This is a genomic window from Actinomyces sp. ph3 (assembly GCF_000308055.1).
GTDB lineage: Bacteria > Actinomycetota > Actinomycetes > Actinomycetales > Actinomycetaceae > Pauljensenia.
Window position 1 is genome coordinate 1 of sequence record NZ_CAGY01000002.1, and the last position, 115,343, is coordinate 115,343.

The following is a 115,343-nucleotide window of genomic DNA, read 5'->3' on the forward strand; positions in this document are numbered from 1 at the left end:
GTGAGTCCAACCGGGGCACTTGCTTGTACTCAGTGTCTTCTACGAATCAGCAGGGCGGCACCAGCACCCAACACAATCGCCAGTGCTGCTGCAGGGATCCACCACCAGCGTGGGATTCTCGACACGGTCGATTCGCCGGCCTCGTCATTGCTCAGCTGGGCTGCTTGAGCCGGAGAATCTGAATCAGCAGCCGGACTTTCACTGACGGTCGGAGTGCTGCTTGGCTCTGCTGAGGCGGCCAATGGGGCAGCCCCGCCGCCACCACTCACTCCCCCAAGAACGCGTCGGGAACCAGAAGAGTTAGAGCGCGAACCAAGCAAGCGTTCACCCGCACTGACTTGCCCCAGAGTATTGCTCGGTGGGGGCGTAGTCGTTTGAGTGGCTGGCTGAGCCGATGGGTTTTCCGAGGCCTTTGGATCTGCAGCCGAAGGACTCGCCGCGGGAGCGGGCGCAGATTCTGTCGAGGCGGGTGTCGGAGCAGTTGTCTGATCCGGCGTTGGCACCGGCGCTACTGAGGGAGTATCCGCCGAGGGACTGGGCGAAGGAATCGGATGCTCAGAGGGTTGTTCACTTGAAGGGGTGGGCGCAGGAACCGCGGCCTCGTGAACGGAAACGTTCCAGCTCATCGGAGCAGCGATCTCCTTGTCTCCATCGAGTGCACGGATCTGCAGTCGATAGTGACCAGGCTTCGAGAACACCCAGTTTGCGTGCATATGAGTCGGAGAATCGGTGTGAATGCGCGACTTTGCGGGGTTTGCCGAGTCGACCATGATATTCGCCGGACCTCCGAAAGTTCCTCCCTGGAAGAAGGCAACTCTCGAATCCTTCGGAGATTCCACAACCTTCAGCTCATAATCGATTCCCTTGGGGAATTGAGAATAGTCGATACCTTCCGTGCTGACCCCAGGCCAGACAATATCGGGATTTTGAGTCTCAGGAAGCACGTAGCTGGATTCGCCAATTGCGCCCAGAACGTCATAACTGGGATCGGATAGGCTCTGCGGACGGGTAAAGCGCGCGTTGACACCAACCTTCCACGTCACTGAGTCGATTGCACGCATCACTGAGGTCTTTTCTCCCGTCAAGGAATCATCCTTGAGCACCAGCGAGTAGTGCGTGGCTGCGCCAGAATCCTCGCGAAGACGCAGGTCCATATGTCCGCGCGCAAGTTCAACCGGATTCGTCTTCAGAGCATCATCCGCGTGATCGTTACTGGTATCAGGAATATTCGGCGCAGGAGAAGGAGTCGGCGACGGAGAAGGAAGCAAGGGTTCGGCCGTTGGTGCCGGAGCGGGTTCAACAGGGTTTCCACCCGGCCACATCTTCAACTTCAGATCCATTCCGAATGAAGAGGACAGTTCCACATCTTCTTGCCCCTTCGTGGTCATGGATGCCAAAGACTTGGGGTGCGGGCGAACACTAAATTTCATGTACATGGGCTGCCCCATGCAGGCACCCAAATCTTGCTGCTGAATATCAATCCCACCCTTTCCAAGAGTGCCTTCGATGGCACACCACGGGGAGAAGTCATATTCGCTTTCGAAAAGCTCAACTTTATAGGCCGCGCGCAATTCGGGATCGTCAGCCTGGACCTGAACTGTGTACTGGTCTTCGCTTCCCTCCTTGCGGGTATAAGAGACATGAACACCTGGGCGCGAAACCGAAATCTGGGCAGGATCCCAAACGGGGCTCGGATCCGGATTAGAGGGCTCGATGATGACCGAGCTTGCCCGGGTGACACGTACTTCCGCGCGGTCTCGCTGAGAGAAGGCCTGAGGCGTTGATGCCCAGCGCGCACTACCACTTCCGGCCTCGGGAATAAAGACCGCCTGAATCAGTGCATCATCGTCACCCAGAAGTTCACGAACCTGCGCTTTTCCGTCAACGACGGGTTCTTCGGTGAGGAAGTATCCGTTGACGGTCAACCAGAGGCGACCTTGATCCGTTGCGTGACCGCTATTGAAGGTGATCTCCGTTAGGTGCTGGTCTCCGGGGTGTTCACGCTGCGGGTTGGGAGCAAGCGTCAACGAGGGCTGCGCCTGAACGCCATCACTGCGCTGTGCCTGTGCGGCGGCAAAAGCTTGGTGAATATCTGTGATACTTCCGGAAGACGGGTTAGATCCACCGACCTGCCAGGTCAGCGACTGGATGGGCGAGGTGTAGATCGTTTTCCCGTCAATCGAACGCGCATTCACGCGGAAGCGTGCTTGGTAGCGCCCCGGTTGCGTGAAGGTCGTGAAGAGGTGCGTGTGACGCGGGTTGTAGACCGATCGATAGGCGATATCGTGGCTCGATAGGAAACGCGACACCGAGTCTCCGTGATCGATGAACATCTCCATCCGTCCCGGACCATCAACGTTAATCAGGTCTAGGGTGTAGGTGCTTCCATCGAATTCATCAGGCGCTGCCCATTCGACAGAAGAGTCAGCGCCGAGGCCCGCCCAAATTGGCGTGTTGTTGGGACCGGGGTTTTGTGGGGCTGCGTTGAGGACCGAGTGCTCAGGGCCAAGGAAGGCAAGGTCAGGACGCTTTTCGGGAATCTCTAATTGATACTTCGCGTCTTGCGCTCCACTGCCTGCCCAGGCTTTGGGAAGCCACAGGACGGTCTTTTCCACTGGCATATTGATGGTGTTCATCGTGAAACTATGCGTATCCGCATGCCAGATAGGGATGGGCGCGTCAACGTGTTGACCGGTAACGACCCATTCGGTATCGCGGTCAGGCCCAGCCCATGCGAGTTGGGGCATAAGGGCAATGGTCAGGGCTAGGGCTCCGGTAGAAATGATCCTCTTAACTCTCATAATGAGAATCATTATCACAGTAGAAGGGTGCTAGCGTCAATTCCGCCACCGACCACACAAAACGCTACATATGCGGAATCGAACGCATGACGCGGCGCGTGACCCAACGCGGAGCAACCCGCATTGCAGCCATTGCCACCTTGTAGACCGGCGTTGGAGTTACCAACACCTGCCCCCGTCGCATCGCAGCCAAAGCTTCGCTCACAACCTGTTCTGAAGTTGCCCACAACCACTGAGGCGCTGCGGACATGTCAACGCCAGCGGCCTCAAAAAAATTCGTATGCACCGGTCCGGGACATACCGCTGTCACGGTAATGCCACTACCCCGAAGCTCCTCTGACAGCCCCTCACTAAACGCACGAATCCACGCCTTGTGCGCGCTATACGTCCCCGCGCCGGTCTCTGATGCAACCGAGGAAACATTGATGATGGCTCCCCGTCCACGCGCACGCATGGCATTCAGCGCCGCATAGGAAAGAACCATAGGCGCACGAACCATAACATCCAGAGCGTTTTCTTCGGCCTCGATGGTGTTATCAATAAATGAGCACCCCAGCGCAAAACCGGCGTTATTCACCAGCAAACCAACAGGCGATTGCTCATCCGACAGACGCTGAGCGACGCGATCCACATCGCCGGCTACGCCAAGATCAGCAACGATCACTTCCGCCTTCACTCCGGCGATCTGACGCAAATCCTCTGCGAGCTTACGAAGCTTCTCTTCACGCCGCGCCACGAGGACGAGATCATGATGAGCCGCTGCCAGCTGCCAGCAAAATTCTTCGCCAATACCCGAGGTTGCCCCGGTCACAAGTGCGATACCCATGGCCATTATCTTAACGACCTCCGCGTATGCTGGGTCCCATGAGGCTTGCAACTTGGAACGTCAATTCAATCCGCACCCGCGTCGACCGCGTCATCGCTTTCCTTCAGCGCTCCGACGTCGACGTCCTTGCGATGCAAGAAATTAAATGCAAGCCTGAGCAATTCCCAGTTGAAGCCTTCGAGGCGGCCGGTTATCAGGTGATCATGCACGGCCTGAACCAGTGGAATGGCGTCGCCGTTGCCTCGCGTCTCCCGATCGTTTCACATGAGTTTAATTTCCCAGGCCAGCCCGCCTTTGGAGATCCCGCAGTCGTCGAGGCCCGCGCTCTGGGCGTGACAGTACGCGATGGAGACCAGGAAGTGACGACGTGGAGCCTCTACGTTCCGAACGGACGCGAGCTCGACCATCCACACTATTCCTACAAGCTCGAATGGCTCAAAGCCCTGCTGTCAGTAGGCGATTCCTGGCTTGAAGAAAAACGCCAAATTGCACTGGTTGGCGATTGGAATATCGCACCCTACGATCATGATGTTTGGGATATGACGGCCTTCGAAGGCCAGACACATGTCTCCCCCGCTGAACGACAGGCCTTCTTCGCTTTCGCTCAGCACGGCTGGGAAGAGGTCACCCGCGAGCGCGTCGATCAATACACCTACTGGGACTACCAGAAACTTCGCTTCCCCAAGAATGAGGGAATGCGCATCGACTTCATCTACGCCTCGCCCGAGCTTGCGCAACGCGTCACGGCAGCAGAAATTGATCGTGATGAACGCAAGGGGAAGGGCGCTTCTGATCACGTTCCCGTGATCATTGACCTCGCATAGCCTGCACAATCTGACTATTCAGCGAGCCCCAATGATCGTGATGCCATTGGCCGAAGGGGCGTTCACCTACGAAGACCGCGCGCTCTGCGGAAAGCGGATCAACCCACAGGAATGAACCAGCCTGCCCAAAGTGGCCAAAAGTTGCCGCCGACGACTGGGGCGCAGTCCAATGGGGATTCTTTTCTCCCTTAATTTCGCAGCCCAATCCCCATGGACAGGGACGATAGTTCCCGTACCCAGGGACAATCCCAGCCAGTTCAGGGAAGTGAACACTCTGCGCACTGGATGCGAGCTGCGCTGAAATCAAGGTCGGATGGGCAAGTTCGCGAGCAAAAAGCATCAGGTCAGCCGCATTTGAGCGGCCCGAGTAGGCCGGCGAGCCTTCAATTTCCAGGCTGGCCAGCCCCAAAGGCTCGCTCACGCTTTCCTCAATCCACCGAGAAATCGGGCTTCCCGTCGCTTCTTCAAGCATCTGTCCGGCGACTTCAATTCCCGCATTTGAGTAGATTCGTCGCTCCCCTGGTGCGCGTTGCAGGTGCGTCTCGTTCATCGCCATTCCCGAGGCATGCGAGAGCAGGTGCTCAAGCGTCACTCCCGGGAAGGGAGCGGGCGCGTCTAGGGTGATGAGGCCTCGAGAAATCGCAACCAGCGCGGACCATGCGGTGAAGAGTTTGGTGACCGAGGCCAGGGGGAAAACTTCCTGGGGATCCCCCCAGCTCAGCGAGCTACCGCCGTCATTTTCCGCACAGATCGCCGCCTTGAAAGGAATCGAGGAGAAATCTGGAGACATCAACTGCGGGTCAGTTCTGGGCGCTGGAGTACTCCACCAGGAGTTGCTGGAAGGGCGCTGCGGCCTTACGAGGAATCATCGATCCAAGTGCAAGAAGTTGCTCAGCGCTATAGCGCAGTTCGCGAACCGCAAAGGCCAGGTACTTAATGATGAGTTCACGGCTATCAAAACGCTCGCCGTCCCAACCACCGAGGATCACCATTCCATACCAGCGCTCGACAAGCCTACGAGTATCCACCGGATTCTCGGGATCATAATCGGGCATCTCTTTGGCCAGTTTCTCAAGGAGCTGGAGCATCGCATCAACTCGATATGAGAAATGGTCATGGGCGGGATGACTGTCATTGACAGACTCAACGGTAAAAACGCGGTCTAGATCAGTCATCACCTGGTTGTCGGGGGCTGCAGCAAGACGCAGGTGTGCAGCGATCCACTCATTCATGGTCGTAACTTTTGCACCGCGTTCTTCAAGGATCGGATCGCCGGGAGTACCCTCTTCGGTTTCGGCGGTCACAACCTCAACGTCGAAAATACCGAACGCCTCTTCGAAGGCTTCGATAACATTCAGGACCAGGGCATCCTTCGTCGGGAAGTGATACATGACGGTCGGATGGGAAACACCGATTTCTTCGGCAAGATCTCGCAAAGAAAAACCGTAGTAGCCGCGCATTGACAACAACTGCGTTGCCCCGCGAATAATCGTTGTCCGGGTGGAACGTCCAACGGAGTAGCTACCTCGCTTCTTACGGGCGGGACCCGTCTGCGAATTTTCGTCTTCGCTCACGGCTACCTCCTTCATTCTTCAGTTCTGCTCTGTTGGGTGGGGATAACTCTTAAAGTCTAAGCGAAAATGCGGGTGGTGCGAAATTATTCGCACCACCCGCAAGTCGCTACCGATCAGTGATTGGATACCTCAACGCGGAGTCCTTCAAGATCGTCGCTGACATCGACGGTGACGGTGTCACCGTCTTCAACCTCGCCGCTCAGAAGCAGTTTGGCCAGTCGATCGCCGATCTCGCGCTGGATCAGCCTGCGCAGAGGACGAGCACCGTAGGCCGGGTCGTATCCTCGCCTGGTCAGCCAGCCTCGTGCACCTTCGGTGACATTCAGGCTGATACGGCGATCCTTCAGGCGATCCGCCATAGATTCGACCAAGAGATCAACGATTCCAGACAGGTCCTCGAGGCTGAGCGGATCAAAGATCACGGTCTCATCCAGACGGTTGATGAACTCAGGCTTGAAGGAGGCACGCACGGCATTCATCACACCTTCGCGCTTTTCTTCTTCACTGAGCTCAGGATCGGTCAGGAACATCGATCCCAAGTTCGAGGTCAGGATCAGGATTGTGTTCCTGAAGTCCACGGTGCGCCCCTGACCGTCGGTCAAACGTCCGTCATCCAAGACCTGCAAGAGGATGTTGAAGATCTCGGGGTCTGCCTTTTCAACCTCGTCCAGGAGGACGACGCTGTAGGGGCGACGACGCACGGCCTCGGTCAGCTGACCGCCCTGTTCATAACCGACGTATCCCGGAGGGGCACCGACCAAACGGGCTACGGAGTGCTTCTCCGAGTATTCCGACATGTCGATTCGCACCATGGCGCGTTCATCATCGAAGAGGAACTCCGCCAAGGACTTGGCAAGTTCGGTCTTACCAACGCCCGTGGGGCCAAGGAAGAGGAAGGAACCTGTGGGTCGGTTCGGATCGGACAGGCCTGCACGCGAGCGGCGAACCGCATCGGAAACCGCGCGGACAGCATCCTTTTGGCCGATCAGTCGATGGGCAATGAAGTCCTCCATATGGACGAGCTTCTCGCTCTCGGTCTGGAGCAGCTTGCCCACGGGGATTCCAGTCCACGATTCGACAACCTCAGCGATCTCGGTCGGACCGACCTTCTCGGCGATCATCGGCTCATTGGCCTCGTTCGCCTTTTCTTCGGCCTCAACCTTTTCTTCCTCTTCGCGAATCTGACGTTCAATCTGAGGAATATCGCCGTTTTGCAAACGTCCCGCTTCTTCGAAGCGACCGGCACGAATCGCCAGCTCCAACTGGGTACGCAACTCATCCAACTGGACGCGGAGCTCACCCACGCGGTTATGGCCAGCCTTTTCGGCTTCCCAACGGCTGGTGAGAGCAGCGAGCTCTTCATTCTTGTTTGCGAGGTCCTCGCGAAGCTTCTCGAGGCGCTCCGCCGTGGCCTCGTCCAGACCATCGGGGTCAGACTCGGTCAGGTAGGACTCTTCCATACGGAGACGATCCACCTGGCGACGCAGAACGTCGATCTCCTCGGGCGAGGAGTCAAGTTCCATGCGCAGTCGGGAGGCGGCCTCGTCGATCAGGTCAATGGCCTTATCGGGAAGCTGACGCCCGGTGATGTAGCGGTCAGACAGCTGAGCTGCCGCAACCAAAGCACCGTCAGAAATGGTGATCTTGTGGTGTGCTTCGTACTTCGGTGCGATACCGCGCAAGATTGCGACGGTGTCCTCAACCGAAGGCTCACCAACGAACACCTGCTGGAAACGACGCTCAAGAGCGGGGTCCTTTTCGATGTTCTCGCGGTACTCATCCAGGGTTGTTGCGCCGACCATGCGGAGCTCGCCACGAGCCAGCATGGGCTTGAGCATATTGCCCGCGTCCATTGCGCCTTCGGAGCCGCCACCGGCACCGACGACCGTGTGAAGTTCGTCGATGAAGGTGATGATTTCGCCGTCAGATCGTTCGATTTCGTTAAGAACAGCCTTGAGGCGTTCCTCGAATTCACCACGGTACTTCGCGCCCGCAACCATCCCGGTCAGATCAAGAGCGATCAGCTTCTTGTTCTTCAAAGATTCGGGGACGTCGCCAGCGACGATTCGCTGAGCGAGGCCTTCGACGACGGCGGTCTTACCGACGCCGGGCTCACCGATCAGAACAGGGTTGTTCTTGGTTCGACGAGACAACACCTGAATCACGCGGCGAATTTCGCTATCGCGACCAATCACCGGGTCCAGCTTGCCTTGGCGTGCAACCTCGGTCAGGTCGCGTCCGTACTTCTTGAGGGCCTCGAAGGAACCTTCGGGGTCAGCGCTGGTGATAGGTTCGGGGCGAAGCTCATCTAGAGCCTTCTGCAAGCGATCTGCGGTTGCGCCGTTTTCACGCAGGATCTCGCCAGCGCTATCGTCATTTGCGGCCAACGCAATGAGCAGGTGCTCAGTGGAAACGTAGGCGTCTCCCTTAGCTTCTGCACGCTTGCGGGCATCGTTAATCACCTGGATCAGACCACGTGAAGTCTGCGGTTGGGCAACGCTCGATCCGCTCGTCGACGGCAGAGCCACCAGTGCATTGCGCGTACGAGCGCCGATCTGCTGCGGATTTGCTCCAATTGCTTGAAGCAGAGAGTAGGCAATGCCCTCACCCTGTTCAAGAAGTGCTTCCAAGAGATGCAGGGAATCCACCTGCGGGTTCCCAGCGGCCTGTGCCGACTGGACCGCGCTGCTCACTGCCTCTTGGGCTTTGCTTGTAAATTGTTCAGTCATCATTCCTCCTGCCGCTTATTACGGGCGGCTTTTTTCGTTCTGACTTACACAACGTCAACAAACTTGAGTCTATTCCACTCAACTTTATTTTTCTGCACAAATCATGCATCCGAAAACACATTTCACAGAAAAGAAAAAGAACGCCGAGCCGAACGCATTACACGTCAGCTCAGCGTTCCCCCACATCAGTGGATGTTTTAGCGCGAACGACGCAGGTAAATCCCCAGACCAATCACGCTTAAGCCCAGCATTCCCACAACGCTCGACCAGGTCATCGCATCGGGAGCCTTCGACAGGGCAACAGACTCGCTAAAGCCCGTCATTCCAACCATTTTCAGACCATCAGGAGAGCACACAAGCGTGTAGTCGCCAGCCTGCAGTCCCGAAACGGTCCACTGGTTCAAGGTGGACTGCATAGGATGCTCTCCCCCATCACTTCCACGAAGGAGGCACGAAGTTGCCTGTCCAGACGTCACCTGAACGACATAGCCGCCACTGGAATCCACACTCACGCTCTGGCCGCTGGAAACCTCACGAGCGCTGGCCTGCATCGCAGAAAAATCCGCACCAGACATTGCAATTCCAAAGAAAGTCGCGGGAGCAATGAGCACGGACATGACAATGCCCAGCACAATCACACCAATTCCACGCCGGCGCTTCTTTGCCGACTGACGAGCCTGCGCGGGAACGCCGATCTCCTCACCGCGCATCGGCTGGGCGGGTGGCGCATAGCCGAGTTTTCCGCCGGAAGTGCGCAGTTTGATACGTTGTTGTTCCCCTTCGCGAGGCAGCCTCCTGCCCGCCGGCGCCGACTCCCCTTCCCTCTCAGGTACAGCCTCGATCGACGAGGCCTGCCGGGCCTGGGGTGCCCGCGCGGAGGTTACCGCGGGCTCGGCCTCGGAATAACGTTCAAAACGCGAGCCACGCGAGGGCAGAACCAGTTCACCATACTGATCCCAGGGCACACCCCGCCCCGATCGCGATTCCTCAGCGCTCATGTCGCTCCAAACGCTCGCGGAGCTCTGGGCGCGAAATCGTTGCAGCTAGGCGTTCACGACGAAGTTCCGCAACGCCCGGGACCTCGAGAGGCTCAAGCTTGTGCCCCAAAGCACGCTCAAGCAAAAGGTCCGCAAGCTGGGGGTTGCGCGCAAGAACCGGCCCATGCAGGTAGGTCGCAATGATTGAGCCCTGAACAGCACCGTCGATACGCGGCACTTTGAGGGCGGCTTCATCTGGAGAAGAGCCCTGTTCATCAAAGCCTTCGGGAGGAAGAATCGAGTTCCCCTTTCCGAAAAGCACCTTCCCCAAAGGACGCGCATCGGGACCCAGCTGGCTTCCGCCACCGTGGTTTTCAAACCCTGTCAGCGGCTCAGAAAGTCCATCAATCTCGGGCTGAACAACAAGTTCGCCGATTGAACGCTTTCCCTGGGGGCGAGTCGTTAGATCCAAAAGACCCAGGCCCTCAACCTTACGATTGCGCGCATCCGTGTACCAGTGGCCCAAGATTTGAAGTGAAGCGCAGACGGCCAAAAGAGGCCTACCCGCTGCTACAGCATTCTTCAAACCGGGATCGGCAGTGAAAGTCTCGACCGCAAGTTCCTGGGCTGCGTCTTCACCGCCACCGAGTGTGTAGATATCGAGATCATCGGGAATCGCATCACCAACACCGACATACTGAATCTGGGCATCAAAGCCACGCCGACGCGCGCGCTCCGCGAGCACCAGGGCGTTGCCACCGTCCGCGTAGGTCCCCAAGACCTCGGGGAGAAGAACGCCAATTCGCAGTGCACTCATTCTGCTTCCTCCGCTTGACGATGAGAATCCAATACCCGCTTAAAATCACGCAAAGCCGTGTAGTTGAGAAGAATTTCAACCCTGCCCGGTACGCACGATTGCAGCGCATCCATTGGCAGCGGGAAAAGTTCACAGTGGACGCCCGCATATTCCAATCGAACCGCGAGGTCTGCACCGCGCTCACCACAGGCATAAACCTTGCGATGTGGGGCACCAAGCACTGAGAAATCCACATCCCACAGCCAGGACAGGTCTTGCCCGTCAGCAACCTGGCCGTTGATCGCGACAATCACCTGATCAACACCGGGGTCAATCATGTACATGGCTTCCTGCCAGCCAGCGGGGTTCTTTGCCAACATGAGTCGCGCCAGTCGGCCGTGGATTTCGTAAGTCGAATAGCGGCCTGCAACCTCAACGACTTCGGACATTGCGCGGCACGCGGCCTGCGGGTCCACGCCCATCGCAACGGCCGCAGCCAGTGCCTCGAGCGCATTGGACAAATTGGCGCGCCCCGGCAGTGAGAGCCGCAAAGGAATTCGCAAACCATCCTTACGACAGGCAGTCGCACTGGGGTGGGAAGGATCGGAAAGGTCCTCGTCTTCCAGCCACCACAGAGGATCGGGGCGACGATACTGGTCCAAACCTTCGTCCGAAGAAGAGGCCGTCAAAGGAACGACTCGCCAAGAATCATCGGAGTGGATGACGCGCCCGCCGCGTGGGAAGGCAGTCGAATCCCCCATCCATGCGTGTCCGGCAGCAACCCACTGAACATTGGGGCTATCCCAGGCTGCCGAGGCAACCAGCGGATCATCACAGTTCGCAATCACAACGGCATTGGGATGTTCATTGACCGCCTTTCGCAGGCGACGCTCAACAGCTCCGATCTCGCCGACTCGGTCCAGCTGATCTCGTGAAAGGTTCAGCAAAACCATGGCCTGTGGATCCACAAAACGCGACACCGTGGGCATGTGCATCTCGTCAACTTCGAGCGCGGCAAGCGGGGCATCCGAACGCATGAGTGCGGTGGTGATTCCCGGGGTCATATTGTCGCCATTTGTATTGGAGGCAACGTGGCCAATCGAAAAGAGCGCAGCACGAAGCAGGCGGGTCGTTGTTGACTTTCCGTTGGTACCAGAAACGACAACACTTCGGCGATTCTTTGCCAATTCTGCGAGCAAATTCGGGTCAAGCTTCAGCGCTACTTTGCCGCCGATCATTCCACCCGAACCGCGTCCAAGACGGCGAGAGGCCCAGCTGGCCCCCTTCCCCGCTGCTACTGCTACGCGCGAACGTAAAGTCAATGAAGTCATGGAACCTACACTACATTGATTGCTTCATAGCTTCTCCATAGCTTGGACATAATTCGTACAGATCAGCTGTGGGCAAAGTTAGTGTCATGAACACGAACGCAGCACTCCAGACGCAGGGTCAGACCGCCACGGCATTCGCTTCCGCCCTCAGCGCGAAGCTTGTCGACACGATCCGCACCAATGCGCGCGTCCTGCGCTACCTGGCCTCGTCGCTGTCCTCAACCGCGCTGGACTACACGATGCTGCTCATCCTGAACGCAACCATCGGCGGAGTCTTCCTGCCGGTCGCACTGGCCAGGGTCTCCTCGTGTTCTCTGAACTTCGCTCTGAACCGGAAGGTCTTCAACGCTCGCGGTGGAATTGTTGCGACAGCAATCCGCTACGCGATCATGGCTGCAAGCGTGATGACCATGTCCTACCTGATGATCCAGGCTCTGGTGTCAGCCGGCATGGCTCTGTGGATGGCCTCTTTAGCCGCGAACACTTCGCTCTTCATCGTCAACTACCTAGGCCAGAACTTCTTCGTCTTCGGCACCTTGGCCGACCTTCGCGCCTCAATTTCCGAGGCCGTGGCCGGGCTGCAGCAGGCAGCAACGCGGGCGACCGGTATCCTTTCGTCGATGCTTGCGCGGATCGCTGGACGGGATCTGGTCTTAGCTGCCTGAAAATTGGGAGCGAAAAGGGGAGGCATTTTCATGCCTCCCCTCACTCACTCCACCTCGAGGACATCGCTCGAGGGGGTGTGTTATCCCGAAACCACAACGGTTCCTTCGATGACTCGAACTCCTTCGGGCGATGCTTCAATAAGCGCCCGAACGCGCTGGTTGCCAGCAGGCCGCCACGTTACGAGGCCTCGGTCCCTGACGGGTACCATGCCGCCGCGTCGAGATTCTTCGCTGCGACGTGCATGCGCACGGCGCATGGGGCGAATCTGACCGTCTGGGCTTGCCACGAATACTCGGTCGAAGACGGGTTCGAATTCTTCGACCCGCTCAGCCAAGGCATCGCGCTGTTCTCGCAGGCGATCAACTTCGTCCTCCAGCTCCATGATTCGCTGGATACCGGCCAAGTTGATTCCCTCATCTTGGCTCAGGCGCTGAATCTCCTTCAAACGCTCGACATCGCGTCGGGTGTAACGCCGCCCGCGTCCCTTCGTACGAAGGGGTGTCACCAGGCCAATCCGATCGTATTGACGCAAGGTTTGCGGGTGCATTCCCGCGAGCTGTGCGGCAACGGAAATCACGAAGGTTACTTCATCTTGATGTCCCATCACGCACTCACCTTCTTCACGAGTTCTGCGCGCGGATCGCTCTGATCAAGCGAGTCCACTAGCGATTTGATCGAATCCAGCTGCTCAGGGGTGAGATCCTTGGGGACCACCACACTGATGGTTGCCAAGAGGTCGCCCGTCCCCTTCTTCGTGGCCACGCCGCGCCCCTTCAGGCGCAGGGTGCGACCGGAATCGGAGCCGGCAGGAACCTTGACGGTAACGGTCGAACCATCGATCAGGGGGAGCTCAACATTGGCACCCAGCGTGGCCTCGGCAAAGGTCACGGGAAGGGTCATACGAAGGTCATTTCCCTCGCGGCTGTAGACCGGATCCTCCTCGACGTGGATCGTGACGATCAGATCGCCAGCGCTCCCGCCATTGATCGAGGCCTTCCCCTTGCCGCGCAAACGCACGCTCTGGCCGTCCTTGATTCCCTTGGGAACCTTGACGGTCATAGGCTTGCCGGAGACAGCCAACTTGATGTTGACTCCGCTCAGGCTTTGCTTGAGCGTGATGCGCGTCGAGGCATGCAAGTCTTCACCCTTTTGGGGTGCTTGCTGGTAGGGCGAACCGTGTGCTCCGCCGAAGTCACCGAATTGAGAGGCACCAGCGAAGGGCGAGGACCCTCGCGAAGAGCCGCCACCGAAACCGCCGAATGCACCGAGGATGTCGTCGAGGTTGAAACCTGCGCCGCTACCACTGGTGGAGAAACGAACATTTCCGCCGTTTCCGCCGCCGAAAGCACCGAAGATATCTTCGAAGTTCACGCCGGATGCTCCGCCGCCACCGGCACCTCCGCGGAAACCGCCGGCGCCCATCGCGCGAATCGCATCGTATTGCTGGCGCTGCTCAGGATTGGACAGGACCGTGTAGGCCTCGCCAATTTCCTTGAAGCGTTCTTCAGCTTCGGGGTTCCCCTTGTTCTGGTCGGGGTGCCAGGTGCGCGCAAGTTTGCGGTAGGCCTTCTTAATTGTGGCCTCATCAGCATCCTTGCTTACGCCAAGAACCTTGTAAAAATCCTTTTGGAGCCAATCTTCTCCACTCACTGCGCGTCACCTCCTTTTTTGACTCTGCAGTTCGTTGAATGTTCCTTATTCAGGGTTGTACACCAGGACTTTCGCCGCGCGGATAATGGTGTCTCCGCGACGATATCCAGATTGCAAGACCTGTCCCAAGACCGGATGGTCCACGTCGGGATTGGGCTGAGCCATGAGCGCTTCGTGGAGCATGGGGTCAAAATCGTCCCCTTCATCTCCGAAACGTTCCAGCTCGAAGCGCGTCCGAAGCGTGTCTTCAAGCTTGTTCGCGATCGAGGCAAAGGGACCGTCATTGAGATCCCCGTGCTTGCGCGCAGCCTCAATATCATCCAAGACACCGATCATGGCTTCCAGCACCTGGTCGCGTCCGGACTGGACGTGGCCGGCGACGGATTCCTTGGAACGGCGAACAAAGTTCGAATATTCCTGGTTCAGGTTGTACAGGTCTGCGTGGGCGCGGGCGAGCTTTTCTTCTACCTGCGCCACTTGGTCGAGAGCCTTGGACAGCTCACTGTCTTCCAGCTGCTCTTCGAAGTCCGACATGTCGACCTCGCCCGTTTCCTTGCCCTGAGCGCTTGCCGAGGCCGCGGTTGCGTCTGCAGCTGCACCCTCTTGAGCGTGGGGCTGGGCGTCGCCCGGGGTGGCCGGCTGAGAGCCGACCACCGGATCCTGGGCGTCGTCGGAAGTGTTCGTGGGCTCGATGCTCACTTGTCGTCCTCATCCACAACTTCGGCGTCGATGACGTCGTCATCGGAGGAAGAGGAGGACTCCTGCGAAGCACCTGCCTCAGCGGCGGCCTGAGCTGCCTGAGCGTTCTGGTAGACCTCCTGGCCGATCTTCATCGCGGACTGGTTGAGCTTCTCAACGGAGCTCTTCACAGCCTCGATGTCGCTGCCCTTGAGGGCTTCCTTCACGGCGTCAAGGTCACCCTGGACTTCCTGGCGGGTCGCTTCGGAGACCTTGTCGGCGTCTTCCTTCAGGGTCTTCTCGATGGTGTAGACCAGCTGCTCTGCGGAGTTACGAATCTCAAGCTCCTCGCGGCGCTTCTTATCGTCCTCTTCGTGCTGAGCGGCCTCGTTGACCATGCGATCGATCTCTTCCTTGCTCAAGGCACTACCACCGGTGATGGTCACCGAGGTTTCCTTGCCGGTTCCAAGATCCTTCGCGGAGACGTGAACGATACCGTTCGCGTCGATGTCGAAGGTGACTTCGATCTGAGGAACGCCACGCGGTGCGGGAGCAATTCCGGAGAGTTCGAAGTTACCGAGCAGCTTGTTGTCAGCGGTGAACTGACGCTCGCCCTGGAAGACCTGGACCAGAACGGAGGTCTGGCCGTCGGCAGCGGTCGAGTAGACGCGCGATGCCTTGGTCGGGATTGCGGTGTTGCGCTCGATGACCTTGTCCATGACGCCGCCCATGGTCTCAATGCCCAGGGACAGAGGGGTCACGTCGATCAGCAGAACGTCCTTACGGTCACCCTGGATGACGCCAGCCTGCAGGGCTGCGCCAACTGCGACGACCTCATCGGGGTTCACGCCCTTGTTGGGCTCGCGGCCACCGGTGAGCTTCTTCACGAGCTCGGCAACGGCGGGCATACGAGTGGAGCCACCGACCAGGACGACGTGGTCGATCTCGCTGACGGAGATGCCGGCGTCCTTGATGACCTTCTCGAAGGGAGCCTTCGTGCGCTCAAGCAGATCCGAGGTCATTTCCTCGAACTTTGCGCGGGTGAGGGTCTCATCCAAGTGAACGGGGCCATCAGCAGTGACCGAGAGGTACTGCAGCGAAATGTTTGTGCTCATTGCGCTGGACAGTTCCTTCTTTGCCTGCTCGGCTGCTGCACGCAGACGCTGAAGTGCGACCGGATCCTTGGAGAGGTCAGCGCCGCTCTTAGCCTTCACCTGCTCAATCAGCCAGTCAACGATGCGCTGATCCCAGTCATCGCCACCCAGGCGGTTGTCGCCTGCGGTTGCGCGGACCTGAATGGTGGAGAAGCCGTCGTCATCCTTGCCGATTTCCAGCAGGGAGACGTCGAAGGTACCGCCACCGAGGTCGAAGACCAGAATGAGCTCATCTTCCTTGCCCTTTTCGAGGCCGTAGGCCAGTGCCGCAGCGGTCGGCTCGTTGATGATACGCAGGACGTTCAGGCCTGCGATCTGGCCGGCATCCTTGGTTGCCTGGCGCTCTGCATCGTTGAAGTACGCAGGAACGGTGATGACCGCGTCGGTAACGGGCTCACCGAGGTACTCTTCCGCATCCCTCTTGAGCTTGGAGAGGATGCGTGCGGAGATCTCCTGTGCGGTGTACTTCTTGTCGTCAATGTTGACAGTCCAGTCAGTGCCCATGTGGCGCTTGACCGAAGAGATGGTGCGATCAACATTCGTGACCGCCTGACGCTTGGCGATCTCGCCAACCAGGACCTCGCCGGTCTTGGAGAAAGCAACGACCGAGGGGGTCGTACGTGTACCTTCTGCGTTCGCAATGATTGTGGGTTCTCCGCCTTCAAGTACTGCGATTGCGGAGTTAGTGGTGCCGAGGTCAATACCTACTGCGCGTCCCATAAGTTTTTCCTTTCATCAAAGCGTGGTGGAAATTGTCGCCGAGGCGATGCCGCGCTTTGTACGTCTTCTGTTGTGGTGGCCGGGGTTTCGACCTTCAGACCACCTTGAGTCTGTTGCACTCAAGTTTACGGATCGACTACCAGGCCCGCAAGCCCTACATCAAAACTTGAGTCTGACATACTCAACTTATTTCGAGGGGTTTTATTCCCCAATTTCCAAAATAACTTTCTAAGAATTGACAGCCCCGCCAATTACCATTGAAAATCCGCGGAAAAATCGGAATTCATTCCACGAAATTTCTCCATATCCCGACGCTCTTTCTTAGTCGGACGCCCACTACCGCGTTCTCGCTGGGCGAAGGCGACCCCCAGCCGAGGCCTCGGCTCACTGAGATCCTCGTAGCACAGTTTCGCGAAGGGATAACCCAGTCGTTTCGCAAGGAGCTTGCGAACGATAAGAACACGGTCAAAGCCCTCTACTCGCAGACGAACTTCATCGCCCACGCGCACTTTCTGCGCAGCCTTCACCGATTCACCGTTAATTTTCACGTGACCGGCACGAGCAGCTGAGGTTGCCTGCGAACGTGACTTCACGTGGCGGGTTGCCCACAGCCATGTATCGATACGCATGGTTTCGCCCGCCGCGAGCGCACCCACGGGAACCTCCGTCGGTTCGTTGGACACGCGATCAGTCGGGTTCTCAGTCATGGCGAAATCTTAACGCCACCAAGGCCGAACACATTCCCTCACTTACGCTCAACAGACCTATTCGTTGTGGCGAAGACACTTCCAAGATGCCAAGATGAAGCGATGGAGTGCGTACATTTAACAAGCGGGGAATGCCATTCGTGCCCCCTCATGCCCACTCCCTATGACATCCAGCTTGCTCAGCGCCAAAAAGAAGCCGGCGAACTACTGGCAACTCTGCCACAGGCCTCGCAAATGAAATGGCTACCCGCCGCTGCATCGGTGCCTGAGCACTACCGAAGCAAAGCGAAATTTGCGGTCGGCGGAAGTGCCGAGCACCCAACTTTGGGAATCACAGGAAGCGCGCCCAACTACGCAGGAGTAGACCTCCCCCACTGCATTGCGCACACCGAGGTCATCGCCTCGACGATCGAACCACTGAAAGCATTCATCCGCGAGCTCCACTTGGAGCCCTACGATATTGCGCGCAGGAGCGGCGAACTCAAGCACATCCTGGTCACGCAGGGAAGTGATGACGCACTGATGATCCGCTTCGTCATGCGCTCAAAGCGCGACCTAGCCCTACTGCGTTCAAAACTGTCGCTGCTGCACTCGCTCATTCCTGCGGCCCAGGTCATCACCGTTAATATCCTGCCCGCACACGCCGCGCTGGTTGAAGGCGATGAAGAAATCGTCATTTCTGAACAGCAAACACTGCCCATGCTTGTTGGCGATGTTGAACTTCACCTGGGACCGCGCTCGTTTTCGCAAACCAATACGACAGTAGCCTCGCAGCTCTATCGCCAGGTCGCTCAGTGGGCGCACGAAAGTGGCGCCACCTCACTGTGGGATCTCTACTGCGGAGTGGGTGGCTTCGCACTGCACGCGGCACTTGGCGGAGTTGAGCGCGTCAGCGGTGTTGAGATTTCGCCCGAGGCCATTGCCTCCGCTCGGGAAACCTCTGAAGAGCTCGGGGTGAGTGAGCGCGTGAGCCTGGTGGCCGCTGATGCACAGGAGTGGGCTTTCGCACAGGATCAGGATCATTATCCCGAGGCCATCGTCGTCAACCCACCACGGCGCGGAATTGGAACAGAGCTTGCTCAGTGGATTAATCAGAGCGACATTCCCACGGTGATTTACTCGTCCTGTTATCCAAATTCGCTGGTCAGCGATCTTCGGCTCATGAATTCCTACAGGCTCCAAGAAGCGCGCCTCTTCGACATGTTCCCCCATACGAATCATATGGAATGCGCGGTTTTGCTCACGAAAGTCGCATAGTTCTTCACTTCTTCATCACCTTCACATACGCTGGATTCTTGTTTAAAGTTCACTGCGTAACTAGACTCAAAATAGATACGTTTTTGAATCCATTGAGACCCCATCTCACACAAGAGCAGTTCCTGAGATAACGACAAGGTAGAAGGATGATACGAACTCGAAATGCTGTGTTAGCCACGGCTGCTGTTGCGGCTTTAATAACCGGTGGTACGGCGCTCGCGGGTCCACGCGACGCGCACGCCCAGGATCAAGCATTCTCGATCTCTCAAAACGTCACGGCTGACGCAGTCACTGTCTGCAACACCAACCCTGTCATTGCGACCTACCACGGAACCGTAAACCTGACGATTCCCGTTGTCACTCTCCTTGCCAATTTCCAGGACGAGATGCAGGCCGCAGCCGCAGCAGGACAGAGCCCGCACGCAGCGGGGGCTCAGAACCCCGACATCACCTTCACGGTCTCTGTTCCTCAGGGGACACAGGTTGGTCCCGGAACCGTCACAAATTCTTCTTCTCTTATTTCGAACTGGTGGATGTCTCCCAATTCAGAGAAAACCGAAATGAAGGTCAATCTTCATTTGACGCAGACTGATTGGCAGGGACTGTACACCACCTATACATCCGAGAAGAGCAATCCTCTTGGGCATACCATCACGATCAAGATCCCCTATGCAGTCGGTGCAAATAATGCAGCAGATGCAGCACGGATCGCTCAAGAGCAAGTCACCAGCGCAGCAACTGTGAAGTTCTATACGGGTGGCGATACCCCCAGCAAAGTCTTCACATCTGCAGTCGCATCAAATCCAATCGCATCCACACCCACAGACTGCTTCTCGAACGCGCCACAGCGGACGACACGTTGGGTGGACGCAGAGACCGGAGCTGACCTTAAGGCCCCTCAGACTGGTCCGAACTTCTTCCAGGCTGCCGGGATCCCCGACTACGAGTTTGTTTCCTCAGAGCTGTCGACAGACCGCATGACTGGCTACTACAAGTACAAGAAGGTTTTCGGCGACCTTCCGGTCAACGGCGATGATCCAACGGTCGACACCGACTTCAAGATCAGCGCTGATGACGCTGCACCAGCACAGAAGGAAACGATCCAGGCTGAGAATAAGCAGTCTCTTCTGACCATTGAAAACGTTATCCACCTGAACAATCTTCAGGGCGGGCGTATTGCAACCCTCCTGCAAAAGTACGAGGAATCTCCCGCGGCTTTCGATGAGATGGTGCTGAAGAACGCGCATCTGGGCTTCACCACGCAAATCACTCTTCCTGAGCAGCTGAAATTTGCTGATCCTTCTGCCATCTCCATCAGCGGCATTCCCGAAGGCTTCACGGCAAAGACCGTGGCCATTGACGGCCAGACAGCACGTGTGACAGTCGACGTCAATGATCCCGAGGCCATTACAACCATCGAGGCTCTGAAGGCCGCGATGTCAAAGCTTCAAGGTGAGGCTGTCATCACGATCAAGAAGATTGCATTTGCCGATTCGGCGGAGCCTGACACCGATTACACAATTGAGCATCAGACTCAAGGGCTGGTCTCAGTCGATATCGAAAAGCAGCTTGGGGTCATTGTCCGCCCAGGCACCCCCTCCCCTGCTTGCCCACCAACGATGGGCGATTACGACCAGCTCAAACCTGCAGAGCCGCTTCCCGTCCAAGGAACAGTGTTTGACCCGCCCGCACCGGAATGCCCTCCAACGACTGCATATAGCGCCGCATGGACTTTCCCCATGACCGGTCCCTCGGCTGGTTGGGCTGAGGCACCGCTCATGGAGCATGCTTTGAAGTACACAAGCAGCGAGTCACACCCTTACGTCACGCGCTTCACCTTTAAGGCCGATCCACAACCCACCCCGCCGGCACCCACGCCAACTCCTTCAACCCCGACTTTTGGGCCTCAATTGGCGAAGACCGGTGCCGCAGGCGCGCTCTTCCTTGTGGGCGCTGCAGCAGCAGGGGCGACCGGTATGATGCTCCGTCGCCGTTCGCGCGCATAGCATTGCTCATTAACTACTTTGATCCCGCGGAATGAACTTCCGCGGGATCACTGTTTTTACGCTCACGCTCCACAGGTCACACACAGCTTGTCCTTAATCCCTACAGAATCCGCCAGTGGATTCTGTAGCCATGAACACGAACAACCTTCCCCAGCCGGCTACTCCTTCGGCCGATGATCTTGCACGCACCCTCGCTGCTCGCCAGCAGGCACAGGCAGCCACCGCCCAGACCCAGGCCTCCAGCACGGTAGGTTCCTCGGCCTCGGCGCACCGCACTAAGCCCACACGCACCCGCCCTGCGAAGCGCCGCCGCAAGGGACTGCGCAACGGAATCATCGCGGGCGCAACCGCAATCACGCTGGCATTGGGTGGAACCACTGCTTGGGCCCTCAACCGCTACGTGATCGATCACGTTGAAGTTACCAGCGCCTCTTCTTACGAGGCCTCACAGGGCAACGCGCAGAGCACTTCCTTGAATACCGATACCGCGACCACAACCTCGGACACCTACACGAACGGAAACACCAAGATTTCTGTCAAGCAGGTTCAAAACAACGGTGTCACATACTACGTAGCGGATGTTCAGCTCTCTGATGCGACCGCTCTTCGTTCCGCTTTCGCAAACGACCAGTTCGGCGCAAATATCACGGATCTGGTCTCCTCGATTGCAACCGACAATAACGCGGTCTTTGCCATCAACGGCGACTACTACGGTTTCCGCTCAACTGGCATTGTGATCCGAAACGGCACAATCTACCGCGACAGCGGTGCACGTCAGGGCCTGGCCATCTACAAGGACGGCACGATGAAGGTCTACGACGAAACTCAAACCAACGCTCAAACCCTGGTCAACGAGGGCGTGTGGCAAACACTCTCCTTCGGTCCGGCTCTTTTGCAGGACGGCCAGGTCATCAGCGGAATCGACAACCTGGAGATCGATACCAACTTCGGTAACCACTCCATCCAGGGCAAGCAGCCGCGAACCGCGATCGGCATCATCGACGACAACCACTTTGTCTTCGTGGTTGTGGATGGACGCTCTCGCACGTCTAGCGGCGTAACGATGAGCGGACTTGCAGAAATCATGCAAAGCCTGGGAGCAAAGACCGCTTACAACCTCGACGGCGGTGGCTCCTCTGAAATGTGGTTCAACGGCCAGGTCGTCAATAACCCCTCTAACGGTGGCGAACGCGCTACCTCCGACATCATCTACATCACGAAGGGAGCATGAGCGATGTACGTGTTAATCCCCGCTTACCAACCGGACGCACGATTGCCGCGTCTCATCCTTGAGCTGCATCGCGCAGATCCTTCAACGAAGATCGTCGTCGTTGACGACGGTTCAGGCCAGAAGTTCAGTGATATTTTCGAGGCCTCAGCCACCGCAGGTGCACACGTGATCTCTTATGAGCACAACCGCGGTAAGGGCTATGCGCTTCGGGAAGGTTTCACCTGGATCCGTGATGTTGCAGGTGACTCGCCAGAGTGCGTAGTGACCGCGGATGCGGATGGGCAGCACACGCTCAACGACATTTTCCGCGTCGGTCGAACGTGCACAGATACCGGTAAAAGCGTTCTGGGCGTTCGCGAATTCGTTGGGCATGTCCCCGCTCGTTCCCGGATCGGCAACACCGCAACTTCAGCTTTGTTCTGGCTCGCAACGGGCTGGAAGCTCAAGGACACACAGACCGGGTTGCGCGCATTCCCGGTGGCCTTGCTTCCCGAGCTGCTCGAAGTTCAGGGGGATCGTTACGAGTACGAGCTCCGCGTCCTTTTGCACCTGGCGAAGTTCCGTCATCCGGTGACCCAAATCCCGATTGAGACGATTTACGAGGCCGGGAATCCGACCTCCCACTTCCGTCCCTTGCAAGATTCGGCTCGGATTTGGGCACCGCTCCTGAAGTTCGCTGCTTCTTCTGGTGTTGCAACCGTCATTGACTACGTGCTGGTCCTTGTCTTGAATGCCCTCACTGGAGCTCTCTTCTTCCCGGTTGTTGCCGCTCGTATGGTGAGCGCTTCGGTGAATTTCGCAATGAACCGTCGCGTTTTCGAGGCCACGGGAGTTCCCTTGCGTCGCAGCGCCCTCCGTTATGCCGCGCTTGCCATCGCCGTGGTCGCCGGGTCGTACACGATGCTTGCAGTACTGACTGGAATCGGAATGCCGCTGTGGATCGCGAAGATCATCGCTGACACGACCATGTACCTGGTTTCTTACTCGGCACAGAGCCGCTATGTCTTCGCACCCGCACAGGACCAGAGCGCCAAGGTCACCCGTCATGAGTCCCAGACTCAAGCACACTCTGCAGCTCAGTCGCCTGCTAAGGAACTCGAAGTTACTTTCGCGGGAGCAGCATCGGGGCAGCCGAGCAAGCAGGCGGGAAATACGCCGGTAAAACCGGTACTGCCCGCGCCCGCGACACCATCCATATCGACCATCCGTTCACTGAATCACGCGGCTTGATTGCTCAGCACTCAAGTGTCACCTTGAGTCGGACCTCGTGAGCGTCGGATAATAACTATCCTCAGTGGCATACTTATGGCCTGTATAACGCATTGATAAGGAGCACCCATGCGTATCGAGATCCTCGGCGAATGTAACTCATCGACGATCGAAAAGGTTCACGAGGCCTTTGACCGTCTGCTTCCGCAACTTTCCTCTTCCGCACGGCCTTTGTCGCGCGAAGAAATCCAGAAGCTTCTGGCTCAGGAGTGCCTGCACTTGGTGTGCGCACTGGATGAGAATGACCGGATTTTGGGAATGCTCTCGCTGGTCGTTTTCGATATTCCAACTGGCCGCCGAGCATGGGTCGAAGATGTCGTTACCGATCAGGCCGCACGCGGTCAAGGCGTGGGACAGAGCCTTGTTGATGCCGCAGTTGAGCACGCTCGGGAGCTGGGTGCTAAGACAGTTGATCTCACATCTCGGCCGACGAGAGAGGCGGCGAACCGCCTCTACCGTCGGGTTGGTTTCCTTCAGCGCGAAACCAACGTCTACCGGAAGTCTTTCTGACCCCGTAAGACCCGTATGTGGGAGGTGGGACAGCACTCACTGTCCCACCTTTCCTGTTTAAAGAAGCGTATCTGAGATGACGTTGAGGATTCTGAGCAGGGTATCGCGATCATCGCCTTCTACCGCGCCAAGAAGCCCATTGCGCACTGCGCTTGCGAAGACGCCATTTGCGGCCTCATAGGCCTGACGCCCTTCAGGTGTAATGCACACAAGGACAGAACGCCGATCCGTCGACGATCCTTCTTTGATAATGAATCCCTTCGCCGCAAGGCGAGAGATTGCACGGCTAGTTCCCGAACGTGTCAACGAGACCAGCGCACCCAGCTCGCCAGAACGCATGGGCTGCTCACCGTTAGCAAGCTCGTCAAGCATCTCAAACTCAATCAGAGCAAGAGGTGCACTTTTACTAATTTCCGAACCTAACGTGCTTTGAACAGCACGTGTCACAGAACTCCACGCGTGCCAAAGCTCAGATTCGCTCTCATCGAGGAGAGTCTCATTGCTTTGTGTAATCACCCTTTTAATTTATCACCCTCGCAACAATAAAACTAGCCTCTGACCTGCGCAAATGCCCAAATAAACCGGACAGATTTTCACCGAATTAATACGAAGTGATACGATCTGACAACAAGATCACCCACCATAATGATCAAAGTTGAATGACTGTCAGCTCACATTTCTCGCACTAGTGGGCAAAACGATCAAAATGGTCGTTTTTACGTTCTGCACAAATGAGCACACCTTCGTGAACGAAACGTGCAGCGTAGGATGGATGCATGACACCACGACTTGAATCGGATCATCCCGAACTCGACGCAAACACTTTGGACTACGTCCATTTCCTTGCAGATTCCCCAACCCCTTACCACGCTGCACATCTCGTTGCGCAGCGCTTGGAAAACCTCGGTTTCGCGCGCCAAGACGAAACAGCGGCATGGGATGCAACTCCCGGCGGACACGTGATGGTTCGCGGAGGTGCTGTCATGGCATGGGTAGTTCCCGAGAATATCAGCGACACTGCCGGTTTCAGGATCGTTGGAGCACACACAGATTCCCCCGCTTTCACCCTCAAGCCCTCACCTCAGACGACAACGGCTGATGGCTGGGGACAAATCGAGGTCGAGGTCTACGGCGGAATGATCATGAATTCCTGGCTGGACCGCGAACTTTGCGTTGCAGGCCGTCTGATTTTGGCCTCGGGAGAAGAAATCCTGGTTCGCACCGCTCCGCTAGCCCGCATTCCCCAGCTGGCAATCCACCTCAACCGCGGTGTTAACGAATCTCTACACCTCGACCCCCAGAAGCACCTGCACCCGGTATGGACGGTCGACACTCCCGATACATCGCTTATGGATACCATCGCGCAGGCCGCAGGCTTGGATAATGCGAATGACGTGGTCTCTTTCGATCTGATCTGTGTTCCTTCGCAGGGACCTGTCACCTTCGGCGCGGATTCGCAGTTCGTCGCTTCGGGACGCCAGGACAATCTCTCGTCGGTTCACCCCGGACTGTGTGCGCTTGAAGACCTTGCTCGCCAGGGACTCCCCTCAGACGGTGACATCCTTGTTTTCTCATGCTTTGACCACGAAGAGGTCGGTTCCGAGTCTCGCACGGGAGCAGCTGGTCCGATTCTTGAAGACGTTCTGCGTCGCACCGCCTTCGCCTTGGGTCGCGATGAAGATGGTTACGCGCGAATGATCGCCTCCTCGACATGCGTGAGTGCCGATGCCGCGCACTCGATTCACCCGAACTACCCCGAGGTTCACGACCCTTCACATCACCCGGTCATGGGCCGAGGCCCCATCCTCAAGATCAATGCCAAGCAGCGCTATGCAACCAACGGGGTCGGAATGGCTCTGTGGAAGCGTGCTTGCGAGGCGGCAGGAGTTCCGACACAGAACTTCGTGTCGAATAACGCCTCTCCGTGCGGAACGACAATTGGCCCGATCACCGCAACCCGACTGGGTATTGAAACAGTGGATGTGGGCGTTGGCCTGCTCTCTATGCACTCGGCTCGCGAAATGAGCCATGTCGCAGACCTTCTGGGGCTGCGCAAGGTTCTGGCATCCTACTGGCTTGGCGCCTGAGCGGATACGCTCTGGACAGAAAAGGCCATCCGTATTTACGGCCGTGGGGGGCCGGGGAGTTCACAAACTCCCCGGCCCCCCACTTTTGACTAAAGCCTGTCACAAGACATGTGGCGAAGTATTAGCGCCGGAAATCAGCCTCCTGCTCACCACTGAACGCCCGCGCAATAGTCCGAGTGAATCGGTCATTCATCTGCGGGACCTGATCCCCCGGTACGAACATCGTCTGGGTGTTCTCACCATCTGCGGGGAAGGGATCCCCGCTGAGCCATTCACACGCAAAGGCTACGTCCAGGTAAGTCGTCTGATCGCCATTTTCATAGGTAACCGGACCAACGACTTCAACGCTCAGCAAGCGCATGGCTCGTGCCTGACATGCAGTCTCTTCGAGGATTTCTCGGCACGCGGCCTGAGCCGGCTCTTCACCCGGATCGATAATTCCCGTCACCGGTGTCCACGCGTGATTATCGGCGCGCTGAACAACAAGTACCTCAACCGAGGAGGGGTCGATGGGAGAGCGCCAATTAATCGCAGCTCCATCACGGCCTCGTAAGACGACAGCGGTGCAACCTGAAAGCCACAGCATGGAGTGCCCCACGTGCCGACGTAATTCCAGAACAAAATCCGGTGTTGCCATGAGTTACTCCTTAGCTCACAGTGTCCAGATAAATGGCACCAAGAAAATTTTGACGATGATCGCGAAGGCGAACAATGTCGCGTAAGCGGCCTCGATACGCTCATCAGCAACACGCGCATCTGCCGCTTGCAAAACCGCCGGCTGCCCCAAGAAACCTGCAACAGCCCCCGCGGTTCGCGGCGCAGACAATCCCAGATATCGGCCGGCAATCGCCTGAGCGGCGCAGCACACCGCTACGATGATCGTCGCTAGTATCGCTGCCTTCCAGCCCTCCGGACGCAGCATAAGATCAACAAGTTCGGGCCCCGCATTTAAGCCCAAAGCAGCCAGGAACAGCATCAGTCCTACGGAGCGAATCGTGATATTCGCTGAGGCGGAAAGCGTCCATACCAGAGGTCCGGTTCGGCGGAGTGCCCCCAGTAGCATTCCGACAATCAGAGGTCCGGCCGCAGATCCCAGCTGGAAGGTTGCCCCACCAAACATCGGGAAGGGGATCGCCCCCAAGGCCATGCCCAGAACCATGCCGATACCGAAGGCCATTCCATCAACTTCACTGACGCGGCGTTCCGAGTCACCCAAGAAGCTCTGAACGTTATCAAGTTCTTCCTGCGGCACAACGACTGCCGCATGATCACCCAGATTGAGCTTGAGGTCGTCGCGCGCCAAGAGGTCGAGATCACCACGACGCACTCGGGTAATAGTTGCACCGAAACGGGTGGGCAGATTGAGCTCAACGATTGCTCGTCCCGCGACATCGGGACTCGACACAACAATTCGTTCAAAGGCAACATCGGAGCGGTCATCAGCCAAGTGGTCGGAAACCTGCGTTCCCAGCTGCTCGACGACCTCGGCAATGGCGGAGGTCCCACCGACGAGAACAACAAGATCGCCGGTGCGAAGTTCTTCGCCGGGGATTAAGACGCGGGTGCGACCTTCGCGTTGGAGGTAGGACATACGTACGCGTCCCTCACGCCAGGCCGTGATCTTTCGTGTCAAGATCGGGCGGTCCACCCGAACAGTAACGGCGTCGAGGCCAGCACCCGCGAGCGATGGAGTGTCCTTCTCCCCCAACCACTTTCGCGTCACAGTCATGGTGACAACAACGATTCCGACAATCACGCCGATGGGGTAACCAAAGGCATAGCCAACTGCTGCCTGAGGATCGCCGCTGACTCGCGTCGCTGCATCCAGCGCCGGCGCAGCGGTCAGCGCACCTGTGTAGAGCCCGGTTACGAGGCCTTTGCCCAGTCCCAGGAAATGTCCTCCGATCGTGGCGACGACTGCGCCGACAACACAGATGATTGCGGCCGACCCCAAAAGTGAGGTCTGTTTGCGAAGGTCGGAAAAGAAAGTGGAACCGGCGGCGATACCAACGGTGTAGACGAAGAATGCCAGGCCGATCTGTTGGATGATCGCGGTCCCCTGACCGGCTTGGGGTGAATAAGCAGAGACAAGTAGGCCCACAAACAGTGCACCGGCTGCACCGAAACGCAGCGGCCCAAAGCGGATCGCGCCTAGAAAAGCGCCCAGTCCGACAACCAGGAAAATCGTCAAAAGATGGTTCTGTGCGAGGAATTGGGCCATAGGTCTAAGGGTAGTGGTCAAATAGCTAAAAAGGGACGCAAGATGGGCGTGGAGTGTGAATACACCCACGCATCCAATCGCATTGCACCCAGAATTCTTACAGATACCGTCCAGCATGTTACCGTTCAATAAAAGGACAAATACGGAAGGATCCCTCCATGACAAATCCCCAAGCGGGTTGGTACAGCGATCCCTCAAATCCCTCACAATTGCGGTGGTGGGATGGGATGCAGTGGACGAATAACACCCAGGTAGCTCAGGGCGCCACACAGGCATCAGCGCCCCAGCGTCCAGTAACGACAACTTCATCCTCGTACAGCGCTGTTCCCCAAAGTCCTCTTGCAGCAAATAGCGGCTCTGCTCAGGCGTACTACCAAGCGCAACAGGGTGGCTATCCGCCCGTTCAGGGAGGAACACTAGGCACATATCCAAGCCAGCAACCCGCACAGAATGCACCTGCTGCCACGCCAGGATTCCCTCCGCGTCCTGCAAGTTACACGGGCGCTCCCACGACGGGAGGGTTCCCCCCACGTCCTGCCAGTTACACGGGCGCTCCGGCGACGGCATCAACCATCCCCGCTTCTCCAATGGCTCCCGCAAAGCCAAAGAAGCCTCAGGCTCCGAAGAAACCTCGCAATAAGCAAAAGACTTGGGCCATCATCTTCACTGTGCTGAGCGTTCTTTTCATCGTTCTTGGCTTCCTTTTCCTTGGCGCATCATCACGTAATAATGCGCGAGCCAACACGGTCAATGTGGAGCTTGAACCAGCACGTCAGTCCGTCAACGAATTGCAAAAGCAAGTCGATACGTTGAATAAGCAGCTCGGGGAGGCAGGCAAGTGAGCATGAACGGACCCCAGATTCCGAATCAGGGACAGGTAGCAAGCACCGCCCAAGCGCAGGCCTCGACAGAGGGAAGCCAGGCTGAAGCAGGACAGCAGAAGGCAGCTGCACCCAAGAGCGCTTCATCGAAGCGCTTATTCCTGATCACTTCGATTATCTGCGCTGCATCATTGGTCTTTGCGCTGGTGACTTTCACGCAGAATATGGTCGCCTTGAACAGGTACCACTCATTGGAGAATGAATCTGCGCAGTTGGAACAGCAGGCGCAGACCCTCCAGGAACAGGTCGACGAGGCACAGACGAAGCTCGCAGAGAAGCAGGTGAAACCCTGGTGCGATTCCGTGAACGCTGACTCAACAGGCACTCGAGAGAAGATCGACCAGCTCCTCAAGCAGCTGAAGATGATCGACCCCAATGAAAAGAGCGTTCGAAACGTCTGCGGTGAGAAATACTCGGCGCTGACCGCCTCTCTGGATTACTCACGCGTGAGCGCACGCACCGAAAACGGGACGATCAAGTGTGAAGCGGATGGCAACCACGTTCGTCTCAGCGGCACGATCGATCAATTCAAGGGGCCTGAATTTGCTCAAAAGACAAAGACGAAGGCCGATCTGACTTTGACGATCACCTACACCCTCGAGGGCACAACAGATACTGCAACCAGCATTGTCAAGGTCCCCGATGTCACTCCGGGTGGTTCGAAAGACTGGAAGAGTGAGGCAGACCTTCCCGGTCGGGCACTGACCTGTCGAGTCACAAACCTGCAGTGGTGGCCAAGCGATCTGAAGTAGAACGCTTGACACTTCGGCAGCTATAGCTTGAGGGGGTACGCACCGTGGCGTACCCCCTCAACACGTATTACCTCAGCTTTTTCGAGCCGCTACCTCAGCTATGTGCAAGTGCCTGACGGACCAAGGGAATCAGCTTTTCACGCGAAGGATCCACGGCCTCGGCAAGGAATTGCTCACGGTCGGTACCTTCGAGCCCCTGAACGACTGGTTCTTCGCTGTCCTTGGGAACTGAGAATCCAAAGACGATCACGTCGATGATCTTTCGGATCGGCATTTGATTGGCTTCGGCGGAGTCATTGACGCTACCCAGAGCCTCGAGGTAGAAGATCGAGAGGATCTCTCCCATGATGTTGGTGGGCAATAGTGCGCGGCGTCCCATACGATCCAAAGCGGATTCGAGCATCTGGGTCACGAAATCGGCAAGCTCGTTGCGCTGATTTCCAGGAATTCCATCTGCATCAGGGTGACGCATTTGGTACAGGCGGTATTCCATCAGGAGGATATACGCCGTGCGCCCCTGCGCGGAAAGACTGTCGAGGGTATCAACAATGCGTTCGAGAGTGAGCGGCCCTTCGATTGAATCAAAGGCCTGCGTCATTTCTGTTAATAGCCGCGTTGAGTATGCAATAAATGCATCTTCCAACAGCTCATCCATATTCGAATAATTCGAATAGAAAGCACCGCGGGTGAATCCGGCACGGGCCACGACCTCGTCGATCTTGGTCCCTGCGAAACCTCGCTCCACCAGAATTTCAATGGCGGCGTCAACCAGGCGTGAACGCGTATTCGCACGCGCCCTGCTTTCGCCTTCTGCACGCTTCTTAACCACAGCCACCTCCGCGGTATACCTAACTACGTCAAAAAGTCTAACGAGGTTTTCCTGCTGTCACACGCGGAAAATAAGGGATTTTCACGCTTTAAGACCTGAATTTGAAGCTGCGAAAGTCGCAGCGCCACCACGGGGGCATATCATGTGTTTCAGGGCATAATTTTTTGGCATTTTATTCATTTTTGTATCGGAGTTTTCTATGGGTCAGTCAATTGCATTCCTGCCTTTGAATTCGGGAGCCTCTATTCCTCAATTTGGCTTTGGGACCTACAAACTGACCGGTCAAGACGCATATGACGGTGTCCGCGATGCACTCGAATTGGGATACCGACATATCGATACTGCACAGATGTACGGGAACGAGGCCGAGGTTGGCCGTGCGCTGGCCGACACTTCTCTCGCTCGCGAGGAGATCTTCGTCACTTCTAAGCTCAATAATCCCAATCACGAGCCTGATGTTGCCCGTGAGAGCCTTCAGCGCTCATTGGAGGACTTGCAGCTGGACTACTTGGACCTGTTCTTGATCCACTGGCCGCTTCCGATGTTCTACGGGGGCAACATCATGCCGACTTGGCGCGCAATGGAAAGCTTTGTGGATGAGGGCCTTGTGCGCTCTATCGGAGTCTCTAATTTCGAGGCCCATCACCTTGCCCCGATCCTTGAGCAGGGGCGCATCATGCCCGCTGTTAACCAAATCGAATCCCATCCCTACTTCGCAAACCGCGAGCTTCACCGTTTTAACGCTGAGCATGGAATTATTACCGAGGCCTGGGCTCCCCTTGCTCGAGGAACTGTCCTGAGCGAACCAAGCATCATCGAGATTGCCCGCGAAGTCGGCGCACGCGAATCTCAGGTAGTTTTGCGTTGGGCACTTCAACGGGGAGACATCGTCTTCCCCAAGGCCTCGTCACATGAACGCCGAGCAGAAAACCTTGATATTTCGGGCTTTGAGCTGACTGCGGAGCAGATAGCTCGAATCGACGCGCTGGACCGCGGAGAATCGGGGCGCACCGGTAAGCACCCCGATGTCATGGACCGGATGTAAAACTTTCGCTTCAGGCGCAACTTATATCGTTTTTCGATGTGAGACAGGGCCGTATTTTGTGGGTACCTCTGGGCTATCGTGAAGCTATGACACATGCATCTTCGACCGATCTTGATCGCGTTCTTGCTTCTCTTGATCCCACGCCCAGCGGTACTTACGTATTTTCCTTGGTTGACGAAATCCCCCAGAACGTCGACATTTTTGCACTGATCCGCGACGAGGATTCCTACACCGTGGTTGTCGAGGAAGACGCCGCACGTGAAGCAGGAATCAACCCCGATGAGCTGTACACGCGAATTGACTTGGGTTCTTCGACCGAGCTGGCTGCAATCGGAATCACGGCATCGATTGCTCAGATCCTTGCTGCGCGTTCAATTACTGCGAATTTCATTGCCAGCCGCCGACACGATCACCTCTTTGTTCAGCCTGATCGCGCTCAGGAGGCAACGGCCCTCCTTGAAGATCTGGGAAGGCGCGCAAAGGGCTGGCTGCCCGCCTGAAATTTTCCTGTTCATCAGACGCGGAAGGGCGTTCGGAATAAAGTAGAAGCATGGCTGTACTACCCACGGGAAGCGATGAGGCAATCCTCCGTCTAGCCGACGGCACGGTGAAACAGCGAAATCTTCTGACCGGAACTGAAGTGTGGACAGTTCCCGGTCGAGCTCATCGTCCCCTGACTCGTCCCGGTTCCACGCCACCCCTGATCGATCATGATGCCGATGGGCATCATTGCGCATTCTGCTCGGCGCGCTATCTTGAGACTCCGCCAGAGAAAGCCCGCGTGATCCGCACACACGCAGGGGAATGGGAAACTCTCCACGGCCTCGGCGCTGAGGAACTTAGAGATACCGTTGCGGAATTTCGGCGGATTCCCAACCTTTTCGAGATCGTTTCGTATAACTATTGGCACCTCAATCACGGCCACGTTCCTTCCGAGGCCGAGCGGCGCAGGATGGCGGAGTACCTTGCCTCGCCCCAGGGGTACGACCACGTGATGCACGTGGTGCGCGCACGCTTCATGGCCTCGGGCGGGAGCGCCGAGGAGTTTGAGGAACTGTCGGATTCCGAGAAGCTCAGCCAAGCGAATGGTTTCTTTTCGGGCGGGCACGATCTGATCGTTGGTCGACGTCACTACGTTGATGGAGCAAAGGACACGTCCCAGCTAGCTTCGGCTGGGACGCTGACTCCCGAGGAACACTTCCAGTACATGTCAATGACCGTGCGGGCAATGCGGGACCTGTACGACTTGGATCCGGCTGTGAAGTACGTGGTGGCTTTCCAGAACTGGCTCAAGCCTGCGGGTGCGTCTTTTGATCACCTGCATAAGCAGCTTGTGGCGATTGATGAGTTCTCGACGCAGACGCATGACGAGATTGAGCGCGTGCGGACCTATCCGGGAATCTATGACGAGCTCTTGAAGATTGCGGCGACACGTGGGCTGATTTTGGCGCAAAACGATCATGCTGTGGCGATGGCTGGGTTCGGGCATCGCTATCCCTCCTTGGCGATTTGGCCACTTCACGCGCCGGCTGAACCCTGGGAGTACTCCCCTGAGCAATTACGAGGCATCAGCGACCTTGTGCACGCAATGCATGCGGCGACGGGTGCAGAGGTTCCGTGTAACGAGGAATGGTACTACCGGCCCCCGAGTTCGTCGATCCCCATGCGCATGAGGATTTTGATCAAGTGGAGGATCTCCACAATCGCCGGTTTTGAGGGCGGGACAAGGATTTACCTCAATACGATCGATCCATGGTCCGTGCACCAGCGGATGCTGGAACGTCTGGTTGTTATGCGCGATGAGTGTTCGATCGCTCAGATGAAGCTGGGCGAGGAGTGCAAAGTCACGCCGCTGCTACTGAGATAGGTTTTATCTAAGGCCCCCTGGAGGAAATCTATAAAGTATTGGTGCGTAGTCCCTCCAAAGTACCGATTTCGTCTTTGCTCCCTTAGGAAAAGACCCCTCGAGCGCTAGCAGTTTTAGTAGAGTGAACATGAGCCTCGACACAGAGCCAGTTATCTCTAGAAATAACGAGTAGCCCAGGAGGAACCGTGTACATAGATGTACACATCGGTGGTGAGACTGTTCAAATCTCTTACGAAGTGTTTCAACTTCTCACAGAAAATTCTGTGATTGCGGATTATTCAGAAATACGCAAGGCACTAGAAAAAAGCAAAATAAACTTCAAGGTTCTCGAAAGACTTGCAGAGAAAGCCTGGATACCGCTTCCTTTATTCTTTTCGCCCCTTCCATTCGTCAAGTCACAAATCTTGCAAAAAGAGAAGAAGCTCATCCAACACATTCGCAAGGACACCTTGAACATAGGATCCCGACAAACTATCGAGTTATCCCAGATTGAACTTATCATCCGCGATTTGATTCAAAAACAACACTATGTGCGCAAGTACGCAGACGACCTCTCGGAGAACAAGATTCGTGGCCTAATCAAAAAACCGTCGAAAAGACTCGAGCACGATGCAGCAAAATTATTAGATGCTCTCCACCTCACACACGATGAAATACGAAACTCAAGTAACAAGAGTAAAGCACTGGAACTAATTCTGAACCGCCTAGGAGAACAACAGATATTAGTCTCACAGAGCGTTCAAAACTACATGCCACAGCAATTACGAAATATTCACTTCAGTGGCATGACGATTGATGACACGAAAGTTCCCTTTATTTTTCTTGCCGGCGGGAAAGAAAACAATTCCGAAGAACCCGTGGGAAGAAGAATCTTCACTCTAATTCTCATGACGGTACTGATCGCGCGAAAGGAGTTCCGACCTGTTGTCTGGGATGCATCGAGCCTAGGTGCTGATTTTGGTTATGTCTACAACCTTACTGGCACCATCCTTATGCCTAAATCAGAAATGAAAATTGATCCAGACACCGACCTAGACGGAATTAAACGTCTCGCTGACCAATTTAAAGTGACTCCCAGCGCTGTAACAGTCAGAGCACTTCATCTAAAAAAGCTAACCCGCGAACAAGCAAGTAGATATTTAGATGAACTGCAACAAGAATTTATAAGTCGGCCAGCAACGCACCCACGAATTCCACAGCCCGAAAAAGCCGTTTTGAAATACGCCGGGTTCGAAACAATTAGACGGCTACTACCCGCGCTTGACTCGAAACGTCTCTCGTTAAAAGAGTTTTTGCGCGTCGGATGTCTAAACAAACTAAATAGACGGCAGATAGGAGACCTTAGGGGGATCATTGAGTAACGTCACGACACCTTGCTTTTTTGTCGATACAAACGCTCTTTCAAAACTCGCGCCAAGATATAGGGCAACGAAGTTCTTTCGAAGTTACGCTCATTTACCTTCCGTTGTCATTAAAGAAGCTGGCAATCCTGAAGACATCAGCATTTTAAAGGAGCTTGAAAAGAGCATAACGCCACAGATCCTTCAGAATCTCATAAAAATAATGGAGCAAGTTCCCACACGTGACACGAGACTAGTAGATCTATATGGCAATAAAGGAAAAGCAGACCCCATCATCGTTGCTTACGCACTTACCCAAGACTCCCTCGAGGCAGACGGTCTTTTCCCCCTCCATGAGGTCTACATTGTCACCAACGACAAGGCTGTCCGCGAAATGGGAGAGCGTTTTTCGATCAAGGTTCTTTCATCCGACGACTTTATCCGCCAGATAGACGAAAACAGCTAGCCTATAAAAAACTTGTGGCCCCAACATCAGTTGGGGCCACAAGCCTAAACGCGGTAGCGCAGGGATTTGAACCCTGGGTGGCTGTTACACCACACAGCATTTCGAGTGCTGCACCTTCGGCCGCTCGGACACGCTACCTCGGCACCCCACAATAGCGGATCTGGCAGGATGGGGCAATTCCACGCCAACAACGACGAAGCGACCTAGACTGACGACATGGCAAAACGGCGTATTGATCCTGCAGAAGGCCACAGCGCACTCCTCACGTGGTACCGCGCCCCAGAAAGCGCTACACGACAGATACTCTTCACCGCAGTGCGCTACACGCTCGAAGAAATTGCCGAACTTCACCCCGGTCGCGCCGTCGAGCTCCGCGTCCCTCCGGCCGGTGCCACACAAATCCTTCCAGGTACAACTCACCGCCGAGGGACTCCCCCGGCGGTGATCGAAATGTCGCCACGCACATGGCTGGAACTTGCCTGCGGCCTACTCACGTGGGAGGAGGCCTCCAACGCCAACCAGCTTCAGGCCTCGGGACAACGCACCGACCTATCGGCTTACCTTCCACTGTTCCCAAACCTGCGTGCGGACTAACTCAGGCCTCGATAGCGGGATTCTGAATCTGGTCAAGGACCTGCACGGCCCCCTCAACCGGCGCAAACCACTTATTCGTCTTGTTCACTACGCCGCGCTGGGCGATCGCTGCGATAGCTGCAGAAACCGCGGCAAAAGCGACCACGGAAACCAAGGATGCCGTGCCATCATCATCTTGAGGTGCGGCCTGACCGGTCACAGCCTTCCACCCCAGCTCCGCGACCTTTCCGGCCACGAAACCGGCGGCCAGCGACAGCCCTGCGGTAATAAGTTTCTGACTGAGACTGCTTCCCATGATGACTCCTTGCGTCAGATAGCATCGAACACTCGATACTGACATTTTGCCCTATCACCGCGGGAATATCTCTCCTTCCATGCACTATTGCTTAGACTGGTACGGTGCGAAAGACCAAGACCGCCTCCCCGTCCACCCAACGCTCAGCGCATCTGCGCCGCCTCAGCATCACGCTCCTTGGCGCGCTAGCCCTCAGCGCGTGTTCTCCCTCCATCCCGCAGGGAGCGCAGTGGACGGATGACCCCTTCCGCACAGACTCAACGACTTCGGCTCAGGGGAGCACGGCCTCGGCAACGAAGAACCGCGCGACCACGGGCAATACCGACGGAATTCCACGAGGAAGCGGAACCCTACGCATCGCTTACGCGCCGGGCTGGCGGCTTCCCGCTGACTACGTCTCTGCTTTCGAGGCTGCCAGTGGCTACACCGTTGAGCAGAGTGAGTACGCCCCGAATTCTTCGCAAAATGCCGACGTCATCTTTGGCGTCGATTCAAAACAAGCTGCAGCTTTGGGCACCGTAATCCCCGTCGGCAATGACCCGATATGCGCATGGGCTGATCGCTCATGGTTCTCCGCCAATAGCAAGGCACTCCCCTCTTCGCTCAAGGATCTTTCCTCGGCAAACTTCGCCCCCCTGACCGCGATCCCTTCCCAGGATTCCGAGGCCGGCGCTGCTTTTGCGGCAAAGGCCAGCTCAGTCCTCGGCGGGGACTACGAGGACTGGAAAGAAAACCTGAACGACGCGCATTCGATCTCTTCCTCCGCGGCGGAAGCCTTGGGACAGTGGACCGCTACCCTTGCGGATGATCGCCTTTCACTCATCTCGGGTGCGACCAGCGCGCAGGGCTCCCACCAGCGTCCGATCCTGATCTGGGATGCGCGCTTGGCGGTTGCTGCAGCCTCCAATACCGGCACCGAAAGTCGCGCCGAGGCTATCCCCGGGACGTGCGTTGATTCAACCATCTCAGTGGCAGTCCCACAGTCTTCTTCAAATTCCGAGGCCGTTCGCTCCTTCCAAGCATTCCTCGAATCCCAGCTGGGGAAGAATGCCGCGGCCTATGCGGGACTTGCCTATAACGATGGAGTGCCCGAGGACTCGCAAGCGGCGTGGTTTATGAAGCCGGTGAAGTAGGTAGGACGCCTGCAACCTTTGCTTTCGCCTGAAGCCGTTCTTTCTTGCGCTCTCTGACCCATTGGTGGCAGGCGCGCGCAGAAAGAGCCAAGAGGGCAAGCACTCCCAAAGACGAACGGATCAGCGTCATTAAGACGATGTGAGTCGCACCCGAACTGGCAATATCTGCAGCGCCGAAAATAATGTCGGCGCTCAGGGCTGTCAAAAGGATAATTCGGGCACGAGGGTGTCCATTCCACGTCATAACAGCAGTAATGATTTCCATGACAAGAAGCATCAAAGTCACAAGGGCGACAATCAGCCTCATCGTCAAAATGTAGATTTGCGCATCGGCAGCATCATCAATGCCGATGACATTAAGTGCAATGTACTTCCACGGATTTTGAAGGACGAGATAGGTCTGGAACAGCTCGGTTGCAAACATGAGGGCAACCAGGACCATACCGACGACCAGTTGGACTGGGCGCTGGCGATCCGCTTGAGAATCGACATCGTGAGCATCTGCCATTTCATGCGCATCATCATCGTTGGGCTCAACGTCTTGAACGTCCAGTAGATACAGATCGCCATCGGTGATGACTCGGTCGCCACCGCCATTTTTGTCGTGGTAGGCACTGAAGAAATCGGGAAGAATCTCAAGCTCTGCCGCAGGGTTAGCAAAGAGGACGTCATCAACAATGAAGTTGCGCTCGATGTCGATATCAGCATCGATCTTATGGGTGATTTGGAAGGTCAAAAGACTCAATCCGACAGCACGATCAAAGGTTCCCGCTGCAAGCCATTCGACGCGACGACCACCCGGAAGAATCCAGCCATCAGGCGTCCGCCAAAAACGCACGTGATGGCGTTCTGAAGAACGTCCAGGAACCGCTTTTTGGTAGGCAAAGTCCTGCTTACGCCCAAAGAGTACAAGGTTTGAAACTGGCGCAGCATCGTAGCTTTTTCGGCTAAGGAAGGCTCGTATCACCCGAAGAACGGCGTGGGGAGTAATCGGGTCAGCACGCACCCATCCGGCCGCGGTCATTGCAGCGTGAATATCGATCTCACTGCCGACAAGAGCGAGGTTTACTGGGTCGCCAAGGAGACCATCAGCAGTCCTCGTTCGACCGATGAAATAGTCGGGAACATAGAGCCACGTGAGCAACTGATGGATTCTGGGGAGTGCGAGGTATGCGGTAACGGCCCAGCAGATCAGGAACCAGGCGATAGCGGTGGGTTTGAGCTTGATTGACCCCGCCAAGAAAACGTAGGCGAGCCACAGTGTTGCCACACCGGAGAAGATAAAGAACAGGGCATCGACAACATCATCGAAACCCCAGTCACGATCCTGCGTAAACGAGAGTTTGTCAGATGCACGCTGGTAAACAGGGGCTTTCTGGGGACGCGGGCGCGAATGAATGGAGGCGTTTTCGCCGTCATAGTTCGGCTCAATGGCCGATACGTGATCCTCGCTCATGTCCCTTCCTCATGCGTAGACGTGTAGCCACAAGCCTAGTCTGAGAAGGCTCATCCTTCCGCTTTTCTGAGAGTATCCATTTTCATCTTTTGCACCTCAATACCGCAGGCTTTTCGAGCTCACATCATCGGCATAAGACTCGAAGAAAAGAGATTGAGGGCGCCCGGAAAGAGACTCAACAGGCGCCCTCGTGGAGACGCAGAATGTCAGGGGGTGTTTTACGTCTCCGTTCCTCACGTTAGCGCCGTTAAGAAACCATTCGGAGGTTTTTACTTCTGTGTTTTTCTGGGAAATTTCGTTTGAATGAGAAGGTTTTGAACGCAAATGACAACCCTGTCTACCCCAATAAAACAGGGTGATGCGATTTACCTGAATCAGAAGCGCCAGCACCGGAGGCACACAAATAAAACACCCTCCAGCCTTAAAAAGGACTTTAGTCCCAGTTTTGGCTGGAGGGTTGTTTAACTCAGTAAACTCAATGCTCAGGCGTGCGCACGAATGTAGTCTGCGAATGCCTCAATAGCCGACTTCACAAATCCCTGAGTTGTCGCATCAATAAAGCGGCCATCTTCACCGATATCCTCATGCGACATCTTCACGAAAACCTCGGGCTGCGTCATCAACAAGGGGTTGAAGAACCCAAGAGTCTGACGGGTTGCGATCTGCCCAGCAGCAGCACCAACCGCTCCCCTGGATGCACCCACGACATAAACAGGCTTACCGCCGATGGGGTTGGATCCCCACGGGCGACCAAACCAGTCGATAGCATTCTTCAGACCACCAGGAATCGAGCGATCATACTCAGGGGTTGCAATTAGAACCGCGTCGGCATCTTCAAGGATCTTCTTGAAGTCAGTGGCGATCTGCGGGTAGTTCGCATCGTAATCAGGGCTGTACAGTGGCAGCTTCGAGAAATCAGCCTCAACAAATTCCAGATCAGCCGGAGCATCGGCAATCATCGCACCAACCAGCTTGCGGTTAATGGAGTTCGAGGACAGCGAACCAATGATGTAAGCGACCTTATACGTCATGGGATAAGCCTTTCATCTAGGAGCCGCTTTCAAGCAGCACTGCAGGTATAAACGCCACCTAGATTCCGGTTTATTCCGACCTAAGTCCTAGATCACAGAAGATTTACCAGGCGCCAGTACCACCGGTTCCGCGTTTGCGATCTTTGTTTTGACGCTCCTCGCGATCGGTTTGCTCCTGACGCTTTTGCATCTCTTCACGCTTCGCGCGTTGCTCTTTGGTTTCTCCCTGATAAGGATCCTTGGACTTGTCTTGGTTCTGTTTGTCCTTATCCTGATTCTGCTGATCCTGGTTTTGCTTGTCTTTATCCTTGTTGTCTTGGTTTTGCTTATCTTTGTCTTGGTTCTGCTTGTCCTTATCCTGATTCTGTTTGTCCTTGTCCTTGTCCTGATTATCCTGCTTCTGAGCCTGCTGCTGCTTTTGCTGAGCACGATCATGAGCCTTGTCAGCATCGGCGCCGCCACCGCCGCCCTGCTGATTCTGGTTCTGCTGATTCTGCGTCGAGGCCGCGGACTGACACGGGGCCACAACCTCTCCCATTTCTTTATAAATTTCAGCAGCACGCGCACGATCCGTACTCATCGCCGCATCACCCTGCTTTTCCAGAGCAAGCGCCAAATTCATTCTGACGGTGCATTCATAGGAGTAGGTCTCAATTCGACCATCCTCGATCTGCTTCGCCTTCGGAACCCGGTCCCACGCAATGCGCAACTCAGCAACGGCCTCGTCGGGATGATCAAGCTTCACATGCTGCGTCCCCGCGTTGTAATGCGCAACCCAGCTGGCAGGGCCAAGATCTCCCCAATAAATCTGCCGTGAATAGGAGTTCAGAGCACCCTCGTTATTCCCCGCGCGCGCACTGCGACCCGTATTCCATGCCCACAGCGGCAGGACGGTCATATAAATTCCGACAGCTAGCGCAACCACAACAATGGGGAGAGACCACCACAGAGGGCGCAATAGTTTCCCATTGCGTCGCGGTTTCTCCGCCCCGTTCCTCTTTGCCGAGGCCGGGGTCGCGCTGGGGCCACCATCTCCCGTTTGGGCGTCAGTGGCGGCCTCGCCGTCTACAGGAGGCTGATAGAAAGCAGTAGGACGCTGTTCCTTATCGCTGCGGCGCTTAAATCGCACGGGTCCTCCTCAGCGCGTGGATACGACCCGCAAAAATAGCGGCTTCCCAAGCTAATAGCGCAGTCAAAACAAGAGCCGATGGCCACAACACATAGCGCGAAGTTTGGATCGTATCGTTTGCATCGGCGATATTTCGAGCATTTTGAACCGAGGACGAAGCTGCGGAGCTAATGGCGGAATCATTGGGTGACCGAACCATATCGATACCAAGTTTTTGAGCGATCTCGCTGAGCTTCTTGACGTCAATCTTCGAAATTGCATCGGGGTTTCCGGGCTGGGAAAAATCCTTGATGTATTCGGGTTTCGAGCTGTCGTTCTGCTTCCCCAGAGCGGCAACCTTCATCTTCCCGCCTTCTTCGGTTCCATAGCCAATCACCAAGCCTCCCGTCAGGAGGGGCTTGATCTTGTCCCACTGCTGAGAGTCGCCTCCACCAGCGCTTCTCCAAGCAGAATTGTTCGAGGTCTCACCGTCGGTGAATACGAAAAGCACGCGGGTATTTTCAGGGTGCTTGTTTGCGGCATCCTGCATTTCTTCCGCAATGTATTGTGCGGGGCGGTCCGGGGACGAACCGCGCGAGGAAGAACTTACTTCCTGAGTCAGTGTCGAAACGAAGGAACGAACTGCTCCAAGGTCAGAGGTCAGGGGAAGCTCAGTATCTGCCTGGGAATCCCAGGTAATAATGCGATAACGAGCCCCAGGAGCAGCTTGAAGAATCTGCTCAACATCGTGGCTCACACCTTGAAGGCGAGTTTTTCCGCCTTCCCAATCCTCAGCGGCCATCGAACCCGTGCGGTCAATCGCAAGCCAGACCTCGACATTGGTCGTCACTTTCTGCGCTTCGCCAGGAACTGAGGGGCCAATCAGGATCGAGAGCAAGGCGCAGGTGATAGCACCTCTGCGCACCAGATCCGATGTTCTAAAAGGGCGATGACGCCGGGCACTCCACCAGGAGAAGAAAGCGCACGCTGCAATGATCACAATGATGATTGCAACCGACATAAGGGGTCGGAAGGAGAGCGACAATATTCCTCCTGCGGATCGGATCAAACACTGGCAAGTATAGTGCCCATCTCAAATTCATCCTCTAGGGGGATCTATTTGACATCTGAAGTGCCCCACGACTAAATTCATTTCTGTATCATGGTGTCCTGATACACACCACAAAATTTAATTGAGGCAAGATGAAAACCCTCCGAAACATCGCCGCCGGTTCACTCGGACTGGCGCTCGTTTTTTCCTCTCTCACCGCCATGGATGCTCAGGCCGTTGAACGCGTTCCCGGGCAAATCAATGGTGATCGCAGCTCCGGCTGCGTCGTTGACTGGACCGCACGCGCCATGCTCGACCAGAACATGGACAACATCCCGGTCGGACTCCGCAAGGGCCCTTACTCAACTTCTGGCTTCATGGAGACCGTCCACCCCGACTACGGCAGCAAGGCGATTCTTGAAAATCATCACTGGTTCAACCCGGTGAGCGATGTCCAGTACTGGCGCATCCCGGTCGGCGCCGAGTTCGGGATCCTTCCCGGCGCAACCCTGACTGTGGATCTTCCCGACGACATGACCAATGTCCGTCTGATTAGCGACCTGAGCACTGAGGTTAAGAACATCACAGTTGATCAGTTCATGGAGCGTCAGACCTTCGGCGCACTGGCACGCAAGCTCGATTGGGATATTGTCCCCAATGCAACCCAGACCGATGCAGCACGTAATATCTGGACGCTGACCTTCCCGAACGGTCTGCCGGAAGGCCACGCTGCGGTCGTTGAATTCGTCGGAACCGGTGACCGTACGGGGCACTACGAGGCAACCTCTCACTTCCGCGGCCTTCGCGAAACAGATGAGAATGGCAAAGCATGCCTCACGACTCCCGAGCCTGAACTCACTGTCGGACAGTGCCAGGCCGGAGTCGTTGGACGCACCATTTTCTCGCCCTACTCGAAGGATATTGACCTTCGCGAAAAGTACTCCGATCGTTGGCAGGGAACCGGCGCACTCTGGGGCGAGGCCGGAGCCGACGGCTGGGATCCTTCACGCCAGTACTCTGATGCCGCCGGTGCGACGCGTCGTATGCGCTTCTACGCTGCAACCACGCGCGAGTTGACCAATGCGACGATGACCGTGAGCGCTCCCCAGGGTGCAACCTTCGACGAGTCCTCGATCGCCTCTGCATTGACCCCCGGTGGCGGCGCCCTAGTCGCCAATGGCTTCTCGCAGACGGTGAAGGGAATTTCCAACCCGACCGTGAGCGCGGACAAGAAGACTATGACCTTCACGATCGCGCACATGCCGGAAAACTCCTCCCTGAGCGTTGAGGTTACCGCAGTGCTGACCGGTGAAAAGGCATTCGATACCCCGACCTCGAAGCCCATGGTCTTCTTCCACACTCTGGTTGGCTCTATCCCCGGATGCGAGGTCTCGCCGACTCCGACCATCCCGGCAACTGAGCCCACTCCCAATCAGCCTCAGGAGCCCAACAAGCCAGAAAATCCCAAGGCTGAAAACCCGAAGAAGGCAGGCCCTCTGGCACACACCGGTGCCACGAGCGGAATGGTTCTGGGCGCAGCAGGAATGACCCTGATTGCTGGTCTTCTTGCAGCTAAGCGTCGCAAGGCCTAAGCGCTTCAGGCAATAAATCATTGTGGGGCCGCAGCTGATGCTGCGGCCCCACAAATGTATTCACGAGCAATCGAGGCACAGGCTCAAAGAATGCCGTCTAGGCCCCTAGTACGTCTAGGCCTCTACTACCTCTAGGCCTCTACTAAAGATCCCGCTCCGGCTCTTTCCTAGGCCTCAGAGCTTGGCGAAACCAACAAGCCCAAGGAAAGCCACAATCGCAACTGCCAGCCAAGCCACGGGCTTATTAACGCGGTCAGTAACCGTGACGCGAGCGTCGCCCTCAACCTCGCGCTTTTGCTGGGCCTCGATATTTTGAATAATCGAATCCACTGTGCCGGAGCTCGACATCGTATAGAACTCACCACCGGTGGACTCAACCTGGTTCTTCATATCTTCGCCCTCAGTGGTCAGCGTCGAACCCGGGTAGAGGCCAATGACCTCGACCTTCTGACGCTTCGCGAAGTCAATCGCTTCCTTGAGGGTATATAAGCCTTCACCATTGACTTCGTTATCCGAGGCCAAAATAATCGTCCGCGAGCGCTCTTGATCCGTGTGATCAAAGCCAAGCACACAGGATGCCAGGCCATCGCCGATAAGGGACGCAGCCTGCTCATCGGGATCGTCAGTTCCCTCAAGATAACGGGCAAGATCGTTGGTAATACGATATCCGTTCGAGGTCTTCGAAATGACGCCATTCCTCAGTAGTGAACTCAAAGTGTCGAGATTGTCGTTCACTATCGTGTAGTCATCGGTCAGCGGGAACTTCCGAACCGAACGAGCGTTCCACAGGTACAAAGACACTCGCTCACCGTTGAAGTGCGCAACAAGACTCTTGAAGGCGTCACCGATTTCGCCGTCGTATTCCAACATCGAACCTGATGCATCCAGACATAGAACAATGTCTCGCGAGGCCAGGCGACGGTCATCAACGCGACGATCAACGGGGTTTGCGGCCACGACAGAAAGCGACACAGCAGCGGCACAAAATACAGCAAGCAAACCAGCAACCGCCATACGCGTGCGACGCATCAGCGCACGATAACGCGGTAAGTCACGTACATAACCGGTATTTGCAACCCAGCCTCGGCGTTCCCTCGCATGAAGCCGCAGACCGACACGCCACCAGCCAAAAGCTGCCGCGACGGCAATAACACCCAGGACGACGGCGATGAGGTACCCATACCTCATTTCTTCACCACCTCCCGCGCGTAATCCATGACGAATGCGGGATCGAACTGAGTCTCTTCACCACTGGCCTCCGAGTCTGCTTTAAAGCTGTCCTCGCAGGCAGAAAGAGCATCCGCAAGATCAGGCCATGCGGGAATGAGCTTTCGAATCTCAGACACGGTTGCAGTCTCAAGATCGCGACCGGTACGTTCAGTGCCCAGCGCGCGCAAGATACCCGCGACTGCCAAGTGCACCCCGCGGTCATCCAAGTCGCCGGTGTTCAAGCGTCCCTCGACCTCGTCAATGAAGCCCAGGTAGCGCTGACGACGCTTCTCATCCAGGGGAATAAGCGCGATCTGATTCTGTTCCTGCAAGCGGTTTGAACGCAGCCAGCGGATCAGCCACACTCCTACCCACACCAGGACAAGAGCCAGAAGCAAGACTCCAATAATCCACATCCAGTTCGGGTAGTTGAGAACCTCGCGCAATTCACCGGACACGACTTTCCCTTTCCAATGCGGAGAGAAGAGTGCGGACGACCTGATCGCTGGACGAAACACTCACGCGGGTAATCCCCGGGATCTCGAGGAATTGACGCACAGCGGTGCGGCTCTGATCGGCGCGCGCGGCGGCCTCGGCAGCGATCTGGCTATCCCCCAAAAGGAAGTCGGGAAGCGGGCCTGCGTCGACATCCACGATCCGAGTACCCGCGGGGAGCTGCGTCGGATCCGCGTCTGCGACCTGCATGATGAGTAAGCGGTGGTGGACGCTGAGGCGCTTGAGCAGTTCCCGTGCACGAGGCGTGGGCTGGGGGTGCGTTTCATCCGTAACCAAAACAATCAGGGAGCGACGGTAGGTTGCCGCTTGCACGCGGGCAAGAAGGGTTTCAAGATCCGAAGAGGGCGAGCGCAGGTCGATATCTTCCTCGAGGCGTCGCAAAATGAGTTCGATATGCGCATTTCCCGATCGCGCGGGCATGTGTCGCATACGTCCTTGGCAGCCCGACACCAAACCCACCTGGTCACCGCGACTAGAGGCAAGCCATGCGACAACCTGGCAAATCGTCAGTGCGACCGCTTCTTTACTTTCGCCCGAAGGGGCAAGCGCACTCATTGAGCGTCCGGTATCAACAACCAGCATCACCTGAACATTCGCGCTGGCTTCAAAACGCTTAACGATGGGCTTTCCGGCACGAGCGGTAGCCGCCCAGTCGATATCTTTGACATCATCACCGGGCTTATATTCGGCCATGTCCATAAATTCCCAGCCCTGTCCGGCACGCGCAGAATAGTGCTGGCCCTCCATCAAGGAGAGCAGCTTACGCAAGACCGGGAGCTGAGTTCGACCGCCCAGCGCACGCAGCTGTGCGTTATTCGCGTGCGCTTTTTGGTGCTGGTCGACGTCGCCGAGGGTCTGAGACGCGCTCTCAACGACCCCCTTCTTCAGAATTGGACTCACGGCACAGCTACCGCGTTGAAGACGGCATCGATCAAGCCATCAACTGAGATTTCATCGGCCATCGCATCGAAGGTACGAATGATGCGGTGGCGAAGAATCGCGTGACGAAGCTTCTTAATATCGTCGGGCATCACGTAGTTGCGACCGGCCATCAGTGCGACAGCCTGGCTCACGCGCATGAGGGCGATACCGCCACGAGGCGAAGCGCCCACGCGCACATGCTGCGAGAACCCGGGAAGCGGGTTGGGGCCCATTCCTCGAGTGGTATTGATGATGTCGACGATGTAAGCCTTCAAAGTGTCGTGCAGGAAGACGCGCCTGGTCATCTGCTGGAGGAAAGTCAGATCTTCGAGGGAGATGGGCTCCGCATCAATGGGCTTCTCCATAGTCCCAGCTTCGATGCGGTTAAGAACCTCAAGCTCTTCCAGGGGCTTTGGGTAGGTGATGATTTCTTTCATCAAGAAGCGGTCCATCTGCGCTTCGGGAAGCACGTAGGTTCCTTCTTCTTCAATGGGGTTCTGAGTTGCCATCACCATGAAGGGCTTGGGCAGCGGATAGACAATTCCACCAATGGTCGTCTGGCCTTCCTGCATGGCCTCGAGCATGGCAGATTGGGTCTTTGCCGATGAACGGTTGATTTCGTCCAGAAGCACGATGTTGGCATGGACGGGGCCCAGTTCCGTTGTCATTTCGTTTTCGGCCTGGTTCCAGATTCGCGTACCAACGATATCGTTGGGCATCAGGTCCGGAGTGCACTGGATGCGGTGGAATGAACCCGAAATTGCCTGTGCAATAGTTTGAGCGGCCGTCGTCTTTGCCAAACCGGGGACAGACTCCATCAGGATGTGCCCCTGTGCCAACAGGCCGACGATCAGGGTTTCGCGAAGGTTTTCTTGGCCGACAACGCGCTCTGAGAAGATCTTCTGGATACGGTCCAGGAGCTCTTTGCTGCGCTTGAGCTCATCATCGGTGAGATAAGTGGACATTCAGGAAACTCCCGGCTCATTGAATAATTACGAATATCTTACTGTTTTTTAGAGGCGCATTCAGGCCCGTTAGTCAGCGGCCTTTCCCCGATCACTGAGTGCTACTGGGAGTGGGCAGGGTGATTGGAGGCACGGAGAAACTGGGCAGTGTGACCGAAATGGTTGGAATATGCGTCACCGTTGGGGTATTCGACCCCTTGATCGTTGTGTGTGCGCAGGCGCGAATAATTCCAAAAACCAATATGAAAATGACCGCAAGAATCCATCCCGTACGCTTCTTTTTTCGCGCGACAGCCTGTGACTCATACCCATAGGCCTCGTTGGAAAGACTATTGTCTGCGGGAGTTCCACCGGGATTACGCCAGGCCTCCTCCATCTCCGGAGCGTTTTTGCGCCACAGACTTACAGTGTCCAAGTGCGTGATGTAGTCGGGCAGCGGCTTTATAGCGCCCTGTTCAATCCCCCGGGGACCGTATTGGTTAAAGCTATCAACCAGTTCAATTTCCTGATCGAAAAGCGAATCAATAGTCAGGGTTGGAACGTTTTCTTGAAGATACCCAAGCAATGAGTCAAAGATGACCAGTGACTCCGGGCTGATAAAAGCTTTGGGGTAGAGCGGCAAGAAGGTCCCATCCTGATCAAGAAGGATGTAGGCCTTCCCCGTACGAAGAAGTACCGCAATGTTTGCAATGGTAATTTCAACGCGGCGGGTCACTAAGGTCGGATCACCCTCCCGTAATGGATCAAACCACTGCGCGACAAGCCTGTCACTGGAGACCATGAGGTGATGAGGCAGAATCATCGAGTATCCACTGAGGTTTTCAGGAACGCTCGACAGAAGGTCTGTCCCCTCTGTTGAGGGATACGGAATCGATGGAGCCGGCTCGGGATATCCCTTATAGAGCGGGAAGTGGTCGTAGGTCGACTTCGCTGCGGTAAGAAGCGGATAACGCTGCAGCAGCTGAGGTGATGCCACATCGTATGCGATGTGGGCGCTCGCGATTGCTCGGTCGATAATGTCGCGGACCTCTGCTGGGGTCGGCACGCTGGTGTCATTGATCCGGTGCAAGTGCTGCGAAACCTCAAGATTCTCATCATCTGCAACGCGCTCAATAATTTTGGAAAGATCGACCGTTAGCTTGCGCCCTGGTTTAAAGAATTGATCAAGGAAACGGCGCGCATCCCAGTACATGTCCATCTCTTTGAAACGGACCATTCCAATGAGTTCTGGGGCAATTGAGTAAGCAGCGCTTGATACTTTGATGTCCGAGTAACGCGAATTCATTCCTCGCAGAACATTCGTCGCGTCAATGGCTATTGCCCAACGCGCTGCAAGGCCTGCGCGCGTCATTGGGACGGCAAAAGAGAATAGATAATTTGTTCCCCCCTGCCACTGGCTACCCGGCTGATACTGGTCACGCGGCGTAGCGGTATTTACTGCTAGAAGATCATCCAGGTCCAAAGAATCTGGCGCACGATCAAAGCCCAGCCCCAAAAAGTCGGGCTCTGTCGTCACAAAAACACAGGGGTAGCGGGCTTCAAAAGGCGAGATCCGGCGCGCAAGTTCACAAGCCGCGGGAAAGTACTTTTCGGCCTCGAAAGTGGCGGTATCTGGACGGAAAATAGCGAGCAGGGCCTCGGAAATACCAGCGCGATTGGCCACTTCGGATGCCCACATATCAGAGGCATTTGCATGTCCCGCAGAAGGAAGCATCCCCTCGGGGTTCTCAAAGCAAGCCGGCAGGCGCAACCACGCTTGGCGGACGATTTCGCGCGGCCCGTGTACGCGGATATCGATTTCAGAAAGGTAGCTTGCTAGTTCAACCTGCGCGGAAGCAAACTGACCGGGCGCATATTCAACTGGACGTTTGAGTTCGGTACCGATTGACTCCATGAGCACATGAAGAGCACCGATCTCCTCGGGGGCAACGTTGAAGGTTCCATACGCCAGCGTCAAACACATCCACAGATCATCCGGATTTCCCGCTGACGGCTCGAGTACCGCCCACTCGTATCCGTTAACCGTCGTCCATCGTTTAACAGCCAATTCGCCTCCCCACGCGGGCGCCCAATATGCGCACGTATCTTCTACTCTAAAACATCACGGAAAGACAAACATAGGCGGGCGGCCCCACTGTGGGGAACCGCCCGCCTATTGAGTGCTAGCTAGAAGCTATCAGGCCTGCTTTGCAGCAGCGATGCGTGCACGGAACTTCGCGAGCTGCTCGGTGATAGCTGCGGGGAGCTTGTCGCCGAACTGCGAGAAGTACTCTTCGGTGTCGTCCATCTCTGCCGCCCAAGCATCGGGGTCAATCTCGAAGAGCTTTGCCCACTTGGCTTCGTCGATGTCCAGGCCTTCAAGGTTGAAGTCCTCGAAGTGCGGGTAACGACCGGTGACGCCGTCGATTGCCTCGACCTCGCCAGCCGCGCGGCGAACGATCCAGTCCAGAACGCGGGAGTTGTCGCCGAATCCGGGCCACATGAAGTTGCCGTCTTCGTCCTTGCGGAACCAGTTGACCTGGTAGACCTTCGGGAACTTCTCGCCCAGCTTGTCCTGCATCTCCAGCCAGTGGCCCCAGTAGTCGGCCATGTTGTAGCCGCAGAAGGGCAGCATGGCGAAGGGGTCGTGGCGCAGCGAACCGGCCTTGACATCGGTTGCAGCAGCGGTGACCTCAGAGGCCACGGAAGCGCCGATGAACACGCCGTGTGCGGGCTCGTACTGCTCAGCAACCAGCGGAACGTTGGTTGCACGGCGACCACCGAAGAGGATGGCGTCGACCGGAACACCCTCGGGGGCTTCCCAGTCGGGGCAGATGATCGGGCACTGCGAGGCGGGGACGGTGAAGCGGCTGTTCGGGTGAGCAGCCTTCTCGCCGGACTCGGGGGTCCAGTCGTTACCGTGCCAGTCGATCAGGTGGGCGGGAACCTCACCGTCGATGCCTTCCCACCACACGTCACCATCGTCGGTCAGTGCAACGTTGGTGAAGATGGAGTTGGCCTTTGCGGTCTCCATTGCCATGGGGTTGGTCTTGTAGGAGGTTCCCGGTGCAACACCGAAGAAGCCTGCCTCGGGGTTGATGGCGCGCAGGCGGCCATCGGTTCCCGGACGCATCCATGCAATGTCGTCACCCACGGTCTCGACCTTGTAGCCGGGGATGGTGGGCTGGAGCATGGCCAGGTTGGTCTTGCCACATGCGCTGGGGAACGCTGCGGTCACGTGGTACTGCTTGCCGGTGGACTCGCGGGTCAGGCGCAGGACGAGCATGTGCTCTGCCATCCAGCCATCGCGCTTTGCCATGGTCGAAGCGATACGCAGCGCGAAGCACTTCTTGCCCAGCAGTGCGTTGCCGCCGTAACCGGAACCGAAGGACCAAATCTCGTTGGTCTCGGGGAAGTGGGTGATGTACTTCTCGTCGTTGCAGGGCCAGGTGGAATCTTCCTGACCGGGCTCCAGAGGAGCACCGACGGAGTGAACGGCGGGAACCCACACGCGGCCCTCGTTGATGAGGTCCATTGCCTTTGCACCCATGCGGGTCATGATGCGCATGGAGACAACAACGTAAGGAGAGTCGGTGATCTCAACGCCGAGCTGGGAGATGGGGCCACCCAGGGGACCCATGGAGAAGGGAACCACGTACATGGTGCGGCCCTTCATGGCACCCGTGAACTTCTCGTGCAGGGTTGCCTTCATTTCCTTGGGGTCTGCCCAGTGGTTGGTCGGACCTGCGTCCTCTTCCTTCTCACAGCAGATGAAGGTACGTGATTCAACACGCGCAACATCGGAGGGCTTCGAGCGAGCGAGGAAGCAGTTCGGGCGCTTCTCTTCGTTCAGCTTGGTGAGCATGCCACTCTCGACCATTTCAGAGGTCAGGCGATCCCACTCTTCCTGGGAGCCATCAGCGAACTCCACGCGATCAGGGGTGGTCAGTGCTGCAATCTCAGCAACCCACTTGATGACATCTTCGGGAGCGTTTGCCGGAGCGGCTGCGCGCACATCCTGTTCAGTCACGGACATTTTGCCTCCTGAGGCACTCGGTGATTCTGGGACGTGGTTACGCCCCGATCTACGTTCTTAATCATCCTCTACCCCACCGGTATTTGCGCGGGCGCAAAGTCCCTCTTTCCATATGAATCAGACAATTCCGTCAACTGTGGCCACGTTTCCTTGCAGTTTCCCGCAATATCTCAACCATTCATGCAAGTGTGGCAATAGACACATTCTTCAACAGGAGATTCACCCTAAAGTGAACTTGAATATCCAGTGTGTAATGGATGACGATTGCCTTGAGGCAGTCTCAACACAATCGGAGGAACATTATGGGGATCCGGAACAGAACGCAGGGCCCAAACTTCTTCGAATTCTTCACCCAGCAAGCGAGCAAGCTTGTCGAGGGAGTCGAAATTCTTTCGCATATCTACGCCGCTTCCCCCGAAGAGCGAATCGCACTTCGTGACCAGCTTCATGGCGTCGAACACCAGGGCGACGAACTCAACCACGAAATCTTCCAACGGATTAACTCATCCTTCATCACTCCTTTCGACCGCGAAGACCTTCAGTCCCTTGCATCCCACTTGGATGACTGCATGGACTTCATTGACGAAGCCGGCGACATGCTGGTCGTCTACGGCATCGCAGGTATCCCCGAACAGATTGCACACCTGCTTGACGAGCAGATCGCAGTCATCGTTCATTGCGCAGAGCTGACGGCTAAGAACATCCCGGCGCTCAAGTCCCCCGTGGACCTGCGCGATTACTGGATCGAGATCAACCGCCTCGAAAATGAGGGTGACTTGGCGTACCGCCGCACTCTCACAACACTTTTCGACTCCGGTCTTGACCCCATCACGGTCATCAAGCTCAAGGATGTCATTCAGAGCCTTGAGTCATGTGCGGACGCTTTCGAAGATCTGGCCAATGTCATCGAAGCCCTTGCACTGAAGGAATCCTGAGCCGTGGATCTTAACCTGATCCTGGTATGCATCGTCATTGCCGTTGCACTGTTCTTCAGCTACACCAACGGCTTCCATGACGCTGCGAACGCGATTGCGACCTCTGTTTCCACTAAGGCATGGACTCCTCGTGCGGCGCTCTTGATGGCCGCAGGAATGAATGTCCTGGGCGCCATGATGGGAACTGCGGTTGCAAAGACCATCGGCGAGGGGATCATTTCGATCTCCCCATATGCTGAATCTGCCCAGGTAGAAATGCAGCAAAAGGGTCTGGTCATCATCCTTGCAGCGCTCCTCGGTGCCTGCATATGGAACCTCATCACGTGGTGGTTTGGGCTTCCTTCATCTTCTTCGCACGCATTAATTGGCGGTATGGTCGGTGCAGGCTTGATGAGCGGCACCGCCGTCTATTGGTGGGGAATCGTCAAGTCGGTCATCATCCCGATGTTCGCCTCCCCCATCATCGGCTTCTTTGCCGGCTACATCGTCATGCGCATTGTGCTTTTCCTGCTTCGCAACGCGCAATACCACCACACCATGCGTCGTTTCCGTGCTGCGCAGCGCTTCTCTTCAGCCGCGATGGCCCTTGGCCACGGCATCCAAGATGCACAGAAGACCATGGGCATCATTGTCATGGCCCTTCTGGCCGGTGGCTACGGCGAGACCCACCATATCTACGATCCCATTACCGGCGATATGAACGTCCCGATGTGGGTGAAGATCTCAGGAGCTCTTGCAATCTCCCTGGGCACCATGGCTGGTGGTGGCCGAATCATGCGAACCATCGGCCGTAAGATCATCGACCTTGATCCCGCCCGCGGTTTCGTTTCCGAGGCCGTGTCATCCTCGATCCTCTACCTGTGCTCCTACGTCGTCCACGCCCCGATCTCGACAACACAGGTTGTTTCGACATCAATCATGGGCGTTGGGTGCACGAAACGTTTCTCAGCAGTGCGTTGGGGCGTTGCGGGATCGATCGTGACCGCCTGGTTCTTGACCCTACCCGCAGCTGCCGCAGTTTCTGCGGTTGTCTATTGGGTTTGCGCACTAATCGTTGGAGTCTGAGGCCCCAATTCAGTGAAAGCATCATTCATTCGCACCTGCTGCGGTGTGCTTGCCCTTCTCTTTGGGGCAAGCACACTCAGCGGGTGCGGTTTTTCTTCTGTCATGCGACTTTCCGTCGGGACCTGCGTTCAGATTCCAACCTCAACCAGCGCGTATTCTTTAGAAACTGTTTCCTGCTCGAGCCCTCACCAGGCTGAGGTTTTCGCCCTCCCCACTGTTGGGGGATCAGAGTTCCCCGAGGCCGCGCAACTTGAGTCGGAAGCGCGACGCGCGTGCGAAAAAGACTTCACGTCCTACGTTGGAAGCGGTGCCGAAGACTCGGCCCTTGACCTCATTTGGATGACGCCCAGCCGAGAGTCATGGAAGCGGGGCGACCGGCAGATTGTCTGTCTTGCCGCTGCGAACGGCGATCAAACCCTTCGCGGTTCTGTTCGCGATTCGGCGTACTAGCAGCAGCTAGCAGCTATTCTGCAACCCTGGGTGCGTGACGTTCAATGTCAACCACACGCACCCAGTCCCCTTCGGGAAGAGTATGCAGAATAACCATCTCAGATGCAGAAAGCTCCCTGGCGTCAAGCGGGAAATTCATCCGCACGCCGGAGGGCGTGAATTGACGGAAGACATCAAAAAGCCCCGGAAGCATCGTGCGTGGCGCGCAGAGAACTCGCGGTTCACCATCTGCCAAAAGCGCACGCACAAAGGCCTCGTCAGAGGAAGAATTCGCACCATCGCGTGAGGGAAGAGTATCGATTGATACTCCCGCGAGCGCAGCCCAGGGCCCCAGCGTCTGCCGGGTCCGCGCGGAAGAAGTCGCCATCGCTCGACGAACCCCGTATGCAGACAGCAGGTCTACCAGTTCAAGTGCCTCGCGAACCCCGGTACGCGACAGAGGACGCGCGTCGTCATCGCCCTCCCAATGCTGGGCTGGAAGTGCACGCGCATGGGGCAACATAGCCAAAGGAGTCGTCACAAGCTCGCCACTTCGGCCTCGCATGAGAAGTTCGTTGAGGAGACGACGATCCCCGCGACGAGTAAGAAGATCATGAGCACGCGAAGGAGACATCCACCGCGCCTGGTCAATTTCTCGCGTAGGAGCGCGGTGGACCGGCTTACGTAGATGGACGAGGCCACGATCAGAATGGGGATCTTCTCCCATGAGGGTTCCCACCCAGTAGCGGACCTCCTTGGTCTGCCCTGAGCCAAGGCGGTAGCGCTGAGTCGTTAGAGGGGCGCCGAGGCTGATGACGTGACCGGTTTCTTCCTCGACCTCACGCACAGCCGCAACGGGAATGGTCTCTCGTCCCTCAATCTTGCCTTTCGGCCATGACCAATCGTGATACTGGGGGCGGTGGACTAGCAGAACTTCGATCTCAGCCTCGTCAAGCACATCTCCTGGGAGGACCTGACGGCCCGGGTGGCGTAAGCGCCACACAAGGGCGCCGCCTGCGCGAATAAGGCGCATCGGGGGCATGGGCTGAGGGCTGGGTGTCACGTTATTAACCCTAACCTAGAGTGAGCGTGGGTGCGGGCTTGAAACCCACACCCACGCTCTTCTCAGATTTCTGTTTTAGTAGGCGACAGTGAAACGCTGTCCCGTATGAGTGGGCGTTTCGATCTCGTCGACAAAAGCCTGGGCAAAGTCTGCTCCAGAGATATCAGAAACCCCATTCTCGTCAGTGAGTAGAACATCACCACCGAGGCGGAAATGCCCGGTATGGGTTCCGGGATTGTATGAACCGAAATTACCCGCCGGAGAAACTCAGTCCAACTCCCCGATGCGCGCTCGGGAGGCGGCACGTTCGAGCTCTTGAGCGGTCATCACCAGCGCCCGCGCACGCATCGTCACGCCGTACGCCAGTGCATCATGCGGGTCATCGATCCATTGTCTTCCCACTCTGGGATCTCCCGCAGCGACAATGCGCATCGCATGCGCAAGCTCCGTGAAGATGTCTTCCAGATCATCATCACGTTTTTCTCCGGACAGAAGTGCATCCGCGTCATGGATAACATCTTCCAAAGGACGCGCATGAATGGGCTCTTCGAGTCCCGGGACCTGCTCCGCATGCAATCCCAAGATGTACAGATCAGTAACCGTGAGCGGGTCACGGTGGAACCACTCTCTGAACAAGTACACGCGCCACAGCGCACCTGGAAGAGTGAAATCGGGGCTTAGCGACCACAGCTCGGCAACTAGAGGAACTCCACCGGTGGAGAGCAGCTCGCGAAGGCGACGCAAGGCCTCGGCATCAAAATCTTCATCTCCCACACCCAACAGTGCCCAAGCAGTTGAGTGAGCAAGAACAGAAGAATCCGCAACATCTGGCGCACCAACAATTGCCTCTGTTTGCGCATAGTCCAAAATCGCCGGACGTCTTGGGATGCGTTGCGGTTCGCCCATTTGCTCTCCTACCAGTAAGATGGTGGGGTTGGTCCACCCGATGGGCCACACAGCGGGGTTACCCGCGGGCCTATAGCTCAATGGTAGAGCAGCGGACTTTTAATCCGTGGGTTGGGGGTTCGAGTCCCCCTGGGCCTACTTCTTTCGCGCTTTTCTAGTTTTCTGTTTCTTCTGTACCCAGAACACCTTTGACATCGGGATGCGCACGCCCCGCCATCGAGGCAATCCCCACGGCAATTGAAATGCACACCAAACCGACCAATTGCCACAGGCTAGGAATCTGACGCAAAAGCACTGCACCGATCAGAGCCGAGGTCGCGGGAAGAAGCGCCGTAAACAACGCAAAAGTCGCCGCAGAAACCCGCTTCATCGCCATGGCTTCAAGGCTGTATGGGAAAACCGTCGATAAGAATGCCAAGGCAATGACCGCAACTAAAACCTTTCGATCACTGAATGCGACCATCGCACCTGGGGCCAGAATTGGCGCAGAGATCAAGGCGCTGAACGCACAACCCAGCGAAAGGTTAGTCATCGCAGAGCTCGACGAGGCTGCTTTCTGCCCCAACACGATGTAAGTTGCCCACGATGCGCCGGCCGCCAGAATCCATACAACCCCACCTAAGGTTCTCGGAGCACTCAAATCCAACCCAAGTCCGCCGATCGCACACACCCCGGCCAAGGCAAAGAAGGCAGCGATTCTTGGCGCCCAACCACGGCCTCGTACAACAGCAACCATCACAGGACCAAGGAACTCAAGCGAAACCGCAGCTCCAAGGGGAATGCGGGAAATTGCCTCGTAAAAGCAGGCGTTCATGCAGACCAAGGCAATGCCGAAGAAGAGAGCGCCCTTCAGTGTCGCGCGATCAAGGCCTCGCCGAGGACGAACCCACGCGCACAGGACCAAACCGCCAACAAATCCCCTCCACCAGGCGACCGAGGCCGGTTCAACGACAGAGAAGGCAAAAACTGCAACAGCAGCACCGCTGTACTGAATGAGAGCCGAGGTAACGATCAATACCTGTGCGGGAATGCGGTTTGCTATTCCTGCTAATGATCGGCTGCTCACAATCCTCCCTCAACTAGCTCACGCACCTCTTCGGCAAGGATCTCATCTTCCTTCGAGGATTCCTTTGATGCAATTCCAACGGCGACCGAGATGAGAAGAAGCCCCAGAATCTGCCACAGGGTGGGGATCTGCCAGAGGATGATGACACCCATCAGCAGCGACGAGGCCGGAGAAAGTGCAGTAAAAAGCGAAAAATCTGCCGCAGAAATCCTGTGCATGGCAATGGCTTCAAAGGAACAGGGAATGATGGTGGATAGGACCGCAACAAGCACGACAATCCCAAGCAACCAAGGCTGAGTGAGTGCCGGTAACGCTGACTTTGCCATGAAGGGCGAAAGTATCAGCCCACTGAGCGCACAACCGACAGCAAGATTGGTGACTCCCGAGCGCTTTGACGCCACGCGTTGGCCAAGAAGGATGTAGACCGCCCACGCGACAGCACACAAGGCCGCCCATTTCAGCCCGGGAATAAAACCTGGATCATTGGTGTCGAGGCCAAGCCCACCAATAGCAATGACCCCCGCCAAGGCAAGGAATGCGGCAAGGCGCGGAAGCCAGCCTCGGCCACGAATCACTGCGACGGCAACAGGTCCGATGAACTCCATTGAGACGGCTGGACCTAGGGGCAAATACGCGATCGATTCAAAGAACGTGATGTTCATGGTGATCAACGCCAAGCCGAAGCATGCGGACTCAACAAGATCCTTAACGCTCAGGCCCACACGCCAGGGGCGTCGCCAGGCACACAAGATCATCCCGGCGATGAAAACACGCATCCATGCCACAGCACCGGGCTGGACAGACCCAAAAATCAGGACTGCAACAGCCGCACCGCTATACGCACTAAGCGCAGCACCAACAATCAGAAGGGGCGCGGGAACACGTGAAAGAAGCGCACGAAGATGGGAGAGCACTACCCCACTATGCCACAGGGTCAGGGACAAATTGTAAGCACACGGAATTCATGCAAAAACGATTTCCCGTTGGTTGATCCGGTGCATCATCAAAAATGTGCCCTAGGTGAGAATCACAGCTTGCACAGCGCACCTCAATGCGGCGCATTCCGTGGGAAATATCCTCGAAATAGTTCACCGCACCGGGCAGCGCTTCATAGAAACTCGGCCACCCGCAATGCGATTCAAACTTCGTTGACGAGGGGAAAAGCTGAGCGCCACACGCCGCACACAGATAGGTACCTGAGCGGTGTTCATCCAGCAGCTCACCTGTCCAAGGCGCCTCAGTCCCAGCTTGACGAAGAACCAAGTACTGCTGGGGAGTAAGCCGCTCACGCCACTCATCGTCGCTGTAATTCACGCTGGGAGCCAACTGCTGCGCCTGCGCAAGGTGTTCGAGCTGCGTTGCACGATCACGGGTTCGAATGATTTTCATGTTGTTTTCCTCAATTCAGTCCTGTTGAACATCGCTGCGCTGCGGACGCACTGCATCCTCGGGCACTCGCGGTCCACTGTTCAAACGAGTTGTTTCTTCTTCGTGACGTTTCGCCGTTGCTTCGCGTTCTGCTAGGACGTCGTCACCGGGGCCGGCGTAAATCTGATTACGTTCGTCGGCGTCGGGTGACCCAGAGAAGAGGCGCTCCCCACGAACGACAGTCGCATCCAGATGGGCTTGACCGGCCTGTACTTGCGGGGCTGAGGCCTGCGCATTGTCACTGTCCACCTGGGCCTGAGGCAAAAGCGCGGTTGATCCCCCACCGAGGTGGTTCTTGCCTAGACGCGCATTGGCCTGGGCAACCTTTTCCGCTAGTTGCTCGGCGACCAAAGAATGCAGCATTGTCTGCGAAAAAACCTGGGTCTGCGCGTCACTGGCCGAGGCCACAGCAGTAACCTTCCCCGTATCAGCGAGCTCACGCTGACGCTGAGCCATTGCCCTCCTTCGAGCGCGCTTCGCTTTTTGCCGAGCTGCGAGCAGGCGGACAGAATGGACTGCATCATCCAGGGGACCCGAATCGACATCTTCTGCCTTGCCCTGAGAAGAAACCGACGAGGCCTGAGCAGAGCCGCCTGCCGCTGCCCCAGGGTGTGAGTCGGGGGCACCCGTCGTGTCGGAGGCAATACCCGACAGTTCCTTCGCAAGACGAGCAACAGCCTCGCGAGAGGTATCCTGCGTGACCGTCTCAACCTCCAAGGGCTGAACACGCGTATGCGGACGGATCGCAGGATCCTCATCAACAACCCACCGAATCATGTTTTCACGTAGATAGCAGCGCAGATCCCACAGCGCTCCGGAGTCCTTCGCAGAGACAACAATGCGAACAGTCATTGTCGTTTCATCCGAGTCAGCAACCTGAACGGCCCACGAACGGCCATCCCACAAATCAGTTGCAAGAAGGAGCTGTTGAACGTGACTACGGATCAGAGTTAAAGGCGCAGTCCAGTCGAGCTTGAGCTCGACATTACCCAGCTTGGTCGTAGCGCGACGCGTCCAATTTTCGAAGGTGTTGGACGTGAAGTAGGTCGAAGGAACGATGAGCCGGCGTTCGTCTGGAAGTCGAACAACAACGTAAGAAAGAGTGATTTCTTCAACCTTGCCCGAAACATTGTCCTTACCGACGACGACCACATCGCCGACGCGAATCGCATCCGTGAAGGCCAATTGGATACCGGCAAAAACATTTCCCAAGGTCTGCTGGGCTGCAAGACCGGCGATCACCGAAACGACACCTGCAGAGGCCAGAACGGTTGTCATTGCCTGACGCGCGGCATCAAAAGTGAAGAGGGCTGCGCAAACACCAAGAAGGATGACCAGAGCCTGTAGGAGACGACGGATAACCTGCGCTTGGGTTTCAAACTTACGGGAAACGCCTCCGTCTTTTTCCTGGCGGATTCGTGCCGCGTCTTCGAAGATCCAGACGCTGTTGTAGACCATCCAAGTCATCGTCAAAATGCCAATAATGAGCAGAACATGGGAGATGAAGCCCACCATTCCGCCATTGGACCAATCTGACAGAGTGGTATTGACCAGCATGAATTGCAGGCCAGCCCACGCGCCCCAAGCCATCGCAGTGATGTAGTACGAGGTCCGGACACGTTTGGTAATCGCCGCAAAATAGCGCGAGCGACGGGCAATTGGACGCGTTAAAAGGACGATCACCAGCGCCACAACGAAGGCGATAACCAAACCAACTGCGGCGCCGAAGATCAGTGATGCCAGGTCCAGCGCATTTTGAACAGCATCTTGTGCAACCCCCGTTGGCGAAGGCGAGGGTGTCGGATCATCGGCACTGAAAATCATAAAACCGTCCTTGAATCACTCATTCGGTACTCACTCAAGCCTAGGCGCGATCATTGAGAATCGCCTGAGGCTTGAATCGATAGACACCATTGCAAATCCCAGAATATCAAGGAAAAGTAGCTATGTGACGGTCATCACTGCTATTCTTTTTGCTTTAAGGCCCTGCTTCTGCCTAATATTCTCTTCGTCCTCGGACGCCAGACCGGTGGCCGACAGTGGCCCCCATCGTCTAGAGGCCTAGGACACCGCCCTTTCACGGCGGCGACACGGGTTCGAATCCCGTTGGGGGTACTTCTTCGAAGTCGCTCGTGTCGACAGTGAAGAAAAATTCAATAGGCTTCACCTATTGTGAGGCCCCGTAGCGCAGTTGGTTAGCGCGCCGCCCTGTCACGGCGGAGGTCGCGGGTTCAAGTCCCGTCGGGGTCGCAAGACCAGGCCAGTAGGTTTCGGTCCTGGCTCTGTAGCTCAGTTGGTAGAGCGTTCGACTGAAAATCGAAAGGTCACCGGATCGACGCCGGTCGGAGCCACCAGATAAAACCCTCGCATCGCGAGGGTTTTGTTATATCTACTGCGACCAGAATCACACTTCCTCCCCCACGCTCCACAACTCTGAGCATAAACCTTTCTTGACCTGCAACAACACTTGCCAGAAAACACTTTTTGACAACTTGATCAACCACGGTGAGGCACCGAAAAAGCTGTTTTAGAACTTTTAGGCCATCCCAGATATTTGTGAATTCATCCCTGAACTGACTAGCATTTAGATATCCCCCACAAATCAATCAGGAGATTTTCAGGTGTCGATACGCGTTCAAACTCTCACAAGATCAGCGATTTCGGGGCTTTCAATGCTCCTCGCATGTTTCCTTGCATTAGCCTATTTCGTCGTTTCCCAAGGTGCGTCACAGGCCGCAACCGTCAACGACATCGTCAAGGATGTCAAGCTCTCTGGAGTCAGCTCCTCAACGAAGCTTGGCGTTGGCACCATGATGCAGGTTGACTTCACCATCGACGGAACGGGGAAGGCAATCCGCCAGGGAGACACTTTCACCATCCAAGCACCCCCGGAGCTCAACACCTTCGCTTCGACCGGCACACAACTTCAATTCGACATGATCGCCCCTGATGGTCAGGTCGCTGTCAATTGCTCTGCTCCCGCACCTGAACCCGGAGCGGTCATCACCTGTACCTTTACAGACTACGCAAACTCCCACCAGAACATCACCGGTTCAGGTTGGGCAAAGATGAGCGCAGCTGCAAAGACCACTGCTGGCGCAGTGTCCTTCTTGATTGATGGCAAGGCTGTTTCTGTTCAGCTCCCCGGTGACGGAACCGGAATTGGCGACACCAATATCGGAAAAACCACCAAACACAACAAAGGCGGAACAGTCGACTCCGATGATCCTTCGTTGATTAACTGGTCGATTAACATCGTGGAGTCAGGAATCTCGGTCGAAACCATCACTGTTGACGATACCTTCACGAATGACAATGGTGGTTACACCCTGGCCAACGAGCCCTCAATGTTAGTGTGGGCTAACGGAGACGACTTCCCCTTGGGAGATTCCACAACGGTATCGAATGGCGATGCACTGAACGGCGGCACCTTCACCGTCACGAAGAAGGCAGACGGCAGCGGTTTCACCGCGACTTGGCCGAAGGGTAACGGAAACGCAATTTATTCGATCTCCTATAACACCAAGATCAAGAATTCGGCAATGGTCGGTAAGTCTGCGACCTTCACAAACAACGCGTCTGTCAACGCTGTTGTATTGGTCGGAAAAGCGGTAATCACAGCCGATGGTGGTGGTTCCACCAACGACAACCCCTCATTGCCTCGCCCCACACCAACGACAACGACTCCGGAACCTACCCCGAGCACGACAACACCGGAGCCAACCCCAAGCACAACCACTCCCGAGCCAACACCTAGCACAACCACTCCCGAGCCAACACCTAGCACAACCACTCCCGAGCCGACTCCTACTACAACGACTCCGGAACCAACCCCCAGTACAACCACTCCGGAACCCACCCCCAGTACAACCACTCCGGAACCAACCCCCAGTACAACCACTCCGGAACCAACACCAACACCGACGACAACCGAGCCGACTCCTGAGGTATCAACAACAACTCCTCAGCCTTCGGCCTCGACAAGTAGCACGACTCCTCCGGTAACCCCCGAGACAAGCAATCCTCCGCTTCCTCCGGCACCACAGCAGGATGTGCCCCCCGCGGCGCCTTCTCCCAAGGAAGCGAATCGTTCCCTTGCTTCGACCGGCACCGATGCGACTCTTGCCGCAGCTGCTGCACTGAGCGCGGCAATTGCCGGAGGCTTGCTTGTAGCCCGTACTCGTCGCGAACAGGATTGAGACAAAGAGTCGATCAGGCTTGCGGCCTGCAGCCCACGCATAGGGGCACAAAGGCGTTAGCCTGATTGGCCGACACACAATCGACTCAATACACAACAGGGTGGGGGCCAGACGCGCAGCGTCTGGCCCCCACCCTGTTATAACCGCATCTAGCGGTGGTGATTAGTCTTCGCGGGTCGTAACCTCAATGATCTGAACTTCAGCGGAATCTGGGATATCAGCCGCGCGAGGAGCAGATTTTCCAGAAGCACTAGTCGAAGGCTCATCAACCACGGTGCTGTCAACAACACGCACACCCGGCCGCGGGGCCCCATAGCGCGAAGGAGCGTCTTGCCCCATGCCGCGACGTATCGCGCGACGGACAAAGAAAATGAAGGCAGCTGAAATCAGTGCAACACCGATGACAACGATCAGAATCAGGTTGCCCAGTAGCGTAAGAAGTCCACCAATCATGCATTCACCCTACACTGGGCACAATGGTCGTGAGAGAATAGAGCCCTCAGCTCTAAACGAACATGTCACTGAAGAGGTATCGCCTTCGCCTGTGCATGTTCCACTCGGTGTCGGCAGGAAGAGGCGGTTATATATGGGAAAACGAGCCGAAACCCAGGACCGTCTCCTCGCAGCAACTCGACACATCATCATCACCGAAGGCATTGAAGCTACATCACTTGAGCACATCTGCGCAGTTGCAGGTTTTACCCGCGGCGCCTTCTACTCAAATTTTTCCTCTAAAGACTCACTGCTGGGAATCTTGGCCGAAGGCGAATACGCCGACCTGATCCAACGCCTGCGTGAACGCGTCCTTTTGTGGGAGAACGCCCAAACCCCCGCTTCCCAGGGAGGTGAGGGGGATCGTCACCTCCTCATGGAAAACCTGCTCTACGAAGCCTTGGACGCAATCCATATTGACGAAGGGCTCTACATCCTCCACTCCGAGATGCTCATGCGCTCAATCCGCGACCCCGAGTGGGGTATGCGACTGCTGGACCTCAATCGTCAATTTGCAGATCAACTCGGTTCGGTTCTGCAGACAATCCTGACGGCCGCTGGCCGCGAACTTACGGTTCCCATTGGTGCGCTTGCCCAAAGTGTCATCGGTGTCGTCATGCGCGCTGCAGGCCTTGCGGGTTGGCGTCAATCCATTCGCGAGTACCGCAGTAAGCACAGTGCTGCCACAAACTCCGGCTACCCAGCGCCAGCGCCTCACGAAGATCACCCTCCGGTACCACCTGCCCACACAGCCTCGCAGGCTAGCCCGGCAACCCGATCAATTCTCGAAGTCGTCCTGGTCCTGCTCTACGCTTGCTCGCGCGAAATCGCCTGAAAATACACATCGGTATCGCTCTCAAGCGTTTTCGAAGGAAACTTCAAGAGTCGCAGAATTACACCGAAAACTCATAGCACCTCATCGGCGTTCCGGGCGCATCCCTCACAATATGCACCCCTGTATTTGTCCGCTCATGCGGCGAATTGAACGATGGGTGTAATGCAGATTGATCAAGAAGCACCCGTCCTTCACTGCGACGAAGTTGACTCAACGAACACTCACCTTGCCCACATCGTGCTCGGCGAGGGGTCAACTGCGCCTTCGGGGATAGCGCTGTGGGCAAGCCGCCAGAACAAGGGTCGCGGACGCGATGGACGCGTCTGGCTCTCTTCCGATGAAGCACTGACTTTCTCTCTCATGGTTGAGGCCTCGGAAAGCGAATTGGAATGGCTGACCGCGCTGGCTGGGGTCGCACTCCTGCGCACGATCCGCAGCACAGGGCTCGACGCGGCAGTAGGCGGTGAGGACGCACTTTCACTCAAGTGGCCAAACGATCTGCTCATCAACGGACGTAAAGCCGCTGGAATTCTTTGCGAACACCTCGACACAAGCGTCGACACCCACCGTGTGATCGTTGGCATCGGGTTAAACATCGGCGCACTACCGCTTGAAGTTCGTGACTTCGCCGCAAGCTTTGACACCTCAATGAGCAGCGAGGAACGCGAATCATTCATCCGCGAACTGCGCATGAACCTCGAGCTGCTCTTCACGCTACCCGGCGCACCCGAATCCTGGCGCGAGGAGTACAGCTCATACATGCGCATCTTCGGCACACAATGTCCACTGCACCTTCCCGGGGGCATTCGCTTCACCGCGATTCCGATCAGCATCGATGAGCACGCGCACCTAATCTGCCGCTCCACGGAAGGCGAAATTCTCACCGTCACTACGGGGGAAATTTCCCCCACCCCACTAGTGGAAGGACACCTGTCATGACGATTGCCCTTTCTCCCGTTCTGGTTGCGAACCGAGGTGAAATTGCGGTTCGCGTCATTCGTACCCTTCGCGAAATGGGTTTGGATTCCGTCGCTGTCTACGCTGAGGCCGATCGGGATACCTTGGCCTGCGAGCTCGCAACCTCCGCCTACAGCCTGGGTGGGAAGGGCGCTGCTGAGACCTACCTGAATCCGGAAGCGATTCTCGAGGCCGCCGCAAAGTCGGGCGCGCGAGCAATCCACCCCGGATACGGCTTCCTTTCCGAGAACGCCGATTTCGCCTCGCGCGTCGCAGAAGCCGGCTTGGTGTGGATTGGTCCTTCCGCCGATGCCATTGAGGCCTTGGGGGACAAAATTCGAGCCCGCGAACTGGCTGATTCGTGCCAGGTCCCAACAATCACCGGTCGTTCTTTGGAAGGGAGCAGCGTCGAGGATGCACTTGAGCTGGCACAGTCCATTGGCTACCCGGTCCTGATCAAGCGTGCCGATGGCGGCGGTGGGCGCGGAATCACTCGCATGAATTCCGACTCAGATATTCGCGATTTCTACACGAACCTGATCGATCCTTCGACATTGACCCTGTGCTTCATGGAGAAATTCATTTCTCACGGTCGTCACGTCGAAACGCAATGCGCTCGCGATTCTTTCGGAACTTTCGCAGTCGTTTCGACGCGAGATTGCTCGGTCCAGCGTCGCAACCAGAAGGTTGTTGAAGAAGCTCCTGCTCCTTTCATCTCCGAAGAACTCCACGCAGCACTTGAGGAGTACTCCCGCGCACTCTTTGACGCGGTCCAGTATGTGGGTGTCGGCACCTGTGAGTTCTTGGTCGAAGACGGTAAGGCTTATTTCCTGGAAGTCAACCCTCGCCTGCAGGTCGAACACACGGTTTCTGAAGAGGTCACCGGAATCGATCTGGTTCGCGAACAGATCCGAATTGCTCAAGGTCTTCCACTTAGCGAGATCCCCTCTACTCGCGGTCATGCGATCGAAGTACGAGTCACCAGTGAGGATCCCGCTCAGGAACTCATGCCCGCAACTGGTCGTTTGAGCGCAATCCAGTGGCCCGGCGGCCCCGGGGTCCGTGTCGATTCCTTCATCCGTCCCGGTGAAGAAATCGGAACCGACTTCGACTCTCTCATTGCAAAAATCACCGTTCATGCGCCGACGCGTATTCAAGCAATTATTCGCCTCCAGCGGGCGCTGGATGAATTCCGCGTCGAGGGTCTGCCGACCTCTGCTCCCCTGCTCTCCCACATCCTCGCAACTCCCGAATTTCGAAGCGAAGAAAGCGACAGCTTGGGTGTCTACACCCAGTGGTTGGAACGCGAAGGAGTTCTCGAAGAGGTTGCACGCGAGCTCTCGGCTGCGGGCACCACACAATCACGTGAGGCCTCGGAAGAAGGAAGCGAAGCACGCTCACTGCGCTCCTTCGTCATCGAAATTGACGGAAAGCGCACAACGCTGAGCCTTCCTGCGGAACTATTGGCCGCTGCCGGGGGTGAATCGGGGGGCCGTACGCTTCGGCCTCGTCAGCCACTGCGACGCTCACTGCGCCCACGCACTGGGGCAAACGACGAGGGCCCGAACGTCACCTCCCCCATCCAAGCAACTGTCATCCGCATCGCCGTAGAAGAAGGCCAAGAGGTCGAAGAGGGCGAACTGGTTGCAGTCATTGAGTCCATGAAGATGGAAAAGGCCCTGAACGCAGGTTGCTCGGGAACGATCTCGGCGATTCACGTCTGCGCGGGCGACACCGTCAAAGCAGGAGACGTCTTGGTGAGCATTAAGGAGGAATCATGACCCCATCGAGCGCCAAGCGAATCGACGAGGCCGAAGAGCACGAAGCCATCAGCCGCCGAAACTTCTACGATCGCACGCACAGCATCTTGGAAGCGGCGGAAGAAAAAGCACGTCAGGCACAGCATGCTCGCGGACGCCAAACCGCCCGCGAGCGCTTGGACTACCTGCTTGATGAGGGCTCCTTCAGCGAACTCAACCGCTACGCCGGCGGCGACATCGAGGCCGGTGAGCTCGGTTCTGCCGTCATCACGGGTATCGGCACGTTGGACGGCCGCCCAGTCGCCGTTTATGCACAGGACTTCTCGATCCGCGGCGGCACACTGGGCAAGGTTGAAGGCGATAAGATCCTTCTCCTCATGGATCGCGCCCTCTCCATGCGAATTCCGATCATTGCGCTTTTGGATTCGGGCGGAGCTCGCATCCAAGAAGGCGTCACCGCGCTTGCACAATACGGTCGAATTTTCCGCAAGACCACCGAGGCCTCGGGAGTCGTCCCCCAGATTTCGGTAATTTTGGGCCCCTGCGCAGGTGGCGCGGTCTACGGGCCGGCACTCACCGACTTCATCATCATGACGAAGAACTCCTCGTACATGTTTGTTACCGGCCCCTCCGTTGTGAAGGCTGCGACCGGCGAGGAAATTTCCTCTGAAGACCTCGGTGGCGGCGACCTGCACAACTCAGTGTCGGGCGTTGCGCACTTCCTTGCCGAAGATGAGCACGAGGCCCTGGATTACGCACGCACTCTGCTGTCCTACCTGCCGCAGAACTGCGATAAGAAGCCTCCGCGCTATCTCTTCGAAAACGATGGCACCGAAGAACGCGCACGTGAGGTCGCATCCCTGGTTCCGGAATCCCCCAAGCAGGACTACGACATGGTCGAGGTCATTGAAGCGCTTGTCGATCACGGGGAATTCCTTGAGGTTCAGCCCCTGTTCTCACCTTCCATCATTGTTGGCTTCGCCTGCTTTGAAGGACGACCGGTTGGAATCGTTGCCAACCAGCCCAGCATTGATGCGGGAACTCTGGATGTGAACGCCTCTGAAAAGGCCGCGCGATTCGTCCAGTTCCTTGATGCTTTCGGAATCCCGATCATCACCCTTGTTGACGTCCCCGGGTATCGTCCCGGTTCTGAACAGGAACGAGCGGGAATCATTCGCCGCGGGGCCAAATTGATCACCGCCTATGCGACCGCAACCGTCCCCATGATCACCGTTATTTTGCGCAAGGCATTCGGCGGCGCCTACATCGTCATGGGTTCGAAGTCGCTGGGCGCAGATATTAACTTCTCATGGCCGGCCTCTCAAATTGCCGTGATGGGCTCTGAAGGGGCGGTGGACATCGTCTTCCGCCGACAGCTTGCCGCGGCCGGAAAGGAAGGGCGCGATGTTGCTGAGCAGCGTGCGCACTACCAGGAAATGTATGAACGCCAGGCGATGAACCCGAATCTTTCTCTGAAGAACGGAGAGCTCGACGCACTGATCGAGCCTTCGACAACCCGCCAGAACATTTGCCGAGCCCTATCGGTCCTTCACCTAAAGGACCGCACCGTAACGACCCCGCGCGTCCACGATAACGCCCCTATGTGATGAGGAAAGTAGATTAATCATGACCGCATTTTTTGCCGAAATCCCCACTCCCTATGCACTGACTTTTGCGGGACAGGGGTCCGCGTGGCGCCCTGCTCTCTCGACGTCCCTCTCCTTCCCCCCTCACGCCGCACTGCTGCGCAAGCACTACCAGGCGATGCGTGAGCTTCTTGCTCCCGTTGCCGGCGAGCTTCTGACCAGCGCTCCCGGTTCCTTGGAGCGCCTGAACGCGCTTTTGGACGGCAACACTCAGGACCTTCCGCTGGACCGTTCCGCCTCCGTCTCCGTACCGGGTATCACCTTGGCTCAGCTGGCTGCTCTGGCAGATCTTGATGCAACCCAGTTGGATGTCCACACGACTTCTCCCCTGCTGCTCGGTCATTCCCAGGGCATCTTGGGCGCCGAGGTTGCCCGCGCGTGGATCGCCCGCGATAACCATCGCCTCACCCACGTCCTGGCCCTCGCAGTGCTCATCGGTGCCGCTGCGCAATCGGTCAGCATCCGTTTGGGCGCGACAAACTTGGGCGAAGCAACCCCGATGCTCTCCGTTCGCGGACTTCCGGCCTCGATGATTACCGAGGCCGTTGAGGGTTCTCCCGTTTCCCTGGCCGTTGTCAACGGCCCGCGCTCCGTCGTTCTTTCCGGTCGCCCTGGTGATCTTGAAGCCTGCCGCCGTCAGCTTGAGGCTCAGGTTGCAGCCTCGAACCGTGCGCTGGAAGAGCACCTGACCGGTGGTACTCCTCTTGAGGCAATCGTCGAATTCCTGCCTGTTTCCGCACCCTTCCATTCGCCTCTGTTGGAGGAAGCAGTTTCGCAGGTGGTTTCGTGGGCACGGAGCTTGGCAGCAGCCGGTCACGGAATTGATGACACCGAGGCCGAGCGCGTTGCCCGCGCAATCCTCGTTGAGCGCGATGACTGGTCTGCAGCGATTTCCACAGCCCTCGGCCAGGGCGTGAAGACATTCGTTGATCTGGGGCCGTCGAATATGCTCACGCGCCTCACCCAGGATCTCCTGGATGGAAGCGGCGCACAGATCGTGGATGCGTCGACTGCATCGCGCCGCACCGAACTCGATGAAGAAGGCTCGTCAATCGAAGCACCCGCAGACTGGTCGCAGTTCGCTCCCAAGGTCGTTGCTCTTCCCGACGGACGTCGCGTGGTTTCAACGGCATTCACCCGCTTGACGGGACGCTCTCCCATCATCCTTCCGGGTATGACTCCCACAACCGTCGGGCCTCGTATCGTTGCTGCAGCTGCAAATGCCGGTCACTGGGCGGAAATGGCCGGCGGCGGCCAGTACTCCGAAGAAGTCTTCACCGAGCACCGTCTTGAGCTTCAAAAGCTCCTTGAACCCGGCCGCACCGCGGGATTCAACACGATGTTCTTTGATCGTTTCATGTGGAACCTGCAATTCGGTGTCAACCGTATTGTTCCCAAGGCCCGCCGCGCAGGTGCTCCCATCGATGCGGTGACGATCGCCGCCGGTATCCCCGAATTGGACGAGGCCCGCGAGCTGATCGCGCAGTTGCGCGCCGATGGCTTCGAATACCTGTGCCTCAAGCCCGGAACCGTCGAGCAGATCGAACAGGTCGTTCGTATTGCACAGGCAAACCCGGATCAGACCCTGATTATTCAGGTGGAAGACGGCCACTCTGGTGGCCACCACTCATGGGAAAACCTTGACGATCTGCTCTTGGCTACCTACGCACAAATCCGTCGTACACCCAACCTTGTTCTTGCTGTTGGCGGCGGTATTGGTTCGGCTGCGGATGCCGCTCGTTACATCACCGGACAGTGGTCCGTCGATCTGGGCTCAGCACCGATGCCCGTCGATGCTGTTCTGGTAGGTACGGCCTCGATGGCGACACTAGAAGCCGAAACTTCTCCTCAGGTGAAGCAACTGCTCAAGGACACCCCCGGTGTTGGCGGTGATGGATGGGTCGGTACCGGCCAGGTACGCGGTGGCATGACCTCCGGTTTGTCCCACCTGAATGCGGACATGCACGAGATTGAGAACTCCTCTGCTCGCGCTTCACGCCTCATTCACGAGGTCGGCTCCGACCAGGAGTCCATCGACGCACACCGCGATGAACTCATTGAGGCCATGAACAAGACTGCAAAGCCCTACTTCGGTGACCTCTCTGAAATGACCTACGCCGATTGGGCGCGCCGCGTCATTGATCTGTCCTACCCCTGGGCCGATTGGACGTGGACGGATCGCGCTCTGGATCTCTTCCACCGTATTGAGTCCCGCCTGAACCCGGCCGACCACGGTGATATCCCCACGCTTTTCGAAAGCCGCGATGATCTTGAAGACGGCCAGGCCGCTTTAGCCCGCTTGCTCGAGGCCTATCCTCAGGCCGAGACCACCCGCGTGATTCCCGCCGATGTTGCATGGTTCCCGGTCCTGTGCCGCAAGCACCACAAGCCCATGCCCTTCGTTCCCGTTCTGGACGGAGATCTTGCTCGCTGGTGGGGCACCGACACGCTGTGGCAGTCCCAGGATGCACGTTTTGATGCAGACGCAGTCCGCATCATCCCCGGCCCCCGTTCGGTCGCCGGAATTGATCGCGTTGATGAGCCCATCGGTGAGATGTTTGCTCGTTTTGAGCAGGCTGTCGTCGATGCAGTCTCCACAGACGACGCGCGCATTCCCCAGGTCTGGTCTCGTTTCCACGATCTGGCTGACGCGGCCTCGTTCCTGCGGGAAATCTCCCACATCCAGTGGGCGGGCAACCTGGTCGATAACCCGGCCTACACCTCGGTCGAGGCCACGGAAATCCTTCACGATGAGGGCGGATACTCGATTCGCATTCACTGCGATTCGATGTGGGATCAGACTCCGAATAGCTCTCACCACTCGGTTGAGTACATCGACATCCCCGTTCTTCTTTCCAGCGCGTGTATGACCGGCGCTTACCCGGTTGTTGACATGTCGCGACTGTCCGTGACCGCTTACGATCTGCTTGCCGGCGCCGCTGGTGTGGGCACGACGACCGTGAATGGCGACCACATTGAGAAGATGCCCGCTGTCATCCCCGGCGAAGGTTTCGGCACGGTTCACGATTCCTTCACTTTCACCGAGAACCTGGGCTACGCTCACGGCGCGGTAACTGGTGGCGCACTGTCAACGCAGCTCGCCTCGGGAGTTCCCGACGCCCTGGTCGGTCCCTGCTGGCCTGCAATTTACGCCGCACTGGGCTCGGCAATGTACCAGGGAGTCCCGGTCATTGAAGGCCTAGTCAATGCCGTTCACCTGGACCATTCGATCTTCTTTGATGCCCCGCTTCCCGCTTACGGAACCCGCGTCGAGGTCGTGGGACGCTGCGCTGAGCTCGCTGAGTCTTCGGCCGGTCGCGTGGTGCGCGTCGAACTTGAGTTGAGCGCTGAAGGCACAGTTTTTGCTCGCCTAGTTGAGCGTTTCGCTATCCGAGGCCGCATCGCCTCGACCCAGCCGCCCGCACCGGCACCCGAGGTCGCAGATTCCTACACGGATACGCCGCGTTCTTTCCTGCGTCACGTGCGCGTTCAGGCTCCCGAAAACATGACGGCTTTCGCCATTGTTTCCGGAGACTTCAACCCGATTCACACCTCCTACGCTGCTGCACGTCTTTCCGGTCTTGCAGCTCCGCTGGTTCACGGTATGTGGCTGTCCGCGACCGTTCAGCATCTGCTGTGCGCTCACTCGACTCAGCCGGTTGACAGCCCTGATCGACTGGGTGTTATTCGTTCCGTTGACATGCCCGAGGTCGAGATTGAAGCCTGGTCCTACCGCATGTTCGGTATGGTTCAGCTCTCGGACATCGTGGATATCACCATTGAGCGCGTGGGTCGTATCGGTGGCGAATTGGTCCTTGAGGCCACGTGCCGCATTGGCGATGAGGTCGTCTCCATCGCACGTGCACTTACTCGCGCACCCCGCACCGCTTATGTCTACCCCGGTCAGGGTATCCAGCGAAAGATGATGGGCTTGGAGCACATGAGCTCAACCGCTCGCGCGGTGTGGGCGCAAGCCGATGCTCATACTCGCAAGGCTCTGGGCTTCTCCATCGAGGCCATTGTTCGCACAAACCCGACCGAACTTCGCGTCGGCGATGAGGTCTTCCGCCACCCCAAGGGCGTCCTCAACCTCACGCAATTCACCCAGGTTGCTCTGGCAACTTTGGCTTACGCCCAGACCGAGGAACTCCGCGCGGAGAACGCCCTTGTGGATCACTCCTTCTACGCGGGACACTCCTTGGGCGAATACACTGCCCTCTCCGCCTACGCACGGATTTTCCCCCTCGAGCAGGTTCTGGAAATTGTGTTCCAGCGCGGTTCGGCCATGCACCACTTGGTCGAGCGCGACGCACAGGGTCGATCGAACTACGCAATGGGCGCTCTTCGCCCCAACCAATTCGGTATGGGCGACGCAGAGGTCCGCGACTACGTGGCCTCGATCGCTGAAAAGTCCGGCGAGTTCTTGGAGATCGTTAACTACAACCTGGCTGGTTCTCAGTACTCGGTTGCCGGAACGGTCGCCGGCCTGAAGGCCTTGGAAGAGGACACCGCACAACGTGCCCGCGAACACGGTGGCCGCCGAGCGCTCATCATGATTCCCGGAATCGACGTTCCCTTCCACTCCTCGCGCCTGCGCGCTGGAGTCCCGGCCTTCCGTGACAAGCTCGATTCTCTGCTTCCCCAGGACATCAACCTCGAGGTTCTTGAGGGACGCTACATCCCGAACTTGGTTGCTCGCCCCTTCGAGCTCACTCAAGATTTTGCTCAGTCGATTCTTGACGTTGTTCCATCTGAGGCAACTCAAAAGATCGTCGACAATTGGGATGAAGCGATCGCTGACCCGCAAGCCACCGCACGCACCCTGCTCATCGAGCTCCTCTCGTGGCAGTTTGCGTCGCCGGTTCGCTGGATTGAGACTCAGGATCTGCTCTTCAGCGCTCCCCCGCAGGGCTTGGGCGTTGAGCGCGTGATTGAGATCGGTTTGGCATCTTCGCCGACTCTGGCCAACATGGCGTCACGGACGCTTTCGCAGCCTAAGTTCGCGCAGACGAATATCGATGTGCTGAACGTCGAGCGCGATGCCGCACGTGCCCGCAACGAGGACGCGGTCGCTCAGCCCGAGCGCGCACAATCCGACGCGTCGGCGCCCAGCGACGAGGCCGCTCCCGCTGCTCCCGAAAGCAACGCCTCGGCAGCGGAAGTCCCCGCAGCAAGCACACCCGCGGTCGAAGCACCTTCCGCGGCCCCGGCCACAGCCCCCGCGGCTGCAGCAAGCGGAACCATGCCGGAACTCCCGCTCTCGGCCTCGGATGCTATCCGCGTTCTTCTGGCCTTCTCGAACAAGCTCCTCCCCGAGCAGATCGATGCCTCTGACACGGTCGAAACCCTGACAAATGGCGTGTCGTCAAAGCGCAACCAGCTGCTCATGGACATGGCCGCTGAGCTCTCGCTCTCGACCATCGAAGGCGCGGCTGAAGCATCGATGGGCGATCTCTTCGCGACCATCGACACTCTGGTTCCCAGCTACGCGCCTTTTGGCCCGGTCCTTAGCGACGCAATCAACTCCAAGCTGCGCAAGATCTTCGGTTCTGCAGGACTTCCCGCAAGCTTCACGACCGGTTACGTCAAGGACAACTGGGGCCTGAGCGAGCAGTGGGCCGCACGCGTGAACGCAGAAATCCTGCTGGGCACCCGTGAAGGTGACTCGATCCGTGGTGGTACCCTCTCGACTCTGCCCGGCTCGGTTTCCTCTGCGAAGGACGCCTCAGCGCTCATCGATCAGGCTCTGGCTTTGATCGCAGCACGCGAGGGCTTGACCCTCTCGCGTCCAAGCTCCGGTGGTGGCGCCGGCGGCGAGGTCGTTGATTCTGCGGCTTTGCGCGACCTGGAAGATCGCATTTTGGGTGAGCGCGGCATCTTGGCCAACCAAGCACGCGACATTCTCAAGGTTCTGGGCATCTCTACTACCCCCGCGGCAGTGGAGAGCGAAGATTCCTCCGCTCTGATCGCGGCCGTCGAGGCCGAGCTTGGGGCAAATTGGGAAGCCTCCGTGCGCCCCGCCTTTGATGAGGGCCGCGCGGTCCTCCTTGACGATCGCTGGGCAACTGCTCGCGAAGACCTCGCCCGTATCTTTGCTGGTGCTGCTTCCGCTGAAAGCCTTGCGCCTGAGCGTCTACGCGGTGCAGGACAATCGCTGAGCGAACTGGCGAAGTGGTACAGCGCCAACACCTCGGATGCGGGTCTCAAGGACTACTTCGCCCGCGTCGCCCAGGCTGCTCTTGAGGCAGCTGAGGGCCGCTTCGCCGGAGATGTCGCGCTTGTGACCGGCGCTGCTCCTCACTCGATCGCGGCTGCAGTCGTCGGTGAGCTTCTTGCCGGTGGCGCAACCGTCATCATGACCTCATCGCGAGTCAACGATGCACGACTGGCATTCGCCAAGGAGCTGTACCGCACACACGCCGCAATCGGCGCAACCCTGTGGATCGTCCCCGCAAACATGGCATCCTTCCGCGATGTTGACGCGCTGATCTCCTGGGTTGGTAGCGAACAGACCGAGACGCACGGGGCAACGACCGAGGTCGTCAAGCCCGCGCTTCTTCCCGATCTCTTCGTTCCCTTCGCAGCGCCTCGCGTTTCTGGGACCGTTGGTGCGGATCCTCAGGGTGCTCTTGCTCAAGAACGCCTGCTTCTGTGGAGCGTCGAACGCGCAATCCACCTACTCTCCGGCTTGGGTGCAGACACGGCTCCCAACCACCGCACGCACATCTTGCTTCCCGGTTCGCCGAACCGCGGAATCTTCGGTGGCGACGGTGCATACGGCGAAGCAAAGGCAGCCTTCGACGCGATTGCGACCAAGTGGGAGCACGAGTCCGGTTGGCCGACGCGCACGAGCATCGCTCACCCGCTGATCGGTTGGGTTCAGGGAACCTCCCTCATGGGCGGAAACGACATCCTGGTTCCCGCGGCTGAGGCGGCAGGTGTGCACGTCTACACGACCGAAGAAATCGCCGGCGAACTTGCCCAGCTCCTCACCCGTGAGGTCCGCGAGCAGGCCGCTCAGGCTCCCGTTCACGCCGACCTGACCGGCGGCTTGGCCGAGGCGGGACTTGACCTTCCAGCGCTGGCTCGCCAAGCACGCGAGCAGGCGACGGCCTCGGCACAGGACACTCAGGCAGAGAAGCAAGCAACCCTGCGGGCATTGCCCAACCCGGTTGTTCCTTCGCTGGCTGCACCGATCGAGTGGGCAACTCCTCGCGCGCAACTGCGCGATCAGATCGTCATTGTTGGCACCGGTGAAATTGGCACCTGGGGCTCGGGACGTACCCGTGAAGAGGCCGAATTCGGTCAGGACTTTGATCTGACCGCTGCCGGCGTCCTCGAGATGGCCTGGATGATGAAGCTCATCAACTGGTCTGATAGCCCGCAGCCCGGCTGGTACGACGCTTCTGGCGCACCGGTTGACGAGGCCGAGATCTACGATCGTTTCCGCGATGAAGTTGTTGCCCGCTCGGGTATCCGTCGCTTCAACGACGATTCAAACATGATCGATTGCGGTTCGAATGACGTTCGCACGGTCTTCTTGACCAGCGAGCAGACCTTCACCGTGGACACCAAGGCTGAAGCCGAAGACTACGTCTTGGCGGATCCTTCGCACACAACGATCTGGGAAGAAAACGGTACGTGGCATGTCACCAAGTCCGCTGGTTCTCCCGTCCAAGTCCCCGCGCGTGCAACTCTGACCCGCACAGTCGGCGGCCAGATCCCCGAAGACTTCGACCCGGCTCAGTGGGGTATCCCCGCTTCCATGGTCGAGGCCTTGGACCGCATCGCTGTCTGGAACTTGGTCACCGCAGTGGATGCCTTCATCACTTCGGGCTTCTCCCCCGCTGAGCTCCTGCAGGCCGTCCACCCCGCGGACGTGTCCTCGACACAGGGCACGGGTATCGGTGGCATGGAGTCCCTGCGCCAGGTCTTCCTCTCGCGCTTCCTGGGTGAAGATCGTCCGCAGGACATCCTTCAAGAGGCCCTGCCCAATGTCGTGGCCGCACACACCATGCAGTCCTTCATTGGCGGCTACGGCCAGATGATCCACTCGGTGGGCGCTTGCGCAACTGCCGCGGTTTCTATCGAGGAAGCCGTCGACAAGATCCGTCTGGGCAAGTCCGACTTCGTTGTCGCCGGCGGTATCGACGATATTTCCGTCGAATCGCTCACCGGCTTTGGCAACATGAACGCGACCGCCGAGTCCGCAGCGCTTGAAGCACGTGGAATCACTCCGCGCCACTTCTCTCGCGCTGGAGACCGTCGCCGCGCGGGCTTCCTCGAAGCTGCCGGCGGTGGCACTTTGCTGGTCACCCGCGGCGATATCGCAGCGGATCTGGGCCTACCGGTCCAAGCGGTTGTCGCCTACGCGCGTTCCTTCGCAGACGGTGCACACACCTCGATCCCGGCCCCCGGCCTCGGCGCCTTGGCGGCTGCACGCGGCGGTCGCAATTCCCAGCTGGCTCGCGCCCTCGAGGACCTCGGTCTGAGCGCGGACGATATCGCGGTTGTCTCCAAGCACGACACCTCAACTCGTGCGAATGACCCGAACGAAGCCGAGCTTCACTCGCGCCTATCGGCTGCACTCGGACGTTCAGCGGGTAACCCGCTGTATGTCGTGTCGCAGAAGACCCTGACCGGTCATGCAAAGGGTGGCGCTGCGCTCTTCCAGGCGGCAGGTTTGATCGATATCTTCCGTCGCCAGGAACTGCCCGCAAACCGCGCGCTGGATTGCTTGGATCCGGAAATGGCTCAGTGGATGCCGCTCCTGTGGCTGCGTCAGCCGCTGGACATGTCCGCTTCCCCCGTCCGCGCCGGTGTCCTGACCTCGCTGGGCTTCGGCCACATCGCCGCGATGGTCGTCCTTGTTCACCCCGCTGCCTTTGAGGCTGCGCTGCGTGCCGAACGTGGCGAGGCCGCTCTGGCTCAGTGGCGTGAACGCGCCCAGAAGCGCCTGGAAGAGGGACGTCGTCACCTGGAGCAGGGAATGATCGGACACGCGGAGCTCTTCGTTCCCATTGAGGGGCGTCGCCTTCCGGCAACCGACACTCACGAGGCCGAGGTTGCCCTGCTTCTGGATCCTTCCGCTCGCTTGGGTGCAGATGGCACCTACGCATCGGCGGCTTCGGATTCACAGGAAGCTCAGAACTGAGAACCGGTATGAAACCGGCAGCTATCGGTGTCGACCTGGTCGATGTTGCTTCTTTTGGGGAGCAGCTCGGCCAGGAAGGCTCGGTATTTCATCGAGTCTTTACTGCTCGGGAGTGGAATGCAGCAGCGCGTTTCACTCCCGAGCAGGGGGCACCCGTCAGCGAAGCTTCTGAGGGCCTTTCGACTTCCCACGCGAGTTCAGGGTTGTCGATGCGTTCTATGTCAATGCGTTCGATTCAGTCCCTTGCAGCTCGCTGGGCGGCGAAGGAGGCCTTCATCAAGGCTTGGTCCTCCCTGTACTACGGTCGCGAAGATCCGCTCGAGCGCGACCAGGTTAATTGGGCCGAAATCGAAGTGGTGAATGACCGTTGGGGGCGCCCTTCCCTGCGCTTCCACGGAGAAATTGCCACCGCACTTAAGCAAACAGAACGCGAGATTTCAGCTTCACTCACATGGCTTGTTTCTTTATCCCACGACGGTAACTACGCGATCGCATGGATTCATGCGTACCCATCCGAATCACACTCTTCAAAGGATTTCTCATGACGACACCACTGGCTTCTTCGACTTTCTCACCGGTACTAGCCGACCACTTCGGTAGCGCATCGCTTCGTCGAGATGCTCTTGCCGTTCTCGCAGGCGCGGGACTCGTAGGCATCCTGGCACAGGTCGCCATTCCCATGTGGCCTGTGCCCATCACCGGTCAAACTCTTGGTGTTCTGCTGGTCGGCGCTATTCTGGGCTCACGTCGCGGGGCTCTCTCACTGCTTTCTTATCTGGTACTTGGCCTTGCTGGAGTGCCGTGGTTCTCCTCCGCAAGTGGCGGTATTGCAGCACTTGCAAAACCGTCTTTTGGTTTCATCATTGGCTTCATTCCGGCTGCATGGTTGATCGGAAAGCTCTCTGAACGCGCATGGGATCGCCACCTCTGGCTGTCTCTTGCGGCATTCGGCGGAGCAACCCTGGTTCCCTTCCTGGTTGGCATTCCCTATATGTGGTTTGTTGTCCGCATGGGTGGTGTCAGCATGTCTTTCGCGCAGACCATGAATGCAGGATTCACGCCCTTTATCGTGGGCGGAATCGTTAAGGCGATCGCAGGGGCGGCTGTGATTGGAAGCCTGTGGAAGGCGGTCGGCCACGTGGGACTCGATCGGTAAACCCACGTCGACAGTTTTGATGGGTGTGGCCCGCGCACAACGCGCGGGCCACACCCATATCGTTTGATGAGGAGCGCTCGGCGCTTTCCCCAAGGCCGAACTACTCCTGAGTGGCCCTTCCATGCTTTGACGCGCGTGTACGAACAACAATCCCGGCCGTTCCAGGGGCAAACTCAGCGGGCTTGAGCTGAGGAAGCACCAGAGGCTGCTTCGCTTGAGCAGCGGGCTGTGTAGCTCTTTGAGGAGCCTGCTGAGCCTGGGAGCTCGTCTGAGGGGCGTCGTTCGTAGCCGCGTACGAGCGCACCCGACGAGGCGGCACAGAGCTGTGGCCATTGCGCGGAGCTGCCGAGGCCGCCACGTCTGCTCGCGGAGCCGCTGCGGGAGTTTCTATTGCTGTGGCTTGCTTTGCACCTGCCGGCTCCACCTGAGCCGCCTGCGCGGCTTCCGTGGCCTCAGGATGGTTCATGCGCGCAAGGATCGAAGCGATGGCTGCAGCGGTCGGGTCGGCCTCTGGGGTTTCCTGCGCGGCAGGGGCCTCGGGAATGGAAATTTCCGGCTGGGCATGGGAAGCGGCCCAACCACTCAGGGTTTCAATTTCAGGCTCTTTAGATTCACGTACACGCGGAGGGATGCCAACGAAGGGGTTGTCCGGACGATCCCGACGCGTTTCGAAGAATGCACGAAGCTGGACGGTTGCTTCCTGTGCCAGAACTCCGGGAACGACCTCGACCTGGTGATTGAGGCGAGAATCACGAAGAACATCGCGCAGCGACCCAGCTGCTCCAGCCTTGGGGTCCCATGCGCCAAAGACGACGCGGTCAACGCGAGATGAAACTATTGCGCCCGCGCACATCGTGCAGGGCTCCAGGGTGACAACCAACGTGCAACCGATGAGATTCCATCGATTCAAACGCTTTCCGGCCTCTCGCAGAGCCATGATCTCAGCGTGACCGCAGGGATCGTGCTCGGCCTCGCGGCAATTCCAGCCGCGGCCAATAATCCGTCCTACTGAGTCAATAACGACCGCACCCACGGGGACATCTCCCGATTCGCGTGCTTTATTCGCCAGGAAGAGTGCGCGGGCCATCGCTTCTTTGTACTGATCCATAGTTGCCACCCCTTCAGCCTATCGCGTAAACCCTACTTCGCGGGTTACTCTTGAACCATGCGCCTTCATATTGCTGATCACCCGCTCATTGCCCACAAGCTCACCGTTCTGCGTGACCGCGACACCCACTCGGCAACTTTCCGCCAACTGGTTGACGAATTGGTCACCCTTCTTGCGTACGAAGCCACACGCCACGTCTCAACCACTGAGATCGCAATCAACACTCCTGTTGCGCCTACCGTTGGCAAGCGCATTAGCGAGCCGCGGCCCATCGTAGTCCCCGTACTTCGTGCTGGGCTGGGAATGCTCGAAGGAATGACCCGTCTTCTTCCCACCGCCGAGGTTGGCTTCCTGGGAATGAAGCGCGATGAAAAGACTCTTGAGGTTGAAACCTACGCAAACCGTCTTCCCGAAGATCTCTCGGGCCGCCAGTGCTTCGTTCTGGATCCAATGCTCGCAACCGGTCACACCATGGTTGCCGCAACCAAGTACCTCTTCGATCGCGGAGCCAAGGATGTGACCTGTGTCTGCCTGCTGGCTGCTCCCGAGGGCCTGAAGGTTCTGGAAGACTTCGTGGGCGATCGCGCAGATGTGACCGTAGTTGTCGCTTCGGTTGATGAGCGCCTCAACGAAAAGTCCTACATCGTCCCCGGTCTGGGTGACGCCGGCGACCGCCTCTACGGCATCGTCGACTGAGTTGAGCTCCGCTTAGATTCCTCAAACTCAAGGTGGCCACGTCCAAAGGGACGTGGCCACCTTTATGCGTGTGGGACATGCGTGTGGGGGGCGCGGCTTGGCCGCGCCCCCCACATCAAAGTAACGATCAGTTAAATCGCAAGAAGCCTTGATCAGAAGGCCGGAATTACCGAGCCATCCTTCCAGGTGTCCTCGATGTACTTCTTCACCTGGTCAGAGTGCAAAAGCTCATCCAGCTTCTTCACTGCCTCGGCCTTATCGCCTGAAACACTGGTCTTCCACACGAGGACATTCACCGAAGGGTTGTTTTCGGGGGACTCGACAGCCAGACCATCGCGCGAGGGCGCCAGGCCACCTTCCTGTGCGAAGTTACCGTTGATCACCGAGTAGTCAGTCTCGCCCAGGTTAGAGACCAGAACGGGTCCGTCAATTTCCTTGAAGTCGAAGTTCTTCAGCTTCTTGACGGTGTAAACATTGACGTCACCGCTTGCGGGGATCTCAACAAAACCGTTCGCAGCAAGAAGGCGAAGTGCGCGCTCCTGGTTGGTGACATCGGAGATCACGCCAATGATTCCGCCCTTTTCGGGAAGCTCATCCAGAGACTTGTGCTTGGAGGAGTAGATAGCCAGGGGCTCGAGGTGGATGCCCTTACCGGGAGTGAAGTCGTAGTTGAACTGCTGCTCAGCCTTCTCCAAATAGGGAACGGTCTGGTGGTAGGTGGCATCAACTTCACCCTGATCCAGCGCGCGGTTGGGCAGATCGTAGTCGGTGAATTCCTTGATGTTGATGTTGATTCCCGCGTCCTTTGCCAGGTTGTCCTGGATGTACTTGAGGATCTTCGCGTGAGGCGAGGGGCTGGCAGCAACGGTGATGGTGGTTGCACCGTTCGAAGATGATGAAGAGCCCGTGGAACCGCTGGAGCAGGCCGAGAGAACCAGTGCTGCTGCAACGCCAAGACCAGCAAGAGTACGAAGAGAACGAGAGTGACGCATGAGAGTAATTCCTTTGATTGTCTATTTCCTACAAGCGGGGGGACCTGAGTGGCCCGGGATCATCCCGCGAATTTTCTTAGTTACCAAGCAGAGTTCGCGACCCGGCTGGTGGATGCTCAGCGGTGATCCACCAGCCGGCTGAGCATGTCGCCAATCATTTGAATTAACTGAACGATGATGATGATCGCAACGACCGAGCAGATCATCGTGTCCGTCTGGAAACGGTGATACCCGTAGTCGATCGCCATCTTTCCGAGGCCGCCCGCACCAACAACGCCCATCATTGCCGAGTAGCCCACCAGGGTAATCGCCAAAACCGTCACGGACTGGATGATGCCGGGCAAGGCCTCGCGAACCAAAATGCTCCAACGGATCCGGCGGTTTGAGGCCCCAGCCATGAGGGCGGCCTCGACCTTACCGTTTTCGACGGAAAGCAGGTTGGTTTCCACCAGGCGAGCAAAGAACGGAATCGCACCGATCACCAAGGGGAAGGTCGCTCCCTGCCACGTGATTGCACTGCGCATGACGAACCTGGTCACCGGAAGCAGCACGATGATGAGGATAAGGAAGGGGAAAGAGCGGCCAACATTGACAATCAAACCAACGATCTGGTTGATGGCCTTGTTAGGAGTGAGTCCCGTCTTCGAGGTCTGGACAAGCAGCAGACCCAAAGGAAGGCCGATGAGCACGGTAAAGAGAGTGCCGAAGAAGACCATGAGCAGGGTCTCCCAGATTGCCGGGAAGAACTGCTGGGTGAGTGCGGGGTTGTCTCCCCACGTCGGGTCACCTTTACCCAGTGGAAGCAGCGTCAAAGCTGTTGAAAGAGCCGAAAGGTTCACAGCGACCTCACCTCCACATGCGCGCCCTGGGCGCGAATCTGCTCAATAATCGAAGAACGCTCGGCTGCGGGGATCGCCAGAGCCAGGCGACCAACTTGGACAGAACCCATCGATTCGAAGGTCCCTGCGGTCACATCCGCGCCAAGCTTTGCGGCAAGGTTGAGCATATTCGAGCCAGTGGGAACACCCGGATGCGACGTGAAGATCACGTCCAGAAGGATATTTCCAGATTCCCAGGGCTGGGCTGAGGCTTTGGCTGAGGTTTTGGCCTCCGCTGAGCTGCTCTGTGCAGCGATTTCACGGGCGGTCAGCTCACGATTGAAGTCGGTGACATCTAGTTCGTCAACACTGGGCGCAGGAACCAATTCCTTTGCCAGAGGCGAACCCGGGTCAGCCAGAACTTCTTCGATTGTTCCACTCTGGACAATTCCTCCATCTTTCAGAAGTGTTACGGAATCACAGATTTCGCGGACGACCGACATTTCATGGGTGATGATGACGATAGTGACGCCGGTTTCATCGCGCACCTGACGCAGCAGCGACAAAATCGCGCGGGTTGATTCGGGGTCAAGGGCTGAGGTTGGCTCATCACAGAGCAAGACTCGAGGGGTATCTGAAAGCGCACGCGCAATACCGACGCGTTGGCGCTGGCCACCGGAAAGCTCTGAGGGGTAGGCACCGCCACGGTGCTCGAGGCCGACTAGCGCAAGAAGTTCACGAACGCGTCCTTTGCGTTGCTCGCGGGTGAATTCTTTCTTCGCGGCGACTTTCAGCGGGAATGCGATATTTTCTCCCGCGGTCTTGGCATCGAAAAGGTTAGCTGCTTGGAAGACCATGCCGATCTTGCGTCGCGCTTGGCGCAGCTCGCGCCCACGAAGCTGCGACAGATCAATGTCATCAACGATGATCGACCCAGAAGTGGGTTTTTCCAGAGCCGTCAGACAGCGAATGAGCGTTGACTTACCGGCACCCGATTGGCCCACGATTCCGTGAATGCTTCCTGCTTCAACGTGCAGATTCACGTGGTCAAGGGCAACGACATCATCACTTCCCTTCACGGGATAGATCTTCGAGACGTCGATCAGATCAATCACTGGGTCCTCCTTCCATGCACCTTCAGACTATGAGGCGGTGCCGGAGTGTCCAAATTTTTCGTTACACAACCTCACATTGCGAAACTGGACGTGAGAAGAAATGCGCAGATAGCCAGGACGCTTCCCCCCAACCAGACGCCAATAACAAGACCGGCGGCAGACAAATACCGACGATGACTCAGAAGCATCACCGCGTCCAGAACGGCGGTGGAAAAGGTTGTAAATCCGCCTAAAAATCCCGTTGAGAGCAGGAAGAATACAGGGGCGTTAGGGGCAAGAAACCCCGCGAGCGCACCAGCGCATGCACATCCCAGTAGATTTACCACACCGATCCCCCACTGGGGTGTTCGCTTTGCTCGACACTTTTTGAGATAAAGATCCAGCTGCCAGCGAGAGAGCGCACCCAGGGAACCGAAAACGCACACGAGAAGGAAGAGCAGTGGGGTCACTTCTTTTCCCCCCGAGGCCCTGGCCCCTCATTCGAGGCGAGCAAGTACCCCAAAGCAGCAAACCCAATCCCAACTACAAGCAATACAAGGCTTGCGAGCATTCCCTCGATAAGCAGAGGCAAGGAGGACACCACCGCAGCACTAAACGGAGAAGAGACAACTCCGGAAAGCTCACCCCCGGCAGCGGGGACTGCTGTCATTGCTTGGAGCGCATTATGGACACTGGCCATGACCATGGTGGCGTATGTGGTCAAAGCGCCGGCGAAGCCACTTCCGGCGACAAGCATGACTTTTCTTCGCACAGCGTCCTCGTGGAAATAGCCCTGTGCCCACGCAGTGACAAAACCAAGAAAGAAAGCCCCACAAAGATTTACGGCCACCGTGGACCAAGAAAAAACCGTAAGTTTCCCGCTACCCGTAGCTGCAAGATCCAATCCCGCACGAATTGCTGTGCCAAGGAAAGCTCCGAAAGCAACACACAACCACGAGGGAACGCGCGTGAGCCAGCTCAGGTGATGATGCATCGATACACCGACGTCCTGCTCATCACCATTCAGATGCGCTCGTGTCTCCATGCATCCAAGGTTAGTCTGGGGGTATGGCATTTGCGTCGACCTTGACATCTCAGGCACACGATGGAGCGGAAAACTCAGCTTCTTCGCATGCGGACTCGGCCTCGGAAATCACAATCGAGGAAGGCCAGCCTACGCACGCCCAAGGCGCCGGACGTTTCGCTCCCTCCCCCAGCGGCGACCTCCACTTGGGCAATCTCCGTACTGCGTTGCTCGCGTGGATGTGGGCGCGGCTCACCGGCCGACGTTTCGTTTTGAGGATTGAAGATATCGACCGGGTGCGTTCCGGCTCCGCGCAACGTCAGATTGACGAATTGAAGGCGCTGGGAATTGATTGGGATGGCGAGGTTCTGATTCAGTCTTCTCGCGCTAAGTTCCACGATGAAGCTGTCAAAACGCTGCTGCGTAACGGGTATGCATTCGAATGCTTCTGCTCGCGCAAAGACATCCGTGAAGCTGCATCCGCACCGCACGTTCCCCCTGGCCATTACCCCGGGACTTGCCTGCACCTGAGCGCATCTGAGATCACCCGAAAGCGCGAAGAATTCGCGGCCGAGGGACGCCGTCCTGCTCTGCGGTTGAAAGCTCCCGTATCGGAGTGGACGGTACATGACGAATATTTTGGCCAGTACACGGGTCCTGTCGACCACTTTGTCATCCAGCGTTCTGATGGGGCACCGGCATATAACCTTGCGGTCGTCATCGATGATGCATTCCAAGGCGTCGATCAGGTCGTTCGTGGAGATGATCTCTTATCCCAGTCCCCCGGCCAAGCTGTCCTTGCACGATTGCTCGGCTACCCGGAAGTCACCTACGCGCACGTCCCCCTGGTTTTAGCGCAATCGGGAGCGCGGCTCGCTAAGCGCGATGGTGCGGTAACCATCGAGGAACTTGCCAAGCGCGGGGTAACTATTGCCCAAATCATTGAGGTTTTAGCCCGCTCGATGGGTGTTGAAGGGGTTCACTCGGCCTCGCAGCTTCTTGAATCAATGGATGTTGAGAAACTGCGCGCACTCCCCCAAAAGCCGTGGACACCTGACTTGGAAAAACTTTTCAGCTAAGTAGACGACGCCGGGAAATCCATACCGGACGGAATTGTGCCCGGGTTGGAAACCGCGTATGCAGCGGATGCGGTTTCCAACCCGGGCACAAAGCTCTTCTCAATACTTAGAAGAGCCGCTCACCTTTCCTCGCGCTTGCGACGCAAAGCGGTGAGAGTCCCACCGGTCATCACCAGGATCAGTGCAATCGCACCAATCACCGCGACAGTGACACCGGTGCCAGCGAGAGACGAGCCCGCCTTCTTGCTCGCGCTGTTCTTCGGGTTCGTCATCGCTGACTTACCCTGATCATTCCCGGCTTGGCTCGCCTGATCCTTGCCGGGTTGCTGGCCGTTTGTTCCGGGGGCATTGCCCTGGGGATCATTCGGCACATTCCCAATACCAATCCCCGTATTTCCACCATTTCCAGCCTGGTTACCCTGGGTGCTTCCCTGGCCGTTGCCCTGGTCGCTATCGGACGAGGCCGAGGCGGAAGGCTGAGGTTGCGTCGTGGGTTGCTCGCTGGGCTGGCTTGGCTGGGCAGTGGGCTGAGCGCTGGGCTCAGCGGTGGCCTCGGCAGTTGGCGAGGCCGAGGGGCTCACTGACGCAGAAGGAGCAGAGCTGGGTTCCTCGGAGGGCTGCGGCTGGGCCGAAGGCTCCGCGGTGGGTTGAGCACTTGGTTCAGTCGAGGGCTGAGCACTGGGCTGCGTTGACGGCGCAGCTGTTGGCGTAACCGTAGGTGCTACTGTCGGCTCAGCAGAGGGCTCAGTCGTGGGCGTAGGAGTCGGCGTAACCGCTCCCCCATTCACCGTCAGCATCAGGCTCATTGTCGAAGCGTTGCCCGATTCATCCGTTGCAGTGAGAACCAGTTCTCGAGTCCCGCTCCACGTCGGGGTTCCCGAAATGGTTCCGCTGGCCAAATCAAGCGAGAGACCCGAGGCGGTCACTCCCGAATCAGAAGCTGCGCGATCCATTGAGTGGTTATTCCGTGTATTCGCAGAGCGAGCTCCCCAATCGAAGATTGGCTCATCATCGTCATCCCAACCATCATTAGGACCGTGGGTGGGCGCAGCGGTGGGCTCAGTGGTGGGTTCATCGCTCGGCTCATTGGTATCGGGCAGAAGCATCGGGTCATTCAAGGCCTTTGGCCCCTCGCCCGTGGTCGGAATTGCCACAGAATTGCCTTCGGGTCCATCCGGATCCACCAGTTTGGCCGACAAAGTAACGGTCGAGAAGTTATCGCGAGCAGTCGCAACGATATTCTTCATTGACGCACCCGCGGCGATCTCTTGATCGTTCCACGGGCTGGCCCACAGCTCGGGTGCCGCACGGTCAACGATTCCCATTGCCCCGTCTTTTGCCTTCACAACCACTTGTCCCGAGGTGTTACCCGCGTAGTCGGTAATCGAGTAGGTTGCACCGTGGGTCCCCAGAGGACGCGTGCGCTTGAGCTGGCCGTTCTCATCCCGGTTACCCCAGTCGGAACGGTTGTTCTTACCGCGGGTAGCGGTCCAGCTTTGGTCACCCATCGCATTGATCTTCTGCCAGTCCTTTGTCGTTGGGTTAACCAGCTTGTACTTTGCACCGTCTAGTCCGACAAAGTCCTGTCGTCCCATCGGTCGCGAGTATGAATCGTTGTAACGTCCGCGCAATGCCAGAGCTGAAATCGCACCGGTATCGACACCCAAGGGTTGAACCGTTGCTCGGAACATCAAGCCTTCTGCGGGAGCGGGCAGAGATACCGAAGTATCTTCTGGACCGACCGTGTATTCGGCGTATCCGTGGTAGGGGTTGTCCTCGCCCGCGTACAAAGTTTCAAGACGAACCTTGTATCCGGTGGGTGTCCCAGAAGCTGGTGCCTTCCACGACAGTTCGACCTGTCCCGAGGTCGCTGCTTGAGTGAAGTTGCCGTTGGCATCCTTCGCAGTTGCATAGGTCAATTCACTGGGAAGGGCTGAGCGATTAACGACCAGTTCGGCAGGCTGTGAAATCGATCCGTCCTTGCCCACTGCTCGAAGTCGGAGCATATAGCTGCCCTCAAGATCAACCTTCTTGACGTAGCGCGAATCCCCATAGGCCTGAGCAAGATGACGCACATTGCCTGAGGCATCCACGGCCTCGAGAATGTAGGAATCGACGGAGGCAAAGTCTGCCTTCTGCCACGAAACGTTCATCTCACCATCGGTGGTCAGCTCGTCGATCCTAAATCCAGCGGGGATCGCGGGTGTGGAGGACTCATCGCTGACAGCAAGTTTGCCGACGTTCACCTGCACATCTCCGCTTCCCTCAACCTGCAGGCCCATCGTTGCAATTGTTCGACCCTGGAAGTCAGAAAGATCAACAAGCGAATCCTTCCATCCATCTGTCGAGGCCGTACCCAAGGAGAGAGTGACAACTTCCCCCGGCTTGTCGGCAAAGACCAGTGCCAGGCGAGCCTTCGTTGACGCATCCTTTGCGCGCCACACAACTTCAGCGGTCGAGTTCTCCTTCACGTCCAGGTTCGTCTTGTACAGGCGAATGGTCTGCGCTTGCTGCGCTTGACCGTAGAGGACAAGAGAGTTTCCTCCCTGGTAGGCGCCAACTGGCGAATACGGCAGAGCCACCTCTTTACCCTGCAGATCAACTCGGGGTTCTTCGCCGTAGTCGAAATCAGCCTTCAGGGTTGCCCCACCCTGGCCTGTAATCCACCACTGCCACGAGGGCAAAATGGATTGAGCTCCCATATCCGACCACTCGGAAGTATTGCTAACAGCACCCTTCGTGTAGGAACGCATCCCTTTACCGGTCGAGAAATTCGTCCAGAAATTGCTTCCCTGAATGACGCTTCGAGCCGGGGCAAAGTCTGCGACTCCAACCCATCCACTGCCCTTCACGCCTACGGCAGGATTGGGCTGCCCGTTGGCGGAGCCGGTCTGAGTGACGTCCTGCTTCATTCCAGAAAAGTACATGCGTTCACGCTGGGCAATCATCCACTGATAGGGCTGTTGCTGCATGAAAGGACGAGCCGAATCGCTGCGGCCGGTGATTTCCTGAATATTGTCATCCAGACCGCGTTGGTAGTGATCCGAGGGAGTAAAGAGAGCAATCGAGGTCAGCGGGGAGTGATTTTCTTTCGAGGCGTAGCCTTGGTCGACCCCACCACTCGAGCGAAAACCGGTCTGGTTGGCTTCGATTCCGGCGAATACTTCCTTGTAGGGGTCGTATCCATTCGCAAGCGCCCAGCTGTTCATTCGCTTGCCGTTGTTTCCGTAGTTGACGAAGACCGAGGAGTGAATACGCCCGTGTTCATCGTCGCGCAGCCACGCGGCCTTGGATTCATTAAAGGAAGAGTTCGTGTCGTACCACTGAGTCCACAAACCCTGGCTGGTCAGGTAGGACATGAAGGGCTTGAATTCCTCGTCGTCCCCCCATTCTTCTTGGTTGAGGAAATAGCCGTCGAAACCGTAGTACTTGGCCATATCAACCAGTTTCTTGGCGATGAGGTAGCCCTGGGAGTTCGGATCTTTATCGAACATCTCGGTGAAGGTCAGACCCGGGCGGAATGAGGGGTCGAAGTACAAGATCGCAATCGACTTCACACCATTGCGGTGTGCGGCATTGGTGTATTCGGGACTGGGCAGGGTAAGAACACCGAACTCAAATCCGCGGTTACGCCAATCCGAGGTTGCTGGATTGTAGATTGCCTGCGGAACCCCCAAGGAAGCACCGCCGTGCCACGGTGACCAGTAGTCCGTGTACTGCCAGAAGTTCAAAGTATGGTCGGTGAAAGTGTTGTTAAAGGTTGTTGAGCCGAAGAAGGAATTTCCGTAGTCGCCCTGCATGAGCATGATTTCGGATTTCCCATCCAGTTCTGGCTTCACCTGGGTGTCAGGATTTCGATCAATTCGAGGCTGGAGTGGGACGGTTGCACGAAGCTGACTTGCAAACGGGTCAGATTCGGGGGTCCAGTCACGCAGGTCTTGAACGCGGTAGCCCGAGACTACGGGCTGTGCACTTGCGACCGCAGAATCACCCTGAGGTGGATAGGAGTCTGCAGCGAATGCAGCGGGGATTATCAACGCGCTAGCGGCGGTCAGTGCGCCAATGGCAACAAGGCGCCTCTTATTCTTATGTGTCGACATCTGCCAGGAGCTCCTTCGCCCTGTCGATTTGTGTGTAGTTGTGGGTACGCAAAGTACCAATGTGGCCCATGTGGGATTCCAAGAGTCACAGGCGGCGCCCGATCCGCTGCGATCGATTGCCGACGGGAAAAACCGGTTAAGTTCATCGGTTAGAAGTCATGGTACCAAAGCACAATCGACACCAAAACCTGTTCTGACCACCAATGATAACGATTTGATAAACCGTATGAAGGAGCAACCTGCTTTGAACGCATAGCAAAGAAAAGGGACGGGAACGCATTCACATAGAACACGTTCCCGTCCCGATTATTCAGCCGCTTTCTCGCAACTAGCGCGAACTTTCGCGATATCTCAGCGCGCACTCTTTCCGACACATCACTGGCGTTTATTCACGTGTCGGCCCCTGACCCCACTGGAATCGAATCATGGTCTCGCGCTAACAAGCGGCTGTCACCGTTGAGGGAGCAGCAAGAGGCCCCTCAACGAAGTACCCCGTAGGGAAATTTGATAAACACTCCTACTTCAGTGAAGAGCTAGCAGTTTCCTGCAGCTTGTCCAGAGTCGTATCAACTGCAGCTCCGTTCAGCCAGGTGGCCTCAATCTGCTCCTGGATCTGGTCTGCGATCTTCGGCCATGCCTCGACGCGCGGAGCCATACGAGCGTAGGTCGTCGCGGTCTTCAGGTACTGCGAGCGGTGCGGAGCATTGAGGTACTCGCTAGAATCCAGAGCCTTCTGAGTTGAAGGCATGTGACCCGTTGCGATCGCCCAGTCGCCGGTGTGCTCATTGAGGAACTTCGCAAACTCGAAGGCTGCGCGATACTTCTTCGCATCGGGCTTGGCCGAAACGGGGACGGTCCACACGTGGGAGTTCGCCCAGGTTGCCTTGTCCTTGAAGAGCATGAGCGCATCGCTGGTCTCGTACTTGAAGGGAGCTTCAGCGGTGAACTGGTTGACCGACCACACACCGTTGTACATGACGGCCGACTCGCCGCGCAGGAAGCCCTGAACCGAGGCATCGTAGTCGTGGTTAACGGTCGTGTAACCTTCCTTAACCAGGGTATTAATGAATTCCAGCGAGGTCTTCGCCTCGGCCGAGTTCATATTTGCCTTGGTTCCGTCCGCGGAAATGATGTCCGAGCCCTGCTGCTGGACCAAAGTCATCCACAAGCGCTCACCCATGGGGTCCTTCGACAGGGCGATATCGATGTAGTTCTTTCCGGTCTTTTCCTTCACGGCCTTGGCGTGAGCAAGGAGCTCATCGGGCGAAGTCGGAAGCTTGTAGGTGCCATCCTCACCGACCAATCCGGCCTGGGAGAGGATATCCATATTCAGGTGACTAATGATGGCGTGGGTGTCGAAGGGAACGCCCCACTTCTTGTCCTTGTAGGTCACGGCATCCAAAGCCGGCTTCGTCGAGCCGGACAGGTCGATGCCCACTCCATCGGGCACCTCCATGAGCAGGCCCTTGGCAGCATAGTCGGGCAGGTTGGAGCCGTGCATGATTGCCACGTCGGGGCGATCCGACGAGGCCAGAGCAGCATTGAGCGAGTCGTAGTAGCTGTGCCACGAGGCGCCGCCCATACGCTCAACCTTGATTCCCCACTTGTTCTCTGCATTGAACTTGTTGGTGAGGATCGAGATGGCTGTGCATTCACTGTTGGCCTTGGACAGGTCGGTGACACCATCGGTCTTTTCCTGGCAGTCGCCGAAGAAGCGAGCCATGGTGATGGTGGTTCCCTTGAGGTCGTCATCGCTGACGGAAGCAATTGCCGTTCCATCAACAGTCTTCGAGGAGGAGGCGGAGTTCACTCCACATCCGGTGAGTACAAATAGCGCGGTCGTCGCCAGTGCGCATGCACCGATTCCCGCGTGACGTGTCAGTGCGCGTCCTTGTCGCATTGTCATGCCTTTCGTTGTGTGGTGAATAGTGAGTTTTCGTGTGAGTAAGATCCTCATTGCCGAGGCCGGGTTTCCCTTTCCCGACAGTGACGATCAGGCGTGTGGCGCAGGTGGCGATGCCTACTTATCACCACTGGATAGTGAGATTCCTCGGATCAGATACTTCTGAAGCAGCAGGAAGACAATGAGCAGGGGTGCCGCACCGACAATTCCTCGGGCCATAAGCGAGCCCAATTCCGTCGATTGCGCGAAGGTTCCCTGCAGGGAGGCCAAACCGGTCGTTACCGTGAACATTTCGGGCTTTGTCGCCGAGACCAATGGCCACAGGTAGTCATTCCAGGTTTGTACGAAGGAGAAGGTCGCAAGCGCGATCAGAGCCGGCCGCGCAAGGGGCACCATGATGGAGAAGAAAATCCTCACGGGTGAAGCCCCATCAACCTGCGCGGCTTCCTCCATTTCACTGGGCACCTGCGAGAAGAACTGAGTCATGATGAACACGCCCAATGGGAAGGCAACCCGGGGGAAAATCAGCGCAATATAGGAATTCGCCAGCCCGGCCTCGGAAAACATCATGAAGAGGGGAACGAACATCGCTTCTTTGGGAACCATCATTCCGGCCAAGGTCAGTCCGTACACAATGGTTCGCCCCGGGAAGGGAAGCTTTGCGAATGCATAACCGGCAGCGGCGCAGATGATCACCGTAATGACTGTGGCCGTGATCGAGACGATCATCGAGTTCAGGAACCATCGACCTGCCAAGCCAGTTCGGAATACATCGGCATAGTTCGACAGGGTGGGTTCTGTGGGCACAAGAATCTGCGAGTTCGTCTTCAATGACGAGTTCGAACTCAGAGAGATCACCAGCGTCCACAGCAGCGGAATAAGCCACAGCAGAGCAAGTGCCATCATGACGACGTGGTAGCCGCACGACTTGAGTTTCTCGCGCATGTCAGCGGCTCCTTTGCCGTGAGATCAGGAATTGGATCAAAGAGATGAAGACCATCAGGACGAAGAGCACCAGGGACATTGCCGAGGCGTAGCCAAGCTGAGTGTCTCTAAAACCGGTCTGGTAGATGTAGCGCACCAGAACGTCAGTCGTGCCACCCGGGCCTCCAGCCGTCATGATGTTGACCTGACCGAAGATTTGGAACGAGGCGATGATCTGGGTGACAAGGACCAGCACCGTTGCGTGGCGCAGACCGGGAAGGGTGATACTGACGAACTTTTGGAAAGAGTTCGCGCCGTCCAAGCTTGCGGCCTCGTATAGCGTCGGATCGATGTCCTGCAATCCCGCACCGAAGAGGATGAGGTTGAATCCGACGGTCCACCACACGGTCGTCACGACGATTGCAGACATTGCCCATTTGGGATCCGACAGCCAAGCAATGGTTCCCCACCCCATGTGTTCGGTGAAGCGAGCCACGATGCCTCGTGAGGGGTTGAGCATGTAGCCCCAGATCAGCGTGGCTACCGAAACCGGAAGGACATAGGGGACGAAGAATGCCGCACGATAGAAGGCAGAGGCTTTCCCTCCGCGCTGAAGAAGCAGAGCGTAGATCAGGCCAAGGCCCACGATGATCGGTGTTGAGACCAAGGTAAAAACCGCGGTGTTCTTCATCGCGTTCCAAAAACGCGGATCAGACCAGGAACCGCTATCTCCCGGATGGATTCCCAAAAGAATTGCTGCGCCGATCAGAGTGACGATCAACAGAATGCGTCCTGAGTTGAGGTCACTTTCACGCACTGCCTTGATGGCCACATACACTCCGCAGGCCAAGCAGATCAGTCGAGCAATCCACATGGAGCTGATGTCCCAGACCAAGCCCGTTCCGCCCAGCATGTGGGTGTAGTTTTCAAGCCCGATCCATTCCCGGGTACTCCCCAGCAGATCCCAGTCGAAGAAAGACATCAGAATCGCTTGGACTACGGGGAAGAGGATGAAAACCCCGTAGAAGATCAGGAAGGGCAGGGTGAAAGCAAAGTTCGTTGCCCAGCGACGGAGGACCCGGGCTTTAGGCATCGCGATCACCTTCAAAAGCCCGCGAAACGGCGCTGCGCTCATCGGTACCAAGGACCGCACTGGCCTCGACAATCGTACGAGGCCGGATTTGCGCGCTCTGGCGAGCAGAACTGGTGACGAATCCTCGGATAACCTCCAGCGGAAGCTTGGGATTGCGATTTTCGTCGGCGAGGCCGTTGGTTTCCTGACGGGTATCCGTCAGTTGTGTGTAGCAGAAGCCAGCCAGAATGGGCGAGGATTCAAGAGCATCGAAAAGTCCGCTCACACGCTCCTCATAGGCCTCGACAGTGGGGACAACTGCGTAGCCCCATGCGTCCTCGGCATCCAGGGGCAGCGAAATCCCGCCGAACTCCGTGACCATCACGGGACGGTCATCATTCCAGGCCTCGCCCAGTAGGATCTTGCGTCCTTGCGGACCTACTCCGTTGACCAGTTCGGCAATCGCCTCGCGGTCGCGATAGTTCACTCGCAGCTGCTCACCATAGACGCCATAATCGTGAGTCGTCACAATCGGAGTCTCTAGCTGTTCCCAGCCATCGTTAGCAATAACGGGGCGGGTTCCATCAAGCGCTTCGGTCAAAGCAACGACCGAGCGTACGAAGGCCTGCTGCTTTGGTGAGGTGACGATCAGGTCCACTCCCCAGCTTTCATTGAAGGGCACCCAGACGATCAGACTGGGATGGTTACGATCGCGCAAAACCAGATCGTGCCATTCCTGCGTTGTCACACTGACTGCTCGATCGCTAAAGGCATAGGCGGATGCAGATTCTCCCCACACCATCATTCCCATGCGATCGGCCCAGGTCAGTGTGCGTCGATCCGCACTTCGCTCGTGGATACGGACAAAGTTGAAGCCCATATCGCGAGCCAGCTCCAGATCCGCCTTCAGAGCCTGCGGGCTGGGGGCAGTGAAGTAGGACGAGGGCCAGTAGCCCTGGTCCAGAACGCCACGCAGGTAAGTGGGCTGGTGGTTTATTTCCAAGTAGCGGTGCGAGAGGCTGACATCGCGGATACCGACGTAGGAAACAACTTCGTCATCACCAACGCAGATCCGCGCGTTGATGAGGTTGGGGTGGGCGGGCGACCACAGTAGGCGCCCCCATTCCTGTCGGTTTGCCAGTCCGGGGATTTGAGCGACGAGGCGCAGCGAGCGCGAGCGTATCCGGACCATACTTGCAGCCAAGGTTTCGCCCGCAAGTTCGAGGGTCAAACTCGCCTCAATCGGATCGATATCACCGCTGGTTTCACGCAGACCTGACAGCGCGATATCGCAGGTAACTTGAGCGTTCTCAATATCCCAAGACCAGGTCAGCGACTCAATGTAACCTTCGGGAACGACTTCCATCCAGACATCGCGCCAGATTCCAACGACCGAGTGATACCAAATACCGTGGGGGTTTTCCTGCCAGTCTTGTTTGCCGCGCGGCTGGTCCACAGCGTCAAGGCGATCCTGTGCGCGGACGACAAGTTCAAGGCCGTCATCTAGATAATCGGATGAATCAACAGTGATGGTGAATGGCGTGTACCCACCTTCATGATGCATATGGTGACGGCCGTTAATCCAGACATCACAGGTGAAATCAACCGCTTCGAAGTGAATACGCAGGTGCTGCCGGGAGGAAGTGTCATCAGCACCTGCCTGAAGAAGGTCTTCGGGGGTAATGGTGCGTCGATACCAGACAACATCAGATCGTTCCCCACTCCAGCCGCTGTCCGGGCTTCCAGGTGGGAAGGGGACAGTGATCGTCTTGGAGAAGGTGACTCCGGGCAGGTACCACCCCAGGGTGAGTCCCTCATCGCTTGAATCCGTAGCGAAGGACCACTGGCCATTGAGATTCAGCCAGGATTCACGACAGAGATCAGGGCGCGGATAATTCGCGTCGCTCCATGCATCGAAAGTGTCTACGTTGACCTTCATGGGATTATCATGCACGATTTACCCCAAAATTGCAACGTAGCAAATTAAGTACAATTCCTCAGCGATCGACCAGAATATTCAGTAGACTGAAGCAATAATCCCTGATGACATCGCTGTTAACAACACTTTTTGGAGACGCACATGAAATCTTCACGGCCTAACATGCGCGACGTTGCGCAGCTTGCCGGTGTTTCACAGCGCACCGTTTCAAACGTAGTAAATAATTTCCCGCACATCTCCCCCACCACTCGACGCGCTGTTGAAGACGCGATTCGTCAACTTGGTTACCGCCCAAACATTGCGGCACAGCGACTTCGCCAAGGTCAGACCCATACCTTAGCGCTCGCAATCCCCAACCTTGCCTGGCCGTATTTTGGGGAGATCGCGCACCTGATTCAAGATGAGGCACGACGCAACGGATACTCGATCATGGTTGTCGAAACTGCCGGAACTCGCGAACATGAAGTTTCAGTCCTGCGAGATTTCAGAACCAATCTCATTGATGGCCTGATTCTCTCCCCCATCGAATTGGACCGCGAAGGCCTAGCTGAACTTGCCCTTGATGCTCCCCTTGTTCTGCTGGGTGAACGAATCCAAGACGCCGGCATCCCCCACTACTCAATGGATAACGTCTCTGCGGCCTCGGAGATGGTGCACCACCTCTACCAGCAAGGCGCGCGTAGCTTCTTGATTCTTGGCTCGACACATACTCGCGCGACCTCCAGCGCAGGAGCTCTTCGCCAGCGAGGAATTGAGAAGGCTCTGTCCGAGCTCGGCTTAGATTCGTGGGCGTGGCGTAGCGTCGAAGTTTCTCCTTGGACCGCTGAAGGGGCTGAATCGGCTCTTGGCCAGTGGCTGGAATCAAATACGCTCCCCGATGCGATTTTTACGATGAATGACCTTTTGGGGGCCGGTGCTTTACGCGCACTTTCTCGCGCGCAAGTACGCGTCCCCGAAGACGTCTTGGTTTCTTCATGGGACGACACCGTCCTCTCGCGCTTCTCAACCCCGGCACTCACAACCATCTCCCCCGATACCCACGCGATCGCGCACGAGGCCGTCCAAGGGCTGATTGCGCTTATTGAGGGACGCGGGGGTGCAGGTGGCAAACAGGCACCCACATCACCTGAAGAGCAGAGCAATGAGGAAAGCAACGCCTCGTCAGCCGATCTCCCACACGCGGTGGCAGACGTAACGGTCTCACACACGCTGACAATCCGCCGGTCGACCCTACGCGCATAAGCTCCTTTATTCCTGTTTTAGCTCGCACACCTGCGGCCTTAGAACAGCAATAGGACAGGAATGAGCAAGCTAAAGCAGGAATAGGGCGGAGGGTGAGCAGCCGACGCGCACACATACACTACGCCCAGATACACGTGTGGGCAGACCCGAAGGCCTGCCCACACGAGAAAATCACGAAAAACACTCAGAGGTTGAGCTGGATCTTGCGTCCGGGGACGGCCTCGATCAGCTCGCGAGTGTAATCCTGAACTGGGTGATCAAAGAGTGCATCGGTCGTGTTTGCCTCGACCAGACGCCCCTTCTCCATAACCACAACATCGTCTGCGATCTGGCGGACAACGGCCAGGTCGTGAGTAATGAACAGGTAAGACAGTCCAAGCTCAGCTTGCAGATCGTTGAGCAGGTGCAGAATCTGGTTCTGAACCAGCACGTCCAGTGCGGAAACGGCCTCGTCAAGGACAATTACCTCGGGGTTGAGCGCAAGAGCACGCGCAACCGCGACGCGCTGACGCTGACCACCGGAGAGCTCATTCGGGTAACGACGCATGGCGCTACGCGGCAGGGCAACCAAGTCAAGCAGCTCGGCGACGCGCTCTTCACGCAGCTTCTTGTCGGACTCGGAGTGTCCTTCAAGAGCGGCAACTGCCCACGGCTCGGGCTCGCGGCCCGTGGCCTCGGCGCGCTTGATTTCGGCGCGCGCGTACTCCAGGGTGCCGTAGCCGTGAATCTTCAGCGGCTCTTCGATGATTCGGTAGATCGAATACATCGGGTCGAGCGAACCGTAGGGGTTCTGGAACACGGCCTGGAGGCGACGACGCAGCGCGAAAAGCTGTGCCTCGCTGTACTCCGAGGTGTCCTCGCCGTCAAAGAAGATCTTGCCCGAGGTCGGCTCCAGCAGGTGGAGGATCATATTCGCGGCAGTTGACTTACCGGAACCGGATTCACCCACGACCGCCAGAGTCTTTCCACGGCGCAGCGTGAAGGAGACATCGTCGACCGCGAGAAGCTTCGAGGCCTCGCCCTTCGCGCCACGGATGTGGAACTCCTTGGTGAGGTGCTCGACGCGAATCATTTCCTCGCTCGAGGCGTTCTTCGCCGAGCCGGTGAACTCTTCTTCCGTGTGCGTGATGCCGCGCGCGTGAGCGGACTCGATACGTGCCGAGGCCAAGGACGGAGCCGCGGAAACCAGACGCTTCGTGTAGGGGTGCTGCGGGTGCTGGAGGATCTCGAGTGCCGGACCAGACTCCACAATGCGACCGCGGTGCATAACGACCAGCTGTTCGGCGCGCTCAGCGGCCAGACCCAAGTCGTGAGTAATGAAGAGCACTGCCGTGCCCATTTCCTTGGTCAGCGTCTCGAGGTGATCGAGAATGCGACGCTGAACAGTCACGTCCAGTGCCGAGGTGGGCTCGTCAGCAATGAGCAGCTTGGGACGAGAAGCAAGACCGATAGCGATCAACACGCGCTGACGCATACCGCCCGAGAACTCGTGCGGGTACTGCTTTGCGCGGCGCTCTCCGTCGGGAAGGCCTGCCTGCTCGAGGAGCTCAGTAACGCGCTCTCCGGCCTCGGACTTGGGAACAATATTGTTCGCCAGCAAGGCTTCCTTGACCTGGGTACCGACGCGAAGAACGGGGTTCAGGTTACTCATCGGGTCCTGGGGAACCAAGCCAATTCCGGATCCGCGCAGTTCGATCCATTCCTTGGAGCTCATCGTGGTGAGCTCCTTGCCGTCGAACTCGATGGAGCCGCCGGTCACCTTACCGGTGCCCGGAAGCAGGCCAATAACGGCAGCGGCTGTGGTTGACTTACCCGAACCGGACTCGCCGACGATTGCGACGGTCTGACCGGGGTAAATGGTCAGGTTAGCTCCGCGAACGGCGGGAACAACACCGGTCGAGGTCGTGAAGGTGACCTCAAGGTCGGTGATCTTCAGCAAAGGGTTGGCGTCGTCCGGGTGGATTTCAGCCTTCTCAGCACCTTCGAGGATGACCTCGGTGACAGTCTCTTCGAATTGTTCTTCGTTCACTTCTTCGCCTTCGGGTCAAGGGCTTCGCGAACGGCGTCACCCATCGTGATGAAGCTGAGCACGGTCAAGGCCAGTGCCATAGCGGGGTAGAAGAGAACCATTGGTGCCTGCCTCAGGTTATCCTTCGCCTGCGAGATATCAAAACCCCAAGACACATCCGTCGGGGGAAGACCAATACCCATGAAGGACAGCGAGGCCTCGGCGACGATGAAGGAACCCAGAGCAACCGTCGCATAGACGATAATCGGTGCCATCGAGTTCGGGATGATGTGGGAGAGCAGGATGCGCCAACGCGATGCACCGGTTGCCTTCGCGGCCGTCACAAATTCTTCGTTCTTGGCGCTCATGACCGAGCCGCGTGTAATACGTGCGATCTGAGTCCAGCCGAACAACGACAAGACCAAGATGACCATCCAGATGTTGCGGTACTGCTTGAACATCTGCATGAAGACAATGGCTGCGAGCAGCAGGGGAACTGCAAAGAAGATGTCGGTGACACGTGAGATCACGGCGTCGATCCAGCCGCCGAGGTAGCCGGCGATCGAACCAAGAGTTGCACCGATCAAGACGACGCAGATCGTCGTCAGGACACCGACGGAAACCGAGGCGCGTGCGCCGTAGATGACGCGGGCGTAAATATCGCAGCCTTGGAAGGTGTAGCCGAAGGGGTGTCCGGCCTCGGGCTTGCCCAAAGAGTGCGAGAGCTCGCAGTAGTCGGGCTTAACGCTCGTGAAAAGCTGTGGGAACGCAGAGATCATGACGGCCATAAGGATGATGACCGCAGCAATCCAGAACAGGGGACGCTTGCGAAGAGTCTTCCATGCTTCGCCCCACATGGACGAAGGTGCAGACTCATCCGCAACTGCATCGACAGCGCCCAGACCGGTCTCATCAATATCCGAGACGTAGTGATCCTGTCCAGCACGAGTACGCGAAATAGCTTGCGAAGGAATGAAATCACTCATAGCGAATCCTCGGATCAAGAACGGCGTACAGCAGGTCAACAAGGAGGTTTGCTGAGATGTAAACCATGACCAAAACTGTCGTGAAGGAAACAACGGTAGCTGACTCACCGCGAACGATCGACTGCCACAAGGTACCGCCAACGCCGTTGATGTTGAAGATACCTTCGGTGATGATTGCACCACCCATGAGGCCACCCAAGTCGCCGCCCAAGAAGGTTGCGACAGGGATCAGTGAGTTACGCAGAATGTGGCGCGTCATCACGGTGCCCTCTTTCAGGCCCTTAGCGCGTGCGGTACGCACATAATCAGCAGAGACGTTCTCAGAAACCGACTGGCGCGTGAGTCTGATGACATATGCAAGGGAGGTTGCACCTAGCACAATCGCAGGCATCGTCAAGGATTTAAAGGAAATCGTAGTTGCCGTGGCAGGAAGCAATCCCCACTTGATGCCAAGAAAGAACTGCATGAGGAAGCCGATAACGAAGGTCGGCACAGAAATGACGACCAGCGAGAGAACCAGGACCGTTGAGTCGAAGATACCTCCACGACGTACGCCTGCAATAACACCGAAGAGGATGCCGAGAATAGCCTCGATCAACAGGGCATAGACGGCCAGACGGATGGTGATCGGGAATGCGGTTGCTAGTACCTCGGTCACCGGTCGCCCGGAGAAGGTCTTCCCAAAATCAAGGGTGAAGATGCCCTTGAGGTAGAGCAGATACTGCATCCAGAAAGGCTTATCAAGGTTGTATTCTTCGCGGATTCGAGCTGCCGCAGCCTCGGTCAGGCCCTTATCGCCACCGAGGGCCGCGACGGGATCACCTGGCATCAGGTGGACCATCGCAAAGATCAGGAACGTTGCTCCAAAGAAGACCGGGATGGTCTGTAGGAGGCGTCGTCCGATGTATCGCAGCATGGACAGGTCCTTTATTACATGTGTTTACGAAGAATTTCCGTAAACGTATCGGGGTTCATCATCATGAACGGGCTTTCACATACGCCTGTAGCTACAAACGGATCAGCGAGATACCGCACGAGATATACATAAACGTATGCGCACTATCGCTCATACTAATGCAAAGAAGTGGTAAATGGTCAATCGTGTGTCTTTAATTACGTAGAGAAGACTCTGAAGAATCCCCCATTGGGAATTCACTGAAAGACACGCGCTCAATGCGTGTGGGGTGGAAGTCGAGAGACTTCCACCCCACAGCCATTCCGCTCACGTATCTAGCGGGGAAGAACTATTTTCAGTTCTTGGTAATCGCGAAGTACTGCACATTCGAGTTCCAGGTGAACTGAACGTTGCTCACCTTGGTGGACCATGCACCGTTGGTGTTGGCGTACCAGGTCGGGATGACCGGCATGTCCTCGAAGAGCAGCTCTTCGGCCTTGTACTGAAGGTCGAGTGCCTCGGTAGGCGAAGCGGACAGCGAGTCGCTCAGGTACTTGTCAAACTGACTGCTCTTCCAACCGGAGTAGTTGGAGGAAGCGTTCGAGGAGTAGGTCGGGAAGAGGAAGTTGTAGAGCGAGGGGTAGTCACCCTGCCAGCCCTGACGGAAGGCGCCCTTGGTGGTGCCGGCCTTCATATCGCCAAGCAGCGACTTGAAGTCTGCGTAGGCATCGCCTTCAGCCTCAATACCCAAGGTGTTCTTGATGGAGTTGCAGGTTGCGTCAACCCACTGCTGGTGGCCACCATCAGAGTTGTAGGAGATGAGGAACTTGCCACTCCACGGAGAGATCGCGTTGGCCTGCTCCCACAGCTCCTTAGCCTTGGTGGGGTTGTACTCCAGAACCTCAGAGCCCTTCAGGCCTTCCTTATACCCGTCAATTGCGGGGGAAGTGAAGTCCTTGGCGGGGGTACGGGTGCCAGAGAAGACCGTCTTGACAATCGAGTTACGATCGATAGACATTGAGATGGCCTTGCGACGCAGCTTGCCTTCTTCACCGGAGAAGTGCTCCAAGCGTTCAGGAATAGTGATGTACTGGATGACGGCTGCGGGCTGGTTAGCAGTACGCCCGGACAGTTCCTGCTGGTAGCTGGAGAAGACCGAGGAGGGCACGCCATCGAGGACATCGAGGTTATCGGAGCTCAGGTCAGCGTAAGCAGCATCGAGGGACTGGTAGAAGACGATGCGGATGCCATTATTCTTCGCGGCACGGGGACCAGAGTAGTTGGGGTTCACGGCCAGATCGATCTGCTTGGAGTGCTGCCAAGCATTCTCATCCTTGGGCATGTACGGGCCGTTACCCACGGGGTGCTCGCCACCCTTCTTGGGGTCTGCCAGAGTCGAGTCGGGAAGCGGAGAGTATGCGGTGTAGCCCAGGCGCTTAATGAAGTCCGATTCAGGACCCTTCAGCTTGACGACGAAAGTGTAGTCGTCAACGATCTGAAGGCCACCTTCCATGTCGCCAGCGCCGTCATCGTCGGTGCCGATAACGCTAGCGAAGAAGCTTGCGGCGCCCAGGTTTTCCTTCGTGGCCATCTTCCATGCCTCAACGAAGTTCTTTGCCAGGACGGGAGTGCCGTCGGAGAACTTGCCATCGTGACGCAGCTTGATGGTCCACTCAGTGTTGTCAGCATTGGGGGTGATGGACTCCGCAGCGTCCAGCTGAGTTGAACCGTCGGCCGCGTAGTAGGCGGGGGACGAGAAGATGCTGGAGACAATGCGGCCGCCACCGGTCTCATTGGTGTTAGCCGGGATCAGCGGGTTCTGCGGCTCAGAACCGTTAACGGTAACAAAGTTGTCCGAAGAACCAGTGCTGCCAGAAGAGCATGCGGTCAGTGCCAGACCAAGGACGGCGGGCACTGCCAGCCACGACCTCTTAAGATTCATGAGATTCCTCCTGTAGGAATTCTGTTCAGTCATATGTGCTGATGTCTCGGAAGCATAGCCCACTTTTTTCCCGAAACCTTCACATGTCCATGATGTAAACATTACATTTCGGTTACGATTACAAAGATTTGGTAAAGAGATATCTGTAACAAGCTCTCAAATTTGTCAACCTATGCCACAAATCACATCGTGGCAGATTTTGCTTCCTCGTCAACCATTCATACCCGGTCCGATCAGGCTTATTGCCTTGTCAACAGCCCCATAAAAGGCGCGAAATTTAAGCTAAAGGTACGAACTAAGCACTGCCGATATGAAGCGAAACAGACTAATCTAAACAATGCAGGACTCGCCGCCTCGAGGACTGAAGCCGGATATTTGGCTAGCTTCAGCGATCCAAATATCCGGTTAGACGTTGCGGGTCGGGCGGTTGTGGCACCAGAGCCGCAACCGCTCGACCTAGCCTAAATCCATCCTCACCGTACAAACGAGGTATTTGGTCGGGGATTTTTTCCAGTTCTCCCAAGGAAATTGGATCAAGAGTGCCGTGTGCCATCAGCTGTTCGAACTGTGACAGCGAGCGAATTGCAATCAGCGCGACATTCTTCGGGAACTCGCGTGCGAACTCCGCATAGATTTCCGGATCATGCTGACCATCATCACCGACCAAGATCCACTGAATATTTGGGAATGTACGCACAAGGCGTCGCAATTCGCGCTTCTTATGTTCAACACCCGAGCGGAACCACCCTGTATTCGACGGCCCGAAATCCGTCATCAAAAAGGCACCCATAGGAAAGTCTGTTCGGCGCAAGAATTCGCGTAAGCCAGGTACCAGGTTCCACGGGCCAGTCGACAGATACATCACCGGCAAGGCATTCGCATGCCTTCCATGCGCGGCCGAAGAAGACTTCTTGCGTTCAGTGTGCTTCTCCTGACCCGAAGGATAGAGGTTGAAACGTGCCACTCGACGCAAGAATCCTGCCATCCCTGGCACGGCCTCGCGATCGGAAACTCTCTCCATCAGCGCGTGCTTTGCCGCGGTCAACAAACGCGGAATCATCGAGACAATGATCGTGTCATCAATATCTGAAACAACACCGTAGCGTTCATCATCACCGATCACTCGTAGCGGGATATCAACAGATTTTGCCGCACGGATACGGCCAAGAACGCGGCCTTCTTCTGCCCTCCCCACCCGTAAAAGAGACTCTCCCGCAGCGCTAGCCCCTTCAACATCAGAAGAGGGATACAGGCGATCTCCTTCGCGAACACCCATTCGCTGAACATCCACGGCGTTCAGAGGCTGAATCGAGGCGAGCTGCCACCCCGGTTCCAAACCGTGCCCAACAAGTTCAATATCGACGTATCCACCACCATCGGTGAATACGACCTTCTGGGCTTGACCACAGGTCACCAGAACTGGTTGAAAAGGAACCTGAGCATCAAAAAACTGACGCCATCCTCGCCGCTGGGTCAACCACGAGCGCTCCCCCACTCGATCTTCCATGACGACGCGAGCCAGAACGCGCGCACGAGTTTGCGAGGCATAGCCTCCAAAGCCGACAACACCCGGGTAGAAGCCCGCCCATCCCAGCACTCGGGCAAGCCCCGTCGACGTGGCCTCGTCAAGGCGAGAGGCCACGGAAAGCGCAAGGGAGGGAAGGTTCTTTCGGGCGAACACCAATTTCAGTCCTCATTCAGAAGATCACGCTGATGCTGCGCTTCTTCCACAGCAGACTCCTCCAAAGAACGCTTCAGGGGAGGAAGACCGATGAGCATAATCAAAACCATGACCCACGCAAAAATTGCAATCATCACGTAGGCACCACCCGAACCGTAACGGTCGACAGCGGGACCCGAGGCAGAAGATCCCAGCGAAACACCCAGATTAATGGCGGTACTCAACCATGCCAGGCCTTCGGTCTGACGGTGTCTGGGAACAGATTTGGTGACCATCATGTTGACGTTCGTCATGGTGGGGGCACAGGCAATGCCACTGATCAACATGATGACGGCCAGGGCAATGATCGTATGCGCCAGCAGGTAGGCGGTCATACCAATTGCCAAGGCGACAACGCCGATGGCAAAAAGCTGCCACAGGGGACGTCGCCAGCTCCGCGCACCGTAGATCAGGGCGGAGATAAACGAGCCAAGCGAGAACATTGCAAGCAGAACACCCGAAAGAGCGGGAACCCCAAGCTCCTTAGTGAAGGCAACAACAGCAATGTCATTCGCACCGAATTGTGCGCCCATTCCCATGTAAGTCAGCATAAGGACGATCATCGCGGGAAGGAGAAGCAGGGATCGTTCGCGCGCGGGTGCCGAGGCCGCCGCGCCCTTAGCATCCGCGGCTGCGTCCTTCGAACCCTCAGTTTCGTCACTAGCTGCTTGGGCGCCGCGACCAGCCTTCCCCAAGGGAACAGGTTCCGAAGAACGCTGGGACAAGAACAGCACGGCGCCGACAGAAAGGAAAACAATGGAGACCGCGACGCCGGTGGTTGGGTGCAAAACCGTTCCCACAACCGTTGCAACGACAGGCCCAACGATGTAGACGAATTCATCGACAGCGGCCTCAAGAGCAAATGCGCTATTGAGCTGTGACACCGTGTCGGTGGTGCGGATCCATCGAGCTCGAACCAATGCACCGGGAGACCCCCAGGTTGCACCAGCAATTCCGGCTGAAACGAACAGGATCGACGGAGAGGCCATCTGAAGAGTCGCCACGCACAACACGATGGTCGCGACTGCCGACACCGCGAAAACCGGCCCCATGACTTTGAGCTGTCCGTAGCGGTCGACAAGGCGTGCCCACATCGGCGCAGTTACTGCCAAAGCGATGATATTGATCGCCGACACCGCACCCGCAAGGGTGTAGTTTCCATAGGCCGCCTGGATCGACAAGATGATCGAGATCGGCATGATGGACATGGGTAGGCGCAAAATGAAGCCGGCGGCTGAAAAACGCCATGCCCGGTTCAGACGAAGAATTTCCCCATAGGTCGACAGCACTGTGCCAGTTTATGCGTTCTTAGGCGCCTTTGGCACTCCCCACGCTTATGGTGCCGCGCACCCCGTAAAAGTGGGTTAGTTCGTCACTTCAATCTTTCCGTGGGCCCCGGCCTCGGCAAGGCTCATGATGTGATTAACGAAGGTGTAGGTCCCCGGCTCTTTGAAGGAAAGCTCAACGAAACCACCCTGCGCGGGAAGCATGGGGAAGGTCTGAGATCCCCCTCCCCCACGGCTAATGGCATTGCCTCCGTCGATCAGGGTGTAGCCGCCTTCATCCCAGACGGTATCGAATTGCCCACCAACGATGTGGAAGGACATGGCGGTATTCGGACCCGAATCCATCAGCCAGAAACGCACGCGTTCGCCGACCTTCACTTTGAGGGGGTGCGCATCGTACTGGAAAGGACGCCCATTGAATGCCTGCAGGTCAGGCATCATCGAGGCGATCTTCGTCGCGCTTGCAGTACCGCCGTTATCTCCCAGATACAGCTCGGTCGCAACCATCGCGTACTCGTGATCCACTGGGCGCAGATCGCTGGGGTCAATAATCACCGCGCCGGTCATGCCGTTAGTAATGTGCATGGACATGGGGTGCGTCGAGCAGTGGTACATCCAGATACCGGCAGCCTTAGCTGTGAAGGTGTATTCCAGCGTCTGACCGGGATCGATGGTCTTCATGGCCTCATCCGGCGCGATATCGCCCGCATGAAAGTCCAGAGAATGCCCCATGGTTCCTTCGTTTTTGAGGGTGATATGGAAGGTATCGCCAATCTTTCCACGAAGGGTGGGAGCAGGAGTGTTCCCGTTGAAAGTCCAAACCGTCCGGCTAACATCATCGCTTAAGTTCTGCACGATATCGTCGCGGGCAACCAGGGTGTAGTAGTGGTCTTTTTCTTCCGAGGCCGGTGCAACTTCAGCGGGATAGGGATCGACTTTCGCCGCGTAGGCTCGCAGTTGGTCTGCAGTTGGGATTCCCATCCCCGTTGCAACCTCGTGGTTGTGGGAGCCGCTGCCAGAGTGCGATCCTGCCGAGGCAGAGCCGCCCGATGCGCCATCAGCGACAATGCTGAGCGTCATTCCCATTTCGCGGTGTCCCGGCAGTGAGCACCAGCCTTCGGTATCTGAAGTGATGACCCCAGCGTCAAGTTCCGTGCTTGCTCCGGGGGCCAGAGATCCAGTTGTTTGCCCATTGGCCAGGACCAAATCGTGGCGTTGTTCAGCCGTATTCGTAAAAGTAATGTGCAGTCGGTTTCCCACAGGAACGTGAATAACAGAGGGGGTGAAAGACATACCTTGGACACCGATTTCCACGTGGGTAGTTTCGCCGGTTTCTTTCACCTGAGTTGACGAGGCCGCGCTTGAGGTGTTCCCAACCGCTGAGTTTTGCGTTGCGTTACTTCCGCCAGCTAGGACACTGGCAAGAACAAGGGCGACAACAGCGCCAAGGCCAGTGAAGACCATTGCTGCCCGCGAGGGCCCGGTGGTTTCTTCGCTCATTGAACCTGCCTACTTTCACTCATTTCTTTGATGCGTTCTCGACGCGCTCGTGCTTGATTTTTTCCCGCGCGCGCAAACATCACGATGTCAATTACGAAGGTCATGATCACGACCAGCCAAAGCGCGTATCGAAGAGTAGTAACCGCTGTGCTTGCGGCAGCACAGAAAAGGACAACTTGGAGGAACAGAGCTCCGTTTCTCAGCGCCACGCGCAGTGCGAACTGCCAGTCAAGAATTGCGATACCAATTCTGACAACCGAAGGACCGCCTCCGATGACAACTGGCATCAGATAGCTCAGCGCTCCCCCAAAGAGCTGGGCGAAGCCGCCCGCTCCAATAATCGGAAGCCACATCATGGTCAGTACCCGTATCTGGCTCGGGGTACTGACAAAAAGCGCCATGATTCCCAAGAACAGAATGCCTAGAGCAATCCATCCCAATCCGATCAGGAATGACCACGCGGAATACTCTTGAGGTTTCTTTGCTGCTAAAACACGAACATAAGGGATAAGAATCCCCATAATCCCACAGGTTGCCGCACCTAAAATTCCGGCACCGACCAGGGGCATAACTCCTAAGAGAGCCCCACACACCGCGATCAGCAAACTGACGCACCAAGGCGGAAGAACTTTAATCCCCCAGGAAACCGCATCGGGAGACATCCGTGTACGCAAGATTGTCGGCCCCAAGGTAATCGCAGTGCCACCAATGCTCAACCCCAGCCAGCCACCGACGCCACTGAGAGCGTGTGCAAAGGTCAGACGATCACGCATCGCTAGGAAAGCCTCGGGAATCGAGGAAGAAAACATTGTGGTGGTGACGAAACCGGCAAGAAGTGCGGTGAGCACAAAGAATGCTGCCGCGCACACGTAGTAGCGCACAACAACGACAAAGCGCGAGGCCAAACGCTCGCGAAGAACCGACAGCATAGCGGCTCCATGCCAGGCAGCAATTACCGCAATGCCCGTTGCCGCGAGGATAGTTCCGATGAACCAGCCAAGCCACATCGAAACTAAGAGCAATGCAAAACACGCATTGAAGCTCAGCATCCGACGCAGGTTGTCCGAGTGGGCTCTGCGGTCATCGGCTGCCAGACGTGCAAGGGAGCGGGCAAAGAACCATGACCATTGGAAAATTCCGTTGCTTAAGACGCCTAATGTCACCAGATGGATCATGGTCCACAGGGGCTGCGGCATGTGGCGGTGAAGGAAGAGGGTCACTACTGCCATAAGAACCGCGATGATCATCCACGTGGTTCCCAAGCGATCGATACGCATTCGGGAGGGGCGTCCGGACCCCGGGGCGCCGGTGGGAGCACCTGCCGGTCCCGCACCGATACTCAGTCCCGCCTTGGGAGAAGAAATCTCAGGCATGGGTGCTCCGTCCACGTCGCGTGTTCACAATTGTCACGCTCGCAGTTGTAACGACGAAGAGAAGGAAAGCACAGACTCCCAGCGCTCCGCCAAAACGCCAGGGAAGTGCGGCCTCGCGGGCGCCAGAAAGGAAACGAATCAGCAAGCTGAGGTGGAAAAGAACCAGAGGGACCCACATCGAGAAGTGGTAGGGAACCTCGCGACGAATCACCGAGGGGATAATAACCGGTGCGTGCGCAATGACCATGGAGACTGCGAAGCCAATCGTCAGGGCATGAACAATCGCATCGTAGCCATAGCCGGAAAAGGTCGGGGGCGCGGTAATCCACAAAGCGGCCGGGAGCATCACCCATCCGTATCCCGCGAGCATAGCGACCGCGGAAAGACGCGGAATTCCAGGGATATTGATGGTTTTACGAGCGACGTCGTGATACCCCATATCGATTGCAAGCGCCGCAAGTGAGATTCCTAAAAGCGGGTAGGCGACAAGGGGGACAATCAGCGTCAGTGCCAAGGAAATGAGCAGAGCCCCGACCCAGACCAAAATTCGCTTCTCGGTTGCCTCATTGAAAGCAAGCCGCGCCAATTCCAAGCGCTCGCCAACGATCGTCAAAAGCAAGAAGAAGAGCCACCACGGCATGATGAGTGCGACTTCTAAACCTCGCATCCACAAAAGAATCCCGCACAAGCCGACACATGCACCGATCAATTGGATGAGGACCGCGTACGAAGCTTGACGCTTTTTCCACACATGCCGGTAAATCATGACCAGGGTGATCATGGAGATTGTCCACAGGACTGCCGGAAGCATTCGCTGGGATTGATATCCGGGAAGAACCCTGCTCAGGTAGGCAGGAAGTGGTGCTGTAGCAAGGAAATGAGTAATCGTACGGCTCTGAGAGATGACGATCGCCGCAATTCCCGCGAGCGCCGAGGTAGCCGGGGAAAGGTACGCCCAGCGAGAATTAATTGCTACCGAGCGTTCTAGACAGATCGCTGTTCCCAAGAAGCCATAGACCATGAGGATTCCGTGAATCGTCCCCAAGTCCGTGGAGTTCAAGGGAGCAAGAGCTCCCAAGCGAACAAGAGCCGCATCGAGCCCCGCAAGAAGTGCAATAGCCGCACCCATGAGCAGAATCATTCGAGGCCACGGAAAAGGAGGACGCGCAGGACTTGAGCTATCTGCGCGGTCGTGTGCCTTCTCCGCCATTTTTACCGGGCCTCTCCTGCTTTAATGAAGTCTCTTCAAAGGTACCGGTCAGAAGGATCTTTTTCCACCAAAGCAGCAGACCCGAAGGTGAATAGCAGTGGGGTGCGGCGCCGCAACGCGACCCCGCACCCCACATTGGTTTCACAGAGGAACTCAGCCCTTCAAGGCCTCGCTCACCAATTGCTTCGCCGCTTCCTGAACCTGAGCAAGGTGCTCGGCTCCACGGAAGGACTCCGCATAGATCTTGTAGACGTCCTCGGTGCCCGAGGGACGAGCCGCGAACCACGCGACATCGGTCGTCACCTTCAGGCCGCCGATCGCAGCGTCGTTACCCGGAGCGCGAACGAGCTTTGCGGTGATGGGATCACCTGCCAGCTCGGTTGCGGAGACATCCTCGGGAGACAAAGCAGCGAGCTTCGCCTTTTCTTCACGGTTCGCGGGCGCATCGATACGCGCATAAGCCGAGGCGCCGAAGCGTTCGACCTGTTCTTCGTGCAGCTGCGAGGGGGTCTTACCGGTAACGGCCAGAATCTCAGAGGCGAGCAGCGCCAAGATGATTCCATCCTTATCGGTGGACCACACAGTGCCGTCCTTGCGCAGGAAGGAGGCTCCTGCGCTTTCCTCACCGCCGAAACCAAGCTCAGCGCTGACCAAACCTGGAACGAAGTACTTGAAGCCCACGGGGACCTCAACCAGTTTGCGGCCAATCGAATCAGCAACGCGATCGATGAGTGCCGAAGACACCAGGGTCTTACCGACCGCCGCATCTGCGGGCCAGTTCGGGCGGTGCGTGAAGAGGTACTCGATCGCAACAGCCAGGTAGTGGTTCGGGTTCATCAAACCGTCGGGGGTCACGATTCCGTGACGGTCCGAGTCGGCATCGTTACCGGTCGCAATGTCGTAGGGAGTATTCCCGTTCTCATCCGGAGTCATCGCATCGCGAAGAGAAGCCATTGCATAGGGAGAGGAGCAATCCATACGGATCTTTCCATCCCAGTCCAGGGTCATGAAGGACCATGCGGGGTCAACCTTGGGGTTCACAACGGTCAGCTCCAAGCCGTAGCGCTCGGCAATTGCGCCCCAGTAGTCCACCGATGCTCCGCCCAGCGGATCGGCGCCAATGCGCACTCCGGCCTCGCGAATCGCATCAATATCGATGACCTGGTCAAGCTGATCAACGTAGTAGGCCAAGTAATCGAAGCGATGGATACTGGGGTGATCCAGCAGATCCGAACCCAGCACGCGATCAACACTGCGCCAACCCTTTTCGAGGATTTCGTTGGCACGCTTAGCAATCCACGAGGTCGCGTCAGAGTCCGCGGGACCACCGTGAGGCGGGTTGTACTTGAATCCACCGTCACGAGGCGGGTTATGGCTGGGGGTGACGACGATACCGTCGGCCAGACCTTCCCCTGTCGTGCGCAGGTGCTTGGGTGCACCGTTTGCACCGAGAATCGCAACAGAAACCGCGGGGGTCGGAGTGTAGGAACCACGTGCGTCGATGCGAACATCAACGTTATTTGCGGCCAAGACTTCCAAGGCGGTGCGCCATGCGGGTTCGCTGAGCGCGTGAGTGTCGCGGCCAATGAAGAGTGGGCCGTTGAAACCCTGCTCGGCTCGGTAGTCGACAATCGCTTGGGTAATCGCAACGATGTGTGCTTCATTGAACTTGCCATCGAATGCGCTACCGCGGTGACCGGAGGTACCAAAAGACACCCGTTGATCGGGGTTTGAGGGGTCCGGCTCAATGTCGTAATACGCAGAAATCAGCGCATCAATATCTGTAAGGTCTTCGGGAAGGGCAACAGTGCCAGCTCTTTCATGCATGCTTTCAGTCTGCAATGTTTCCCTAAACCGTGCAAGGCATTTCACGATAAGGGACAGATTCACTTCCCAAACAGATTCGCCTGCTCACGCGCTTTAGTCCCTTGCGTTAAACTCAATGTGAATGTCGCCCCGGCAACGACGCAGCGCGACATTCATGGAAGACAAAGGAGAACCCCATGGGCTGGTTGGATTCGATCGAGCACAATCGCTGGCTGTCAGCACAGCTTCAAGCACTGATCGCAGAAGCAAAAGTTAGTACGACACCTTCGGGGTTTAGTGAAGGCCCAGACGGCGAGGAACCCAGCGAACGCGATCAATTCACACTCAGCGCTCGAATGCTCCACGCTTTTTCCTTGGGAACACTTCTTGGTCTTCCCGGTTCACGACGCTATGCCGACCACGCAACTAAGACCCTTCGCCGCATCATCCACGACCATCTTCAAAAGCTTCCCGAAGCGACCGCCACCGACGATCCGGAAACCATTAATTCCGATGAATACAAGGCTGAGGTGCGCAGCGGGGAGATCGACTACCAGCTTGATAACGCGCTGCTCATCAGCGCGAGTGCGGCCGCGGCGGTTGCCAATCGCCCCAGTGCCCACGAGCTTCTCCTTGAGGCCCTCCACGAGCAAGAGCGCCGCTGGCTTGCCCCCAACGGGCTGGTCTACGGAGCTATCGCCTCGGGAAGCACGCAGCACAAGGCACCGATCATTTCCCTTGGAACCCTGGCCTCGACCGCCGAGGCGTACCTAGCCGCCGCCGAGGCGACCGCCGACCCCGTATGGATCGACCGAGCCGAATCCATCACCCGAGCGGTCGTGCAGATGGGAAGCGAGGCCTCGTGGAGGGTGGGCGAATACATCGATATCGAAGAGCTCTCCCCTGTTTCCCAAACCGAGGCCGATTGGTCGAAGAAATGGGAGCACTGGTCTGCAACTCCGGTGCTTGAAGGCGTGCAGATCGGGAGTTTGCTGCGTTGGTCACGCCTATGCATTCAGGTTCGCGCAGCCCTGAGGTCCCTGGGACGTAAGAGCGATGACGCGCTTCTCGAAGCCGGTCAAGATTTCTTCGAACGAGCACGCGTTGATGGATGGCGCAAGAAGGGCTACGCGGGATTCGTGACCTCGGTGGGCTTCGAGCATCACGAGGCCGAAATTCTGGACGACCGCCACTTCATGTGGGTCGCCTGCGAAGGCGTCTGCGCTGCGGTATCACTGGCACGAGCGCTGCGCGATGACGGTGCCAGCGAAGGTGAAGTCGAGCACTACGAACACTGTTATCGCTCATGGTTGGACTTCATTAACGATGAGCTTATTGTCCAGCCCGGACAATGGTTGCATGCCTTGTCCTTTGACAATGAGCGGATTGAAGATTCGAGGCCTCGCAGCGGGGATATTGCCTGGGCAATTCAGTGCGTTTTGGTTGGCCGAGTGCCAATGTGGCCTCCGTTTGCTTCCGCGATTTCCCGAGGCCTATTGGACCATCCGGAAGAGGCACCAGCTGACCGCCGTTCGTGGGTTCCTTTCCGTCGCCACCGCTGAGAAATAAAGGGATCGAGAGCATATTCGGGACGACGAATGTGCGAATAGATCAAGATCCGCTATGATTGGCGGGTCTGGAGGGCTGACCGAGTGGCCGAAGGTGACGGTCTTGAAAACCGTTGTGTCAGCAATGGCACCAGGGGTTCGAATCCCTTGCCCTCCGCTGTACCGGCAATGCTGAGCGTCCCAGCGTGCGCATTTCGCACGCGGAGGGAAAATGTCTTAGAGTAGTCGGCACTGGAGACGTCGCATAGTCCGGTCGAGTGCGCCTCCCTGCTAAGGAGGTAGGGGTTCACGCCCCTCGCGGGTTCAAATCCCGCCGTCTCCGCAAACAGCCCCCGGGATCTTAATGGATTCCGGGGGTTTTGCTATACCCAGAACATGCAGCATACAAATGCCTATCAGTCAACCACTTTTTTGAAAGAAATAGTTTGAAATGACTAATTCCACAACTGATTGCCCGCTGTTTTCAAAGAATGTAGATTAGATACTGAATCCCTATAAATTGTGCGATTGAGAGAGATTTTCGATGTCACATCCCAAACTCTTAAAAACGCGCGCGCGAGCGGCGGGTGTTGCAACTCTTGCAGCAGCCTCGCTTCTGTTGACTTCCTTCACTCCGTTTAACGGTAGTGTCGCGGCAGACAACAACAGCGCAAGCGAAACCAGCCAGGCCGCCTCAGCCTCGGGAACAGAGAATGCTAGCGACGCTAGCACCTCCGCATCCGAGCAGACGGCAGCCTCCAACACTGAGACCCCTGTAGCAGGTGGAACTGAGGCAAACGCCTCGGACACCTCCGCTCAGGACGCAGCTACTTCTGCAGAGGCCAACCAGCCTCGTTCACGTCGTGCACGTGCGACCAGCTCGAAGCCGGCAACTCTGGCAATGACTGTCACGAACGACAGTTCTACCCTTGCAATTCGCGACAAGCAGATCACGACGATCAACTACGCATGTTCGTCGGTGACCACTCCCTGTGAAGGCGCTGCCATTGAGGTACTGCTTCCTGCACCCGTTACCCCCGCGGGTACGGCGCTGACAGACAAGCTCTACACTGCAGTCGCAGTCACCGGTTCGACGGTTCTTCGCACCGAGCAGACCACTGTCGCAGGCAACCCAAGGATGAAGCGACTTCTCTTCCCTCTACAGAAGTCGATCCCCGCGGGTACCTCGGACCGTATCCAGATCACCTGGACCTACGACGGTAACGATGCGCCGAACAACTCAACGACCACCCAACAGGTGAACTTCACGGCTCTCAACGCTGACTCTATCGATGACTCAAAGACCACCAAGTGGACCGCGGACACCGATATCGCCATCGAGAAGAGCGGTGCGACAAACCCGAATGGCTACCCTGCTGTCGGCGGGGAAACGACCTATAAACTGCGTTATGGCTACCAGCAGATCGACCAAACCAACCCCAATAAAGTTGGTATCCGTTGGATTGGTTCCGCACTGAAGAATGGCGTCCTCGGCACCAACTTCGTGCAGGTCCAGGACATTAAGGTCGTCGATCCGCTTCCTGCAAAGGCAGTATTCGTCTCCGCTACCAACGGCGGCGTTTACGATGCAGCAACCCACACTGTTACTTGGTCCTATGACAAGTGGGGATGGCAAAACCCCATCGAGTCCCTCGTTACCGTGAAGTACCCCGAAGGTTCGGTAACGACGGCCGACACGGTCACAAATAAGGCCACCATCACAGCTGCGGTTCAGAATGACCCCACAACCGTCATGACGAAGAGCTCTGAAATCACCCATGGTTTCGCCATTCGTAAGCCTGGTGGTCGAGTCGTCAAGGCCGGCAACGACTGGCAGTACCAGGTTCGCAAGGGCCTCACTCCATGGCGCCTCGGTGCTGCCAACACCGGCAATACGACGACACACGTTCACTTCGATGACACCCTGCCGTGCACATGGTCCACTCAGGACGCAAAGGCTGCAGGTGGCAACTGTGACCAACCGACCATGGTGAGCCCGTACCGCTTCACCATCTTCGGCAAGTCTGGCTATGAAGATAAGGGCGGCTGGACTTTCGAATACTGGACCAACAAGGGTAATCACGTTGTCGCCAACTACACCGAGACGGCGAACATCACCCTTCCCGATGGCGAGTGGATCACCCGTTTCACCATCGATTCGGATATCGCACCACAAACCGAAGCATCCGTGTGGTTCCAAGGCACGATTCCCGATTCCCTCCCCAAGACGGAACCCTCGGATTTCGCCAGCCACTACAACCCGGTCGCTCCGCCTGAGAAGTACTTCAACTATGTGGCTTCTCCGGACTACGTCCGCTTCCAGAACTGTGCAACCGGCACTCTGACGGATAAGGACACCGGCGCAGTCCTCGCTTCCAGCGATGACCTGTGCTCCTGGATGCGCGTGCGTGACGACTTCCCCAGCGTGGCAGTAGCTAAGGTCATCAGGACGAATCCCGTAGTCGTCGGGAAGAAAGCATCTTTCGGTGTCAACGGCACTGCTCGCACTGCTGCTCAAGGCGGCAAACCCACACCGTTTACCATTGCAGATCTTCTTCCTGAAGGCTTCGACATCGACGATGCGTCTCAGGTCAGCATCTTTCCTGGTTCACCTCTGACCAACCCTGATGGAAGCAAGTACGACCTCAGCAAGGTCCAGATCGAGATCACGAAGAACTACAACGGTACCGGACGCACCCTGCTCCGCATGATCGTCCCCGACCCGGTTGAGGGATCGCTTTACACAAGTTTCGACACGACTGTGAAGAGCACCGCACCTGCTGGACAAACCGTAAACCAGGCAATGACGTACATGCCCGGTGACGGTGCCAAGGACGTTGCTGTAGACAAGAGCCTGCGCAACACGAACTACTGCTCCAGCGGTCGAGACAAAGACACCTTCGACGTC

Annotated in this window: 90 protein-coding genes and 7 tRNA genes (1 of these 97 running past the window's edge); 40 read left to right on the top strand and 57 right to left on the bottom strand. The window is 57.1% G+C overall.

All coding sequences use genetic code 11. From position 1 onward, the window contains the following. Positions 1–29: 29 nt before the first annotated feature. Together HGAS_RS03575 and HGAS_RS03580 are read right to left on the bottom strand one after the other, a co-directional pair. Entirely contained in the window at positions 30–2,813 is a 2,784-nt protein-coding gene (locus tag HGAS_RS03575; RefSeq protein WP_051007852.1) for a choice-of-anchor M domain-containing protein, read from the bottom strand. Between the two features lie 52 nt (positions 2,814–2,865). Next, complete coding sequence (locus HGAS_RS03580) at positions 2,866–3,627, bottom strand: SDR family NAD(P)-dependent oxidoreductase (RefSeq protein WP_026066610.1); 762 nt, start codon at positions 3,625–3,627, stop codon at positions 2,866–2,868. Between the two features lie 38 nt (positions 3,628–3,665). On the opposite strand from HGAS_RS03580, the gene HGAS_RS03585 reads away from it, so the two are divergent. Further along, positions 3,666–4,451 (top strand): exodeoxyribonuclease III, encoded by a 786-nt coding sequence (locus HGAS_RS03585; RefSeq protein ID WP_026066611.1) that lies wholly within the window; start codon positions 3,666–3,668, stop codon positions 4,449–4,451. Here the strand turns inward: HGAS_RS03585 and HGAS_RS03590 are convergent. From HGAS_RS03590 to HGAS_RS03615, 6 genes are all read right to left on the bottom strand, one after another. Next, positions 4,435–5,241 carry a serine hydrolase domain-containing protein gene (locus HGAS_RS03590; protein WP_019126513.1) on the bottom strand — a complete coding sequence of 269 codons (807 nt, stop codon included), beginning with the start codon at positions 5,239–5,241 and terminating at the stop codon, positions 4,435–4,437. The genes HGAS_RS03585 and HGAS_RS03590 overlap by 17 nt on opposite strands. 10 nt (positions 5,242–5,251) lie before the next feature. After that, positions 5,252–6,025 (bottom strand): TetR/AcrR family transcriptional regulator, encoded by a 774-nt coding sequence (locus HGAS_RS03595; RefSeq protein ID WP_019126514.1) that lies wholly within the window; start codon positions 6,023–6,025, stop codon positions 5,252–5,254. Between the two features lie 113 nt (positions 6,026–6,138). Then, positions 6,139–8,754, bottom strand: coding sequence for an ATP-dependent chaperone ClpB (gene clpB, locus HGAS_RS03600; protein ID WP_019126515.1), 2,616 nt, complete (start codon positions 8,752–8,754; stop codon positions 6,139–6,141). Between the two features lie 197 nt (positions 8,755–8,951). Next, positions 8,952–9,752: a hypothetical protein gene (locus HGAS_RS03605; RefSeq protein WP_019126516.1), complete on the bottom strand. Its 801-nt coding sequence runs from the start codon at positions 9,750–9,752 to the stop codon at positions 8,952–8,954. Further along, positions 9,742–10,548 carry a type 1 glutamine amidotransferase gene (locus tag HGAS_RS03610; protein WP_019126517.1) on the bottom strand — a complete coding sequence of 269 codons (807 nt, stop codon included), beginning with the start codon at positions 10,546–10,548 and terminating at the stop codon, positions 9,742–9,744. The genes HGAS_RS03605 and HGAS_RS03610 overlap by 11 nt, the downstream gene beginning before the upstream one ends. Beyond that, the gene (locus HGAS_RS03615; protein WP_019126518.1) at positions 10,545–11,858 is read right to left on the bottom strand and encodes a MurT ligase domain-containing protein; all 1,314 of its coding nucleotides are present in this window, start codon (positions 11,856–11,858) and stop codon (positions 10,545–10,547) included. Before HGAS_RS03615 ends, HGAS_RS03610 begins: the two co-directional genes overlap by 4 nt. An 86-nt stretch (positions 11,859–11,944) precedes the next feature. Here HGAS_RS03615 and HGAS_RS03620 point away from each other — a divergent pair, with 86 nt between their 5' ends. Further along, positions 11,945–12,523 (top strand): GtrA family protein, encoded by a 579-nt coding sequence (locus tag HGAS_RS03620; protein WP_019126519.1) that lies wholly within the window; start codon positions 11,945–11,947, stop codon positions 12,521–12,523. Between the two features lie 80 nt (positions 12,524–12,603). Here the strand turns inward: HGAS_RS03620 and HGAS_RS03625 are convergent, their stop codons facing one another. The 5 genes from HGAS_RS03625 to HGAS_RS03645 form a co-directional block, all read right to left on the bottom strand. Beyond that, positions 12,604–13,128, bottom strand: a complete 525-nt coding sequence (locus HGAS_RS03625) for a heat shock protein transcriptional repressor HspR (protein WP_019126520.1) — start codon at positions 13,126–13,128, stop codon at positions 12,604–12,606. Beyond that, a complete protein-coding gene (locus tag HGAS_RS03630; RefSeq protein WP_019126521.1) occupies positions 13,128–14,174 on the bottom strand; it encodes a DnaJ C-terminal domain-containing protein in 1,047 nt (348 codons plus the stop codon). The genes HGAS_RS03625 and HGAS_RS03630 overlap by 1 nt, the downstream gene beginning before the upstream one ends. Positions 14,175–14,219: 45 nt before the next feature. After that, positions 14,220–14,873: a nucleotide exchange factor GrpE gene (locus HGAS_RS03635; protein ID WP_019126522.1), complete on the bottom strand. Its 654-nt coding sequence runs from the start codon at positions 14,871–14,873 to the stop codon at positions 14,220–14,222. Then, positions 14,870–16,726 carry a molecular chaperone DnaK gene (gene dnaK, locus HGAS_RS03640; protein ID WP_019126523.1) on the bottom strand — a complete coding sequence of 619 codons (1,857 nt, stop codon included), beginning with the start codon at positions 16,724–16,726 and terminating at the stop codon, positions 14,870–14,872. The genes HGAS_RS03635 and dnaK overlap by 4 nt, the downstream gene beginning before the upstream one ends. Positions 16,727–16,977: 251 nt before the next feature. Then, positions 16,978–17,433, bottom strand: coding sequence for an RNA-binding S4 domain-containing protein (locus HGAS_RS03645; protein WP_019126524.1), 456 nt, complete (start codon positions 17,431–17,433; stop codon positions 16,978–16,980). Positions 17,434–17,583: 150 nt separating this feature from the next. Between HGAS_RS03645 and HGAS_RS03650 the strand changes: the two genes are divergently transcribed. The 5 genes from HGAS_RS03650 to HGAS_RS03670 all read left to right on the top strand — a co-directional run bounded on the left by HGAS_RS03650 (position 17,584) and on the right by HGAS_RS03670 (position 23,706). Continuing rightward, entirely contained in the window at positions 17,584–18,690 is a 1,107-nt protein-coding gene (locus HGAS_RS03650) for a methyltransferase domain-containing protein (protein WP_019126525.1), read from the top strand. Positions 18,691–18,836: 146 nt separating this feature from the next. Further along, positions 18,837–20,696: a hypothetical protein gene (locus tag HGAS_RS03655; RefSeq protein WP_026066614.1), complete on the top strand. Its 1,860-nt coding sequence runs from the start codon at positions 18,837–18,839 to the stop codon at positions 20,694–20,696. Between the two features lie 115 nt (positions 20,697–20,811). Continuing rightward, positions 20,812–21,927: a phosphodiester glycosidase family protein gene (locus HGAS_RS03660; RefSeq protein WP_233993696.1), complete on the top strand. Its 1,116-nt coding sequence runs from the start codon at positions 20,812–20,814 to the stop codon at positions 21,925–21,927. Between the two features lie 3 nt (positions 21,928–21,930). Then, positions 21,931–23,157 carry a bifunctional glycosyltransferase family 2/GtrA family protein gene (locus HGAS_RS03665; protein WP_019126528.1) on the top strand — a complete coding sequence of 409 codons (1,227 nt, stop codon included), beginning with the start codon at positions 21,931–21,933 and terminating at the stop codon, positions 23,155–23,157. A 108-nt stretch (positions 23,158–23,265) separates the two neighbouring features. Continuing rightward, on the top strand, positions 23,266–23,706 hold the full coding sequence (locus HGAS_RS03670) for a GNAT family N-acetyltransferase (protein ID WP_019126529.1): 441 nt from the start codon (positions 23,266–23,268) through the stop codon (positions 23,704–23,706). A gap of 57 nt (positions 23,707–23,763) precedes the next feature. On the opposite strand, the gene HGAS_RS08635 is transcribed toward HGAS_RS03670, so the two are convergent. Continuing rightward, positions 23,764–24,153: a MarR family winged helix-turn-helix transcriptional regulator gene (locus HGAS_RS08635; RefSeq protein WP_158661890.1), complete on the bottom strand. Its 390-nt coding sequence runs from the start codon at positions 24,151–24,153 to the stop codon at positions 23,764–23,766. A gap of 329 nt (positions 24,154–24,482) precedes the next feature. Between HGAS_RS08635 and HGAS_RS03680 the strand changes: the two genes are divergently transcribed. Further along, complete coding sequence (locus tag HGAS_RS03680; RefSeq protein WP_019126531.1) at positions 24,483–25,793, top strand: M18 family aminopeptidase; 1,311 nt, start codon at positions 24,483–24,485, stop codon at positions 25,791–25,793. Positions 25,794–25,914: 121 nt separating this feature from the next. Here HGAS_RS03680 and HGAS_RS03685 read toward each other — a convergent pair whose 3' ends face one another. Continuing rightward, positions 25,915–26,430, bottom strand: coding sequence for an NUDIX hydrolase (locus HGAS_RS03685; RefSeq protein ID WP_019126532.1), 516 nt, complete (start codon positions 26,428–26,430; stop codon positions 25,915–25,917). A 15-nt stretch (positions 26,431–26,445) separates the two neighbouring features. After that, positions 26,446–28,014 (bottom strand): aspartate:alanine exchanger family transporter, encoded by a 1,569-nt coding sequence (locus HGAS_RS03690; RefSeq protein ID WP_019126533.1) that lies wholly within the window; start codon positions 28,012–28,014, stop codon positions 26,446–26,448. 158 nt (positions 28,015–28,172) lie between these two features. Between HGAS_RS03690 and HGAS_RS03695 the strand changes: the two genes are divergently transcribed. Both HGAS_RS03695 and HGAS_RS03700 read left to right on the top strand, forming a co-directional pair. Then, positions 28,173–28,856: a DUF2510 domain-containing protein gene (locus HGAS_RS03695; protein WP_019126534.1), complete on the top strand. Its 684-nt coding sequence runs from the start codon at positions 28,173–28,175 to the stop codon at positions 28,854–28,856. 2 nt (positions 28,857–28,858) lie between these two features. After that, positions 28,859–29,647, top strand: coding sequence for a hypothetical protein (locus HGAS_RS03700; protein ID WP_034233838.1), 789 nt, complete (start codon positions 28,859–28,861; stop codon positions 29,645–29,647). A 94-nt stretch (positions 29,648–29,741) separates the two neighbouring features. Here the strand turns inward: HGAS_RS03700 and HGAS_RS03705 are convergent, their stop codons facing one another. Next, the gene (locus HGAS_RS03705) at positions 29,742–30,476 is read right to left on the bottom strand and encodes a TetR/AcrR family transcriptional regulator (protein ID WP_019126536.1); all 735 of its coding nucleotides are present in this window, start codon (positions 30,474–30,476) and stop codon (positions 29,742–29,744) included. A 199-nt stretch (positions 30,477–30,675) separates the two neighbouring features. On the opposite strand from HGAS_RS03705, the gene HGAS_RS03710 reads away from it, so the two are divergent. The 5 genes from HGAS_RS03710 (at position 30,676) to HGAS_RS03730 (ending at position 35,194) form a co-directional block, all read left to right on the top strand. Then, on the top strand, positions 30,676–31,521 hold the full coding sequence (locus HGAS_RS03710) for an aldo/keto reductase (RefSeq protein ID WP_019126537.1): 846 nt from the start codon (positions 30,676–30,678) through the stop codon (positions 31,519–31,521). A gap of 86 nt (positions 31,522–31,607) precedes the next feature. Next, entirely contained in the window at positions 31,608–32,021 is a 414-nt protein-coding gene (locus HGAS_RS03715; protein WP_009408711.1) for an ACT domain-containing protein, read from the top strand. Between the two features lie 50 nt (positions 32,022–32,071). After that, entirely contained in the window at positions 32,072–33,388 is a 1,317-nt protein-coding gene (locus HGAS_RS03720) for a DUF4921 family protein (RefSeq protein ID WP_019126538.1), read from the top strand. A gap of 185 nt (positions 33,389–33,573) precedes the next feature. After that, on the top strand, positions 33,574–34,749 hold the full coding sequence (locus HGAS_RS03725) for a hypothetical protein (RefSeq protein WP_019126539.1): 1,176 nt from the start codon (positions 33,574–33,576) through the stop codon (positions 34,747–34,749). Continuing rightward, positions 34,742–35,194: a hypothetical protein gene (locus tag HGAS_RS03730; protein ID WP_019126540.1), complete on the top strand. Its 453-nt coding sequence runs from the start codon at positions 34,742–34,744 to the stop codon at positions 35,192–35,194. Before HGAS_RS03725 ends, HGAS_RS03730 begins: the two co-directional genes overlap by 8 nt. Before the next feature lie 51 nt (positions 35,195–35,245). Here HGAS_RS03730 and HGAS_RS08805 read toward each other — a convergent pair. Continuing rightward, a tRNA-Ser gene (locus HGAS_RS08805) sits at positions 35,246–35,332 on the bottom strand. Between the two features lie 78 nt (positions 35,333–35,410). On the opposite strand from HGAS_RS08805, the gene HGAS_RS03735 reads away from it, so the two are divergent. Then, the gene (locus HGAS_RS03735; protein WP_019126541.1) at positions 35,411–35,788 is read left to right on the top strand and encodes a sterol carrier family protein; all 378 of its coding nucleotides are present in this window, start codon (positions 35,411–35,413) and stop codon (positions 35,786–35,788) included. A gap of 1 nt (position 35,789) precedes the next feature. On the opposite strand, the gene HGAS_RS03740 is transcribed toward HGAS_RS03735, so the two are convergent. Further along, positions 35,790–36,083: a DUF4235 domain-containing protein gene (locus HGAS_RS03740; RefSeq protein WP_019126542.1), complete on the bottom strand. Its 294-nt coding sequence runs from the start codon at positions 36,081–36,083 to the stop codon at positions 35,790–35,792. 104 nt (positions 36,084–36,187) lie between these two features. Here HGAS_RS03740 and HGAS_RS03745 point away from each other — a divergent pair, with 104 nt between their 5' ends. Then, positions 36,188–37,216 carry a hypothetical protein gene (locus HGAS_RS03745; RefSeq protein ID WP_019126543.1) on the top strand — a complete coding sequence of 343 codons (1,029 nt, stop codon included), beginning with the start codon at positions 36,188–36,190 and terminating at the stop codon, positions 37,214–37,216. Here the strand turns inward: HGAS_RS03745 and HGAS_RS03750 are convergent. The 4 genes from HGAS_RS03750 to HGAS_RS03765 all read right to left on the bottom strand — a co-directional run bounded on the left by HGAS_RS03750 (position 37,197) and on the right by HGAS_RS03765 (position 41,856). Then, positions 37,197–38,672 carry an LssY C-terminal domain-containing protein gene (locus HGAS_RS03750; RefSeq protein ID WP_019126544.1) on the bottom strand — a complete coding sequence of 492 codons (1,476 nt, stop codon included), beginning with the start codon at positions 38,670–38,672 and terminating at the stop codon, positions 37,197–37,199. The two genes, HGAS_RS03745 and HGAS_RS03750, sit on opposite strands and share 20 nt — an antisense overlap. Positions 38,673–39,154: 482 nt before the next feature. Beyond that, complete coding sequence (locus HGAS_RS03755) at positions 39,155–39,703, bottom strand: NADPH-dependent FMN reductase (RefSeq protein ID WP_019126545.1); 549 nt, start codon at positions 39,701–39,703, stop codon at positions 39,155–39,157. A gap of 103 nt (positions 39,704–39,806) precedes the next feature. Continuing rightward, a complete protein-coding gene (locus HGAS_RS03760) occupies positions 39,807–40,832 on the bottom strand; it encodes a hypothetical protein (RefSeq protein ID WP_020424271.1) in 1,026 nt (341 codons plus the stop codon). Continuing rightward, positions 40,822–41,856, bottom strand: coding sequence for a vWA domain-containing protein (locus tag HGAS_RS03765; RefSeq protein ID WP_233993697.1), 1,035 nt, complete (start codon positions 41,854–41,856; stop codon positions 40,822–40,824). The genes HGAS_RS03760 and HGAS_RS03765 overlap by 11 nt, the downstream gene beginning before the upstream one ends. A gap of 158 nt (positions 41,857–42,014) precedes the next feature. On the opposite strand from HGAS_RS03765, the gene HGAS_RS03770 reads away from it, so the two are divergent. Further along, entirely contained in the window at positions 42,015–43,454 is a 1,440-nt protein-coding gene (locus tag HGAS_RS03770) for an LPXTG cell wall anchor domain-containing protein (protein ID WP_019126548.1), read from the top strand. A 174-nt stretch (positions 43,455–43,628) separates the two neighbouring features. On the opposite strand, the gene HGAS_RS03775 is transcribed toward HGAS_RS03770, so the two are convergent. From HGAS_RS03775 to HGAS_RS03800, 6 genes are all read right to left on the bottom strand, one after another. Then, positions 43,629–44,642 carry a vWA domain-containing protein gene (locus HGAS_RS03775; protein WP_019126549.1) on the bottom strand — a complete coding sequence of 338 codons (1,014 nt, stop codon included), beginning with the start codon at positions 44,640–44,642 and terminating at the stop codon, positions 43,629–43,631. After that, entirely contained in the window at positions 44,639–45,121 is a 483-nt protein-coding gene (locus HGAS_RS03780) for a hypothetical protein (protein ID WP_019126550.1), read from the bottom strand. Before HGAS_RS03780 ends, HGAS_RS03775 begins: the two co-directional genes overlap by 4 nt. Further along, entirely contained in the window at positions 45,111–46,079 is a 969-nt protein-coding gene (locus HGAS_RS03785) for a DUF58 domain-containing protein (RefSeq protein WP_019126551.1), read from the bottom strand. The genes HGAS_RS03780 and HGAS_RS03785 overlap by 11 nt, the downstream gene beginning before the upstream one ends. Further along, positions 46,076–47,065 carry an AAA family ATPase gene (locus HGAS_RS03790; protein ID WP_009408695.1) on the bottom strand — a complete coding sequence of 330 codons (990 nt, stop codon included), beginning with the start codon at positions 47,063–47,065 and terminating at the stop codon, positions 46,076–46,078. The genes HGAS_RS03785 and HGAS_RS03790 overlap by 4 nt, the downstream gene beginning before the upstream one ends. Before the next feature lie 91 nt (positions 47,066–47,156). Further along, positions 47,157–49,112, bottom strand: a complete 1,956-nt coding sequence (locus tag HGAS_RS03795; RefSeq protein ID WP_233993698.1) for a hypothetical protein — start codon at positions 49,110–49,112, stop codon at positions 47,157–47,159. Positions 49,113–49,241: 129 nt separating this feature from the next. Next, complete coding sequence (locus HGAS_RS03800) at positions 49,242–51,080, bottom strand: phosphoenolpyruvate carboxykinase (GTP) (RefSeq protein ID WP_019126553.1); 1,839 nt, start codon at positions 51,078–51,080, stop codon at positions 49,242–49,244. A gap of 302 nt (positions 51,081–51,382) precedes the next feature. Here HGAS_RS03800 and HGAS_RS03805 point away from each other — a divergent pair, with 302 nt between their 5' ends. The 3 genes from HGAS_RS03805 to HGAS_RS03815 are packed head-to-tail and all read left to right on the top strand — an operon-like array spanning position 51,383 to position 53,530. Then, entirely contained in the window at positions 51,383–52,015 is a 633-nt protein-coding gene (locus HGAS_RS03805) for a DUF47 domain-containing protein (RefSeq protein WP_019126554.1), read from the top strand. Positions 52,016–52,018: 3 nt separating this feature from the next. Further along, positions 52,019–53,080, top strand: a complete 1,062-nt coding sequence (locus HGAS_RS03810) for an inorganic phosphate transporter (RefSeq protein WP_019126555.1) — start codon at positions 52,019–52,021, stop codon at positions 53,078–53,080. Between the two features lie 12 nt (positions 53,081–53,092). After that, positions 53,093–53,530 (top strand): septum formation family protein, encoded by a 438-nt coding sequence (locus HGAS_RS03815; protein WP_019126556.1) that lies wholly within the window; start codon positions 53,093–53,095, stop codon positions 53,528–53,530. A gap of 13 nt (positions 53,531–53,543) precedes the next feature. Here the strand turns inward: HGAS_RS03815 and HGAS_RS03820 are convergent, their stop codons facing one another. Next, positions 53,544–54,572 (bottom strand): NUDIX hydrolase, encoded by a 1,029-nt coding sequence (locus HGAS_RS03820; protein WP_233993699.1) that lies wholly within the window; start codon positions 54,570–54,572, stop codon positions 53,544–53,546. Between the two features lie 267 nt (positions 54,573–54,839). Beyond that, positions 54,840–55,478: a hypothetical protein gene (locus tag HGAS_RS03825; RefSeq protein ID WP_019126558.1), complete on the bottom strand. Its 639-nt coding sequence runs from the start codon at positions 55,476–55,478 to the stop codon at positions 54,840–54,842. Between the two features lie 66 nt (positions 55,479–55,544). Between HGAS_RS03825 and HGAS_RS03830 the strand changes: the two genes are divergently transcribed. Then, positions 55,545–55,616: transfer RNA gene (locus tag HGAS_RS03830), tRNA-Lys, on the top strand. Positions 55,617–55,632: 16 nt separating this feature from the next. On the opposite strand, the gene HGAS_RS03835 is transcribed toward HGAS_RS03830, so the two are convergent. The 4 genes from HGAS_RS03835 to HGAS_RS03850 are packed head-to-tail and all read right to left on the bottom strand — an operon-like array spanning position 55,633 to position 59,796. Then, on the bottom strand, positions 55,633–56,544 hold the full coding sequence (locus HGAS_RS03835; RefSeq protein WP_019126559.1) for an EamA family transporter: 912 nt from the start codon (positions 56,542–56,544) through the stop codon (positions 55,633–55,635). After that, the gene (locus HGAS_RS03840) at positions 56,541–57,458 is read right to left on the bottom strand and encodes an EamA family transporter (protein ID WP_019126560.1); all 918 of its coding nucleotides are present in this window, start codon (positions 57,456–57,458) and stop codon (positions 56,541–56,543) included. Before HGAS_RS03840 ends, HGAS_RS03835 begins: the two co-directional genes overlap by 4 nt. A gap of 7 nt (positions 57,459–57,465) precedes the next feature. Continuing rightward, positions 57,466–57,933 (bottom strand): peptide-methionine (R)-S-oxide reductase MsrB, encoded by a 468-nt coding sequence (gene msrB, locus HGAS_RS03845; RefSeq protein ID WP_019126561.1) that lies wholly within the window; start codon positions 57,931–57,933, stop codon positions 57,466–57,468. A 15-nt stretch (positions 57,934–57,948) separates the two neighbouring features. Further along, on the bottom strand, positions 57,949–59,796 hold the full coding sequence (locus HGAS_RS03850) for a mechanosensitive ion channel family protein (RefSeq protein WP_019126562.1): 1,848 nt from the start codon (positions 59,794–59,796) through the stop codon (positions 57,949–57,951). A gap of 218 nt (positions 59,797–60,014) precedes the next feature. Here HGAS_RS03850 and HGAS_RS03855 point away from each other — a divergent pair. The 4 genes from HGAS_RS03855 (at position 60,015) to HGAS_RS03870 (ending at position 62,171) form a co-directional block, all read left to right on the top strand. Continuing rightward, a tRNA-Glu gene (locus tag HGAS_RS03855) sits at positions 60,015–60,087 on the top strand. A gap of 61 nt (positions 60,088–60,148) precedes the next feature. Further along, positions 60,149–60,222, top strand: a tRNA-Asp gene (locus HGAS_RS03860). Positions 60,223–60,250: 28 nt separating this feature from the next. Beyond that, positions 60,251–60,326, top strand: a tRNA-Phe gene (locus HGAS_RS03865). Between the two features lie 318 nt (positions 60,327–60,644). Further along, a complete protein-coding gene (locus HGAS_RS03870) occupies positions 60,645–62,171 on the top strand; it encodes an Ig-like domain-containing protein (protein ID WP_051007853.1) in 1,527 nt (508 codons plus the stop codon). A gap of 162 nt (positions 62,172–62,333) precedes the next feature. Here HGAS_RS03870 and HGAS_RS03875 read toward each other — a convergent pair whose 3' ends face one another. After that, positions 62,334–62,624, bottom strand: coding sequence for a hypothetical protein (locus HGAS_RS03875; RefSeq protein WP_019126564.1), 291 nt, complete (start codon positions 62,622–62,624; stop codon positions 62,334–62,336). A 133-nt stretch (positions 62,625–62,757) separates the two neighbouring features. Between HGAS_RS03875 and HGAS_RS03880 the strand changes: the two genes are divergently transcribed. From HGAS_RS03880 to HGAS_RS03910, 7 genes are all read left to right on the top strand, one after another. Beyond that, positions 62,758–63,498, top strand: coding sequence for a TetR/AcrR family transcriptional regulator (locus tag HGAS_RS03880; RefSeq protein ID WP_019126565.1), 741 nt, complete (start codon positions 62,758–62,760; stop codon positions 63,496–63,498). Between the two features lie 162 nt (positions 63,499–63,660). Next, positions 63,661–64,437: a biotin--[acetyl-CoA-carboxylase] ligase gene (locus tag HGAS_RS03885; RefSeq protein ID WP_019126566.1), complete on the top strand. Its 777-nt coding sequence runs from the start codon at positions 63,661–63,663 to the stop codon at positions 64,435–64,437. Further along, a complete protein-coding gene (locus HGAS_RS03890; protein ID WP_019126567.1) occupies positions 64,434–66,236 on the top strand; it encodes a biotin carboxylase N-terminal domain-containing protein in 1,803 nt (600 codons plus the stop codon). The genes HGAS_RS03885 and HGAS_RS03890 overlap by 4 nt, the downstream gene beginning before the upstream one ends. Then, positions 66,233–67,822: an acyl-CoA carboxylase subunit beta gene (locus tag HGAS_RS03895; protein ID WP_019126568.1), complete on the top strand. Its 1,590-nt coding sequence runs from the start codon at positions 66,233–66,235 to the stop codon at positions 67,820–67,822. The genes HGAS_RS03890 and HGAS_RS03895 overlap by 4 nt, the downstream gene beginning before the upstream one ends. A 19-nt stretch (positions 67,823–67,841) precedes the next feature. Beyond that, complete coding sequence (locus HGAS_RS03900; RefSeq protein WP_019126569.1) at positions 67,842–77,015, top strand: type I polyketide synthase; 9,174 nt, start codon at positions 67,842–67,844, stop codon at positions 77,013–77,015. 8 nt (positions 77,016–77,023) lie between these two features. Next, entirely contained in the window at positions 77,024–77,560 is a 537-nt protein-coding gene (locus HGAS_RS03905) for a holo-ACP synthase (RefSeq protein WP_019126570.1), read from the top strand. Then, complete coding sequence (locus HGAS_RS03910) at positions 77,557–78,171, top strand: biotin transporter BioY (RefSeq protein ID WP_019126571.1); 615 nt, start codon at positions 77,557–77,559, stop codon at positions 78,169–78,171. The genes HGAS_RS03905 and HGAS_RS03910 overlap by 4 nt, the downstream gene beginning before the upstream one ends. 100 nt (positions 78,172–78,271) lie before the next feature. Here HGAS_RS03910 and tadA read toward each other — a convergent pair whose 3' ends face one another. Continuing rightward, entirely contained in the window at positions 78,272–79,279 is a 1,008-nt protein-coding gene (tadA, locus tag HGAS_RS03915) for a tRNA adenosine(34) deaminase TadA (RefSeq protein ID WP_019126572.1), read from the bottom strand. A gap of 57 nt (positions 79,280–79,336) precedes the next feature. Between tadA and upp the strand changes: the two genes are divergently transcribed. Further along, positions 79,337–79,975, top strand: coding sequence for a uracil phosphoribosyltransferase (gene upp, locus HGAS_RS03920; protein ID WP_009407884.1), 639 nt, complete (start codon positions 79,337–79,339; stop codon positions 79,973–79,975). Between the two features lie 152 nt (positions 79,976–80,127). Here upp and HGAS_RS03925 read toward each other — a convergent pair whose 3' ends face one another. From HGAS_RS03925 to HGAS_RS03945, 5 genes are all read right to left on the bottom strand, one after another. After that, complete coding sequence (locus tag HGAS_RS03925) at positions 80,128–80,967, bottom strand: MetQ/NlpA family ABC transporter substrate-binding protein (protein ID WP_019126573.1); 840 nt, start codon at positions 80,965–80,967, stop codon at positions 80,128–80,130. Positions 80,968–81,083: 116 nt separating this feature from the next. Beyond that, positions 81,084–81,806 (bottom strand): methionine ABC transporter permease, encoded by a 723-nt coding sequence (locus tag HGAS_RS03930; RefSeq protein ID WP_019126574.1) that lies wholly within the window; start codon positions 81,804–81,806, stop codon positions 81,084–81,086. After that, entirely contained in the window at positions 81,803–82,900 is a 1,098-nt protein-coding gene (locus tag HGAS_RS03935; protein ID WP_019126575.1) for a methionine ABC transporter ATP-binding protein, read from the bottom strand. The genes HGAS_RS03930 and HGAS_RS03935 overlap by 4 nt, the downstream gene beginning before the upstream one ends. A 71-nt stretch (positions 82,901–82,971) precedes the next feature. Beyond that, positions 82,972–83,349 (bottom strand): fluoride efflux transporter FluC, encoded by a 378-nt coding sequence (locus HGAS_RS03940; RefSeq protein WP_019126576.1) that lies wholly within the window; start codon positions 83,347–83,349, stop codon positions 82,972–82,974. Then, positions 83,346–83,924: a fluoride efflux transporter FluC gene (locus HGAS_RS03945; protein WP_019126577.1), complete on the bottom strand. Its 579-nt coding sequence runs from the start codon at positions 83,922–83,924 to the stop codon at positions 83,346–83,348. Before HGAS_RS03945 ends, HGAS_RS03940 begins: the two co-directional genes overlap by 4 nt. A gap of 23 nt (positions 83,925–83,947) precedes the next feature. On the opposite strand from HGAS_RS03945, the gene gluQRS reads away from it, so the two are divergent. Further along, positions 83,948–84,982: a tRNA glutamyl-Q(34) synthetase GluQRS gene (gluQRS, locus tag HGAS_RS03950; RefSeq protein WP_019126578.1), complete on the top strand. Its 1,035-nt coding sequence runs from the start codon at positions 83,948–83,950 to the stop codon at positions 84,980–84,982. A gap of 119 nt (positions 84,983–85,101) precedes the next feature. Here the strand turns inward: gluQRS and HGAS_RS03955 are convergent, their stop codons facing one another. The 5 genes from HGAS_RS03955 to HGAS_RS03975 form a co-directional block, all read right to left on the bottom strand. Then, on the bottom strand, positions 85,102–89,082 hold the full coding sequence (locus HGAS_RS03955) for an endo-beta-N-acetylglucosaminidase (RefSeq protein WP_019126579.1): 3,981 nt from the start codon (positions 89,080–89,082) through the stop codon (positions 85,102–85,104). Positions 89,083–89,599: 517 nt separating this feature from the next. Continuing rightward, positions 89,600–90,982: an extracellular solute-binding protein gene (locus tag HGAS_RS03960; protein WP_019126580.1), complete on the bottom strand. Its 1,383-nt coding sequence runs from the start codon at positions 90,980–90,982 to the stop codon at positions 89,600–89,602. 120 nt (positions 90,983–91,102) lie between these two features. Next, entirely contained in the window at positions 91,103–91,930 is an 828-nt protein-coding gene (locus HGAS_RS03965) for a carbohydrate ABC transporter permease (RefSeq protein ID WP_009407866.1), read from the bottom strand. A gap of 1 nt (position 91,931) precedes the next feature. Continuing rightward, positions 91,932–93,002, bottom strand: a complete 1,071-nt coding sequence (locus HGAS_RS03970) for a carbohydrate ABC transporter permease (RefSeq protein ID WP_019126581.1) — start codon at positions 93,000–93,002, stop codon at positions 91,932–91,934. After that, positions 92,995–94,920, bottom strand: coding sequence for a glycoside hydrolase family 2 protein (locus HGAS_RS03975; protein WP_019126582.1), 1,926 nt, complete (start codon positions 94,918–94,920; stop codon positions 92,995–92,997). The genes HGAS_RS03970 and HGAS_RS03975 overlap by 8 nt, the downstream gene beginning before the upstream one ends. A gap of 162 nt (positions 94,921–95,082) precedes the next feature. Between HGAS_RS03975 and HGAS_RS08470 the strand changes: the two genes are divergently transcribed. Further along, complete coding sequence (locus HGAS_RS08470) at positions 95,083–96,162, top strand: LacI family DNA-binding transcriptional regulator (RefSeq protein ID WP_019126583.1); 1,080 nt, start codon at positions 95,083–95,085, stop codon at positions 96,160–96,162. Between the two features lie 184 nt (positions 96,163–96,346). On the opposite strand, the gene HGAS_RS03985 is transcribed toward HGAS_RS08470, so the two are convergent. From HGAS_RS03985 to pgm, 10 genes are all read right to left on the bottom strand, one after another. After that, positions 96,347–98,152, bottom strand: coding sequence for a dipeptide ABC transporter ATP-binding protein (locus HGAS_RS03985; protein WP_233993704.1), 1,806 nt, complete (start codon positions 98,150–98,152; stop codon positions 96,347–96,349). Positions 98,153–98,187: 35 nt separating this feature from the next. Next, positions 98,188–99,156, bottom strand: coding sequence for an ABC transporter permease (locus HGAS_RS03990; RefSeq protein WP_019126585.1), 969 nt, complete (start codon positions 99,154–99,156; stop codon positions 98,188–98,190). Beyond that, on the bottom strand, positions 99,149–100,072 hold the full coding sequence (locus tag HGAS_RS03995) for an ABC transporter permease (RefSeq protein ID WP_019126586.1): 924 nt from the start codon (positions 100,070–100,072) through the stop codon (positions 99,149–99,151). The genes HGAS_RS03990 and HGAS_RS03995 overlap by 8 nt, the downstream gene beginning before the upstream one ends. Before the next feature lie 334 nt (positions 100,073–100,406). Then, positions 100,407–101,993 carry a peptide ABC transporter substrate-binding protein gene (locus tag HGAS_RS04000; RefSeq protein ID WP_019126587.1) on the bottom strand — a complete coding sequence of 529 codons (1,587 nt, stop codon included), beginning with the start codon at positions 101,991–101,993 and terminating at the stop codon, positions 100,407–100,409. A 385-nt stretch (positions 101,994–102,378) separates the two neighbouring features. Next, positions 102,379–103,674: an App1 family protein gene (locus tag HGAS_RS04005; RefSeq protein WP_019126588.1), complete on the bottom strand. Its 1,296-nt coding sequence runs from the start codon at positions 103,672–103,674 to the stop codon at positions 102,379–102,381. 5 nt (positions 103,675–103,679) lie between these two features. Beyond that, positions 103,680–105,002, bottom strand: coding sequence for an MFS transporter (locus tag HGAS_RS04010; RefSeq protein ID WP_019126589.1), 1,323 nt, complete (start codon positions 105,000–105,002; stop codon positions 103,680–103,682). 75 nt (positions 105,003–105,077) lie between these two features. Next, positions 105,078–106,499, bottom strand: coding sequence for a multicopper oxidase domain-containing protein (locus HGAS_RS04015; protein WP_019126590.1), 1,422 nt, complete (start codon positions 106,497–106,499; stop codon positions 105,078–105,080). Beyond that, complete coding sequence (locus HGAS_RS04020; RefSeq protein WP_019126591.1) at positions 106,496–107,872, bottom strand: hypothetical protein; 1,377 nt, start codon at positions 107,870–107,872, stop codon at positions 106,496–106,498. Before HGAS_RS04020 ends, HGAS_RS04015 begins: the two co-directional genes overlap by 4 nt. Beyond that, entirely contained in the window at positions 107,865–109,082 is a 1,218-nt protein-coding gene (locus HGAS_RS04025; protein WP_019126592.1) for a hypothetical protein, read from the bottom strand. The genes HGAS_RS04020 and HGAS_RS04025 overlap by 8 nt, the downstream gene beginning before the upstream one ends. A 153-nt stretch (positions 109,083–109,235) precedes the next feature. Then, positions 109,236–110,909, bottom strand: coding sequence for a phosphoglucomutase (alpha-D-glucose-1,6-bisphosphate-dependent) (gene pgm / locus HGAS_RS04030; RefSeq protein ID WP_019126593.1), 1,674 nt, complete (start codon positions 110,907–110,909; stop codon positions 109,236–109,238). Between the two features lie 176 nt (positions 110,910–111,085). Between pgm and HGAS_RS04035 the strand changes: the two genes are divergently transcribed. From HGAS_RS04035 to HGAS_RS04050, 4 genes are all read left to right on the top strand, one after another. Continuing rightward, positions 111,086–112,450 (top strand): AGE family epimerase/isomerase, encoded by a 1,365-nt coding sequence (locus tag HGAS_RS04035; RefSeq protein WP_019126594.1) that lies wholly within the window; start codon positions 111,086–111,088, stop codon positions 112,448–112,450. A 76-nt stretch (positions 112,451–112,526) separates the two neighbouring features. After that, positions 112,527–112,613, top strand: a tRNA-Ser gene (locus tag HGAS_RS04040). A 76-nt stretch (positions 112,614–112,689) separates the two neighbouring features. Next, positions 112,690–112,778: transfer RNA gene (locus HGAS_RS04045), tRNA-Ser, on the top strand. Between the two features lie 201 nt (positions 112,779–112,979). Beyond that, on the top strand, positions 112,980–115,343 hold the start of the coding sequence (locus HGAS_RS04050; RefSeq protein ID WP_019126595.1) for an SdrD B-like domain-containing protein. It continues 3,540 nt past the right edge of the window; only the first 2,364 of its 5,904 coding nucleotides appear in the window; the start codon lies at positions 112,980–112,982; the stop codon falls past the right edge of the window.

Coding starts and splice junctions, on each gene's coding strand:
- upp (WP_009407884.1), top strand. CDS start 79,337: ATGCGCCTTCATATTGCTGATCACCCGCTCATTGCCCACAAGCTCACC.
- HGAS_RS03775 (WP_019126549.1), bottom strand. CDS start 44,642: ATGAGGTATGGGTACCTCATCGCCGTCGTCCTGGGTGTTATTGCCGTC.
- HGAS_RS03610 (WP_019126517.1), bottom strand. CDS start 10,548: ATGAGTGCACTGCGAATTGGCGTTCTTCTCCCCGAGGTCTTGGGGACC.
- HGAS_RS03625 (WP_019126520.1), bottom strand. CDS start 13,128: ATGGGACATCAAGATGAAGTAACCTTCGTGATTTCCGTTGCCGCACAG.
- HGAS_RS03805 (WP_019126554.1), top strand. CDS start 51,383: ATGGGGATCCGGAACAGAACGCAGGGCCCAAACTTCTTCGAATTCTTC.
- HGAS_RS04000 (WP_019126587.1), bottom strand. CDS start 101,993: ATGAATCTTAAGAGGTCGTGGCTGGCAGTGCCCGCCGTCCTTGGTCTG.
- HGAS_RS03770 (WP_019126548.1), top strand. CDS start 42,015: ATGAAAACCCTCCGAAACATCGCCGCCGGTTCACTCGGACTGGCGCTC.
- HGAS_RS03895 (WP_019126568.1), top strand. CDS start 66,233: ATGACCCCATCGAGCGCCAAGCGAATCGACGAGGCCGAAGAGCACGAA.
- HGAS_RS03680 (WP_019126531.1), top strand. CDS start 24,483: ATGACACCACGACTTGAATCGGATCATCCCGAACTCGACGCAAACACT.
- HGAS_RS03990 (WP_019126585.1), bottom strand. CDS start 99,156: ATGAGTGATTTCATTCCTTCGCAAGCTATTTCGCGTACTCGTGCTGGA.
- gluQRS (WP_019126578.1), top strand. CDS start 83,948: ATGGCATTTGCGTCGACCTTGACATCTCAGGCACACGATGGAGCGGAA.
- HGAS_RS03740 (WP_019126542.1), bottom strand. CDS start 36,083: ATGGGAAGCAGTCTCAGTCAGAAACTTATTACCGCAGGGCTGTCGCTG.
- HGAS_RS03655 (WP_026066614.1), top strand. CDS start 18,837: ATGATACGAACTCGAAATGCTGTGTTAGCCACGGCTGCTGTTGCGGCT.
- HGAS_RS03945 (WP_019126577.1), bottom strand. CDS start 83,924: ATGGAGACACGAGCGCATCTGAATGGTGATGAGCAGGACGTCGGTGTA.
- HGAS_RS03650 (WP_019126525.1), top strand. CDS start 17,584: ATGCCCACTCCCTATGACATCCAGCTTGCTCAGCGCCAAAAAGAAGCC.
- HGAS_RS03955 (WP_019126579.1), bottom strand. CDS start 89,082: ATGTCGACACATAAGAATAAGAGGCGCCTTGTTGCCATTGGCGCACTG.
- HGAS_RS03885 (WP_019126566.1), top strand. CDS start 63,661: ATGCAGATTGATCAAGAAGCACCCGTCCTTCACTGCGACGAAGTTGAC.
- HGAS_RS03850 (WP_019126562.1), bottom strand. CDS start 59,796: ATGATTTTCAGTGCCGATGATCCGACACCCTCGCCTTCGCCAACGGGG.
- msrB (WP_019126561.1), bottom strand. CDS start 57,933: ATGAAAATCATTCGAACCCGTGATCGTGCAACGCAGCTCGAACACCTT.
- HGAS_RS03910 (WP_019126571.1), top strand. CDS start 77,557: ATGACGACACCACTGGCTTCTTCGACTTTCTCACCGGTACTAGCCGAC.
- clpB (WP_019126515.1), bottom strand. CDS start 8,754: ATGACTGAACAATTTACAAGCAAAGCCCAAGAGGCAGTGAGCAGCGCG.
- pgm (WP_019126593.1), bottom strand. CDS start 110,909: ATGCATGAAAGAGCTGGCACTGTTGCCCTTCCCGAAGACCTTACAGAT.
- HGAS_RS03880 (WP_019126565.1), top strand. CDS start 62,758: ATGGGAAAACGAGCCGAAACCCAGGACCGTCTCCTCGCAGCAACTCGA.
- HGAS_RS03890 (WP_019126567.1), top strand. CDS start 64,434: ATGACGATTGCCCTTTCTCCCGTTCTGGTTGCGAACCGAGGTGAAATT.
- HGAS_RS03685 (WP_019126532.1), bottom strand. CDS start 26,430: ATGGCAACACCGGATTTTGTTCTGGAATTACGTCGGCACGTGGGGCAC.
- HGAS_RS03900 (WP_019126569.1), top strand. CDS start 67,842: ATGACCGCATTTTTTGCCGAAATCCCCACTCCCTATGCACTGACTTTT.
- HGAS_RS03905 (WP_019126570.1), top strand. CDS start 77,024: ATGAAACCGGCAGCTATCGGTGTCGACCTGGTCGATGTTGCTTCTTTT.
- HGAS_RS03870 (WP_051007853.1), top strand. CDS start 60,645: ATGCTCCTCGCATGTTTCCTTGCATTAGCCTATTTCGTCGTTTCCCAA.
- HGAS_RS03645 (WP_019126524.1), bottom strand. CDS start 17,433: ATGACTGAGAACCCGACTGATCGCGTGTCCAACGAACCGACGGAGGTT.
- HGAS_RS03825 (WP_019126558.1), bottom strand. CDS start 55,478: ATGGGCGAACCGCAACGCATCCCAAGACGTCCGGCGATTTTGGACTAT.
- HGAS_RS03720 (WP_019126538.1), top strand. CDS start 32,072: ATGGCTGTACTACCCACGGGAAGCGATGAGGCAATCCTCCGTCTAGCC.
- HGAS_RS03965 (WP_009407866.1), bottom strand. CDS start 91,930: ATGCGCGAGAAACTCAAGTCGTGCGGCTACCACGTCGTCATGATGGCA.
- HGAS_RS04025 (WP_019126592.1), bottom strand. CDS start 109,082: ATGGCGGAGAAGGCACACGACCGCGCAGATAGCTCAAGTCCTGCGCGT.
- HGAS_RS03960 (WP_019126580.1), bottom strand. CDS start 90,982: ATGCGACAAGGACGCGCACTGACACGTCACGCGGGAATCGGTGCATGC.
- HGAS_RS03975 (WP_019126582.1), bottom strand. CDS start 94,920: ATGAAGGTCAACGTAGACACTTTCGATGCATGGAGCGACGCGAATTAT.
- HGAS_RS08470 (WP_019126583.1), top strand. CDS start 95,083: ATGCGCGACGTTGCGCAGCTTGCCGGTGTTTCACAGCGCACCGTTTCA.
- HGAS_RS03580 (WP_026066610.1), bottom strand. CDS start 3,627: ATGGGTATCGCACTTGTGACCGGGGCAACCTCGGGTATTGGCGAAGAA.
- HGAS_RS03970 (WP_019126581.1), bottom strand. CDS start 93,002: ATGCCTAAAGCCCGGGTCCTCCGTCGCTGGGCAACGAACTTTGCTTTC.
- HGAS_RS03755 (WP_019126545.1), bottom strand. CDS start 39,703: ATGACGTATAAGGTCGCTTACATCATTGGTTCGCTGTCCTCGAACTCC.
- HGAS_RS03665 (WP_019126528.1), top strand. CDS start 21,931: ATGTACGTGTTAATCCCCGCTTACCAACCGGACGCACGATTGCCGCGT.
- dnaK (WP_019126523.1), bottom strand. CDS start 16,726: ATGGGACGCGCAGTAGGTATTGACCTCGGCACCACTAACTCCGCAATC.
- HGAS_RS03750 (WP_019126544.1), bottom strand. CDS start 38,672: ATGAGCGAGGATCACGTATCGGCCATTGAGCCGAACTATGACGGCGAA.
- HGAS_RS03735 (WP_019126541.1), top strand. CDS start 35,411: ATGGCAAAACGGCGTATTGATCCTGCAGAAGGCCACAGCGCACTCCTC.
- HGAS_RS03615 (WP_019126518.1), bottom strand. CDS start 11,858: ATGACTTCATTGACTTTACGTTCGCGCGTAGCAGTAGCAGCGGGGAAG.
- tadA (WP_019126572.1), bottom strand. CDS start 79,279: ATGGATCAGTACAAAGAAGCGATGGCCCGCGCACTCTTCCTGGCGAAT.
- HGAS_RS03995 (WP_019126586.1), bottom strand. CDS start 100,072: ATGCTGCGATACATCGGACGACGCCTCCTACAGACCATCCCGGTCTTC.
- HGAS_RS04020 (WP_019126591.1), bottom strand. CDS start 107,872: ATGCCTGAGATTTCTTCTCCCAAGGCGGGACTGAGTATCGGTGCGGGA.
- HGAS_RS03670 (WP_019126529.1), top strand. CDS start 23,266: ATGCGTATCGAGATCCTCGGCGAATGTAACTCATCGACGATCGAAAAG.
- HGAS_RS03590 (WP_019126513.1), bottom strand. CDS start 5,241: ATGTCTCCAGATTTCTCCTCGATTCCTTTCAAGGCGGCGATCTGTGCG.
- HGAS_RS03710 (WP_019126537.1), top strand. CDS start 30,676: ATGGGTCAGTCAATTGCATTCCTGCCTTTGAATTCGGGAGCCTCTATT.
- HGAS_RS03875 (WP_019126564.1), bottom strand. CDS start 62,624: ATGATTGGTGGACTTCTTACGCTACTGGGCAACCTGATTCTGATCGTT.
- HGAS_RS03695 (WP_019126534.1), top strand. CDS start 28,173: ATGACAAATCCCCAAGCGGGTTGGTACAGCGATCCCTCAAATCCCTCA.
- HGAS_RS03800 (WP_019126553.1), bottom strand. CDS start 51,080: ATGTCCGTGACTGAACAGGATGTGCGCGCAGCCGCTCCGGCAAACGCT.
- HGAS_RS04015 (WP_019126590.1), bottom strand. CDS start 106,499: ATGAGCGAAGAAACCACCGGGCCCTCGCGGGCAGCAATGGTCTTCACT.
- HGAS_RS03620 (WP_019126519.1), top strand. CDS start 11,945: ATGAACACGAACGCAGCACTCCAGACGCAGGGTCAGACCGCCACGGCA.
- HGAS_RS03715 (WP_009408711.1), top strand. CDS start 31,608: ATGACACATGCATCTTCGACCGATCTTGATCGCGTTCTTGCTTCTCTT.
- HGAS_RS03585 (WP_026066611.1), top strand. CDS start 3,666: ATGAGGCTTGCAACTTGGAACGTCAATTCAATCCGCACCCGCGTCGAC.
- HGAS_RS04035 (WP_019126594.1), top strand. CDS start 111,086: ATGGGCTGGTTGGATTCGATCGAGCACAATCGCTGGCTGTCAGCACAG.
- HGAS_RS03605 (WP_019126516.1), bottom strand. CDS start 9,752: ATGAGCGCTGAGGAATCGCGATCGGGGCGGGGTGTGCCCTGGGATCAG.
- HGAS_RS03575 (WP_051007852.1), bottom strand. CDS start 2,813: ATGATTCTCATTATGAGAGTTAAGAGGATCATTTCTACCGGAGCCCTA.
- HGAS_RS03700 (WP_034233838.1), top strand. CDS start 28,859: ATGAACGGACCCCAGATTCCGAATCAGGGACAGGTAGCAAGCACCGCC.
- HGAS_RS03790 (WP_009408695.1), bottom strand. CDS start 47,065: ATGTCCACTTATCTCACCGATGATGAGCTCAAGCGCAGCAAAGAGCTC.
- HGAS_RS03925 (WP_019126573.1), bottom strand. CDS start 80,967: ATGCGTCACTCTCGTTCTCTTCGTACTCTTGCTGGTCTTGGCGTTGCA.
- HGAS_RS03690 (WP_019126533.1), bottom strand. CDS start 28,014: ATGGCCCAATTCCTCGCACAGAACCATCTTTTGACGATTTTCCTGGTT.